The organism is Mesorhizobium zhangyense, assembly GCF_011045115.1.
GTDB lineage: Bacteria > Pseudomonadota > Alphaproteobacteria > Rhizobiales > Rhizobiaceae > Mesorhizobium_M > Mesorhizobium_M zhangyense.
The window spans coordinates 394,837-507,225 of the sequence record NZ_JAAKZG010000002.1; the positions used below are offsets into that span (position 1 = coordinate 394,837).

General features: G+C 61.1%; 103 protein-coding genes and 2 tRNA genes (2 of these 105 cut by a window edge). 63 read left to right on the forward strand and 42 right to left on the reverse strand.

Annotation, left to right across the window (positions count from 1 at the left end):
• On the reverse strand, window positions 1–908 hold the 5' portion of the coding sequence (gene thrC, locus G6N74_RS05480; protein WP_165115169.1) for a threonine synthase. 487 nt of this gene lie to the left of the window's left edge; only the first 908 of its 1,395 coding nucleotides appear in the window; its start codon is at window positions 906–908; the stop codon falls past the left edge of the window.
• Between the two features lie 147 nt (window positions 909–1,055).
• On the opposite strand from thrC, the gene G6N74_RS05485 reads away from it, so the two are divergent.
• Window positions 1,056–1,643, forward strand: coding sequence for a hypothetical protein (locus G6N74_RS05485; protein ID WP_165115171.1), 588 nt, complete (start codon window positions 1,056–1,058; stop codon window positions 1,641–1,643).
• Window positions 1,644–1,726: 83 nt separating this feature from the next.
• Here G6N74_RS05485 and G6N74_RS05490 read toward each other — a convergent pair whose 3' ends face one another.
• On the reverse strand, window positions 1,727–2,416 hold the full coding sequence (locus G6N74_RS05490) for an HAD family hydrolase (RefSeq protein WP_165115173.1): 690 nt from the start codon (window positions 2,414–2,416) through the stop codon (window positions 1,727–1,729).
• 184 nt (window positions 2,417–2,600) lie between these two features.
• Here G6N74_RS05490 and G6N74_RS05495 point away from each other — a divergent pair, with 184 nt between their 5' ends.
• Window positions 2,601–3,734 carry a site-specific DNA-methyltransferase gene (locus G6N74_RS05495; RefSeq protein WP_165115175.1) on the forward strand — a complete coding sequence of 378 codons (1,134 nt, stop codon included), beginning with the start codon at window positions 2,601–2,603 and terminating at the stop codon, window positions 3,732–3,734.
• A 99-nt stretch (window positions 3,735–3,833) separates the two neighbouring features.
• On the opposite strand, the gene G6N74_RS05500 is transcribed toward G6N74_RS05495, so the two are convergent.
• From G6N74_RS05500 to mutY, 3 genes are read right to left on the reverse strand one after another with little or no spacing between them, the layout of a single operon-like run.
• Window positions 3,834–4,196 (reverse strand): nuclear transport factor 2 family protein, encoded by a 363-nt coding sequence (locus tag G6N74_RS05500; RefSeq protein ID WP_165115177.1) that lies wholly within the window; start codon window positions 4,194–4,196, stop codon window positions 3,834–3,836.
• Window positions 4,193–4,804 (reverse strand): HAD family hydrolase, encoded by a 612-nt coding sequence (locus tag G6N74_RS05505; protein WP_165115179.1) that lies wholly within the window; start codon window positions 4,802–4,804, stop codon window positions 4,193–4,195. The genes G6N74_RS05500 and G6N74_RS05505 overlap by 4 nt, the downstream gene beginning before the upstream one ends.
• On the reverse strand, window positions 4,801–5,934 hold the full coding sequence (gene mutY / locus G6N74_RS05510) for an A/G-specific adenine glycosylase (RefSeq protein WP_165115181.1): 1,134 nt from the start codon (window positions 5,932–5,934) through the stop codon (window positions 4,801–4,803). The genes G6N74_RS05505 and mutY overlap by 4 nt, the downstream gene beginning before the upstream one ends.
• A gap of 55 nt (window positions 5,935–5,989) precedes the next feature.
• Between mutY and G6N74_RS05515 the strand changes: the two genes are divergently transcribed.
• From G6N74_RS05515 to G6N74_RS05525, 3 genes are all read left to right on the forward strand, one after another.
• Complete coding sequence (locus G6N74_RS05515; RefSeq protein WP_165115183.1) at window positions 5,990–6,496, forward strand: DUF721 domain-containing protein; 507 nt, start codon at window positions 5,990–5,992, stop codon at window positions 6,494–6,496.
• Between the two features lie 136 nt (window positions 6,497–6,632).
• A complete protein-coding gene (locus G6N74_RS05520; RefSeq protein ID WP_165115185.1) occupies window positions 6,633–7,328 on the forward strand; it encodes a DsbA family protein in 696 nt (231 codons plus the stop codon).
• A gap of 60 nt (window positions 7,329–7,388) precedes the next feature.
• Window positions 7,389–10,847 carry a chromosome segregation SMC family protein gene (locus tag G6N74_RS05525; protein ID WP_165115187.1) on the forward strand — a complete coding sequence of 1,153 codons (3,459 nt, stop codon included), beginning with the start codon at window positions 7,389–7,391 and terminating at the stop codon, window positions 10,845–10,847.
• Between the two features lie 298 nt (window positions 10,848–11,145).
• Here G6N74_RS05525 and G6N74_RS05530 read toward each other — a convergent pair.
• Together G6N74_RS05530 and G6N74_RS05535 are read right to left on the reverse strand one after the other, a co-directional pair.
• A tRNA-Gln gene (locus tag G6N74_RS05530) sits at window positions 11,146–11,220 on the reverse strand.
• 145 nt (window positions 11,221–11,365) lie between these two features.
• The gene (locus tag G6N74_RS05535; protein ID WP_165115189.1) at window positions 11,366–11,710 is read right to left on the reverse strand and encodes a VOC family protein; all 345 of its coding nucleotides are present in this window, start codon (window positions 11,708–11,710) and stop codon (window positions 11,366–11,368) included.
• Window positions 11,711–11,906: 196 nt separating this feature from the next.
• On the opposite strand from G6N74_RS05535, the gene ppdK reads away from it, so the two are divergent.
• The 3 genes from ppdK (at window position 11,907) to G6N74_RS05550 (ending at window position 16,575) form a co-directional block, all read left to right on the forward strand.
• On the forward strand, window positions 11,907–14,573 hold the full coding sequence (gene ppdK / locus G6N74_RS05540) for a pyruvate, phosphate dikinase (RefSeq protein ID WP_165115191.1): 2,667 nt from the start codon (window positions 11,907–11,909) through the stop codon (window positions 14,571–14,573).
• Between the two features lie 77 nt (window positions 14,574–14,650).
• Window positions 14,651–15,385, forward strand: coding sequence for a polysaccharide deacetylase family protein (locus G6N74_RS05545; protein ID WP_165115193.1), 735 nt, complete (start codon window positions 14,651–14,653; stop codon window positions 15,383–15,385).
• A gap of 134 nt (window positions 15,386–15,519) precedes the next feature.
• On the forward strand, window positions 15,520–16,575 hold the full coding sequence (locus tag G6N74_RS05550; RefSeq protein WP_246245652.1) for a nucleotidyltransferase family protein: 1,056 nt from the start codon (window positions 15,520–15,522) through the stop codon (window positions 16,573–16,575).
• A 4-nt stretch (window positions 16,576–16,579) separates the two neighbouring features.
• On the opposite strand, the gene G6N74_RS05555 is transcribed toward G6N74_RS05550, so the two are convergent.
• The 3 genes from G6N74_RS05555 to G6N74_RS05565 all read right to left on the reverse strand — a co-directional run bounded on the left by G6N74_RS05555 (window position 16,580) and on the right by G6N74_RS05565 (window position 18,868).
• Entirely contained in the window at window positions 16,580–16,966 is a 387-nt protein-coding gene (locus G6N74_RS05555) for a DUF427 domain-containing protein (RefSeq protein ID WP_165115195.1), read from the reverse strand.
• Between the two features lie 31 nt (window positions 16,967–16,997).
• Window positions 16,998–18,392, reverse strand: coding sequence for an aminotransferase (locus G6N74_RS05560; RefSeq protein WP_165115197.1), 1,395 nt, complete (start codon window positions 18,390–18,392; stop codon window positions 16,998–17,000).
• Between the two features lie 119 nt (window positions 18,393–18,511).
• Window positions 18,512–18,868, reverse strand: a complete 357-nt coding sequence (locus tag G6N74_RS05565; RefSeq protein WP_165115199.1) for a hypothetical protein — start codon at window positions 18,866–18,868, stop codon at window positions 18,512–18,514.
• 329 nt (window positions 18,869–19,197) lie between these two features.
• On the opposite strand from G6N74_RS05565, the gene G6N74_RS05570 reads away from it, so the two are divergent.
• Together G6N74_RS05570 and G6N74_RS05575 are read left to right on the forward strand one after the other, a co-directional pair.
• A complete protein-coding gene (locus tag G6N74_RS05570; RefSeq protein ID WP_165115201.1) occupies window positions 19,198–20,841 on the forward strand; it encodes a fatty-acid--CoA ligase in 1,644 nt (547 codons plus the stop codon).
• Window positions 20,842–20,921: 80 nt separating this feature from the next.
• On the forward strand, window positions 20,922–21,722 hold the full coding sequence (locus G6N74_RS05575) for a DUF1499 domain-containing protein (protein WP_165115203.1): 801 nt from the start codon (window positions 20,922–20,924) through the stop codon (window positions 21,720–21,722).
• Between the two features lie 8 nt (window positions 21,723–21,730).
• On the opposite strand, the gene G6N74_RS05580 is transcribed toward G6N74_RS05575, so the two are convergent.
• Both G6N74_RS05580 and G6N74_RS05585 read right to left on the reverse strand, forming a co-directional pair.
• Window positions 21,731–22,636: an MBL fold metallo-hydrolase gene (locus G6N74_RS05580; RefSeq protein WP_165115205.1), complete on the reverse strand. Its 906-nt coding sequence runs from the start codon at window positions 22,634–22,636 to the stop codon at window positions 21,731–21,733.
• Window positions 22,637–22,747: 111 nt separating this feature from the next.
• A complete protein-coding gene (locus G6N74_RS05585) occupies window positions 22,748–24,016 on the reverse strand; it encodes an O-antigen ligase family protein (RefSeq protein WP_165115207.1) in 1,269 nt (422 codons plus the stop codon).
• Between the two features lie 344 nt (window positions 24,017–24,360).
• Between G6N74_RS05585 and cysD the strand changes: the two genes are divergently transcribed.
• Genes cysD through cysQ form a run of 3 tightly spaced genes read left to right on the forward strand, consistent with a single transcriptional unit; the run spans window position 24,361 to window position 28,011 of the window.
• Window positions 24,361–25,266, forward strand: a complete 906-nt coding sequence (cysD, locus tag G6N74_RS05590; protein ID WP_165115209.1) for a sulfate adenylyltransferase subunit CysD — start codon at window positions 24,361–24,363, stop codon at window positions 25,264–25,266.
• Window positions 25,267–25,268: 2 nt separating this feature from the next.
• Window positions 25,269–27,206, forward strand: a complete 1,938-nt coding sequence (gene cysN / locus G6N74_RS05595; RefSeq protein ID WP_165115211.1) for a sulfate adenylyltransferase subunit CysN — start codon at window positions 25,269–25,271, stop codon at window positions 27,204–27,206.
• Window positions 27,207–27,216: 10 nt separating this feature from the next.
• Window positions 27,217–28,011, forward strand: a complete 795-nt coding sequence (gene cysQ, locus G6N74_RS05600) for a 3'(2'),5'-bisphosphate nucleotidase CysQ (protein ID WP_165115686.1) — start codon at window positions 27,217–27,219, stop codon at window positions 28,009–28,011.
• Between the two features lie 15 nt (window positions 28,012–28,026).
• On the opposite strand, the gene G6N74_RS05605 is transcribed toward cysQ, so the two are convergent.
• The 3 genes from G6N74_RS05605 to G6N74_RS05615 all read right to left on the reverse strand — a co-directional run bounded on the left by G6N74_RS05605 (window position 28,027) and on the right by G6N74_RS05615 (window position 31,579).
• Window positions 28,027–29,169 (reverse strand): DegT/DnrJ/EryC1/StrS family aminotransferase, encoded by a 1,143-nt coding sequence (locus G6N74_RS05605; protein ID WP_165115213.1) that lies wholly within the window; start codon window positions 29,167–29,169, stop codon window positions 28,027–28,029.
• A 232-nt stretch (window positions 29,170–29,401) separates the two neighbouring features.
• Window positions 29,402–30,325: a carbohydrate kinase family protein gene (locus tag G6N74_RS05610; RefSeq protein ID WP_165115215.1), complete on the reverse strand. Its 924-nt coding sequence runs from the start codon at window positions 30,323–30,325 to the stop codon at window positions 29,402–29,404.
• A 102-nt stretch (window positions 30,326–30,427) separates the two neighbouring features.
• Window positions 30,428–31,579 (reverse strand): ROK family transcriptional regulator, encoded by a 1,152-nt coding sequence (locus G6N74_RS05615; protein WP_165115217.1) that lies wholly within the window; start codon window positions 31,577–31,579, stop codon window positions 30,428–30,430.
• Window positions 31,580–31,927: 348 nt separating this feature from the next.
• Between G6N74_RS05615 and G6N74_RS05620 the strand changes: the two genes are divergently transcribed.
• The 10 genes from G6N74_RS05620 (at window position 31,928) to bglA (ending at window position 47,799) form a co-directional block, all read left to right on the forward strand.
• Window positions 31,928–32,905 carry a sugar ABC transporter substrate-binding protein gene (locus G6N74_RS05620; protein WP_165115688.1) on the forward strand — a complete coding sequence of 326 codons (978 nt, stop codon included), beginning with the start codon at window positions 31,928–31,930 and terminating at the stop codon, window positions 32,903–32,905.
• A gap of 161 nt (window positions 32,906–33,066) precedes the next feature.
• Window positions 33,067–34,131 carry an ABC transporter permease gene (locus tag G6N74_RS05625; protein WP_165115219.1) on the forward strand — a complete coding sequence of 355 codons (1,065 nt, stop codon included), beginning with the start codon at window positions 33,067–33,069 and terminating at the stop codon, window positions 34,129–34,131.
• Between the two features lies 1 nt (window position 34,132).
• A complete protein-coding gene (locus G6N74_RS05630) occupies window positions 34,133–34,915 on the forward strand; it encodes an ATP-binding cassette domain-containing protein (protein ID WP_165115221.1) in 783 nt (260 codons plus the stop codon).
• Between the two features lie 116 nt (window positions 34,916–35,031).
• A complete protein-coding gene (locus G6N74_RS05635; RefSeq protein ID WP_165115223.1) occupies window positions 35,032–37,500 on the forward strand; it encodes a glycogen/starch/alpha-glucan phosphorylase in 2,469 nt (822 codons plus the stop codon).
• A gap of 49 nt (window positions 37,501–37,549) precedes the next feature.
• Window positions 37,550–39,766, forward strand: coding sequence for a 1,4-alpha-glucan branching protein GlgB (glgB, locus tag G6N74_RS05640; RefSeq protein WP_165115225.1), 2,217 nt, complete (start codon window positions 37,550–37,552; stop codon window positions 39,764–39,766).
• An 18-nt stretch (window positions 39,767–39,784) separates the two neighbouring features.
• Window positions 39,785–41,047: a glucose-1-phosphate adenylyltransferase gene (gene glgC, locus G6N74_RS05645; RefSeq protein WP_165115227.1), complete on the forward strand. Its 1,263-nt coding sequence runs from the start codon at window positions 39,785–39,787 to the stop codon at window positions 41,045–41,047.
• A gap of 9 nt (window positions 41,048–41,056) precedes the next feature.
• Complete coding sequence (glgA, locus tag G6N74_RS05650; protein WP_165115229.1) at window positions 41,057–42,502, forward strand: glycogen synthase GlgA; 1,446 nt, start codon at window positions 41,057–41,059, stop codon at window positions 42,500–42,502.
• Between the two features lie 3 nt (window positions 42,503–42,505).
• Entirely contained in the window at window positions 42,506–44,131 is a 1,626-nt protein-coding gene (locus G6N74_RS05655; protein WP_165115231.1) for an alpha-D-glucose phosphate-specific phosphoglucomutase, read from the forward strand.
• 14 nt (window positions 44,132–44,145) lie between these two features.
• A complete protein-coding gene (gene glgX, locus G6N74_RS05660; RefSeq protein WP_165115690.1) occupies window positions 44,146–46,146 on the forward strand; it encodes a glycogen debranching protein GlgX in 2,001 nt (666 codons plus the stop codon).
• A 21-nt stretch (window positions 46,147–46,167) separates the two neighbouring features.
• The gene (gene bglA, locus G6N74_RS05665; RefSeq protein ID WP_165115233.1) at window positions 46,168–47,799 is read left to right on the forward strand and encodes a beta-galactosidase BglA; all 1,632 of its coding nucleotides are present in this window, start codon (window positions 46,168–46,170) and stop codon (window positions 47,797–47,799) included.
• 3 nt (window positions 47,800–47,802) lie between these two features.
• Here the strand turns inward: bglA and G6N74_RS05670 are convergent, their stop codons facing one another.
• Both G6N74_RS05670 and G6N74_RS05675 read right to left on the reverse strand, forming a co-directional pair.
• On the reverse strand, window positions 47,803–49,584 hold the full coding sequence (locus tag G6N74_RS05670; RefSeq protein WP_165115235.1) for a TadG family pilus assembly protein: 1,782 nt from the start codon (window positions 49,582–49,584) through the stop codon (window positions 47,803–47,805).
• Window positions 49,584–50,054, reverse strand: coding sequence for a TadE/TadG family type IV pilus assembly protein (locus G6N74_RS05675; protein WP_165115237.1), 471 nt, complete (start codon window positions 50,052–50,054; stop codon window positions 49,584–49,586). Before G6N74_RS05675 ends, G6N74_RS05670 begins: the two co-directional genes overlap by 1 nt.
• Window positions 50,055–50,401: 347 nt before the next feature.
• Between G6N74_RS05675 and G6N74_RS05680 the strand changes: the two genes are divergently transcribed.
• From G6N74_RS05680 to G6N74_RS05695, 4 genes are all read left to right on the forward strand, one after another.
• Window positions 50,402–51,994, forward strand: a complete 1,593-nt coding sequence (locus tag G6N74_RS05680; protein WP_165115239.1) for a peptide ABC transporter substrate-binding protein — start codon at window positions 50,402–50,404, stop codon at window positions 51,992–51,994.
• Between the two features lie 76 nt (window positions 51,995–52,070).
• Window positions 52,071–52,994, forward strand: a complete 924-nt coding sequence (locus tag G6N74_RS05685; protein ID WP_165115241.1) for an ABC transporter permease subunit — start codon at window positions 52,071–52,073, stop codon at window positions 52,992–52,994.
• A complete protein-coding gene (locus G6N74_RS05690) occupies window positions 52,987–54,111 on the forward strand; it encodes an ABC transporter permease (RefSeq protein ID WP_165115243.1) in 1,125 nt (374 codons plus the stop codon). Before G6N74_RS05685 ends, G6N74_RS05690 begins: the two co-directional genes overlap by 8 nt.
• Window positions 54,112–54,115: 4 nt before the next feature.
• Window positions 54,116–55,735 carry an ABC transporter ATP-binding protein gene (locus G6N74_RS05695; protein WP_165115245.1) on the forward strand — a complete coding sequence of 540 codons (1,620 nt, stop codon included), beginning with the start codon at window positions 54,116–54,118 and terminating at the stop codon, window positions 55,733–55,735.
• Between the two features lie 43 nt (window positions 55,736–55,778).
• Here G6N74_RS05695 and G6N74_RS05700 read toward each other — a convergent pair whose 3' ends face one another.
• Window positions 55,779–56,033 (reverse strand): hypothetical protein, encoded by a 255-nt coding sequence (locus G6N74_RS05700; protein ID WP_165115247.1) that lies wholly within the window; start codon window positions 56,031–56,033, stop codon window positions 55,779–55,781.
• A 413-nt stretch (window positions 56,034–56,446) separates the two neighbouring features.
• Window positions 56,447–56,523: transfer RNA gene (locus tag G6N74_RS05705), tRNA-Pro, on the reverse strand.
• A 618-nt stretch (window positions 56,524–57,141) separates the two neighbouring features.
• Here G6N74_RS05705 and G6N74_RS05710 point away from each other — a divergent pair.
• A complete protein-coding gene (locus tag G6N74_RS05710; RefSeq protein WP_165115249.1) occupies window positions 57,142–57,399 on the forward strand; it encodes a hypothetical protein in 258 nt (85 codons plus the stop codon).
• 39 nt (window positions 57,400–57,438) lie between these two features.
• Here the strand turns inward: G6N74_RS05710 and G6N74_RS05715 are convergent, their stop codons facing one another.
• Window positions 57,439–57,774, reverse strand: a complete 336-nt coding sequence (locus tag G6N74_RS05715; RefSeq protein ID WP_165115251.1) for a YMGG-like glycine zipper-containing protein — start codon at window positions 57,772–57,774, stop codon at window positions 57,439–57,441.
• A 255-nt stretch (window positions 57,775–58,029) separates the two neighbouring features.
• Between G6N74_RS05715 and G6N74_RS05720 the strand changes: the two genes are divergently transcribed.
• On the forward strand, window positions 58,030–60,264 hold the full coding sequence (locus tag G6N74_RS05720) for a mannose-1-phosphate guanylyltransferase/mannose-6-phosphate isomerase (protein ID WP_165115253.1): 2,235 nt from the start codon (window positions 58,030–58,032) through the stop codon (window positions 60,262–60,264).
• Window positions 60,265–60,321: 57 nt separating this feature from the next.
• Here the strand turns inward: G6N74_RS05720 and betB are convergent, their stop codons facing one another.
• From betB to betI, 5 genes are read right to left on the reverse strand one after another with little or no spacing between them, the layout of a single operon-like run.
• A complete protein-coding gene (gene betB / locus G6N74_RS05725; RefSeq protein ID WP_165115255.1) occupies window positions 60,322–61,785 on the reverse strand; it encodes a betaine-aldehyde dehydrogenase in 1,464 nt (487 codons plus the stop codon).
• Window positions 61,786–61,843: 58 nt separating this feature from the next.
• Window positions 61,844–63,496: a choline dehydrogenase gene (gene betA / locus G6N74_RS05730; protein ID WP_165115257.1), complete on the reverse strand. Its 1,653-nt coding sequence runs from the start codon at window positions 63,494–63,496 to the stop codon at window positions 61,844–61,846.
• Window positions 63,489–64,490 (reverse strand): threonine/serine dehydratase family protein, encoded by a 1,002-nt coding sequence (locus G6N74_RS05735; protein ID WP_205826539.1) that lies wholly within the window; start codon window positions 64,488–64,490, stop codon window positions 63,489–63,491. The genes betA and G6N74_RS05735 overlap by 8 nt, the downstream gene beginning before the upstream one ends.
• A complete protein-coding gene (betC, locus tag G6N74_RS05740) occupies window positions 64,490–66,016 on the reverse strand; it encodes a choline-sulfatase (protein WP_165115261.1) in 1,527 nt (508 codons plus the stop codon). The genes G6N74_RS05735 and betC overlap by 1 nt, the downstream gene beginning before the upstream one ends.
• Window positions 66,013–66,606, reverse strand: coding sequence for a choline-binding transcriptional repressor BetI (gene betI / locus G6N74_RS05745; protein WP_165115263.1), 594 nt, complete (start codon window positions 66,604–66,606; stop codon window positions 66,013–66,015). The genes betC and betI overlap by 4 nt, the downstream gene beginning before the upstream one ends.
• Before the next feature lie 185 nt (window positions 66,607–66,791).
• On the opposite strand from betI, the gene G6N74_RS05750 reads away from it, so the two are divergent.
• Window positions 66,792–67,958, forward strand: a complete 1,167-nt coding sequence (locus G6N74_RS05750; protein WP_165115264.1) for an acetyl-CoA acetyltransferase — start codon at window positions 66,792–66,794, stop codon at window positions 67,956–67,958.
• Entirely contained in the window at window positions 67,955–68,698 is a 744-nt protein-coding gene (locus G6N74_RS05755) for an SDR family NAD(P)-dependent oxidoreductase (RefSeq protein ID WP_165115265.1), read from the forward strand. The genes G6N74_RS05750 and G6N74_RS05755 overlap by 4 nt, the downstream gene beginning before the upstream one ends.
• A gap of 97 nt (window positions 68,699–68,795) precedes the next feature.
• Here G6N74_RS05755 and G6N74_RS05760 read toward each other — a convergent pair whose 3' ends face one another.
• A complete protein-coding gene (locus G6N74_RS05760; RefSeq protein ID WP_165115266.1) occupies window positions 68,796–69,584 on the reverse strand; it encodes a DUF3750 domain-containing protein in 789 nt (262 codons plus the stop codon).
• Between the two features lie 77 nt (window positions 69,585–69,661).
• On the opposite strand from G6N74_RS05760, the gene G6N74_RS05765 reads away from it, so the two are divergent.
• A complete protein-coding gene (locus G6N74_RS05765; protein WP_165115267.1) occupies window positions 69,662–70,666 on the forward strand; it encodes an asparaginase in 1,005 nt (334 codons plus the stop codon).
• 11 nt (window positions 70,667–70,677) lie between these two features.
• On the opposite strand, the gene G6N74_RS05770 is transcribed toward G6N74_RS05765, so the two are convergent.
• The gene (locus G6N74_RS05770) at window positions 70,678–72,057 is read right to left on the reverse strand and encodes a TIGR03808 family TAT-translocated repetitive protein (RefSeq protein WP_165115268.1); all 1,380 of its coding nucleotides are present in this window, start codon (window positions 72,055–72,057) and stop codon (window positions 70,678–70,680) included.
• Window positions 72,058–72,167: 110 nt separating this feature from the next.
• Here G6N74_RS05770 and greA point away from each other — a divergent pair, with 110 nt between their 5' ends.
• Window positions 72,168–72,641: a transcription elongation factor GreA gene (gene greA, locus G6N74_RS05775; protein WP_165115269.1), complete on the forward strand. Its 474-nt coding sequence runs from the start codon at window positions 72,168–72,170 to the stop codon at window positions 72,639–72,641.
• 10 nt (window positions 72,642–72,651) lie between these two features.
• Here the strand turns inward: greA and G6N74_RS05780 are convergent, their stop codons facing one another.
• From G6N74_RS05780 to G6N74_RS05795, 4 genes are all read right to left on the reverse strand, one after another.
• Entirely contained in the window at window positions 72,652–73,041 is a 390-nt protein-coding gene (locus tag G6N74_RS05780; RefSeq protein WP_165115270.1) for a type II toxin-antitoxin system death-on-curing family toxin, read from the reverse strand.
• Window positions 73,038–73,259 (reverse strand): AbrB/MazE/SpoVT family DNA-binding domain-containing protein, encoded by a 222-nt coding sequence (locus G6N74_RS05785; RefSeq protein WP_165115272.1) that lies wholly within the window; start codon window positions 73,257–73,259, stop codon window positions 73,038–73,040. The genes G6N74_RS05780 and G6N74_RS05785 overlap by 4 nt, the downstream gene beginning before the upstream one ends.
• Before the next feature lie 63 nt (window positions 73,260–73,322).
• Window positions 73,323–75,449 (reverse strand): methylmalonyl-CoA mutase, encoded by a 2,127-nt coding sequence (gene scpA, locus G6N74_RS05790; protein WP_165115275.1) that lies wholly within the window; start codon window positions 75,447–75,449, stop codon window positions 73,323–73,325.
• Complete coding sequence (locus G6N74_RS05795; RefSeq protein ID WP_165115277.1) at window positions 75,446–76,888, reverse strand: methylmalonyl-CoA mutase subunit beta; 1,443 nt, start codon at window positions 76,886–76,888, stop codon at window positions 75,446–75,448. The genes scpA and G6N74_RS05795 overlap by 4 nt, the downstream gene beginning before the upstream one ends.
• A 249-nt stretch (window positions 76,889–77,137) precedes the next feature.
• Between G6N74_RS05795 and G6N74_RS05800 the strand changes: the two genes are divergently transcribed.
• Window positions 77,138–78,670 carry a helicase HerA-like C-terminal domain-containing protein gene (locus tag G6N74_RS05800; protein WP_165115279.1) on the forward strand — a complete coding sequence of 511 codons (1,533 nt, stop codon included), beginning with the start codon at window positions 77,138–77,140 and terminating at the stop codon, window positions 78,668–78,670.
• Window positions 78,671–78,730: 60 nt separating this feature from the next.
• Here the strand turns inward: G6N74_RS05800 and G6N74_RS05805 are convergent, their stop codons facing one another.
• Entirely contained in the window at window positions 78,731–79,468 is a 738-nt protein-coding gene (locus G6N74_RS05805; protein WP_205826540.1) for a L,D-transpeptidase, read from the reverse strand.
• Between the two features lie 197 nt (window positions 79,469–79,665).
• Window positions 79,666–80,328, reverse strand: coding sequence for a haloacid dehalogenase type II (locus G6N74_RS05810; RefSeq protein WP_165115281.1), 663 nt, complete (start codon window positions 80,326–80,328; stop codon window positions 79,666–79,668).
• Window positions 80,329–80,478: 150 nt separating this feature from the next.
• On the opposite strand from G6N74_RS05810, the gene G6N74_RS05815 reads away from it, so the two are divergent.
• The 4 genes from G6N74_RS05815 (at window position 80,479) to G6N74_RS05830 (ending at window position 83,712) form a co-directional block, all read left to right on the forward strand.
• Entirely contained in the window at window positions 80,479–81,357 is an 879-nt protein-coding gene (locus G6N74_RS05815) for a branched-chain amino acid aminotransferase (protein ID WP_165115283.1), read from the forward strand.
• A 168-nt stretch (window positions 81,358–81,525) separates the two neighbouring features.
• Window positions 81,526–82,122 carry a superoxide dismutase gene (locus G6N74_RS05820; RefSeq protein WP_165115285.1) on the forward strand — a complete coding sequence of 199 codons (597 nt, stop codon included), beginning with the start codon at window positions 81,526–81,528 and terminating at the stop codon, window positions 82,120–82,122.
• A gap of 191 nt (window positions 82,123–82,313) precedes the next feature.
• Window positions 82,314–82,754 carry a c-type cytochrome gene (locus G6N74_RS05825; RefSeq protein WP_165115287.1) on the forward strand — a complete coding sequence of 147 codons (441 nt, stop codon included), beginning with the start codon at window positions 82,314–82,316 and terminating at the stop codon, window positions 82,752–82,754.
• Window positions 82,755–82,764: 10 nt separating this feature from the next.
• Window positions 82,765–83,712 carry a c-type cytochrome gene (locus tag G6N74_RS05830; protein ID WP_165115289.1) on the forward strand — a complete coding sequence of 316 codons (948 nt, stop codon included), beginning with the start codon at window positions 82,765–82,767 and terminating at the stop codon, window positions 83,710–83,712.
• A 26-nt stretch (window positions 83,713–83,738) separates the two neighbouring features.
• Here the strand turns inward: G6N74_RS05830 and G6N74_RS05835 are convergent, their stop codons facing one another.
• Window positions 83,739–85,853 (reverse strand): S9 family peptidase, encoded by a 2,115-nt coding sequence (locus G6N74_RS05835; RefSeq protein WP_165115291.1) that lies wholly within the window; start codon window positions 85,851–85,853, stop codon window positions 83,739–83,741.
• A gap of 262 nt (window positions 85,854–86,115) precedes the next feature.
• On the opposite strand from G6N74_RS05835, the gene G6N74_RS05840 reads away from it, so the two are divergent.
• The 8 genes from G6N74_RS05840 (at window position 86,116) to G6N74_RS05875 (ending at window position 92,727) form a co-directional block, all read left to right on the forward strand.
• Entirely contained in the window at window positions 86,116–88,467 is a 2,352-nt protein-coding gene (locus G6N74_RS05840) for a putative monovalent cation/H+ antiporter subunit A (protein ID WP_165115293.1), read from the forward strand.
• A 1-nt stretch (window position 88,468) separates the two neighbouring features.
• Window positions 88,469–88,888, forward strand: a complete 420-nt coding sequence (locus G6N74_RS05845; protein ID WP_165115295.1) for a Na+/H+ antiporter subunit B — start codon at window positions 88,469–88,471, stop codon at window positions 88,886–88,888.
• Window positions 88,888–89,265, forward strand: a complete 378-nt coding sequence (locus G6N74_RS05850) for a Na+/H+ antiporter subunit C (RefSeq protein WP_165115297.1) — start codon at window positions 88,888–88,890, stop codon at window positions 89,263–89,265. Before G6N74_RS05845 ends, G6N74_RS05850 begins: the two co-directional genes overlap by 1 nt.
• Window positions 89,266–89,268: 3 nt before the next feature.
• Window positions 89,269–90,837 carry a Na+/H+ antiporter subunit D gene (locus G6N74_RS05855; RefSeq protein ID WP_165115299.1) on the forward strand — a complete coding sequence of 523 codons (1,569 nt, stop codon included), beginning with the start codon at window positions 89,269–89,271 and terminating at the stop codon, window positions 90,835–90,837.
• Window positions 90,837–91,310, forward strand: a complete 474-nt coding sequence (locus G6N74_RS05860) for a Na+/H+ antiporter subunit E (protein WP_165115301.1) — start codon at window positions 90,837–90,839, stop codon at window positions 91,308–91,310. Before G6N74_RS05855 ends, G6N74_RS05860 begins: the two co-directional genes overlap by 1 nt.
• The gene (locus tag G6N74_RS05865) at window positions 91,307–91,639 is read left to right on the forward strand and encodes a cation:proton antiporter (protein ID WP_165115303.1); all 333 of its coding nucleotides are present in this window, start codon (window positions 91,307–91,309) and stop codon (window positions 91,637–91,639) included. The genes G6N74_RS05860 and G6N74_RS05865 overlap by 4 nt, the downstream gene beginning before the upstream one ends.
• Window positions 91,639–92,001, forward strand: a complete 363-nt coding sequence (mnhG, locus tag G6N74_RS05870) for a monovalent cation/H(+) antiporter subunit G (protein WP_165115305.1) — start codon at window positions 91,639–91,641, stop codon at window positions 91,999–92,001. Before G6N74_RS05865 ends, mnhG begins: the two co-directional genes overlap by 1 nt.
• A gap of 294 nt (window positions 92,002–92,295) precedes the next feature.
• Entirely contained in the window at window positions 92,296–92,727 is a 432-nt protein-coding gene (locus tag G6N74_RS05875; RefSeq protein WP_091913869.1) for a Ros/MucR family transcriptional regulator, read from the forward strand.
• A 7-nt stretch (window positions 92,728–92,734) separates the two neighbouring features.
• On the opposite strand, the gene G6N74_RS05880 is transcribed toward G6N74_RS05875, so the two are convergent.
• Window positions 92,735–93,094 (reverse strand): cytoplasmic protein, encoded by a 360-nt coding sequence (locus tag G6N74_RS05880; protein ID WP_246245653.1) that lies wholly within the window; start codon window positions 93,092–93,094, stop codon window positions 92,735–92,737.
• A 217-nt stretch (window positions 93,095–93,311) separates the two neighbouring features.
• Between G6N74_RS05880 and G6N74_RS05885 the strand changes: the two genes are divergently transcribed.
• The gene (locus tag G6N74_RS05885) at window positions 93,312–93,719 is read left to right on the forward strand and encodes a helix-turn-helix domain-containing protein (RefSeq protein ID WP_312857836.1); all 408 of its coding nucleotides are present in this window, start codon (window positions 93,312–93,314) and stop codon (window positions 93,717–93,719) included.
• The gene (locus G6N74_RS05890) at window positions 93,643–94,536 is read left to right on the forward strand and encodes a DUF6456 domain-containing protein (protein ID WP_246245654.1); all 894 of its coding nucleotides are present in this window, start codon (window positions 93,643–93,645) and stop codon (window positions 94,534–94,536) included. Before G6N74_RS05885 ends, G6N74_RS05890 begins: the two co-directional genes overlap by 77 nt.
• Window positions 94,537–94,547: 11 nt before the next feature.
• On the opposite strand, the gene G6N74_RS05895 is transcribed toward G6N74_RS05890, so the two are convergent.
• Together G6N74_RS05895 and G6N74_RS05900 are read right to left on the reverse strand one after the other, a co-directional pair.
• On the reverse strand, window positions 94,548–94,973 hold the full coding sequence (locus G6N74_RS05895) for a SufE family protein (protein WP_165115698.1): 426 nt from the start codon (window positions 94,971–94,973) through the stop codon (window positions 94,548–94,550).
• A gap of 117 nt (window positions 94,974–95,090) precedes the next feature.
• A complete protein-coding gene (locus G6N74_RS05900; RefSeq protein WP_165115307.1) occupies window positions 95,091–95,426 on the reverse strand; it encodes a DUF5330 domain-containing protein in 336 nt (111 codons plus the stop codon).
• A gap of 525 nt (window positions 95,427–95,951) precedes the next feature.
• On the opposite strand from G6N74_RS05900, the gene G6N74_RS05905 reads away from it, so the two are divergent.
• The 3 genes from G6N74_RS05905 (at window position 95,952) to G6N74_RS05915 (ending at window position 98,869) form a co-directional block, all read left to right on the forward strand.
• Window positions 95,952–97,688: a sensor histidine kinase gene (locus G6N74_RS05905; RefSeq protein WP_165115700.1), complete on the forward strand. Its 1,737-nt coding sequence runs from the start codon at window positions 95,952–95,954 to the stop codon at window positions 97,686–97,688.
• The gene (locus G6N74_RS05910) at window positions 97,663–98,454 is read left to right on the forward strand and encodes a peptidoglycan-binding domain-containing protein (protein WP_165115309.1); all 792 of its coding nucleotides are present in this window, start codon (window positions 97,663–97,665) and stop codon (window positions 98,452–98,454) included. The genes G6N74_RS05905 and G6N74_RS05910 overlap by 26 nt, the downstream gene beginning before the upstream one ends.
• A 67-nt stretch (window positions 98,455–98,521) precedes the next feature.
• A complete protein-coding gene (locus G6N74_RS05915; RefSeq protein ID WP_165115311.1) occupies window positions 98,522–98,869 on the forward strand; it encodes a DUF1491 family protein in 348 nt (115 codons plus the stop codon).
• Between the two features lie 20 nt (window positions 98,870–98,889).
• Here G6N74_RS05915 and G6N74_RS05920 read toward each other — a convergent pair whose 3' ends face one another.
• From G6N74_RS05920 to G6N74_RS05940, 5 genes are all read right to left on the reverse strand, one after another.
• Complete coding sequence (locus G6N74_RS05920; protein ID WP_205826541.1) at window positions 98,890–99,828, reverse strand: DUF2336 domain-containing protein; 939 nt, start codon at window positions 99,826–99,828, stop codon at window positions 98,890–98,892.
• Window positions 99,829–100,228: 400 nt separating this feature from the next.
• A complete protein-coding gene (locus G6N74_RS05925) occupies window positions 100,229–100,603 on the reverse strand; it encodes a tudor domain-containing protein (RefSeq protein ID WP_246245655.1) in 375 nt (124 codons plus the stop codon).
• A gap of 440 nt (window positions 100,604–101,043) precedes the next feature.
• Complete coding sequence (locus G6N74_RS05930) at window positions 101,044–101,586, reverse strand: DUF1254 domain-containing protein (RefSeq protein ID WP_165115317.1); 543 nt, start codon at window positions 101,584–101,586, stop codon at window positions 101,044–101,046.
• Entirely contained in the window at window positions 101,579–102,163 is a 585-nt protein-coding gene (locus G6N74_RS05935; protein ID WP_165115319.1) for a DUF1214 domain-containing protein, read from the reverse strand. Before G6N74_RS05935 ends, G6N74_RS05930 begins: the two co-directional genes overlap by 8 nt.
• A gap of 121 nt (window positions 102,164–102,284) precedes the next feature.
• Window positions 102,285–104,444 carry a transglycosylase domain-containing protein gene (locus G6N74_RS05940; protein ID WP_165115321.1) on the reverse strand — a complete coding sequence of 720 codons (2,160 nt, stop codon included), beginning with the start codon at window positions 104,442–104,444 and terminating at the stop codon, window positions 102,285–102,287.
• Between the two features lie 306 nt (window positions 104,445–104,750).
• Between G6N74_RS05940 and G6N74_RS05945 the strand changes: the two genes are divergently transcribed.
• From G6N74_RS05945 to G6N74_RS06000, 12 genes are all read left to right on the forward strand, one after another.
• A complete protein-coding gene (locus tag G6N74_RS05945; protein ID WP_165115323.1) occupies window positions 104,751–105,227 on the forward strand; it encodes a hypothetical protein in 477 nt (158 codons plus the stop codon).
• Complete coding sequence (locus G6N74_RS05950) at window positions 105,118–106,461, forward strand: DNA-packaging protein (RefSeq protein WP_165115325.1); 1,344 nt, start codon at window positions 105,118–105,120, stop codon at window positions 106,459–106,461. Before G6N74_RS05945 ends, G6N74_RS05950 begins: the two co-directional genes overlap by 110 nt.
• 53 nt (window positions 106,462–106,514) lie before the next feature.
• Window positions 106,515–107,696 (forward strand): phage portal protein, encoded by a 1,182-nt coding sequence (locus G6N74_RS05955; RefSeq protein ID WP_165115327.1) that lies wholly within the window; start codon window positions 106,515–106,517, stop codon window positions 107,694–107,696.
• A 28-nt stretch (window positions 107,697–107,724) separates the two neighbouring features.
• Window positions 107,725–108,081 (forward strand): DUF6107 family protein, encoded by a 357-nt coding sequence (locus G6N74_RS05960; RefSeq protein ID WP_165115329.1) that lies wholly within the window; start codon window positions 107,725–107,727, stop codon window positions 108,079–108,081.
• Window positions 108,065–108,763, forward strand: a complete 699-nt coding sequence (locus G6N74_RS05965) for an HK97 family phage prohead protease (protein ID WP_165115331.1) — start codon at window positions 108,065–108,067, stop codon at window positions 108,761–108,763. Before G6N74_RS05960 ends, G6N74_RS05965 begins: the two co-directional genes overlap by 17 nt.
• Complete coding sequence (locus G6N74_RS05970) at window positions 108,760–110,016, forward strand: phage major capsid protein (RefSeq protein WP_165115333.1); 1,257 nt, start codon at window positions 108,760–108,762, stop codon at window positions 110,014–110,016. The genes G6N74_RS05965 and G6N74_RS05970 overlap by 4 nt, the downstream gene beginning before the upstream one ends.
• Window positions 110,017–110,145: 129 nt before the next feature.
• The gene (locus G6N74_RS05975; protein ID WP_165115335.1) at window positions 110,146–110,715 is read left to right on the forward strand and encodes a head-tail connector protein; all 570 of its coding nucleotides are present in this window, start codon (window positions 110,146–110,148) and stop codon (window positions 110,713–110,715) included.
• Window positions 110,712–111,050: a phage head closure protein gene (locus G6N74_RS05980; RefSeq protein WP_165115337.1), complete on the forward strand. Its 339-nt coding sequence runs from the start codon at window positions 110,712–110,714 to the stop codon at window positions 111,048–111,050. Before G6N74_RS05975 ends, G6N74_RS05980 begins: the two co-directional genes overlap by 4 nt.
• The gene (locus tag G6N74_RS05985) at window positions 111,047–111,235 is read left to right on the forward strand and encodes a hypothetical protein (protein WP_165115339.1); all 189 of its coding nucleotides are present in this window, start codon (window positions 111,047–111,049) and stop codon (window positions 111,233–111,235) included. Before G6N74_RS05980 ends, G6N74_RS05985 begins: the two co-directional genes overlap by 4 nt.
• Window positions 111,216–111,626: a DUF3168 domain-containing protein gene (locus G6N74_RS05990; RefSeq protein WP_165115341.1), complete on the forward strand. Its 411-nt coding sequence runs from the start codon at window positions 111,216–111,218 to the stop codon at window positions 111,624–111,626. Before G6N74_RS05985 ends, G6N74_RS05990 begins: the two co-directional genes overlap by 20 nt.
• 55 nt (window positions 111,627–111,681) lie before the next feature.
• Window positions 111,682–112,098: a phage major tail protein, TP901-1 family gene (locus G6N74_RS05995; protein ID WP_165115343.1), complete on the forward strand. Its 417-nt coding sequence runs from the start codon at window positions 111,682–111,684 to the stop codon at window positions 112,096–112,098.
• Window positions 112,095–112,389, forward strand: the 5' portion of a protein-coding gene (locus tag G6N74_RS06000; RefSeq protein ID WP_165115345.1) for a gene transfer agent family protein. Its footprint extends 44 nt past the window's final position; the window shows 295 of its 339 coding nt (coding positions 1–295); its start codon is at window positions 112,095–112,097; its stop codon lies off the right edge, out of view. The genes G6N74_RS05995 and G6N74_RS06000 overlap by 4 nt, the downstream gene beginning before the upstream one ends.

Below are 112,389 nucleotides of genomic sequence, written 5' to 3' on the forward strand. Positions count from 1 at the left end.
GTGGCGACGACGCCCGTGGTGCGGTATTCGCCGGTCGAAAGCGTGCGGGCGAGGATGTCGTTGTCGTTGGTGGCGATCACCAGACGCTCGATCGGCAGGCCCATGCGCTTGGCGGCGTAACCGGCGAAGATATCGCCGAAATTACCGGTCGGCACGGTGAAGGACACCGGGCGGTCCGGCGCGCCAAGCGAAATCGCCGACGAGAAATAATACACGATCTGGGCCATGATTCGCGCCCAGTTGATCGAGTTGACCGCCGACAGCGAAACGCTGTCGCGAAAACCAGGGTTGTTGAACATGTCTTTCAGAAGACCCTGGCAGTCGTCGAAATTTCCTTCGACGGCGAGCGCATGGACGTTCGAAGCGGTCGAGGTTGTCATCTGCCGCTGCTGGACTGGCGAGACGCGGCCATGCGGGAAAAGCACGAACATGTCGGTGCGGTCGCGCCCGGCGAAGGCGTCGATCGCAGCGCCACCGGTATCGCCCGAGGTTGCCGCCACGATCGTGGCGCGGTGGTTGCGCTCTATGAGCACGTGATCCATCAAGCGGGCCAGGAACTGCATCGCCACGTCCTTGAAGGCAAGCGTCGGGCCGTGGAACAGTTCCAGCACGAAAGTGTTCGCATTGGTCTGCACCAGCGGGCAAACCGCGTCGTGGCGGAAGGTGGCATAGGCTTCACGCACGATGCGCTCGAAGGCCGGTGCTGCGATCTCGCCGCCGAGGAATGGCGTCAGCAGCCGGATGGCGAGATCGGGATAGGCAAGGCCGCGCATGGCGCGGATTTCGGCTGCGCTGAATTGCGGCCACTCGCTTGGAATATAAAGCCCGCCATCGCGTGCAAGCCCGGTAAGAACCGTATCCGAGAAACCGAGTGCGGGGGCTTCCCCGCGTGTGCTGACGTATTTCATTGTCATCCGTTCGTCGTGGTGGCTTGCTGTCTACGCGACTGAAAACTCTGTGGAAAAGCAGATCGGTGAAAAACTGAATCCCGTCAGTCGCATTTTTGCCGCGGCGTTGATATACAGCGACAGCTTTGAGAGAGGGAAGTGCAGCATATGCAGTTTCGATTTATCGACAGTCGTTTTTTGGCCGGTCTTGCAGTTTCGAGCTTTATGATTGCCGCCGCTGGTTGCCAATCCAACGACGCGGCGAAAGGCTTTGACCAAGCCAGCAAGCCCGATCAGGCAGGCAGGATCCTGGAAAGCGACCTTCGGGCCTATTGCCCGAACATCACGCTCCGTGAAGGGACAGCCTTCTTCAGCAGCTATGCCAAGGGCGGTCAGGACGACCCGAACAAGCTGGCCTACCAGGCTTCGATCGCCGACGTGACCCGAGCTTGCGTGACCCGTGACGGCACGTTGAGCATCGACGTCGCCGCCGCCGGCAAGATCGTGCCGGGTCCGGCCGGTGCGCCGGGAAGCGTGACCCTGCCGATCCGCGTCGTCGTGCTGCGCGGCGAGGAAGTGCTCTACTCCAAGCTCACCCAGTTTCCGGTCAGCTTGACCGATAAAACGGCTGCGACGCAGTTCGTCTTCAACGACAAGGGCGTTTCGGTTCCGGTTCCGGCCGAGCAGAACATCCGCATCTATGCCGGCTTCGACGAAGGCCCGGCGCCGAAGAAGAAGACCGCTGCCGCCGAGTGACAAAGCATGCCGCGCAAAAGTGCGCGGCGGTTTTGCGATAACGGCAGGCATCAAAACCAACAGCTTAAAGCGCGAGCCGCGCTTTAAGCGTCTTCCGACCATTCGAGAAGTGCTGCGACGACACCGGGAAAATCCGCCCAGCGGCGGATGACGGTTTCAGCACCCGCTTCGGTCAGCGCATCGGCATGGCCGGGATAGCTGTGTGAAGCGCCGGTGAAGCCGATGACGCGCAGGCCGGCAGCCTTTGCGCCGGAAATGCCGTGAACCGAATCCTCGACAACGAAGGTGCGCGCCGGATTGGCGCCAAGTGTGTTGACCGCATGAAGGAACACGTCCGGCGCCGGCTTCGGCTTTTTCGACGGCGTGTCGAACGAGGAGAAGATGCGGCCTGAAAAGAACGGCAGCAGCCGTGTCTTTTCCAGCATCATGGCGAGACGCTCGCTGCTCGAATTGGAGCAGATGCAGCGCGGGCCGGTAACCGAAGCCACCGCCTCATGCGCGCCTTCGATCGCACGAACCTCGGCCTGCAGCCGGCGGTCGACAAGCGATTCCGCCTGGCTGATCAGCGATGCCTGGAACGGGATCTGCGACTGCTCCTCGATGCGCAGCATGATGTCCTTGAAGGTCAGGCCGGCATAGGTCTCGGCCAGTTCTTCGGGTTCGATCGGGAAGCCTGCGGCCGTCAGCAGCTCGGCTTCGACGCGCGCGGCGATGATTTCTGAATCGACGAGCACGCCGTCGCAATCGAAAATGACGAGATCAGGCTGGGTCATGTAAATCCGCAATAGCTGGGAAGAAAGGCCGCATGGCGGCAAGCGATGTTTTCGCGGCGCGGCATACACCATGCGCTGCCCAACCGCAAATTCCACCGCGATTGTCGTGGTGCTTCACCAAATGTTTACGCTGATCGGTAACCATAACGGGGTGTAAACAGTAACGCGTATTTCGGGTATCAGAATGTCAGCCGTGCGTGCTCTCGCCGACCTTTCCCCCCTGCCGCAGAAAGCCGAATGGCTGGATACGATCCTGAAGGGCGACTGTGTCGCCGCCCTCGACAAGCTGCCTGAAAAGTCGGTCGACGTGATTTTCGCCGACCCGCCCTACAATCTCCAGCTCAATGGCGACCTGCACCGCCCCGACCAGTCCAAGGTCGACGCCGTGGACAATGACTGGGACCAGTTCGACAGTTTTGCCGCCTACGACGCCTTCACCCGCGCCTGGCTGCTGGCCGCGCGCCGCGTGCTGAAGCCTAACGGCACGATCTGGGTGATCGGCTCCTACCACAACATTTTCCGCGTCGGCGCCTCGATGCAGGATCTCGGCTTCTGGATCCTCAACGACATCGTCTGGCGCAAGACCAACCCGATGCCGAACTTCCGCGGCCGCCGCTTCCAGAACGCGCATGAGACGATGATCTGGGCATCCCGCGACCCGAACGCCAAGAGCTACACCTTCAACTACGATGCGCTGAAGGCTTCCAACGACGACATTCAGATGCGCTCGGATTGGCTGTTCCCGATCTGCACCGGGGCCGAGCGACTGAAGAACGACAATGGCGACAAGCTGCACCCGACGCAGAAGCCGGAAGCATTGATTGCCCGCATCATGATGGCCTCGACCAAGCCGGGCGATGTCGTTCTCGACCCCTTCTTCGGCTCCGGCACGACCGGTGCCGTGGCAAAGCGCCTCGGCCGTCACTTCGTCGGCATCGAGCGCGAGCAGGACTATATCGATGCCGCCAATGAGCGCATCGCAGCGGTGGTGCCGCTCGAAGCCGCAGACCTGACGGTGCTGTCGGGCAAGCGCGCCGAACCGCGCGTCGCCTTCGTCAACCTGCTCGATTCCGGCATGCTGAAGCCGGGTGCGACGCTGTACGACGCCAAGAAGCGCTGGGCCGCCAAGGTGCGCGCCGACGGCACGCTGGCGATCGGCGACAATGCCGGTTCGATCCATCGCGTTGGTGCTGCCCTGCAGGGTCTGGAATCCTGCAACGGCTGGACCTTCTGGCACTATGAACGCAACGGCGGCCTGACCCAGATCGACGAACTGCGCCGCATCGCGCGGCTCGGCATGGAGCGGGCAGGGGCCTGATTGCCGGCTTTTTAGAAACCACCGATGGGCCGGCTTCCAGTCACCGGCTGATCCCGAACGCTCGAGGGTATCCTCGGGCGTTTTGGCGTTTAAACGGCCTTATCCCTCGACGTCGACGCGGACTATCCTGCCATCCTCGTCGAGCGTGATGGTTTCGGTACCTTGCCGGTTGTAAGGCGCACCTGTGGTCACACTCGTCGCCCGAAGTGCCCAGACCGAGCGTGCTGTGTTCGGCGAGAGCGTCTCGACCGACAAATCCTCGGAAACCTGGTCCGGATATTCCGCGAAATAGGTTTTGAATGCGGCCATCACCGCATCACGGCCGGATATGAGACCGCCGACACCACCCGAATCATAGACGACATCGGCCGCAAACATCGCTTCGATTGACTGGTAATCGAGCGCGTTGATGGCGGCGTGGTATCGCCGCAGAATCTTTGCCGGCTCGACGCCTTGCGTCACGCCTCGATGCCTCGCTGTTCAAGGTCGCGCCGCAACGTGGCTGCATCCGTGAACAGCACCGCCTGCCAGCCGGCGGCCTTGGCGCCTTCGACATTCTTCGGGCTGTCGTCGATGAAGATCGTTTCCGACGGATTGAGGCCGAAGGTCGAGGCGTGGTGGTCGTAGATGCCGCGGTCTGGCTTTATCATGCCGATCTCGCCCGAAACGGTGATGCCGCGCGGGCGCTCGAGGAACGGAAAACGCTGCCGTGCCTCTGTGAAGGTGTCCTTGGCCCAGTTGGTCAGCATGGTCACATCGTGGCCCTTGTCGATCAGGGCTTCCATCAGTTCCACGCTGTCGTCATAGGCATGCGGCACCATCTCGTGCCAGTGGCGGCGGAAGTTGCGGATGTTTTCCTCGTGGTCGGGATGCTCGGCGATCAGCAGGCTTTCGGCTTCTTCCCAGCTCCGTCCGCGATCCTGCTCTATGTTCCATTCATGCGTGCAGATGGTCTCGAAAAACCGTTTCCGCTCGGTCTCGTCCGGGATCAGCCGGCTGAAGGGCAGGTCCGGGTCGTAATGGACGAGCACCTTGCCGATGTCGAACACGATGTGGCGGATTTCGGTCATGAAGGCCTCTTTGCTGTGTGTGGAAACGGCTTTTTCGTCGCGTCCGGTATGGCAGCCTCGATTGCCTTTTTCATGACAGTCGGCAGCGCCTCGCCGTGAAGCGTGGCGACTGGAGCCCAGAAACTGCCGGCAGGCAAGGTGCGATCTGTGACCTCTGCGCGGTAGACATCAAGGTCGAGCGAGAAATGGGTGAAGACGTGGGAAATGCTGCCCGCCCGCTGCCAGGCGGCGGCAAAGGGCGCGCCGGCAATGGTGGTGTCGCCGTCGATGCGCGCGTTCCATGCGGTCGTCGGCACCTCGCTCATGCCGCCGAGCAGGCCCCTTTCCGGGCGCTTGCGCAAAAGGATCGCGCCGTCCGGGCGGATCGCGATGAATGCCGCGCCTCGTCGTGCCGGCTTTTCGGTCTTCGGGGCCTTCACCGGATAGAGTTCCGGGTCGCCATTCGCCAGTGCCTGGCAGCCGTCGCGCAGCGGGCACAGCATGCAGCGCGGGCGTCGTGGCGTGCAGATCGTCGCGCCCAGATCCATCATCGCCTGGGCGAAATCCCCCGGTCGAGCCGGTGGCACCAGGGTTTCAAGAATTGTGCGGATTTCCGGCTTAGCGTCCGGCAGCGGCGTGGAAATCTCGAACAGGCGCGACATGACGCGCTCGACATTGCCGTCCATCACGGCAGCGGGCCGGTCGAAGGCGATCGCAGCGATTGCCGCCGCTGTATAGGCGCCGATGCCTGGTAGTTCGCGCAAACCGGCTTCGGTATCCGGAAAAGCGCCTTTGCCAGCCGCAACGAGATTGGCGCAGGCTTTCAGGTTGCGGGCGCGCGAATAATAACCGAGGCCGGCCCATGCTTTCATCACATCGTCGGTTTCGGCTGCCGCAAGAGATTTCACGTCCGGCCATTTTTCAAGGAAAGCGCGGAAGTAGGATTTGACCGCCTCGACCGTCGTCTGCTGCAGCATGATTTCCGAAAGCCAGACGCGGTAAGGGTCGGGGCGAATGCCGGCGGCCAGCTGGCGCGGCGAAATGCGCCACGGCAGTTCGCGGTGATTGGCGTCGTACCACTCAAGCAGGGGCGCTGCGATATCGCCGCTGGATGTTGCGGCGCTCTTGCGGGGTTTTGCCTGTGGTGCCATTGATCGTGCTACTGATCCGCGCCTTGGGTAAGGGTGCATAGTCCGGAGAACGCACATGGCAGGGAAAAGCCGTTACGGCAATCCCGTTCCGGTGAGCGATCTCGCCACCGAAATCCTCGATCCCGTCCTGCGCAAGCGCGCGGGCATCTCGGTTGGGCTCGTCCAGTCGTGGGAGGAGATCGTCGGCCCGCGGATCGCCGCCAAAAGCCGGCCGGAAAAAATCCAGTGGCCGCGCCGTCTGCATGAGGACGATCCGTTCGAGCCGGCAACGCTGATTGTCGCCTGCGAAGGGTTGGCCGCGCTCCATCTCCAGCACGAGACCGGCGAAGTCATCGGCCGGGTCAACGCCTTTCTGGGCTTCACGGCGATCGGGCGCATCCGCATCGTGCAAAAGGCCCTGATCGACACGAGTTTGCCGCCGAAACCACGCCCACGGACCCTGACCGATGGCGAGAAAACAAAACTCGCCGGCACGGTGGAAAAGATCGAGGATGATGGCTTGCGGGCCGCGCTCGAACGTCTTGGCGCAACCATCATCGGCACGGAAAAGAAGAAGAGTTGACATCGATCTCGCATATTCGTGATTGCTGTTGCGGAACTTGTCGATTGGATTGGGGGAAGAGATGCCTTAATTCGCGCCAAGTCTCGCTTTTTGGTGCCTTGGCATCGCACAATACAATCTCAGGCAGGTGATTCGTATGATCCGTTCCATTCCGCGCAGAAAAGTTCTCTCGACACTGGCTCTTGCGCCGGCGGCAATCGTGCTCGCCTCGCAGGCCGGCTTTACCGGACGCGCGATGGCGCAGGACGCTGCAGCACCCGCACCCGGCAAGGCGCCTGAGCCGCAGGGCAAGGTCGACATGGCCAAGGTGCTTGAGGCCGGCGCGCTGCCGGACAAGCAGCTCGGCAAGGACGACGCGCCGGTGACGATCGTCGAATACGCCTCGATGACCTGCCCGCACTGCGCGCATTTCCACGAGACGACGCTGCCGGCGCTGAAGGAAAAGTATATCGACACCGGCAAGGCGCGTTTGATCTTCCGCGAATTCCCGTTCGATCCGCGCGCAGAGGCAGGTTTCATGCTTGCCCGCTGCTCCAACGATAACTACTTCCCGATGATTGACGTGCTGTTCAAGCAGCAGGAAAACTGGGCCGGCGTGCAGGATGCGAAGACCGCGCTGCTGCAAATCTCGAAATTGGCAGGTTTTTCACAGGAGTCCTTCGAGGCCTGCTTGACTGACCAGAAGCTTCTGGACGATGTCAGGGCAGTACAGAAACGTGGCGCGGAAGATTTCAAGGTCGATTCCACCCCGACCTTTTTCATCAACGGCAATGTGTACAAAGGGGCTTTGTCTATTGAGGATATGTCGGCGATTATCGACGGCATGCTCTGACGGTCCGGCCATGCCGGGGCGCTTGCGCCCCGCCATGCCTGCGGTCGCGGGACCGCGCCTATGAAATTTTCCCGTCTGCGCCTTCTCGGCTTCAAATCCTTCGTTGAATCGGGCGAGTTCGTCATCGAGCGCGGCCTGACCGGTGTCGTCGGGCCGAATGGCTGCGGCAAGTCCAATCTGGTCGAAGCGCTGCGCTGGGTGATGGGCGAAAGCTCATACAAGAACATGCGCGCGTCGGGCATGGACGACGTGATCTTCTCCGGTTCCGGCACGCGCCCGGCGCGAAACACCGCCGAAGTCACGCTTTTCCTCGACAATGCCGACCGTTCGGCCCCCGCTGCCTTCAACGATGCCGACGAATTGCAGGTGTCGCGCCGCATCGAGCGCGAGGCTGGCTCCATCTATCGCATCAACGGCAAGGAAGCGCGCGCCAAGGACGTGCAGCTTCTGTTCGCCGACCAGTCGACCGGCGCGCGCTCGCCCTCGATGGTCGGGCAGGGCCGTATCGGCGAGCTGATCCAGGCCAAGCCGCAGGCACGACGCGCACTTCTGGAAGAGGCTGCCGGCATTTCCGGCCTGCACACCCGCCGTCATGAGGCCGAGCTTCGGCTGCGCGCGGCGGAGCAGAACCTCGAGCGGCTGGACGATGTCGTCGGCGAGTTGGAAAGCCAGATCGAAAGCCTGAAGCGTCAGGCGCGGCAGGCTGCGCGATTCAAGAACCTTTCAGCCGATATCCGCAAGGCCGAAGCCACGCTGCTGCATATTCGCTGGACGCAGGCGAAGACGCAGGAAGGCGAGTCGCGCTCGGCCCTGGCGACGGCGACTTCGCTGGTTGGCGAGCGTGCGGCTCAGCAGATGACCGCTGCCAAGGAACAGGCGATCGGCGCACACAAGTTGCCGGAACTGCGCGAGGCGGAAGCCGCTGCTGCCGCCGCTTTCCAGCGCCTGTCCATCGCCAGAACCCAGATCGAGGAAGAGGCAGGCCGCATTCGTACGCGGCAGGCCGAGCTTGACCGCCGCCTGCAGCAGCTCGACGCCGACCTTGCGCGCGAACAGCAGATGGTTAGCGACAACGCCGATATTCTTGCTCGCCTTGCCGAGGAAGAAGAGGCGTTGAATGCCGAAAACGCCGGTGCGGCCGAGCGTGAGATGGCAACGCGGGCGACCTTCGAGGAAGCGACCGCGACGCTTGGCTTGAGCGAAGTCGCGCTCTCCAAACTGACCGCAACGCGCGCGGACGCTGCCGCATCGCGCACCCAGCTGGAGCGCGCGCTGCGCGAAACGGCCGAGCGCCGGGATCGTCTGGCCCGCCAGCTTGGCGATGTCGACCGTGAAGTGTCGGAGATCGCTGCGCGCATTTCCGGCCTTGCCGATCCGGCCGAAAAGAAGATCCTGGCCGAGGAGGCGCAGGCAGCACTCGACGATGCCGAGTTTGCAGCAGGTGCGGCCGAACAGGCCGTTGCCGATGCGCGGGCGGCGGAAAATGAGGCCCGTCCGCCGCTTCAGGAAGCGCGCGCCGAACTGGCCGGCATCGAGACCGAAGCGCGCACGCTGGCCAAGATCATCAATGCATCGAGCGGCGATCTCTTTCCGGCTGTTCTGGAGCAGGTGAGCGTCGAGCGCGGTTTCGAGACGGCACTTGGTGCAGCACTCGGCGAAGACCTCGACGTGCCGCTCGATCGCGCCGCACCCGTGCATTGGGGCGAGAGCGAGCCGATGCCGGGCGATCCGGTGCTGCCGGAAGGCATCCGCAGCCTCGCCAGCGTCGTGCGGGCACCGCGCCAGCTTGCGCGCCGCCTGGCGCAGATCGGCATCGTTGATGCAAGTGACGGCAGGCAGCTACAGCTTCTGCTGGCGCCCGGCCAGCGCCTGGTCAGCAAGGACGGCGCGCTGTGGCGCTGGGACGGCTTCACCGCCAGCGCCGATGCGCCGACCGCCGCCGCGCAACGTCTGGCACAGAAGAACCGGCTTGCCGAGCTGGATGCGGAGGCTGTTGCCGCGACCGTGAAAGTGCGCGCGGCGGAAGAGGTCTTGGCCAAGGCCGAGGCTTCGGTTCGCCAGCGCACGGAAGAAGAGCGGCTGTCGCGCCAGGCATGGCGCGATGCGCAGCATGCGGTCGGACAGGCCCGCGACGCGCTGGCTCAGGCGGAGAGGGCGGCAGGCGAATTGTCGAGCCGGCGTACCGCGCTCGATGAGGCGCGCGCGCGGATCGAGGAAGGCCATGAGGAGGCCGCAGCCGCATATGTCGAGGCCGAGGACCAGCTTGGTTCCGCGCCCGATCTCGGCGATCTTCAATTGCGGCTCGATCAGTCAGCGGCGCACGTTGCCCGCGACCGCGCCGCCGTTGCCGATGCGCGCGCCGTGCATGATGGCTTGAAGCGCGAGGCCGAGGCGCGCATGCGTCGGCTGGAGGCCATCGCTAATGAGCGCCGCAACTGGACGCTGCGCGCCGAGAACGCCGCCGGCCAGATCGCATCGCTCGGCGAGCGGCAGACCGAGGCGATGGAGGAGCGCGAAAGGCTCGTCGACGCGCCGGACGAGATCGACGCGCGCCGCCGCGCGCTGATGACGCAGCTTTCGCAGTCGGAAGAGTTGCGCAAGGCAGCCAGCGACCGGCTTCAGGAGGCGGAAAACCAGCAGGCTCTGCTTGACAAGGCTGCGACCGGTGCGATCCAGGCGCTGTCGGAAGCGCGCGAAGCGCGGGGCCGCGCCGAGGAACGCCTGACGGCAGCCGACGACCGCCGCAAGGAGATCGAGGCGCGCATCCAGGAAACGCTCAATACGCCGCCGCATCTCGTCATCCGCCACACCGGCCTCGAAGCCGACGCGCCGATGCCGGACGCTACCGAAGTCGAGCGCCAGCTGGAGCGCCTGAAAATCGAGCGCGAGCGGCTGGGCGCGGTCAATCTGCGGGCCGAGGAAGAACAGCGGGAGCTGTCCGAGCGGCTTGAGGCCATCGTCACCGAACGCGAAGACATCATCGAAGCAATCCGCAAATTGCGCCAGGCGATCCAGAGCCTGAATCGCGAAGGCCGCGAGCGGCTGCTGGCCGCGTTTGACGTCGTCAACGAGCAGTTCAAGCGGCTGTTCACGCATCTGTTCGGCGGCGGCACGGCCGAACTGCAGCTGATCGAATCGGAAGACCCGCTGGAAGCCGGGCTTGAAATCCTCGCCCGCCCGCCGGGCAAGAAGCCGCAGACCATGACGCTGCTGTCGGGCGGCGAGCAGGCGTTGACGGCGATGGCGCTGATCTTTGCGGTGTTCCTGACCAATCCCGCGCCGATCTGCGTGCTCGACGAAGTCGACGCGCCGCTCGACGACCACAATGTCGAGCGCTTCTGCAATCTGATGGACGAGATGGCGCGCACCACCGAAACGCGCTTCGTAATCATCACGCACAACCCCATCACCATGGCCCGCATGAACCGCCTGTTCGGCGTCACCATGGCCGAGCAGGGCGTCAGCCAGCTGGTTTCGGTTGATTTGCAGACGGCGGAGCAGCTGCGGGAAGCGAGTTAGGTCTGCTGATACTCAGTTGATGGTGGCTAATACAATAGCTGCGCTGATATCTGTGCCGTTTGCATTCCTTCGCGCCCCCCTCTGGCCTGCCGGCCATCTCCCCCTCAAGGGGGGAGATCAGCCTTCATTTCGGCTTTCGCCAATTTTCAGCATTGCAGAATAGGCGGGACGAACGACGCAGCTAATCTCCCCACCTGAGGGGGAGATGGCCGGCAGGCCAGAGGGGGGTGCGAAGGAATGCAAAGACAAGCAGGCTAGCTCTCGTTAAAGATGCCAATCAAAGTATTGCTGAAAAACCTGGCTGGGGCGGGAGGGTTCGAACCTCCGAATGGCGGTACCAAAAACCGCTGCCTTACCACTTGGCTACGCCCCAAGACCCGGAGCCCCGAGTCAAGTCTGTGCGGCCTTATATTCAGTGTGATCGAAAAGCACAATCGCGGCAAAATGCCTGTTGTGAATTTTACCGCCTCACCCCGGGTGAAGCGGTAAAACGAGTTCCGCGGGCGCGTAACGGAGCGCTATTCGCCCCAGACGGCCAGTTCGTTGCCAGCCGGATCGGTGAAATGGAACCTGCGGCCGCCGGGGAACGAAAAGATCGGTTTCACGATCTTGCCGCCGGCGTCTTCCACGGCTGCAAGCGTCTCTTCCAGATTCTCCGAATAGAGAACCGGCAGCGGCTTGGGTGTAGTGTCTCCCGCTTCGGAATAGAAGCCACCCTCCAGGCCCTCGTCATAGGCCGAATAGCTTGGTCCGTAGTCGGTGAATGACCAGGAAAAGGCAGTGCTGTAGAACGCCTTGACGTTGTCGAGCGTGCCGCCGGTGGCGGGCATTTCGAGATAATCGAGTTTGCCGGTCTTTTTCATGGTAAACCTCTCGTTCTCTTTATGTTCTAAAAAATTTGACGTCGAAATACAAGTCTTGTTACCAGCGGATTTCTTAATCGATTGTAGGAGTTAAACATTCCGAGGCACAGGTTGCCTTTCGCAACGCAGCAAACTATCGCTTCGCGCTAGAGGCGCTTTTCATCTGCTGTCTCAATTGCATAGGCTAGGAGCGAGCATGACCAAGTGGGTCTACACCTTTGGGGATGGTGCCGCCGAGGGGCGTGCCGGTGACAGGAACCTGCTGGGCGGCAAGGGCGCCAATCTGGCAGAAATGTGCAGCCTTGGCCTGCCTGTGCCGCCGGGCTTTACCGTCACCACTGAAGCCTGCAACTGGTATTACGCCAACGGCAACGCCTATCCGGCTTCCCTGCAGAAAGATGTCACGACGGCGCTCGACCATATCGGCGCGCTGACCGACCGCCGCTTCGGCGATCCGGAAAAGCTGCTGCTGGTTTCGGTGCGTTCCGGCGCGCGCGCTTCCATGCCCGGCATGATGGATACCGTGCTTAATCTCGGCCTCAACGACGTGACGGTGGAAGCGCTCGCGAAAGATTCGGGTGATGCCCGCTTTGCCTATGACAGCTACCGCCGCTTCATCCAGATGTATTCGGATGTAGTGATGGGGCTCGATCATGAGGTTTTCGAGGAAATCCTCGAGGAGGAGAAAGCCCTGCTCGGCCACGAACTCGACACCGATCTGTCCGCCGCCGAGTGGCAGGCGACCATTGCGCTCTACAAGGCCAAGATCGAGGAGGAGCTTGGCAAGCCGTTTCCGCAAGACCCGCAGGAGCAGCTCTGGGGCGCCATCGGGGCGGTTTTCTCGAGCTGGATGAACCATCGCGCCATCACCTATCGCCGGCTGCACGACATTCCCGAAAGCTGGGGCACGGCGGTCAACGTCCAGGCCATGGTGTTCGGCAATATGGGCGACACCTCGGCCACCGGCGTTGCATTCACCCGCAACCCGTCGACCGGCGAGAAGATGCTCTATGGTGAGTTCCTGGTGAATGCGCAGGGCGAGGATGTCGTGGCCGGCATTCGCACGCCGCAGAACATCACTGAAAAGGCCCGCATCGCCGCCGGATCGGACAAGCCGTCGATGCAGAAGCTGATGCCGGCTGCCTTCAACACTTTCATGGAGATTTCCGAGCGGCTCGAAAAGCACTACCGCGACATGCAGGATCTCGAATTCACCATCGAGCGCGGCAAATTGTGGATGCTGCAGACCCGGTCGGGCAAGCGCACCGCAAAGGCTGCGCTGAAGACTGCTGTCGATATGGCGGCCGAGGGGTTGATCACCCAGGAAGAGGCGGTGGCCCGCATCGACCCGTCCTCGCTCGACCAGCTTCTGCACCCGACAATCGACCCCAAGGCCGAGCGCAACGTCGTTGCGATCGGCCTGCCGGCGTCGCCGGGGGCCGCCACCGGCGAGATCGTGTTCTCGTCGAACGAGGCCGAGGAAATGCGCGCCATCGGCAGGAAAGTCATTCTGGTGCGCATCGAAACCAGCCCGGAAGACATCCACGGCATGCATGCCGCCGAAGGCATCCTGACAACGCGCGGCGGCATGACCAGCCATGCGGCGGTCGTTGCCCGCGGCATGGGCAAGCCCTGCGTTTCCGGCGCCGGCACGCTGCGTGTCGACTACAAGGCCGGCACGATGACCGCGATGGGCAATACCTTCCGCAAGGGCGAGGTCATCACCGTCGATGGCGGCACCGGGCAGGTGCTGAAAGGCGCGGTTGCGATGCTGCAGCCGGAACTCTCAGGCGATTTCGCCGCCATCATGGAATGGGCCGACAAGATCCGCCGCATGAAGGTGCGCACCAATGCCGAAACGCCGGCCGATGCGCGCATGGCGCGCTCTTTCGGAGCGGAAGGCATCGGCCTCTGCCGCACTGAGCATATGTTCTTCGAGGGCGTACGCATCATCGCCATGCGCGAGATGATCCTGGCCGACACGGAAAAGGATCGCCGCGCAGCGCTGGACAAGCTCCTGCCGATGCAGCGCTCGGACTTCCTCGAACTGTTCGAGATCATGGCCGGCCTGCCGGTGACGATCCGCCTGCTCGACCCGCCGCTGCACGAATTCCTGCCCAAGTCGGATCAGGAAATCGAGGAAGTCGCAGCCGCCATGAAGGTGTCGGTGGACAAGCTGCGCCATCGCACCGAAACGCTGCACGAATTCAACCCGATGCTCGGCCATCGCGGCTGCCGCCTGGCGATTTCCTATCCGGAAATCGCCGAAATGCAGGCGCGCGCGATTTTCGAGGCAGCCGTTGAGGCGGGCAAGAAGACGGGTAACCCGGTTGTTCCCGAAATCATGGTGCCGCTGGTCGGGCTGAAAACGGAACTCGACTTCGTGAAGGCGCGCATCGACGCGGTGGCCAAGAGCGTGATGGAAGAAAGTGGCGTCACCGTCGAGTATCTTACCGGCACGATGATCGAACTGCCGCGCGCGGCGATCCGTGCCCATGTGATTGCCGAATCTGCCGAATTCTTCTCCTTCGGCACCAACGATCTGACGCAGACGACCTTCGGCATTTCGCGCGACGACGCGGCGTCCTTCCTCGAAACCTATCGCCAGAAGGGCATCGTCGATCAGGACCCGTTCGTCTCGCTCGATATCGAGGGTGTGGGCGAACTGGTGCGCATGGCAGCCGACAAGGGCAGGTCGACGCGGCCCGACATCAAGCTCGGCATTTGCGGCGAGCATGGCGGCGACCCGGCCTCGATACGCTTCTGCGAGGAAGTCGGGCTCGACTACGTCTCCTGCTCGCCCTTCCGCGTGCCGATCGCAAGGCTGGCGGCGGCGCAGGCTGCGGTCAAAAAGGGCGCCTGAGCGGAATCTGACGCATCATCCCAATTTTGCCGTTATGCAGGCATTGGGATGATGCGATTATCGGCTTGGGTTTCCGCATGCGCCTTGTTTCAAAGCTTTTTCTTGCCGTCGTTCTTTCCGGTTCGGCTGCGGTCGCGAATGCCGCGCCGCTGCTTGAGCCGAGTCTGCATATCAGGCAGGGCGGCGACAGCCCGCGCGTCGCAGTGACATTGGATGCCTGCGGCGGCGCAACCGACAGCCGGATTCTTTCCGCGCTGGTTCAGTACAAGATTCCGGCGACGATCTTCGTGACCGGCACCTGGCTGAAGCGCAATGCGCCTTCGCTGGATATCATGCGGGCACACCCGGAACTGTTCGAGCTTGAGAACCATGGCGGGCGGCACATTCCGGCCGTCGATTCGCCGCGCAAGATTTATGGTATCCGCAGCGCCGGAAGCCCGGAAGCCGTGCTGGCCGAAGTCGAGACCGGGGCTGCGGCACTCACCAAGACCGGCGAGCCGGCGCCAAAATGGTTTCGCGGCGCCACCGCACAATACAGCCCCTCGGCGATTGCGCTGATCCGCAAGGCCGGCTTCAAGATCGCCGGCTATTCCATCAATGGTGATGGCGGCTCACTGCTCGGCGCGCGCGAGACCGCACGGCGCGTTTCCGCTGCGAAAGACGGCGATGTCATCATCGCCCATATCAACCAGCCGACCCATGCGGCCGGCGAGGGGCTGGTGAAGGGCCTGCTGGCGCTGAAGGACAAGGGCTACACCTTCGTACGGCTGGATGACGTCGATGGCGACGGGACCGACGATACGACGAATTGAGCGGCTGAGTTCCATCTGGGTATTGCGGTCAGGTGTTATACCTGATTTGCGAATTGGGTATAACTAAGTTGCCATATACCGACTTATGAGTTATACCCGTTTTGCGAAATGGGTATAACTAAGGCGCGACATCGATGACTCGCCAATTGGACATGGTTTACACCACCATGAGCGCCGAGCTTCTCGACCGCGCGCTCGATGCTCAATTCGATCTCGATTTTGATGAAGCCGGTACCTTCAAGAAGCGCACGGTAAAGGACCGCGACTACTGGTACTACAAGCCTTCCGAACGCGGACGCGACGAGCCGATGCGGGAAAAATATGTCGGCCCCGCCGACGATCCCGAAATTGCCAGCCGGGTCGCGCGGTTCCGGCAGATCAAGGACGACTATCAGGCCCGGCGCAAGATCGTCGCGACGCTGGTCCGTGAGGCGCGCCTGTTTCGTCCTGAACAGCGCGTCGGTGACGCGGTCGAGGCGCTTTGGAAGGCGGGGCTTTTTCGCGTGCGCGCCTGCCTCGTGGGGACCATTGCCTACCAGACTTATGGAACGGTGCTCGGCTACAGGATGGCAGACACAGCGATGCAGACCGGCGATATCGACATCGCGCAGTTCCATTCGGTTTCCGTTGCCGTCGACGATTCAATTCCCCCGGTCCTCGATGTCCTGAAAAGTGTGGACGACAAGTTTCGGCCTGTTCCGCAACTGGGCGATGAGCATGGCGCGGCAAAATTCCAGGCTTCCGGCGGATTGCGGGTGGAATTCCTGACGCCCAATCGCGGCAGTGACGATTATCTCGGCAAGCCCGCAAAACTGCCGGCACTAGGCGGCGCGACCGCCGAGCCGCTTCGCTTTCTGGATTTCCTGATCCACCAGCCCATCAGGACGGTGATGCTGCACAAGGGAGGCGTTCCGATACTCGTGCCTGATCCCGCCCGTTATGCGGTTCACAAGCTGATCGTTTCCGCGCGGCGTCGGCAGGAGAATGGCAAGGATCTCAAGGATTTAAGGCAGGCGCAAAATCTAGCTCTTGCCTTGTCTGAAACGGGCCGTCTCGAAGACCTGCGTGATGCCTACGATGAGGCTATCTCACGCGGACCGCAATGGCGTGAGGCAATCGCGAAGTCGCTCGATCGCCTCAATATGCTGGGCGTGAACGCTTTCGATGCGCTCAAGCCGGCGAAGAAGTAAACACCTACCCCGCCTCCGCCACGATCCGCACCCTGTCGGGATAAAACGCGCCGTGGTCCTTGATCTCGGCGGTCTCGTCGAAAGGCTGTTTATAGCCCCACAGGGCATTTTTGCCGGCGTCTCCTGCCGCAGGAATGCTCCAGTAGGAGGCATCGCCCTTGTAAGGGCAGTGGGTGGAATGATCGGTCTTTTCGAGGCGGCTGAAGTCGATATCCGCGAATGGAATATAGTAGGCGGCCGGGTAGGGCGGCTCGGTCAGCAGCAGGACATTGCTTGACGAGGCGATTTGCTGGTCGCCGGCATAGACCTTGACGGTACCCTTGTAAGGCTCGATCGTAATCTGCTTGGCCGGGTTCTTGGCGAAGCCGGGAGAGGGATTGGCGCTGGTCATCGGGAATGCTCCATTATCTGCCGCGTCCCTTTCATGTAGTTCTCAAGCCTTCCTTTGAAACCCATGCCTCGGCCTGATCGAGACCTTTTTCGAAGCGGTCGAAAAGTTCGTTCAGTTCCGCTTCGGTGATGATCATCGGCGGGCAGATGGCGATCGTGTCGCCGATGGCGCGCAGGATGGCGCCGTTCTGCTCGATCAGCCGCGAGGCCTCGGGCCCGACGCCCTGCTTGGGGTCGAAGGATCGCTTGGTTTTCTTGTCGGCCACCAGTTCCGCGCCGCCGACAAGGCCGCAGAAGCGCGTTTCTCCGACCAGCGGATGATCCGCCAGCTTCTTCAGGCGCTGCTCGAACAACGGCATCAGGGTGCGGACATGGCCGAGAATATCGCGCTTCTGGTAGATTTCGATGGCCTTCACGCCCAGCGCACAGCTCAGCGGATGGCCGCCATAGGTGAAGCCGTGGGCGAAGCTGCCGAGCGTGGCGCTGTGGTCGACATAGGACTGATAGATGTCTTCCGGCACCATCACCGCGCCCAGTGGCGCATAGGCGGCGGTGAGTTGCTTGGCCGCGGAAATCGTCTTCGGCTTCATGTTGAGCGTCTGCGAACCCCACCAGTTGCCGGTGCGGCCAAAGCCGGTGATGACCTCGTCGGCAATCAGGATGATATCGTGCTCGTCGAGCACTGCCTGGATCGCCTCGAAATAGCCCTTCGGCGGAACGATGACGCCGCCGGCGCCCATGACAGGCTCGGCGATCATCGCCGCGATCGTATCCGGTCCTTCGCGCTCGATGAGGTCGCGCAGCGACTTTGCCGTGCGGGCAACGAAGTCGGCCTCGCTCTCACCTTCGGTGCCGAAGCGGTAATAATGTGGGCAGTCGGTGTGCAGGACACGGTCGACCGGCAGGTCCCAGCCATTGTGATTGCCGGGCAGGCCGGTCAGCGACGCCGCCATGACGGTCACGCCATGATAGGCTTTGATGCGTGAGATGATCTTCTTCTTGTTGGGTCGGCCAAGCGCGTTGTTCATATACCAGGCGAGCTTTACCTGCGTGTCGTTGGCTTCCGAACCTGAAGACGTGAAGAACACCTTGGAAATCGGAACCGGTGCGATTTCCTTCAGCTTTTCAGCAAGTTCGACGGCGGGTTCGCTGCTTTTGGCGCCGAATATGTGATAAAAGGGCAGGGCGCGCATCTGCGCTGTCGCTGCCTCGATCATCTCCTCGTCGCCGAAGCCGAGGCCAGCGCACCACAGCCCGGACATGCCCTCGATATAGCCGCGGCCCTGCGTGTCGTAGACATAGATGCCTTCGCCGCGCTCCATCACCACTGCGCCGATGGTCTTCAGCTTGTGGATCGGCGTGTAGGGATGAAGCAGGGATTCGACGTCACGGGTCTGGAAATTGGTGAGGGGGGTCTGACCGAGCATGCGCGGCTCCTTTAAGCGAACTAGGCTCAGGCTAGTCGCTTGGAACGCAACACGCAAAACTCTTCGCCTCTTGGGTCAAACGGTTGAGGTCGATGGCCTACCGCAAGGCCCCGGAGCAATCACGCAGCCGTGGCGAACGCGTCGGCCAAACCGGCATAGGCGGCAGCAATGCCGGCTATGGGGCTCTTGCTCTTGGCCGCTGTCTCGACACGCAACTGACCGCCATTGAGCGGCATGGTCATCACGAGAAACTGCCGCTTCTCGCCCTCGCCGACAAAAGCGGCGGCCGCGTGATGCGGTTCATTTCCGTCATCGACCCGCATCTTGAACAGAAGCGTGCCGTTGACGGCGTCGAGGGCGCCGCGGATCACGGTCTCGAAATCCTGCTCGGATATGGGTTTGCCTTTTGCGGGCAGCTCCGTGGCGTTCTCCGACACGACGTTTACAAGCTTCTCTGCTACAGGTTGCTTGGACATGCGAAACCTCATCGTATTTCGCCAGTTTCACCCCACCGCCAAGAAGGATCAGCGGTTACAATGGCCGGATTGTGACGAAAACGCTACCGGCAATGTTAGCAAATCATCTTGGCTGTACTTGAGTTTCGACGCACAAGCCCAAAATTCGAATTCGAATTTTGCAAAGGTTTATACGCGAATTCAAAGCGTTACGGTGTCCTTTGGGTGTCCAGCAACATGCGCGGCACTCTAGGCAATTCGGCTAAGAGCACTGGCCTAACGCGAGGTCACCACTGGACAATCTGACAGTTCCTTCCACAATGGCCCAAACAAAAATGGGAGGGACTGGAATGCTTGGATTGATGCAGGAATGGCCGCTGCTCTGCCACAAGATACTCGATCATGCCGGCATCCAGCACCCGCGCCGCGAGATCGTTTCACGCTCCATCGAAGGGCCGATCGTACGGACGACCTACTCTGATATCCGCACCCGGGCGCTCAAGGTCGCCCAGCGTCTGGAGCGCGACGGCTACGGCGTGGGCGACCGCATTGCGACGTTGGCGTGGAACACGGCGCGCCACATCGAAGCCTGGTACGGCATCATGGGCGTTGGCGCAGTTTACCACACGCTCAATCCGCGCCTTTTCCCCGAACAACTCGTCTGGATCATGAACCACGCCGAGGACAAGGCGATATTCGTGGACCTGACCTTCTTGCCGCTGGTCGAAAAGATTGCCGCAGCGGTGCCGTCGCTCAAGCAGGTCATCGTTCTGACGGACAAGGCGCACATGCCCCAGACCGCCTTGCCCAACGCCGTTGCCTACGAGGAATGGCTGGCCGAGGCTGACGGCGATTTTCAATGGAAAAGCCTCGATGAAGGTGCTGCAGCCGGCATGTGCTACACCTCCGGCACCACGGGCGAGCCGAAGGGCGTGGTCTACAGCCACCGCTCCAATGTGCTGCACGCCATGATGGCCGCCATGCCGGATGCGAAGGGCATCGGGTCGAAGGATATCATCCTTCCCGTCGTGCCGATGTTCCACGCCAATGCCTGGGGGCTCGGCCAGAGCGCGCCGATGATCGGCGCAAAGCTGGTCATGCCCGGCGGCAAGATGGACGGTGCCTCGATCTACGAACTCCTCGATACCGAGAAAGTGACGTTCACCGCCGCGGTGCCGACGGTCTGGCTGATGCTGCTCCAATATCTGGAGGAGACCGGCAAAAAGCTTCCCTATCTGAAGAAGGTCGTCATCGGCGGCTCGGCATGCCCGCGCGCCATGACCAAGAAGTTCCAGGAAAACTATGATGTGGAAGTGATCCACGCCTGGGGCATGACCGAAATGTCGCCGCTCGGCAGCCTCTGCACCATGAAGCCGGAATATGCCGGGCTTGAGGGGGATGAAAGGCTCAATATCGAGGAAAAACAGGGCCATGCGCCCTTTGGCGTCGAGATGAAGGTGACCGACGACGAGAACAAGTCGCTGCCCTGGAACGGCAAGACCTTCGGCCGCCTCAAGGTGCGCGGTCCGGCCGTGGCTGCAGCCTATTACGGAGGTGCCGGCAAAGAACAGTTCGACGAGGAAGGCTGGTTCGACACAGGCGACGTCGCCCATATCGATGCCAACGGTTATATGCAGATCACCGATCGGGCCAAGGACGTCATCAAGTCCGGCGGCGAATGGATTTCCACCATCGATCTCGAAAATCTCGCCGTAGGCCATCCGGACGTTGCCGAGGCGGCGGTCATCGGCGTGCGTCATTCCAAGTGGGACGAGCGGCCGCTGCTGGTGATCGTGCGCAAGCCCGGCAAGGAGCCGGAGAAATCCGATATCCTCGGCTTCATGGATGGCAAGGTCGCCAAGTGGTGGATGCCCGACGATGTCGCTTTCGTTGACGAAATACCGCATACGGCAACCGGCAAGATCCAGAAGACGACGCTTCGCAAGCAGTTCAGCGACTATCGGTTTCCGACCGACGCGGAGGCGGTCCGGTAGCCCCCGCATATGCAAGGCTTCTACGGCGCTGCGAAACGCTTTATTGAAGCGCCAACGGAATCGACCTGCGGCGCAAGCACATGAGAGCATATCTGGAACGACGGACGGCAAGGACCGCCGGCTGGTCGCGGTGGCTGGCGAGCTTCTCGGTGGTGTTGTTCATCGTTGCCGGTCTTGCGCATCGCTACGGCCTGCTGGAGACGCCGGTCTTTCTGGTGGTCTTGGTGCTTGTGGCTGCGCTCGCGATTTGTGCACTGGCCTTCGCGGCCTTTGCCTTTTCGCGGGTGTGGAACAATGGTGATCTGGGCGGCGGCGACCTGACCTGGGGGACGGTCGTCGCGCTTGCGGTGCTCGTGCCGTATCTGATCACCGGATATCGCGGGGTCATCTATCCGCAACTCAACGACATTTCCACTGATCTGGACGAGCCGCCGGCGCTGACGCTGGCAGCTAAAGCGCGCACCGCGGACATGGATACCATTACGCCTTTCACACCCGAGCGCCGAAAGCTTCAGACGGACAAATACCCGGATGTGACGGGCCGGCGCTATGAGCTGCCCTTCGACCGTACGCTCGACGCGGTGGAGGCCGTGATTGCGCAGGAAGGCTGGAAACGGGAGGGCCCGAAGCCTGACGCGGAAGGGCAGAGCGAGGTTACGGTGGAGGCGCTGGCCTTCACCACCATCCTTGCGTTCCCTATCGACGTCGCTGTGAGGTTGATCGACGAAGGCGACACCACCTATGTCGATATGCGTTCGGCATCGCGCTATGGCAGGCACGATTTCGGCGACAATGCCGCCCGTATCACGGCGTTTTTCGAAACGCTCGATACCGAGGTTGCGACACTTTCGGGAACTGTTCCGGCCGTGCCCGCCCCATAGAGGGTAGCTCAGGCCGGCGCGAAAATGGCGTCGATCGAGGGTTCATTCTCGGTAACCGCGGCGCCACGCGCCACAAGATCCTCAAGATGGGCCAGTACCGAGAGGCCGGCTGCCCCATGCAGACGTGGATCGGTGTCGCGATAGATGGCTGCGACGAGGTCGGGAATCGAGCGGTCTCCGGATTTCAGCCGCTCGAGGATGGCGCGCTCGCGCATCTTTCTATGCGCCTTCAGCCCGCGCATGAAGGGTTGCGGCTTCGTCACCGGTCCGCCGTGGCCGGGCAGAAGCAGGTGATCATCGCGTGCCAGAAGCTTGTCGAGTGAAGCCATATAGTCTGTCATCGCTCCATCCGGCGGCGCGACGATTGTGGTCGCCCAGGCCATGACATGGTCGGCGGAAAACAGGATGCCGGTTCCCTCCAGCGAAAAGGCGGCATGGTTGGCCGCATGGCCCGGCGTCAGAACCGTGCCGATGCGCCAGCCATCGCCTTCGACGATGTCGCCATCGCGCAGTACGAGGTCTGGCCTGAAATCGATATCGCCACTGGCGTCGAGCGGATTGATTTCGCCGATCCTCAATGGACGCGCGGCGCGATGCGGCCCTTCGGCGGCAACCGTCGCACCGGTTTGGCGCGCAAGCCGCGCCGCGAGCGGAGAATGGTCTCTATGGGTATGGCTGACGAAGATGTGGCTGACGGGACGCCCGGAAATCGCGCTGATCAGAGCGTCGTAATGGGCGTCATCCTCGGGACCGGGATCGATGACGGCCAGCGTATCGCGTCCGACGATGTAGCTGTTCGTGCCGTAAAAAGTGAAGGCGCTCGGATTGTTGACAGTCAGCCGGGATACTCCCGGAGCGATCTCCACGGGCTGTCCGTAGTGAGGCTCGAACTTGGTATCGAAATGCATGGCCATTGTTCTGCTTTTTCCAGGCGGCGGTGTGAAACCCTCAAAACTGGTTGCCGCTTAGCACGGCAGGCAATATACGCAAACCCGACTGCTTTCGATCGGCGTTTGCGACCGCCGTCAGGCTGGCTTCTCGGCGGCGCTCGGGTCAGAGACCAGCATCATCGATGTCCCGGCAGCGAGATATGTTCCGGTAATCAGGAATATCACCATCATCGTATCCAGAATATCGTGACCCAGAATGATGCTGGTCAAGCCTGAGATCATGTAGGTGACGACCAGTATGACGAGCAGGGTCGCGCCAAATCTCTCGACCTCGTCGTGACTATCCCGGAAACATCTGAACGCGGTGGCACTCGCTGCTGCGAATATTGCCAGCAGCGCCAGCAAGCCGATCAGTCCGGCCTCTACGGTGATGGTTGCGAAGCCGTTGTGAAAATGTGTGAAGGTGAAGTCGAGACCGTACTGGTCCCGCAGGCCGGTGGTTATCAACTGGCGCGTCGATCCCATCCCGTAACCGATGAACGGGCGTTGCTGGACCAGATCAAGCGCCATTTCCCAAAGTGAAAGCCGCACGCCGAGCGACGTTTCCTGCTGGTCGTTCACGGCCAGCTTGTCCCAGTCGGCGGCAACCTTGCCCATCCGATCCGCGACAGTCGGGGCGCCAGCAGCCGCGATCGCCACGAAAATCGCGGCGATGATCACGGCGTTTCTTGGCGAGATGTATCGGGAAAGGGTCCGCCGATAGATCCAGAGGATGGCAGCCGTTGCCACGAAACTGCTGATCCACAGGGCACGGCTTCCGGAAAAAATCAGGCCGATCCATGAAGCTGCAAATGCGCCGGCCAATGGAAGCGTAAGTTTCTTTTCCTGAAGGAAAAATATGCCGGCAAGCGAGACCGCGCCGGTGAGGCCGATCACCGTGGCGAAAACGATCGGGTTTCCTGCTCCGCCCCAGGCCCGCTCACCCAGGTAGTAATACTGAAACGCGGCGACCGCGAGCCCCGCATAACATGCGATCATGCTGGCCAGCACGGAGGTGCGGGCGACATCGGCTTTGTTCGAAATGCTCCAGAGGGAATAGGAAAACGGAAAGAGAAGAAGCGTCGCAAGGCGCAGCAGGTGCCGCATGTCGCCGAATGTCTGGCTGTTCCAGATCGTAGAAACGGCAATGACCAGACAATAGGTGATGAGCACGATCGTCATCACCCACATTGCCCTGTCGCGGCTGAACTTGCGCCTGCCCGTCACGATCTCGAACAGGCACCACAATGCACCGCCGTGCCAGATGAAGCTGACCGCCGAGCCGGCAGCCGGAGGTGTGACAAAGCAAAGGAACGTGAAGAGCTTGTTGACGGATCGGTAGTTCAGGAGATCTTTCGAAAACACGAAGCTGTTCCGGTATCGAGAATTGAGCTGCGGCCCAAGAGTTTCGTGGCAATTGTACTCACATCTGCCGTCTTGCACATCACCTGCCATGCGGCCAGCAGCGGTGCAATGCAATTCCCAGTCTTCGCCTGCGGCCTATTTGCGTATCCATGCCTGCGGCAGGTCGTTTTGCGGCAAGAGAACAGGATTCCAACAGGCGGCCCGAATGCGCACGTTCCAATCGGGCATGGCGGCAAATTTGGTAGCGTTCTCCTTGAGCGCAAGGCGTTTTGTGAGAAAATTCCACCAAATACAGAATATTGCCGTCGCAGGCTTCGCGAGCGGACAAATTTCAAAGGCCTCCGATGCTTGCCAAGCTATCCCACCTCGATCGGCTCGAAGCCGAAGCGATCCATATATTCCGTGAGGTGGCGGCGACCTTCACCAAGCCGGTCATGCTTTATTCGGTGGGCAAGGATTCGTCGGTGCTGCTGCATCTGGCGATGAAGGCCTTCTATCCGGCCAAGCCCCCGTTCCCCTTCCTGCATGTCGACACCACCTGGAAGTTCCGCGAGATGATCGAGTTTCGCGATTCCATGGCCGAGAAGCTGGGCTTCGACCTGCTCGTCCATATCAACGAAGACGGTGTCCGCGATGGCATCAACCCGTTCGACCACGGCTCGAACACGCATACCCATGTCATGAAGACGGTGGGCCTGCGCCAGGCGCTCGACAAATACGGCTTCGACGCGGCATTCGGCGGTGCGCGCCGCGACGAGGAAAAGTCGCGTGCCAAGGAGCGCATTTTTTCCTTCCGCAATGCAAGCCATGCCTGGGACCCGAAGAACCAGCGCCCGGAGATGTGGAAGATTTTCAACACACGCGTCGCACCGGGCGAATCGATCCGCGTCTTCCCACTGTCGAACTGGACCGAACTCGATATCTGGCAATATATTTTGCAGGAAGATATCCCGATCGTGCCGCTGTATTTCGCCAAGGAGCGCCCGGTCGTCGAGCGCGACGGCATGCTCATCCTGCGTGATGACGAGCGCATGAAACTGCGGCCCGGCGAGAAGGTCGAGAACCGTCTCGTGCGCTTCCGCACGCTTGGCTGCTACCCGCTGACCGGCGCGATCGAATCCGACGCCGACGATCTCGATGGCATCGTCAGCGAAATGCTGATCGCCCGTACCTCCGAACGGCAGGGCCGCCTGATCGACCGCGACGAGGCCGGCTCGATGGAAAAGAAGAAGCGCGAAGGGTACTTTTGAGTATGCGCCACATCATGGCCGAAAATCTCGTCGCGACAGACACGGTGCGCGAATACCTGGCGAGCCAGGAGCAAAAGTCGCTGCTGCGCTTCCTCACCTGCGGATCGGTCGATGACGGCAAGTCGACGCTGATCGGCCGCCTGCTTTCGGACACCAAGCAGATTTTCGAGGACCAGCTCGCGACGCTGGAGCGCGATTCGCGCAAGCACGGTACGACCGGTGACGACATCGATTTCGCGCTGCTGGTCGACGGGCTGGAGGCTGAACGCGAGCAGGGCATCACCATCGATGTTGCCTACCGCTTCTTCGCCACGCCGAAGCGCAAATTCATCGTCGCCGACACGCCGGGCCACGAGCAATACACCCGCAACATGGCGACCGGTGCCTCCACCGCCGATCTCGCCATCGTGCTGATCGACGCGCGTCAGGGCGTTCTGCGCCAGACGCGGCGGCATTCCATCATCGCCTCGCTGCTCGGCATTCGCCACATCGTGCTGGCGGTCAACAAGATCGATCTGGTCGGCTTCGACCGTCAGGTATTCGAGCGGATCGTCGCGGAATACTCAGAGTTCGCCAAGGATCTCGGCTTCGAGAGCATCGCGCCGATACCGATGTCGGCGCGCTACGGCGACAACGTCACGCGGCGCTCCGAGAAACTGGGCTGGTATGCCGGGCCGACGCTGGTCGAGCATCTGGAGACTGTGGAAGTCGACCGCGCTGCGATCGAGAAGCCGTTCCGCTTTCCGGTGCAGTATGTGAACCGCCCGAACCTGGATTTCCGTGGCTTTGCCGGTACGGTTGCCTCCGGTTCGATCGCGCAGGGCGACGAGATCGTCGTGGCGAAGTCCGGCAAGTTCTCCAAGATCAAGCGCATCGTCGCAAGCGGTGGCGACCTGAAGCAGGCGGTCGAGGGCCAGGCGGTCACCATCGTTCTGGAGGACGAGGTCGAGGTCTCGCGCGGCAATCTTCTGGTCGCGCCAGGCGCCCGTCCGCAGGTGGCCGACCAGTTCACGGCAAACATCGTCTGGTTCGATGAACAGGCACTGCTGCCGGGGCGTTCCTACATTCTGCGCACCGAGACGGACCAGGCCAACGCCACCGTCACCGACCTGAAATACCGCTTGAACGTCAATGACTTCGCGCATGAGGCGGCGAAGTCGCTCGAAATGAACGAGGTCGGCGTCTGCAACATTTCGGCCCAGTCGCCGCTGGCTTTCGACACGTTTGCGGAGAACCGCACGACCGGTGCGTTCATCCTGATCGACCGGCTGACCAATGCGACCGTTGGCGCCGGCATGATCCTTCACACGCTGCGCCGCGCCGATAACATCCATTGGCAGTCGCTCGATGTGACGAAGCATTCGCGCGCCGCCGCCAAGCATCAGAAGCCGACCGTGCTGTGGTTCACCGGCCTGTCCGGTTCGGGCAAGTCGACCATCGCCAACCTGCTTGAGAAGAAACTGCACGCCACCGGCCGCCACACCTACATCCTCGATGGCGACAATGTCCGTCACGGTCTCAACCGCGATCTCGGCTTCACGGAGGCAGACCGCGTGGAAAACATCCGCCGCGTGGCGGAGGTGGCCAAGCTCATGGCCGATGCCGGTCTTGTCGTGCTGGTCTCCTTCATTTCGCCCTTCCGCGCCGAGCGCCAGTTGGCACGCGAACTGCTGGAGGAGGGCGAATTCGTCGAGGTGTTCGTCGACACGCCTTTCGAGGAATGCGCCAGCCGCGACCCGAAGGGGCTTTATGCGCGCGCGCTGAATGGCGAGATCAAGAACTTCACCGGTGTCGATTCGCCATACGAAGCACCGGAAAAGCCGGAAATCCACTTGCAAACGCTCGGCAGAACACCTGAAGAGATGGTAGATGTACTCGAAGGCTGGCTGAGTGAGCGCGACATTGCAGATCAACAATACGACGACGGCGGCGGTATCTGACGACGAAGCAATGCTAGCCGTCTTCGAGCGGCTGGCGCTGGATGCCGGCCGGGTCATCATGGAAGTCTTCCATTCGAAGATGACCGTGGAAGAGAAGGCGGACTGCTCTCCGGTCACCGAGGCTGACCGCGCTGCCGAAAAGCTGATCCTCGAAGGCTTGCGCGCCGAATTTCCCGATATTCCCTGCGTTGCCGAGGAAGAGGCCTCCGAGGGCATCAAGGCGCCTGCTCTGGGCCGCGCCTTCTTCCTGATCGACCCGCTCGACGGAACGAAGGAATTCGTCAAGGGCAATGCGGATTTCACCGTCAACATAGCCCTGATCCGCGGTGACGTGCCGGAGATCGGGGTGGTCTATGCGCCTTGCAGCGGGCGGTTCTTTTCGGGCCGGCCGGGCCGGGCGGAGACGATAACCATTGGCGAGGATTTGACGATCGCCGGCCGCCGCAAGATTTCCGTCCGGGATGGGCGCACGCCGCTGACGATCGTCGCCAGCCGGTCGCACCGGACGCCGGAGACGGACGCTTTCATCAGAAAAATCGAGGCGGCGGAGATCGTCTCGGTCGGCTCGTCGCTGAAGTTTTGTCTGTTGGCCGCCGGCGAGGCCGATGTCTATCCGCGCTTCAGCCGCACCATGGAGTGGGATACGGCGGCTGGCGACGCGATCCTGCGCGCCGCTGGCGGCACCACCAAGACCACCGACGGCAAGCCGCTGGTCTATGGCAAGCGCAACCAGACGCATGATGCGGATTTCGCCAACCCGTCCTTCATCGCGACGGGCCGGGTTTCCGGCGCGCCGTGGTTTTGATTGCGTGGCCGCGGATTACTCCGCGGCGTGCTGGGCCGATTTCGAGGCGATGAAATCGCTGATCGTGCTGATGATGCGGTCCTGGTCCTCAGCTGACAGATAAGCGTGCATCGGCAGGCACAGGATGCGCGTGGGCAGAGCTTCCGACACCGGCAGGCCACTGGGAGCTTGTGGATAATCCTTGTAGGCCACCTGCTGGTGCAGCGGCTTCACATAATAGATCACCGACGGAATGCCCTTTTCCTGCAGATGCGCCTTCAGCGCGTCGCGGTGCGGCGTCTCGATGGCGTATTGCGCCCAGGCAGAGCGGTGGCCCTGCGGGACGTGGGCGACCTTCACGACATTGTGGAGGCCGTCGCGATAGCGTTGCGCAACCTTCTGGCGCGCCACCATCTCGTCTTCGAGGATCGCCAGCTTCTCGATCAGAATCGCCGCCTGCAGCGTGTCGAGGCGTGAATTCAGGCCGACATGGACGTTGTCATACTGGGTCTCGCCCTTGCCGTGGAAGGCGAAGGAGCGCAGGCGCGCGGCGAACTCGTCGTCATTGGTGAACATCGCGCCGCCGTCGCCATAGCAGCCGAGCGGCTTGGCCGGATAGAAGCTGGTCGAGGCGACCTTGCCGAACCCGCCGCACATCTTGCCGTCGATCGAACCGCCGATAGCCTGGGCAGCGTCCTCGATCACCAGCAGGTCTTCGCGCTCGGCGATCTCGGCGATTGCGGCATAGTTCGCACCGAGGCCGAACAGGTCAACCGGGATGATGGCGCGCGGCTTGAGGCGGCCTTCGGCCTTGATCATGGCGATTGCAGCTTCAAGGCTTGCAATGTCGATATTGTAGGTCTCGGCGTCGACGTCGATGAATACCGGCTCGGCCTTGGCGAGCGCCACGACTTCCGCCGTCGCGGCGAAGGTGAAGCTCGGCACGAACACCGCGTCGCCAGGACCGATGCCGGAAGCGAGCAGCGGCAGCAGCAGTGCGTCGGTGCCATTGGCGCAGGCAACGACATTCTTCACGCCGACATAGGCCGCAAGCTTCTGTTCGAATTCGGTGACCTGCGGCCCGAGGATGTATTTGCCCTCATCGACGACGCGGTGGATGGCGGCATCCAGCCGGTCACGGATTCTATCGCGCTGCGCGCCGAGATCGATGAATTGCATAGTGGTTCCGAAGTCCTGTTTTTCGGGGTATAGGGCGGCTGATAGCAGAGTTGAACCGGGCGAGAAAGATTGGCTCGCGCATGGCTGCCCGGCGGACGGTGCAAGCTCGTTACCAGCGGGAACGAACTTTGCCGACAAAGCGCCCGGAAATGAGGCAGCAATTGCCGTTCGGCAGGCGTGGGCCGGGCTCTTTTACGCAGCGGCGAAATATAATGTGATCGGACCTGCAGGCCTATTCGATCTCGTGCCGCCAGGGCGGGTTTGCTCCGGCGCGGGAAACGGTGATCGCCGCAGCCTTGGAGCCGAGCGTCAAGGCGTCGTGGATTGCCGTGTCGGAAAGCTCTTCCAGCCCATCCTTGGTCAAGACGCCCTGCTCATGCAGGGAAGCCAGAACGCCGGCATTGAAAGTGTCGCCGGCACCGACCGTATCGACCACAGCGACGCGGTTCGGCTTCACGGAAACCGTGTGGCGCTTGGTGTAGCCGGTCGCGCCTTCGGCCCCGCGCGTCACCACGATGAGCTTCGGTCCGCTTTGCAGCCAGTCGTGGATAAGGTCTTCCTGCGGGCCTTCATGGCCGAACCAGGAAAGATCCTCATCCGACAGCTTCACAATGTCGGCCATCGCCATCATCCGGCGGATGCGGTCGAGATGCTTTTCCTTGTCGGGAATGAAGCCGGGGCGGATGTTGGGGTCGAGCATGGTGACGCGGCGATCGTGCTCGCGGCGCATCAGCGCCTCATAGGCCGAGCCCGACGGTTCCGGTATCAGACTGATCGCGCCGAACAGCATGGCTTCGATATCGTCTTCGAACACCGGAAGATCGGCTTCCGTCAGCATCCGGCCGGCGGTGTTTTCATCGTAGAAAGTGTAGGTCGCGTGGCCGTCGGCCAGACGCACGAAGGCAAGTGTGGTCGGACGCGAAGAGACGTCGGCGTAGCGCGAGCCGACATTGCTCGATGCCAGCACTTCGCGGATCTGCTGGCCGAAAAGGTCCGACGACAGGCCCGAGAAGAATTCAACCGGCACGCCCAGCCGCCCCAGCGCAATTGCCGAGTTGAAGACTGCGCCGCCGGCATAGGGTGCGAAGGACGGCTCGCCGGCCGTGCTTTCGCGCGGCAGCATGTCGATCAGGGCTTCGCCGCAACACAGGATCATGCTCGTTTACTCGCTTGTCGGTGAAAGAAAGGATTATGGCTGAAAAAGCCGGAACACGGGCAGACATCGAATGCAAGGCAGGGCAGGCGGGGGGGCATCTCGTCAAGCGCCCTTCGATGGAGTGGTGGCTGCACCGACGAGAAACCGCTCGGAAAGCGGCAGGCTGGCGCCGCCCAGCGCGCGGGCGTTGATGCCGACCGTTCCCTCGCGAATATCGGGAACCTGCAAGCCCTCGACATTGATGCCGGAAAGCGCCTGCTTCACCGCATCGACCAGACGTTTCCTGACCTCGGTTGGCATCCAGCCGTCGATCACCGCGGCCTCGAAATCGATGACGGCGGAAGACGAGACGATCGTATAGGCCAATGCGTCGGCGGCACTGGCGATCCATTGATCGAGCTCGGCCCCGATGTCGCCCCAGTCATTGGGCGAGGTCCACAGGAAGGAAGCATCGACATCGCGCGCGATCAGCGCCTTCTCCAGAATGGCGATGGATGCGACATTGATGAGCTGGGTGGCACGGCCGCCGGGGTTGGGAATGGGCATCGAGCCCAGCGCGCCCGCATTGCCCGTGCGCCCGCCATAGAGCGCGCCATTGAGGACGATGCCCCCCCCGGCAAAGGCTCCGATATAGAAATAAATGAAGTCGCGAAGGCCGCCGGTGTGCCCGAACACCAGTTCCGCACCGCAGGCCGACGTTGCATCGTTTTGCAGATAGACGGGAAAGCCGCATTGCGCCTGGATTTCAGAGCGGATGTCGCAGCGCCGCCACTCGTCCATGATCTCGCGCGGCGCGCCGGCGGTGTCGGCCCAGTTCCACAATTCGAAAGGCATGGCGATGCCGAGGCCGGCAACACGCCGGTCCTGTCTGGGGTCCAGGCTTGCACGCATCTCGGCTATGCCCGACATCGCGAACTGCACGGTCTCCTGCGGCGCAGGGTAGCGATAGGAGTTCTGGCGCATTTGCCGGATGTTGCCGAGGAAGTCGATCAGCACCAGCTCGGCGCTGCGCCGCCCGATTTTCAAGCCGAGAAAATATGCACCCTCCGGGTTGAGCGCCATTGGAATCGAGGGCTGTCCGATCTTGCCGCGGATGGGTTCCTGCCGCAGCAGCAGGCCGTCTTCTTCCAGTTCGCGCATGATCACCGACACGGTCTGCGCGGACAGGCGCGTCATGCGGGCGATGTCGGTCTTGGCGAGGCTGCCATGCTGGCGCACGAGCGAAAGCACCAGCCGCTCGTTGTGATCGCGCATGCCGCTTTGGTTCGTGCCGCGATGAAAATGGCTCTCGGCCAAAGGGGGCGAATTGCGCCCGGGGTCGCCAGTCTCCACCCATCTTCCTCCCGTCATTCCTGATGTCTTTTTGCAGAAACAATGCGCAAGGCAAACACCTTTTGTCAATAATAAATAAGAGTGATTTAATTATTGACAGATCGGTTTGGCTGATGTTTTCTAGCGGCAGATGATCGAGGCGGGACATGGTGCCTCGGCGTCTGTGTGACGATGTCCAAACGGCATTGGTTTGTTCTTACTGGGAGGAATACCGTGACCAAGATCGCATTCTTGAAGTCGACCGTTTTTGGCGCTGCCGCTGCAGCGCTCATGACTTTCGCAGCACCCGCGTCGGCCGCCGATGTAAGTGCCTGCCTGATCACCAAGACCGACACCAACCCATTCTTCGTCAAGATGAAGGAAGGCGCCACGGCCAAGGCCAAGGAACTGGGCGTCAATCTGAAAAGCTACGCCGGCAAGATCGACGGCGACTCCGAAAGCCAGGTTGCGGCGATTGAAAGCTGCATCGCCGACGGCGCCAAGGGCATCCTGATCGCAGCGTCCGATACCGCAGGCATCGTTCCGTCGGTCAAGAAGGCGCGTGACGCCGGACTGCTGGTGATTGCGCTCGATACGCCGCTGGACCCGCTCGATGCCGCCGACGCCACATTCGCCACGGACAATCTCGAGGCCGGAAAACTGATCGGCGCATGGGCAGCAGCATCGCTTGGCGACAAGGCCAAGGACGCCAAGATCGGCTTCCTCGACCTGACGCCTTCACAGCCCTCCGTCGATGTGCTTCGCGACCAGGGTTTCATGATCGGCTTCGGCATCGACCCGAAGGATCCGGCCAAGATCGGCGATGAAGACGATCCGCGCATAGTCGGCCACGACGTGACGAACGGCAATGAAGAGGGGGGCCGCAAGGCGATGGAAAACCTTCTCCAGAAGGATCCGTCGATCAACGTGATCCACACGATCAACGAGCCTGCCGCCGTTGGTGCGTATCAGGCGCTCAAGGCTGTCGGCATGGAAGGCAATGTCCTGATCGTCTCGGTCGATGGCGGCTGCCCCGGCGTGAAATCCGTGGCCGAAGGCGTGATCGGCGCCACATCGCAGCAATATCCCCTGCAGATGGCCGCACTCGGCATCGAGGCGATCGCCAACTTCGCCAAGGATGGCACCAAGCCCAAGCCCACAGAGGGCAAGGAGTTCTTCGACACAGGCGTCAATCTGGTGACCGACAAGCCGGCCGAGGGTGTCAAGTCGATCGACACCAAGGAAGGCACTGCGAAGTGCTGGGGCTGATCTCCGTCTGATAACTTTCGCGCCGCCGGCCGGGACTTGATCCCCGGTCGGTTTCGGCGGACGATGGCTGCGCTTCTCGCGCTTCCGAATGCGGCGTAGACCGACGCGCGCGCCTAGCGACAACTCCTGCGCAGCACGTCATGACGCAGGTGGGAGGAAAAATGGCTCAAGCCCAGGAATTCGAGAAGGTTCTCTCGGACAGCGACACCAATGTCGCCGCGTTCGAGGACCATGGCGTTTCGGTGCTGAAGCGCATCCAGCATTTTCTGCATTCGACGCCGGCGGCAGTGCCGCTGATCGTTCTCATCCTGTCCATCGCCATTTTCGGCATCGCGATAGGCGGACGCTTCTTTTCGTCCTACACGCTCACGCTCATCCTCCAGCAGATCGCGATCGTCGGCATATTGGGTGCGGCGCAGACGCTGGTGATCCTGACTGCCGGCATCGACCTGTCGATCGGTGTCATCATGGTTTTCTCCGCCGTGGTCATGGGCAATTGCGCGGTGACCTACGGGCTTCCGACACCGATCGCAGTGGCGATCGGCCTCGGCGTAGGGACGCTCTGCGGCCTGCTGAACGGCGCGCTCGTCGCCTATATGAAACTGCCGCCATTCATCGTCACGCTCGGCACCTGGAATATCGTGATGGCCACGAATTTCATCTATTCGGCCAATCAGACGATCCGCGACGCGGATGTGGCCGCGCAGGCTCCGCTGCTTCACCTTTTTGGCGTGAACTTCAAAGTCGGGACGGCGGTTCTGACGCTTGGCGTGATCGCGATGGTGGTTCTGGTTCTGGTGCTCTGGTACGTGCTGAACCACACGGCGTGGGGACGGCATGTCTATGCGGTCGGCGATGATCCGGAGGCAGCGAAGCTTTCGGGCATCCAGACCAAGAAGGTTCTCATGGCGGTCTATGCGCTGGCAGGCTTGATCGCAGCGTTTGCCGCCTGGGTCTCCATCGGCCGCAACGGCTCCATATCGCCCTCGGCCGCCGTGACCGACTACAATCTGCAGGCGATCACCGCGACGGTGATCGGCGGCATCTCCCTGTTCGGCGGGCGCGGCTCCATTCTCGGCACGTTGTTCGGCGCGATGATCGTCGGCGTTGTGTCCATGGGCCTCAACATGCTCGGCGCGGACCCGCAATGGAAAGTCCTGCTGACCGGCATGCTGATTATCGGCGCTGTCGGCATCGATCAATGGATCAGGAAGGTATCGGGTTAACATGGCCACTCAACCGCTTCTCACCGCCCGCGGACTGGTCAAGCGCTATGGCCGCGTGACCGCGCTCAACCAGGCCGATTTCGACCTCTATCCCGGCGAGATTCTTGCCGTGATCGGCGACAACGGTGCCGGCAAGTCCTCGCTGATCAAGGCGATATCCGGTGCCGTGAACCCGGACGAAGGCGAGATACGGCTCGAAGGCAAGCAAATCGCCTTCAAGTCGCCGATGGAGGCGCGCGATGCCGGCATCGAGACCGTCTACCAGAACCTTGCGCTTTCGCCGGCGCTGTCGATCGCCGACAACATGTTTCTGGGCCGAGAGATCCGCAAGCAGGGTTTCATGGGCCAGTGGCTGCGCATGCTCGACCGGCCGGCGATGGAAAAGCGCGCCCGCGACAAGCTGACGGAACTCGGCTTGATGACGATCCAGAACATCGGCCAGGCGGTGGAAACGCTCTCCGGCGGCCAGCGTCAGGGCGTTGCCGTGGCGCGGGCGGCCGCATTCGGCTCCAAGGTCATCATCCTGGATGAGCCGACGGCCGCACTTGGCGTCAAGGAATCGCGGCGCGTGCTGGAACTTATCCTCGACGTGAAGCGGCGCGGCATCCCGATCGTGCTCATCTCGCACAACATGCCGCATGTGTTCGAGGTGGCAGATCGCATCCACATTCACCGGCTCGGCCGTCGTCTCTGCGTCATAAATCCCAAGGATTATACGATGTCGGACGCGGTGGCCTTCATGACCGGGGCAAAAGCACCGCCGGAAGAAGCGCTGGCTGCGTAAAATCCGCGCGGGGCTTTGAATCGATTGAAAATCCTGACGGATCGACTAGATTGATTGCGGGAGGATGCTGGGACCCTGCCGTAAAGACGGGCTACCGATAACGCTCTAGAGGCGATATGACGCTTGCATCCACATCCGAGCTTCCACGGCCAATTTTGGAAAATCCGGACCCCAAGGCTCTTGCCGCAGAGATAGTCAAAGCCCTGCGATACAGGGTCGGCAAGGACGGGTCGGTTGCGACGCAATTCGACTGGCTCACCGCTTCCATTCTGGTCGTGCGCGATCGCATCATCGATCATTGGGTCAAGGCGACCAAGGAAGCCTATGACGAGGGCGCCAAGCGCGTCTATTACCTGTCGCTCGAGTTCCTGATCGGCAGGCTCATGCGTGATGCCTTCACCAATCTCGGCATGATGGAGAGCATGCGCGATGCGCTTGGCTCGCTGGGTGTCGAACTCGATGTCATCTCGGCGCTGGAGCCTGACGCGGCACTCGGCAATGGCGGTCTTGGCCGGCTTGCCGCCTGCTTCATGGAAAGCATGGCGACGGTGGACGTTCCGGCGCACGGCTATGGCATCCGCTATGTCAACGGCATGTTCCGTCAGGAAATCCACGACGGCTGGCAGGTCGAGTTGCCCGAAACCTGGCTCGACCACGGCAATCCCTGGGAATTCGAGCGCCGCGAACGCTCCTTCGAGGTCGGTTTCGGCGGCACAGTCGAATCCATCACCACCAAGGATGGCCGGTTGGAGCGCCACGTCTGGCGCCCGCAGGAACGTATTCTGGCTGTCGCCTACGACACGCCCGTGGTTGGCTGGCGCGGAAATCGCGTCAATACGCTGAGGCTCTGGTCGGGCATGCCGGTCGATCCGATCCTGCTCGACACGTTCAACGCCGGCGACCATATCGGCGCACTGCGCGAGAGCAACAAGGCGGATGCGCTGTCGCGCGTGCTCTATCCCGCAGACTCCAGCCCGGCCGGTCAGGAATTGCGGCTGCGGCAGGAGTATTTCTTCTCGACCGCCTCGCTGCAGGACATCATCCAGCGCCATCTCAGCCAGTATGGCGAATTGCATTCTCTGCCCGATAAGGCGGCGATCCATCTGAACGACACGCACCCGGCGGTCGCCGTTGCCGAACTGCTGCGGCTTCTGATGGACGTTCACGGCATCGATTTCGACGCGGCTTGGGACATCACCAAGCGCACTTTCGCCTACACCAACCACACACTGCTGCCCGAGGCACTGGAAAGCTGGCCGGTGCCGCTGTTCGAGCGCCTGCTGCCGCGCCACATGCAGATCGTCTACGCCATCAACGCACAGATCCTGCTGGAAGCGCGGGCGAAAGCGGATTTCGACGGCGAGCAGATCAGCCGCATCTCGCTGATCGAGGAGAATGGCGAGCGCCGCGTGCGCATGGGCAATCTGGCTTTCGCCGGTTCGCATTCGATCAACGGCGTATCGGCGCTGCATACCGAACTGATGAAGGAAACGGTGTTTGCCGACCTTCACCAGCTTTACCCGGACCGCATCAACAACAAGACCAACGGCATCACGCCGCGCCGCTGGCTCATCCAGTGCAATCCGGGGCTGACGGGGCTGATACGCGAGGCGATCGGCGACAGGTTCCTCGACGATATCAACGCGCTGAAGGACCTCGATACGCTGGCCGATGATGCATCGTTCCGCGAAAAATTCGCCGGCGTGAAGCGCGCCAACAAGGAGCGCCTCGCTTCTCTGGTCCTGGAGCGGCAGGGGATAAAGGTCGATCCCTCGGCCATGTTCGATATCCAGATCAAGCGCATCCATGAATACAAGCGCCAGCTCCTGAATATCATCGAGGCGGTCGCGCTCTACGATCAGATCCGTTCGCATCCTGAACGGGACTGGATGCCGCGCGTAAAATTCTTCGGTGGCAAGGCTGCGCCCAGCTATCACAACGCCAAGCTGATCATCAAACTGGCCAATGACGTCGCCAAGGTCATAAACCGCGATCCGGCGGTGGGCGGGCTGCTGAAGATCGTGTTCGTGCCGAACTACAATGTCAGCACGGCCGAGATCATGATGCCGGCAGCCGACCTTTCCGAGCAGATTTCCACTGCCGGCATGGAAGCGTCGGGCACCGGCAATATGAAGTTCGCGCTGAATGGCGCGCTGACCATCGGTACGCTCGACGGCGCCAATGTCGAGATCAAGGAACAGGTCGGCGACGACAACATCTTCATCTTCGGCCTGACGACCGAAGAGGTCGCCGAGCGCCGCGCCGAAGGCTACAACCCGCGCGCCGTGATCGAATCCTCGCCGGAACTGTCGCAGGCGCTGGCCGCGATCTCGTCTGGCGTGTTTTCGCCCGACGATCCGAACCGTTACCGCGAGCTGATGTCCGGCCTTTACGATCACGACTGGTTCATGGTCGCCGCCGATTTCGACGCCTATGCGGCAGCGCAGCGGCAGGTCGATGCCGTCTGGCGCAACAGCCCGGAATGGCACGCCAAGGCAATCCACAATGTCGCGCGGATGGGCTGGTTCTCGTCCGACCGCACCATTCGCCAATACGCCAATGAAATCTGGAACGTGCCTGCATGATGTGATTGCATGAAGCTGCCGGAAGAGCAGTGGGAGGGAACCTGAGAACATGAACAAGCCGCGCGCCAAAGCCGCGACGAATAAGCTGCCCGGTACTGCCTCGGACAGCGATGTCGCGGCGATCGTGGCCGGCACTCATGGAAATCCCTTCGCCGTTCTCGGCATACAGGAAGCGGAAAAGGGTTTTGCCGCCCGCTGCTTCGTGCCCCATGCCGAATTCGTCACCGCCTTCACGCTGGCCGGCAAGGAGGTCGGCGAACTGACCCGCCGGCACGATGGCGGCTTCTTCGAAGGCAAGCTCTCCATCCGCAAGCGCCAGCCGCTGAAATACCGCGCCCGCAATGCCGGCGGCGAGTGGTGGCTGACCGATCCCTACACATTCGGTCCGGTGCTGGGGCCGATGGACGATTATTTCATCGCCGAGGGCTCGCATCTCAGGCTCTTCGACAAGCTCGGCGCGCATCTTCTGTGGCACGAAGGGGCGTCGGGCGTGCATTTCGCCGTCTGGGCGCCGAACGCCAGGCGCGTCTCGGTTGTCGGCGATTTCAACGAATGGGACGGCCGCCGCCACGCCATGCGGCTGCGTCAGGACATCGGCATCTGGGAGATTTTCATTCCCGATATCGAGGCCGGGCGTTCCTACAAATTCGAGATCATCGGCCCGAAGGGCGAAAACCTGCCCCTGAAGGCGGATCCCTTCGCCTTCCGCTCGGAACTGCGCCCGGCGACAGCCTCCGTTACCGCCGCGCCGCTTGCCCATGAATGGGGCGACGAGGCGCACAGGAAGCACTGGCGCAATGTCGATCCGCGCCGCGAGCCGATCTCGATCTACGAGGTGCATGCCGGCTCGTGGCAGCGCCGTGATGACGGCACGTTCCTGTCTTGGGACGAGCTTGCCGACCGCCTGATCCCCTATGTCGTCGACACCGGCTTTACCCATATCGAATTCATGCCGATCACCGAGCATCCCTACGATCCGTCATGGGGATACCAGACGACCGGGCTCTACGCGCCGACGGCGCGCTTCGGCGATCCCGAAGGCTTTGCCCGCTTTGTCGATGGCGCGCATCGTGCCGGCGTTGGCGTCATCCTCGACTGGGTGCCGGCGCATTTTCCGGTCGACGCGCATGGGCTGGCGCATTTCGATGGCACGGCGCTCTACGAGCACGCCGATCCGCGCAAGGGCTTTCACCCGGACTGGAACACGGCGATCTATAATTTCGGCCGCCGCGAGGTCGTTTCCTACCTGGTCAACAACGCGCTGTTCTGGGCCGAAAAATACCATCTCGACGGGCTGCGCGTCGATGCAGTCGCTTCGATGCTCTACCTCGACTATTCGCGCAAGGCTGGCGAGTGGATACCCAACGAGCGTGGCGGGCGCGAGAATCTGGAGGCCGTCAGCTTCCTTCAGAAAATGAACATCGCGGTCTATGGAACGCATCCCGGCGTCATTACCATTGCCGAGGAATCGACCTCCTGGCCGAAGGTTTCGCAGCCGGTGCATGAAGGCGGGCTTGGCTTCGGCTTCAAATGGAACATGGGCTTCATGAACGATACGCTGGAGTATCTTTCCAAGGAGCCGGTCCACCGTAAGCACCACCACGGCGAGATCACCTTCGGGCTGGTCTATGCCTTCAGCGAGAATTTCGTGCTGCCGCTGTCGCATGACGAAGTCGTGCACGGCAAGGGCACGCTGCTGACCAAGATGGCTGGCGACGACTGGCAGAAATTCGCGACCCTGCGCGCCTACTACGCCTTCATGTGGGGCTATCCCGGCAAGAAGCTGTTGTTCATGGGGCAGGAATTCGCCCAGCGCGATGAGTGGAGCGAGGAGCGCCAGCTCGACTGGAACCTGCTCGACCATCTTCCGCATCGCCGCGTGCGCCAGCTCATTCGCGACCTCAATTACCTCTATCGTTCACGGCCGGCACTGCATGCGCGCGACTGCGAGCCGGAAGGCTTTTCCTGGCTGATCGCAGACGACAGCGCCAATTCGGTATTCGCCTGGCTGCGCAGCGCACCCGGCGGCGCCCCGATCGCCGTCATCACCAATTTCACGCCGGTCGCGCGCGATGATTACCGCGTGCCGCTGCCGACAGCTGGAAAGTGGCGCGAGGTGATGAACACCGACGCATCTGAATATGGCGGTTCGGGCAAGGGCAATGGCGGCATGGTCGATGCCGTTGCCAGCAACGACGGCGTGGTTCACGCCACGATGCTTCTGCCGCCGCTTGCGACAGTCATGCTTGAGCTTGTTCTAGACTAGTGACTTGGGAGGGTTGCCATGGATACGAAAAGACCTCAACCGCTGGCGCGCGATGCCATGGCCTATGTGCTGGCCGGCGGCAGGGGCAGCCGGCTGAAAGAGCTGACCGACCGAAGGGCAAAGCCCGCGGTCTATTTCGGCGGCAAGACGCGCATCATAGATTTCGCGCTCTCCAATGCGCTGAATTCGGGCATCCGCCGCATCGGCGTTGCCACGCAATACAAGGCGCATTCGCTGATTAGGCATCTGCAGCGCGGCTGGAACTTCTTTCGGCCGGAGCGAAACGAAAGCTTCGATATCCTGCCGGCCAGCCAGCGCGTTTCGGAAACCCAGTGGTATGAGGGGACGGCCGACGCGGTCTACCAGAACATCGATATCATCGAGCCCTACGGGCCGGAATATATGGTCATCCTGGCCGGCGACCACATCTACAAGATGGATTACGAGCTGATGCTGCGCCAGCATGTCGACGCCAAGGCCGACGTGACCATTGGCTGCCTCGAGGTGCCGCGCATGGAGGCGGTCGGCTTCGGCGTCATGCATGTCGACGAGAAGGACAACATCATCTCCTTCATCGAAAAGCCGGCCGACCCGCCTGGCATTCCCGACAAGCCGGATTTCGCGCTCGCCTCCATGGGCATTTATGTCTTCAAGACGAAGTTCCTGATGGATCAGCTGCGGCGCGATGCAAGCGACCCAGATTCCAGCCGCGACTTCGGCAAGGACATCATTCCCTATATCGTCCAGCACGGTAAGGCGGTCGCGCACCGCTTCGGCAAATCCTGCGTCCGGTCGTCGGCCGAAACGGGCGCCTACTGGCGCGATGTCGGAACCATCGATGCCTATTGGGAAGCCAATATCGACCTGACCGACATCACGCCCGAACTCGATCTCTACGATCGCGACTGGCCGATCTGGACCTACGCTGAGTTGAAACCACCGGCAAAATTCGTGCATGACGAGGATGGCCGGCGTGGTTCGGCGATATCATCGCTGATCTCGGGCGATTGCATCGTATCAGGGGCGACGCTGCGCCGAAGCCTCATTTTTACCGGCGCCCGGATCAGTTCCTATTCCACGCTAGACGATGTGGTGATGCTGCCCGACTGCAAGGTTGGCAGAAATGCGCATCTGAAGCGGGTCGTGCTGGATCACGGTGTGGAAATTCCCGAAGGGCTCGTCGTTGGCGAGGATCCGGTGCTTGACGCAAAACGTTTCAGAGTGTCGGAAAAAGGCATTTGCCTGATCACGCAGGACATGATCGACAGGCTCGAAACCTAGGGTATTCGCATGCAGGTGCTTTCCGTCACGCCGGAGATTTTTCCGCTGGTCAAGACCGGCGGGCTTGCCGACGTGACGGGCGCACTGCCGCTGGCGCTGGCCGAGCAGGGCGTTGCCATGCGCACGCTGGTGCCCGGCTATCCGGCGGTGATGGGCACCTTCAAGAAGAAAAAGGCACTGCTGGCCTATCCGGATCTGCATGGCGGCAAGGCTTCGGTGCATGCCGCGACTATTCTGGGGCTCGATCTGCTCGTGCTGGACGCGCCGCATCTCTTCGACCGTGTCGGCGGCCCCTATGGCGACGCGACCGGCGCGGACTGGCCGGACAACTGGCGGCGGTTCGCGGCACTCAGCCAGGTCGGCGCCGACATCGCCGCCGGTGCGATTTCAGGCTACGCGCCGGATATCGTGCATGCCCATGACTGGCAGTCGGCGATGACGCTGGCCTATATGCGCTATGGCAAGGCGAATGCCGTGCCTTCGGTTATCACCGTCCACAACCTCGCCTTTCAAGGCAGCTTTGCGGCGTCGATCTTTCCGCAGCTTGGTCTGCCGGCCAACGCCATGTCGCTCGACGGCGTCGAATATTATGGCGGCGTCGGCTTCCTCAAGGCGGGTCTTCAGGCGGCATGGGCCGTCACCACGGTCAGCCCGACCTATGCCCAGGAAATCCGCTCTCCGGCCTTTGGCATGGGGCTGGACGGGCTGATCAATCTGCGCGCCGGCGACCTGCACGGCATCGTCAACGGCATCGACACCGACATCTGGAATCCGGCGACGGACCATCATCTTACCGCGACCTATACCGCGAAAACGCTGAAGGGTCGCGCTGCCAACAAGCGCGCCGTGGAAGAACGCTTCAACCTCGATCACGACAACAGTCCGATCCTCTGCGTGGTCAGCCGGCTGACCTGGCAAAAAGGCATGGACGTGCTGATGTCGAGCCTGGACGATCTTGTCGCCTCCGGGGCGCGGCTTGCCGTGCTCGGCTCGGGTGACCAGGGGCTCGAGGGCGCGCTTTTGGCCGGTGCCGCGCGCCATCGCGGGCGGGTCGGCGTCGTTGTCGGCTATGACGAAGGGCTGTCGCATCTGATGCAGGGCGGCTGCGATGCAATCCTCATCCCGTCGCGCTTCGAGCCATGCGGACTGACGCAGCTTTACGGCCTGCGCTATGGCTGCGTGCCGATCGTTGCGCGCACCGGCGGGCTTGCCGACACGATCGTCGACGCCAATGAGGCTGCACTTTCGGCAGGCGTGGCCACAGGCTTCCTGTTCGAGCCGGAAAGCGGCGATGCGTTCCGCCATGCCATTCGCCGCGCGGTGGCGACCTATGCCGAGCCCGCGCTCTGGTCCTCGATCCAGCGGCAGGGCATGAAAGCCGATGTTTCCTGGGATCGAAGCGCGCAAAAATACGTTCAGCTCTATCGATCTTTGACTTCCAAAAGGACTGCCTGACGCATGACAACTGTCGCGACAAAACCATTCGCCGACCAGAAGCCGGGAACCTCCGGCCTGCGCAAGAAAGTGCCGGTGTTCCAGCAGCCGCACTATGCCGAGAACTTCATCCAGTCGGTGTTCGATTCGCTGGAAGGCTTTGAGGGCAAGACGCTGGTGATCGGCGGCGACGGCCGCTACTTCAACCGCGAGGTCATCCAGACAGCGATCGCCATGGCTGCCGCCAACGGCTTCGGCAAGGTCATGGTCGGGCAGGGTGGCATCCTGTCGACGCCGGCGGCATCTCACGTCATTCGCAAATACAAGGCGTTCGGTGGCTTGATCCTGTCGGCCAGCCACAATCCCGGCGGCCCGCACGAAGATTTCGGCATCAAATACAATACCGGCAATGGCGGCCCGGCGCCGGAAAAGATCACCGACGCGATCTTTGAGAAGTCGAAGACGATCTCGCGCTTCCTGATCGCCGATATCGGCAAGGTGGATATCGACACGATCGGCAAGTCTGATGCGGCCGGCATGACGGTCGAGGTCATCGATCCCGTCGCCGACTATGCCGAACTGATGGAAACCCTGTTCGATTTCGATGCGATCCGCAGACTGTTCAAGTCCGGCTTCCGCGTGCGCTTCGACGCCATGCATGCCGTGACCGGACCCTACGCCAAGGAAATACTGGAAAAGCGCCTCGGCGCGCCCGACCACACCGCGCGCAACTATCACCCGCTGCCGGATTTCGGCGGGCATCATCCGGACCCCAATCTCGTTCACGCTAAGCATCTCTATGACGAGATGATGGGGCCTGAAGCGCCCGATTTCGGCGCGGCCTCCGATGGCGACGGCGACCGCAACCTGATCATCGGCAAGGGCATTTTCATCACGCCGTCGGACTCGCTCGCCATGCTGGCGGCCAATGCGCATCTGACGCCGGGCTACAAGGCTGGCCTCAAAGGCATCGCGCGTTCCATGCCGACCAGCGGTGCGGCCGACCGCGTCGCCGAAAAGCTCGGCGTCGGCATGTATGAGACGCCGACCGGCTGGAAGTTCTTCGGCAATTTGCTCGATGCCGGCATGGCGACGATCTGCGGCGAGGAAAGTGCCGGCACCGGCTCCGATCACGTCCGCGAAAAGGACGGGCTTTGGGCGGTCCTGCTGTGGCTGAACATTCTGGCGGTGCGTAGCGAGAGCGCCAAGGAGATCGCCACAAAACATTGGGCGACCTATGGCCGGAACTATTATTCGCGCCACGATTACGAAGAGGTCGAGTCCGACAAGGCCAACGCGCTGGTGGATGAGCTGCGCGCCAAGCTGGCGAGCCTGCCCGGAACGACGGTGCGCGGCCTGAAGATCGAGAAGGCCGACGATTTTGCCTATCACGATCCGGTCGACGGCTCGGTCAGCAAGAACCAGGGCATCCGCATCCTGTTTGAAGGCGGCTCGCGCGCGGTAATTCGCCTGTCAGGAACCGGCACATCGGGGGCAACGCTGCGGCTTTATGTCGAGCGCTATGAGCCCGATCCGGCGCGCCACGATCTCGACACGCAGGAAGCGCTTGCCGATCTGCTCGGTGCTGCGGATGATATTGCCGGCATTCGCGCGCATACGGGGCGCAAGGGGCCGAGCGTCATAACCTGATGCGATCAGTGGATTTGAACCGTCCTGCGCCGCGCTTCGGCGCCAACATAGGCGCGGACGGCATTCGCTTTTCCGTTTGGTCGGATGCGGCCCGGCGCGTCTGGGTGTCCATCTTCGACAACGACGGCGCGCGGGAACTGCAACGCATCGAGCTTGAATCGCAGGGCGACGGCGTCCATTCGATTTTCGCGTCCGGCCTGAAATCCGGCACGCGCTACGGCTTTCGCGCCGATGGCGATTATGCGCAGGAGCAAGGCCTGTGGTTCGATCCCGACAAGCTGCTGATGGACCCTTATGCGGTTGCCATCGACCTGCCCTATGTCTTCGACCAGCGTCTTTCGGCGCGCCGAGGCGAAGGCGGCGATACGGCCTCGCTGATGCCGAAGGCCGTGGCAACGGCTCTTCCCAAGCCGATTTCGCCGCCTCCGCCGCTCTTCAAGCCGGGCGGCTTGATCTATGAGGTGCCGGTGCGCGCCTTCACCATGTTGCACCCGGAAATCCCTAAGGAACAGCGCGGCACGATCGCGGCACTCGCGCATCCGGCTGTCATAAAGCATCTGCAAAAGCTCGGCGTCGGCGCGGTGGAATTGATGCCAATCACCGCGTGGATCGACGAGCGCCACCTGCCGCCGCTCGGGCTCACCAATGCATGGGGCTACAATCCCGTCACCTTCATGGCGCTCGACCCGCGCCTTGCACCGGGTGGCATTGCCGAACTGCGCGAGACGGTGGCCGCGTTGCGCGAGGCCGGTATCGGCGTCATCCTCGATCTCGTCTTCAACCACACCGGCGAGAGCGACGAGCTTGGCCCGACGCTGTCGCTGCGCGGGCTGGATAATCAGGCCTACTATCGGCATGGCCCGGATGGCCGGCTGGTGAACGATACCGGCACAGGCAACACGCTGGCCTGCGACCGACCCGTCGTGCAGGAAATGGTGCTGGATACGCTCCGCCATTTCGTCCGCCATTCCGGCGTCGACGGCTTCCGCTTCGACCTCGCCCCTATTCTCGGACGGACGGAAAGCGGCTTTGACGCCGATGCGCCGTTGCTCAAGGCTATGAGCGAAGACGCCGAGCTGGCTGATCGCGTGATGATCGCCGAGCCGTGGGACATCGGGCCAGGCGGCTATCAACTCGGAAATTTCAAGCCGCCCTTTCTTGAGTGGAACGACAAATACCGCGACGACGTCCGCCGCTTCTGGCGCGGCGATCGCGGCATGATCGGTGGGATGGCGACGCGGCTGGCGGGATCTTCCGATGTTTTTGCAGGGAAAAGAACCCGCAGCGTCAATTTCATCGCCGCCCATGACGGCATGACACTGGCCGATCTGACGGCCTATGAGCGCAAGCACAACGAGGCCAATGGCGAACAGAACCGCGACGGCCACAACGAGAATTTGTCGTGGAACAATGGGGTCGAGGGTGCGAGTGATGATCCGAAGGTAATCGAGCAGCGTCGGCACGATTTGCGCGCTCTGCTCGCCACGCTTTTCGCCTCACGCGGCACGATCATGCTGACGGCTGGTGATGAATTCGGCCGCACCCAGCGTGGCAACAACAACGCCTATGCGCAGGATAATGAGATTACCTGGCTCGACTGGGCAGGACGTGACATTGAGCTTGAAGACTATGCTGCGACGCTCGCCACGCTGCGCAGATCGAACTCGTTTTCGCACGAAGTCAGTTTCTTGACGGGAAATCCGCTGTCGGAATCAACCTTTCCCGATGTCCAATGGCTTTCGGAAAACGGGCAGGAACTGGATGCGCAAAGCTGGAACGACCCGGAGCGTCAGCGGCTCACCATGGTGCTCGGTCAGGGCGAAGGCATTTCACGCCGCATCTCGATACTGATCAATGGCGATCGCCGCGCGACTGTATTTTCGCTGCCTGCGCGCGACGGTTTCCAATGGCGCCCGCTGCCTCCATCGAATGATATTCGTGTTGTGGAAAATGGCCTGCTTGTCAGCGGGCGCTCGCTGGTGTTTGTCGATGAAATAAAGGTCGATGTTTCTTAGATTTTTTCAGAGGAGTTACGGATGACAGGCACGGTCAATACCGATTGGTGGCGCGGTTGCGTTGTCTATCAGGTCTATCCGCGCTCCTTTCAGGACACGACCGGCGACGGCAGCGGCGATCTAAAAGGCATCACGCAGCGCATCCCCTACATCGCCTCGCTCGGCGTCGACGCGATCTGGCTGTCGCCGTTCTTCAAGTCGCCGATGGCCGATATGGGCTACGACGTCTCCGACTATTGCGCCGTCGATCCCATGTTTGGCACCATCGCGGATTTCGACGCGCTGATCGACGAGGCGCACAGTCATGGCCTGAAGATCATCATCGATCAGGTGCTGTCGCATTCGTCAGACAGGCATCCATGGTTTGTCGAAAGCCGTGCCAGCCGCGACAATCCGAAGGCCGACTGGTATGTCTGGGCCGACGCCAAGCCGGATGGAACCGCGCCCAACAACTGGCTGTCGATCTTCGGCGGGCCGGCCTGGGAGTGGGATTCGACGCGCCGGCAATATTACCTGCACAACTTCCTCGCCTCGCAGCCCGACCTCAATTTCCACAATCCCGATGTGCAGGCGGCCCTTCTGGAAACGGTTCGCTTCTGGCTGAAGCGCGGCGTTGACGGCTTCCGGCTGGATACGGTGAACTTCTATGTCCATGACAAGCTGTTGCGCGACAATCCGCCGATGCCGCCGGGAGCAGCGAACGATATCCCCGACACCAATCCGTATGGCTATCAGGACCATCTCCATGACAAGACGCAGCCGGAGAACCTGGAATTCCTGAAGCGCTTTCGCGCGTTGCTGGACGAATATGGTGGCCGCGCCGCGGTCGGCGAGGTGGGGGACGGCACGCGCTCGCTGCAGACGGTGGCGGCCTATACCGGCGGCGGCGACAAATTGCAGATGTGCTACACCTTCGACCTGCTCAGCCCTGAATTCTCCGCCGAGCATGTGAAGAAGAGCGTGCTTGCCTTCGAAAATGCCGTGAAGGACGGCTGGGTCTGCTGGGCCTTTTCGAACCACGATGTCCCCCGCCACATCTCGCGCTGGACCAAGCCCGGCGGCGATACGGATGCCGTGGCGAAGTTCGCAATCGCGCTTCTTTCCTGCCTGCGCGGCTCGATCTGCCTCTATCAGGGCGAGGAGCTTGGGCTTGAGGAAGCGGAGATCGCCTTCGAGGATCTGCGCGATCCCTATGGCATTCGTTTCTGGCCGGGCTTCAAAGGCAGGGATGGCTGCCGCACGCCGATGGTGTGGGAGACCGGCGCAACGAATGCGGGCTTTTCCCGGGGAAAACCCTGGCTGCCTGTGCCGGAAAGCCATCGCAAACGGGCAGTCGATGTTCAGGAGCAAGAAGATGGTTCTGTGCTGGCGCACTACCGCGCCGTTCTGGCCTTTCGGCGCGAACATCCGACGCTTGCCGGCGGCAGCATCGAATTCCTCGACGCTGAAGGCGATGTGCTGGCTTTCCTGCGCGAGGCGGGCAATGAAAAGCTGGTGTGTGTGTTCAATTTTGCGGACAAACCGGCGGTGTGGGCACTGCCGGCGGGAATCGGAGCGGTGACGCCGCTGGAGCTTCCCGGTTGGCAAGCAAGCCTTGACGCAGGCGGCGTTTCGCTGCCGGCGCTGGGTGCTTTCGTCGGGCGGTTGGATTAGGCTTTACTGGACCAAAACCGAATTCCCGCAGGTAGCGCCCGTTACGCGAATATCCGCCTGGCCGACATGAACGCCTAGCGCGGTCAGGAGCGTATAGAGTGCATTGTCCACCGGCGCCGTTATGGTGCCAAGCAGGTTGAGGATCGGTTGTTTGACGACGCCTAAAAGAACCGTGACGTCGATCGGCAGGCCAAGGGCGGTGATCTTGAGTTTAAGGTCGTTGATAAGCGACTGCGTCAGGGTCTGGGTAAAGTTCTCTGCTGAAGCTTGTTTGATCGTCTTATTCTTGATGTCGGTATAGTCGAAAGTCAGCGTTTTCGTATTCAGGTTGCCTATATCCACTCCCGCCGAACCCGTGACGGCAATCAGCGGAAGGGTCAAGACGAGTAGCTTTACCTCTACGTCCGCGATTTTGGCGTCGCGAAAACTTGTCGGCTTGGTGAAGTTGCCAAAACCTGCGTCGTCGGTCTCCGCTATTTTCAGCGTAGCTATCCCGGGACGAGCGGCTATCGTGACTTTTATGCTTTCCGGCCTTCCGGTCGGGCAAGTGATTCCGGTCACCTTGGCTTCCCCATAAGCCACTTTAACATGCAGGGGCAGTTGAACCGATGCCAGCCTGATGCCGCCGCCCAGGATGCCTTTTATCCCGACATTGACCCCGGCGATAAGCCTCAAGCGCGTTTGGGCAGTGCGCACGATGCTGCCGGTCTCACCGATCTTGAACCAGGGCGACGATTGGGGAGGTTCGCCGATTGCCAGCTTCAACTCTGTTGAGAGCAAGTCCAGGAGATTGGAGGTAAGATTAACACCGGCTTGGTTGCTTCCATTTGCCAACGCCGCGCTGGCTGTCAGAATTTCCATAATGCTGGCTGCCGCAGTCAATCCAGCTGGACGGCTACCCAGAGAAAGGTTTCCCACGGGGCCAAGATCAAAGAGGTGGGAAAGCGGGATTTTCGTCTGGTTGGTGCTGCCGCTGGCAATCGTCTGAAGGGCAAGTTTCGCTTGTGCGCCTATGCCGTCGATGGAGGCCATTGCAGACACGATCTGGCCGACTGTCGCGCTGGCATTGAGCACGTTTGTATATGTGCCTGCCGTGATCTGCAGTTTCGTCGCAAGCGCATCGAAGAAGCTGAGGACGCTCACATCGGCACTTATGAGTGCGTTATAGTCCATTACTTTCAACGACAGGTTGCTGCCGGTCAACCCGCTCAGCAACGAGTTCAAAATCCCTTCGTCGACGCTTGCCAGCCGAGAGCCGATGGAAAAAGCAGCCTGAGGCGTGACGCTGGCGGTGGCTTGTGTTGCGATGGTCGGCGCGCCGATGAGTGCACCACCGAAATAGCGTTTGCCGCTTTTCTTGAAGGTGACTTTGACCGAGTTATAGGGCTGAACGCCTGCGGCAAAGCGCGTGCCGACGGCCGCCGATGCATCGGCGACATAACGGCCTGGGGTTACAGTGACCGTGGGTTTGATGCCGTTTGCGCCCACGGGCGGCTGCGTTCCCGCGCTCCCGACGACCACGCCCGCAACGCCATTGTCGCGGAAGGTGGTGGTGACGGCGGTTTCCGCCTTGGAGAGATTGGCGGCCGCCGTTATCGCGGCAATGTCGACCAGAGATTGTGCCTCGCGCTTTTCCGCGTATAGGGAAGCTTCATCGACGGCGACTGCTGCAAGAATCAAAGCCACCGGCATGGTCAGCGCAGTCATTACGGCGATGTTTCCGGAAATACTTGAACAAAATCGCGTCTCAAGAAATTTTTTTCGTACCTGCGCGTAGTATTGCATCAGATGCCCCCGACACGGATTGTCGATTGACGGGAAATGGTCATGCCAGGCAGTGGAAGACCTTTGAACAACTTCCAGATAGGCAGGGTGCTTGCGTCATACTGCACCGCTACGATGAACTGACTGCCGTCGGCCGCACTATCGCGCGTGTTGACGGTCACCTTCTTGGGATCGACGAAGGGATAGCCGGCTGCGTTGAGGCGAATGAAATTCGTGGCGAGCGTGCTGCGTTCTGTGGCGCTCAGCCCGGCGATCGCAGTACGAGCTGCGTCGGCGGCAAGTTGCTGGACGGAATGGCTGGCGCCGAAGTAGATGGCATAGGCGGCCATGCCGAGAAAAAGCATGATGAAGACAGGGGCAAGCAGGGCGAATTCGACCGCCGAAGTCCCTTTCCGGTCTCGCAACAGACTCCATTTGATGAGAGCCGGAACCGGTAAAGTATCTTTGTCGTCGTCCACATCGATCACCATCAAAAGCTGCAGGAGACCGTACTATTGCAACTTCCGTAATGTAACCTGTGGTTGTTTAAGGAACGGTTAAGTCCTGTGACTTTTTCTGGGAGAACAATTCTTCACCGGCAAACGTTTTATTGCACTTACAGTGTCTGTGATCAGGCTCGGCAGGCTTCCTGCGACCTTCCTCAAGGTGACCCTCAGAGCCTGTTGAAATAAAATTACTCCGTCGCTAGTGTCAGCTCCCAGAACGGCGGCCGAAGAGACCGCTGGCTCGCTCAACGAGGCGGGAACGAGTTCTGCCTTGGGGCTTAACTGGCAATTTGTCGACGCTGAGGGGCGACGACATTCTGGGAGTGATGAAGATGCTGAAGAAATTTCTGAAGGCGACGGTATTTGCCGTAAGCCTGTCGATGGCGGGCGGCATGATGATAGCCCCCTCCTTGGCCGAGGTTGTTTATAACCGCGGCAGTGCCGCCGAGCCGGAATCGCTGGATCCGCACAAGACCTCGACCGTTTATGAAGCCCACGTCCTGCGCGACATGTTCCTGGGCCTGGTGACGGAAGATGCAAAGTCGGAGGTCATTCCGGGTGCCGCCGAGAGCTGGACCGTGTCGGATGATGGCACTGTCTACACATTCAAGCTGCGCAGCGGCGCAACCTGGTCGGACGGTAGCCCGGTGACGGCCGAGGATTTCGTCTACGCCTTCCAGCGCTTGCAGGATCCGAAAACCGCAGCCGAATACGCTTCGATGATGCAGAAGGTGAAAAACGCCAAGGAAGTGAATGCCGGCACGAAGAAGCCGGAGGAACTCGGCGTGAAGGCAATCGACGCCAACACGCTCGAGATCACCCTGGTCGCGCCGACCCCATACTTCCTCGAGGTGTTGACCCACCAGTCGACATATCCAGTCAGCAAGGCGGCGATCGAGAAATTTGGCGCCGATTGGGTCAAGCCGGGCAATCTCGTCTCCAATGGCGCCTATACGCTGGCCGAGTGGGTTCCCAACGATCATATCAAGCTGGTCAAGAACCCGAAGTTCTATGACGCAGCCAACGTCAAGATCGACGTCGTCAACTACATCCCGACCGAGGACCGGTCATCGGCTATGAAGCGCTACGAGGCTGGCGAACTCGACAGCTATGACGATCTGCCGACCGAACAGCTCACCGACCTTAAGGCGAAGTTTGGCGATCAGGTCCGAGTCGCGCCGTATCTCGGCACCTACTACTATGCGATCAAGACCAGCAAGGCGCCGTGGGACAATGTCGAACTGCGCAATGCCGTCTCCATGGCCATCGACCGCGACTTCCTCGCCGAGAAGGTGTGGAGCAATTCCATGGCTCCGGCCTATTCGATGGTGCCTTCAGGCATCGAAGGTTACACGACTTCGCCAGCCGCTTTCGCTGAAGAATCGCAGATCGATCGCGAGGACGCGGCCAAGAAGATTCTTGAGAAGCTTGGCTACGGCCCAGACAAGCCGCTGAAGATGGAAATCCGCTACAACACTTCGGAGAACCACAAGAACACGGCGGTCGCCATCCAGGAGCAGCTCAAGCCGCTCGGCATCGAGGTGACACTGCTCAACACCGACACCAAGACCCACTACGGGCATCTGGAGCAGAAGGGTGACTTCGACGTGGCGCGCGCTGGCTGGATCGCCGATTACAACGATCCCGAGACCTTCCTCGAAATCTCGCGCAAGGCCGACGGCCACAACTATTCGGATTTCGACAATCCGAAATTCGAACAGCTGATGGATGCCGCGACCGCCGCGGGTGGCAAGCCCGAGGAGCGCTTCAAGCTGCTAGGTGAAGCGGAAAAGGTCCTGATCGACGAGGTCGGCAACATTCCGCTGCTCTACTACAACTACCACAACATCGTGTCGCCGAAGCTCGCCGGCTTCGAGGACAACGTGATGGATCGGCATCCGTCGCGCTTCATCAGCAAGGAATAGTCCCGCCACAGCCGACCCGCCGCTTCCCGCCTTGGGAAGCGGCGGCTTCAGCTTTTCAGTGACAGCGGGGAACACCATGCTGCTCTATGTCTTCAGGCGGCTTCTAACCGCCATACCGACGCTATTCGTCATCGTCACCCTGGCGTTTTTCCTGATACGCGTCGCGCCCGGCGGCCCGTTCAACCAGGAGCGGGGCCTGAGCCCGGAAGTCAAAGCCAATCTTGAAGCCCAGTTCGGTCTGGGCGATCCGCTCTGGCTGCAATATTGGCACTATCTCCAGAACCTGCTGCACGGCAATTTCGGTCCAAGCTACAACCTGCCTGACTTCACCGTCGGTGAACTCTTCGCCAAAGGCCTGCCCATTTCCATCCAACTCGGTGCTTCCGCGCTGACCCTGGCTCTGCTGATAGGCAGCACGCTCGGCATCATAGCGGCGCTGAACCAGAACAAGGCGGCCGATTATGCCGTCATTGCAACGGCAACTGCCGGCAGCACCATTCCGACATTCGTTATCGCGCCGATCATCCAGCTTCTGTTCGGGCTGACCTGGAAGCTGCTGCCGATCGGCGGCTGGGGCGACGGCGCCTTGATCAACAAGATCGGTCCAGTCTTGACGCTTGCGCTGCCGCAGATCGCCATCGTTGCGCGCCTGATGCGCGGCTCGATGATCGAGTCCCTGCGCTCGCATCATATTCGAACGGCGCGCGCACTGGGCCTTTCCGATTGGTCGATTGTGGTCAAGCATGCGCTGCGTGGCGCGCTGCTTCCCATCGTATCCTACGCCGGGCCGGCGGCGGCTGCGTTGCTGACGGGTTCGATCATCGTCGAGACGATTTTCGCCATTCCCGGCGTCGGACGCTATTTCGTCGATGCCGCACTCAATCGCGACTATACTCTGGTGATGGGCACGGTCGTGGTGATCGCCATCTTCACCATCCTGTTCAACCTGATCGTCGACATTCTCTATGCCGTCGTCGATCCGAGGGTGCGCTATGACTGAAATAGCTGCTGTCGCACCTGCGCCGATCGTCGGGCGCTCCTTCTGGGGCGACGCCTGGGCGCGCCTGAAGTCGAACAAGGCGTCGATGGTCAGCCTTTACTACCTGATCTTCATGGCGATCATCTGCGTGTTCGGACCGTTTTTCGTGCCGCATCAGTACACCACGATCTATCCTGACTATGTGCGCACGCCGCCGAGCTTTTCGGCCTATCCCAAGCCGGAGATGATCGAGACGGCTCTGCGCGATACGGTCAAACGCATGCGCGTGGACGTGGAAGAGTGGCATCAGGAGGGCGAACAGGTCTACGTGACCGTGACGTCATCGAAGGAAGTCGACGAACGCAACACCCGCTACATCGACCGCTCGGACACATTCGACAATGCCAAAGTCGAGAGCAAGTCGCCTGACGGATTGAAGATGGTGCTGAGCGCGACGGTCAAGCAGCAATATTTCCTGTTCGGCACGGACAATACCGGTCGGGACCTGCTGTCGCGCACCTTGATGGGGGGACGCGTTTCATTGGCCATCGGCCTGCTGGCCGGCGTGGTGGCGGTGGCCATCGGCGTGGTCTATGGCGCGACCGCGGGCTTTGCCGGCGGTAAGATCGACGAGGTGATGATGCGCATCGTCGATGTGCTCTACTCGCTGCCCTTCATCTTCTTCGTCATCATGCTGGTGGTGTTCTTCGGCCGCAATTTCGTGCTGATGTTCCTCGCGGTGGGGGCGGTGCTGTGGCTGGACATGGCGCGCATCGTGCGCGGCCAGGCGCTATCCATCCGACGGCAGGAATATGTGCAGGCCGCCGAGGCGCTCGGCGTGACGAGGCGTGGCATCCTGCAGCGCCACATCGTTCCCAACCTGCTCGGCGTCGTCGTTATCTACATGACACTGCTTGTGCCGCAGGTCATCATCCTGGAGAGTTTCCTCTCCTTCCTGGGGCTTGGCGTTCAGGAGCCGATGACGAGCTGGGGCGTTCTCATTTCGGCGGGCGCGAAGAATATCGGCACGGCCAACTGGCTGCTGCTGTTTCCCGCTTTCTTCCTTGTTTCCACGCTGTTCGCCCTGAATTTCGTCGGCGACGGCCTGCGCGACGCGCTCGATCCGAAGGACCGGTGAGCCGATGAACACTTCCCAACCCATACTCGCCGTCAAAGACCTTCGCGTGCGCTTCCGCACGCTGGACGGCCAGGTCGATGCGGTCAAAGGCATCAATCTTCACGTCAATGCCGGTGAAACGGTCGCCATCGTCGGCGAATCCGGCTCGGGCAAAAGCCAGACGATGATGGCGGCGATGAGCCTGCTCGCTTCCAATGGCGAAGCGACGGGCGCGGTCGATTACCGGGGCCGAAATCTGCTTGGCCTGGACAAGTCAGCCCTGAATGACGTGCGCGGTCGCAAGATCACGATGATCTTTCAGGAGCCGATGACCTCGCTTGATCCGCTCTACACCATCGGCAACCAGCTAATGGAGCCGATCCGGCGTCATCGTAAATTGGGCAAGACGGAGGCGCGCAAGGAAGCGCTGCGGCTGCTGGAACTGGTGAAAATACCCGACCCGGAGAGGCGCCTGAAATCCTACCCCTACGAAATGTCGGGCGGACAGCGCCAGCGCGTGATGATCGCCATGGCGCTCGCCAATGATCCGGACATACTGATTGCCGATGAGCCGACGACGGCGCTCGACGTGACGGTGCAGGCGCAGATCCTGACGCTTCTGGCCGAACTGCAGCGTAAATTCGGCATGGCCATTGTTTTCATCACCCACGACCTCGGCATCGTGCGGCGCTTTGCCGATCGCGTTTATGTCATGCGATACGGCGAGATCGTGGAGGAGGGCGTAACGGATGCGCTATTTTCCGCGCCTGCGCATCCCTACACCAAGATGCTGCTGGCGGCGGAGCCGACCGGCAGGAAGGCAGCGCCACCAACCGGCGCGCCTGTGCTGCTCGAAGGGCGCAATGTCGAGGTGAGCTTCAAGATCGGTGGCGGATTTCTGGCCGGTCCGCCATTGTTTCTGAAAGCCGTCGATCGCATTTCTCTTGCTTTGAAACGCGGCCAGACGATTGGCATCGTCGGCGAATCCGGCTCCGGTAAATCGACGCTCGGGCGGGCACTGCTGCGCCTCCTGCCGAGCGAGGGCTCGATTCGCTTCGGTGCGCGTGAAATATCCGGCGTGAGTCGCGAGGCGATGCGCCCGTTGCGGCGCGAGTTGCAACTGGTGTTTCAGGATCCATTCGGCTCGCTGTCGCCGCGCATGACGATCGGGCAGGTGATAACCGAGGGGTTGCTTGTCCACGAACCGTCGCTGTCATCCAAACAGCGCGATGCGCGCGCGGTGGAGGCGTTGCTGGAAGTCGGTCTAGATCCGAATATGCGCAATCGCTATGCGCATGAGTTTTCAGGCGGCCAGCGGCAACGCATTGCCATTGCCCGCGCCATGATTCTCAAACCGAAGGTGGTCGTTCTTGATGAGCCGACATCGGCGCTGGACCGCTCGGTGCAGAAGCAGATCGTCGATCTCTTGCGCAAGCTTCAGGCCGATCACGACCTGTCCTATCTCTTCATCAGCCACGATCTTGCCGTCGTGCGCGCCATGGCCGACTACATCATCGTCATGAAGCAGGGGCAGATCGTCGAGGAAGGGCTGACCGACGACATTTTCGACAACCCGCGCGAGACCTATACGCAAACGCTGATGGCCGCGGCGATCGATGTGAAGAAGTTCCGTATCGCGAGTTGATGGCTTCGGAAGCTCACCGCACCCATTATCCAACGGCGTCAGATTATCTCGGTGGCTTTCTGACGTTGACGCCAACGTCGACAATGACGCTGCCCGAGATTTTGACGTCGAAATTGCCGACCTTGAACGTGCCCGGCGTTGCCGGGTCGCTGCTCGGTTCAGGCTTGAGATCCTGAACGATCGGTTCCGGCTGCGTGACGCCTGGAAGCGGATGCGCGTCTTCCGCTGCAGCAGCAAACGGCATGGCAGCGAAAACCGCAATCAAGATTGCTCGGCACTGATGGGCGTTCGTGATCATGCCGCATCATAACCGCGAGCGGTGTTTGAAGTCAGCAGCAGCGGTGATCACGTTTTCGAAAGGGCAGAAAAAAGCCCGCCGCGGGAGGAGGTGCGGCGGGCTCTATTTAAAATGCAGCGCGGGAGGAGGTGCACTGCATTGATGCTGGCTTTCGGGGAGGAGGTCGATCACCAGCAACCCAAATATATGATCTGCCCAATGATTCGACAATTGAAATTCGTGCATAGGAGATGTGCAAAATGTCGCAATCGCTCGGAGTGTGACATGAAAAACGCACTTCATTCGCGCTGCATGGAATGCAGCGCGCAAGCAAAAGGAAGACGGGCTTAAAAAAGGGAGTGCGTTTCAGAACGCACACGGCTGGATGCGCCGGCTTCAGCGCCAGTTCAGTATCGGGAATGTCGGGAAGTAACTGGTCGGAGTGGCAGGATTCGAACCTGCGACCCCCTGCTCCCGAAGCAGGTGCGCTACCAGGCTGCGCTACACTCCGTCCCCAGTTCAGACGTTGGTTTCCTTAGAGATTTCGGTTTTGCGGCGCAAGGGGCAAAACAGTTCCGGCAAAAGAAAATGGAACAGAAGGCATACAGTGGGACAGAGTGACGCAAAAAGTCCCACCGAAAGTCCCACGGGCAATCATGCCTTGTTCCACGCGCCTTTGCGCTTCCACTTCGGGGTGGATGCGGGATAGCTCGAAGCGGCTATCCATCGCATTCTAGCCCTTTGCGCCCGCGTGTTCCTTCTGGATCGCGCGGGCGTTTTTTGCGTTTGGGTCAAGCATCTGGATTCGCTCTTAGGCCAAGCCTGGTCTCTAACCGCGCTGAGCGACCAGAAAAACAGCTACAATCAAGAGCACGAAGAGCCCGGCTGCGGCTGCAGCTATCCCTAAAAGTGCGAACCATGACTGCACATTGCGAAGGCTTGGCCGCCGGCCATCAACCCCCTTTGTTCCGAGAAACGCCAAAGTTCCAAGGGCAACCGGCGTGCCTCCTCCAACTATCATCGCCACTGCTCCTTCAGGAGCAGTGGTTCGCCATATGATCCCGAACAAGTAAATGCCGGCAATCGTCCCAACGATGAGGGAACCGAGAATAAGGAGAATGCGCATTGCGTGCCTTTCGACGACGCAGAATCTGTAAGCGATTATCGCGGCTTTTGCTTTGCCAATATGTTCATGAACAGCAGATTAGCGTCGACTTGGCCGTTTGTGCTCCTGCCGCGCCCGCCGGCCATGCATAGAGCTTCGATCGACCAGATACTGCAGCGCCTCTTCGAGGGCCATCTGGCCATCGAGATAGAAAAAAGTCGACAAACGACCAGCGAGGCAAGAGCGGCGCAAAAGCCTCGTGGGCAGATTGTTTCCGGATAGAAAGCCCGGCGAGGCGATCGCTCGCCGGGCGGGACGGCATTAGTAATTGCCGTTGTAGTAGCGGTCGTCGCAAGGTGCCGTGTAGACGCTGCCGTCGCCGGCGCGGTAGCGGCACATTTCCTGGCCGCGACGCTGCGGCGAGGATGAGGATGGCGTGGTCAAAGTACCGACGGCCGCACCAAGCAGCGCACCGCCAGCCGCGCCCGCGACCGTGCTGCGCGTGTTGCCGCCGATAGCCTGGCCGACCAGCGCGCCGCCAGCACCGCCGATCAGTGCGCCGGTTCCCGCGCGCTGCTGCTGTTCGCTTGAGGCGCAGCCCGCAAGCGTCATCGCGGCAAGCGCTGCTGCAACCACAGTAATTTTACGAAGTTCCATAATTCACCTCTCCGTCGAAAGCCCCGCCTTTTGCCCTGACTGTTCAATGCGGCAGAAGCAAGATCGTTGCAATTGTTCGGCCTCACAGATTGCGTCGGTTGAAAACCGCATTTGGCACTGGCCGAGGCCGCAGCAAGCCTTTGCCATGACCGAAAACTGAGCAGTTGCATAAGGGAGTGGGTCTGTGACAATCAAGGCGACGCCTCGCGATCCTGACGCGAGGCGAGGGATGATGAATCGATTCGCGAGACAAGCATGACAGAACGGATCGTCAGTTTCGTGATGAGTGGCGGTGTCGGTTCGCGCCTATGGCCGCTGTCGCGCGAGGATAATCCAAAGCAGTTCCATGATCTGTCCGGCGATGGCTCCATGCTGGTCAAGACGTTGCGCCGTCTGAGGGCGCGGCTTGAAGGAGAAGCGCCTGTCTTCCTGATCGCGTCTGAACGCCATGCCGCGCGCGTGCATGCAGACGCCGCTTCCATCGGGTTCGCTGGTGGAACGGCGATTTTCGAACCGACCGGGCGCAACACCGCGGCAGCTGTCGCGATCGCATCGTTGCAAACGCTTGCCGCTTTCGGCGATGGTATCGTGCTGGTCGTACCGTCCGATCATGAAATTTCCACAGAGAAACAGTTCTGGGACACCATCGAGCGAGGTGTTCCCGCCGCCAAGGACGGACGATTGGTCGTCTTCGGCGTTCGACCGACCCAGCCGGAAACAGGCTATGGTTACATCGAGGTCGCAGCCAGAGGGCAAGGCGTTGTTGATGTCTCCCGCTTTGTCGAAAAGCCCGATCTGGAGACAGCCAAGACCTATCTGTCTGCCGGAAATTTCTTCTGGAACACCGGCATCTTCCTGTTTCGCGCCAGCGCCATGCGTGATGCGTTCAGGAAGTTCCAGCCTCAGATATGGGAGGCCGCCGAGGAGGCATTCCTTGCAGCCACGAACGACCTTTCCGGCCTTTATCTGCCGCTCGAACTCTACGATAAGGTTCCATCGATCTCGATCGACTATGCGATCATGGAGCATGCGACGGACATCGCCATGGTGCCAGCAAGCTTCCGTTGGAACGATCTTGGCTCCTGGCAATCGCTGCTGGATGTCAGCCCTTCGGACATGGACGGAAATGTCATCGTCGGCGATGTCGTCGCCATAGATTGCCAGAACTCCTATATCCGCAGCGAGGGCCGCTTGCTGTCGGCGATCGGTCTGAAGGACGTCGCCATAGTGGCGACTGCGGACGCGACATTCGTGGCGCCGGTCAGCCGCAGCCAGAACGTCAAGAAGATCGTCGAGCAGCTGGAAAAGAGCGGCAGGCTCGAGACTAAATTCACGCCGTCGGCCGACCGCGTCGTGGTGAGCGGCGCATGGCGGCGGCGCGTGCAGCACTGGCTGTTTCAGGAAACATTGCCGCTATGGTCGACCGTCGGCGTCGATGAGCTGCACGGCGGCTTTCACGAGGCTCTGGCCTTCAGCGCCACGCCGCTGATGAAGCCGAAGCGCATGCGCACCATGGCGCGCCAGGTCTATGCCTTCGCGGTTGCCAAGGCGCGCGGGTGGGACGGGCCGGCGGATGCACTGATCACGCACGGCCTGGATTTCATGACGGGCAGGGGACGCACCGACCGCGGCGGCTGGGTGCGCACCATGAATGTCGACGGCAGCGTCGCTGATGCGACCGAAGATGCCTATGACCATTCCTGCGTGCTCCTGGCGCTGGCGCATGCGCATATGTGCGGCAATCCCGATGCACTTCGGCTTGGCGAAGAAACCTTCGCCTTTATCGACGAGCATCTGGAAGACCACAGGCTGACCGGCTTTCTGGAGACGGCGGAAGGCGAGGGCATGCGGCGCTCCAACCCGCATATGCATCTTCTGGAAGCTTTCCTAGCCTGGCACACGGCGACGGGCGATCGCAGCCATCTCAGGCGTGCGGCACGGATCATCGATCTTTTCCGTGGCCACTTCTTCGACGCCGATAGCTGGACGCTGGGCGAATATTACGATGACGAATGGCGGCCAGTAGCGGGCGAGCAAGGCACATGGACGGAACCCGGCCATCATTTCGAATGGGCCTCGCTGCTGGTGGATTATGCCGTCAAAAGCGGGCGCAACGATCTTACAGCTTACGCCAGAAAGCTTTATGCCTCCGCGATCGCCAATGGCCTCAATCGCTCGACGGGGCTCGCCTATGGCGCTGTGTCGCGGCAGGGTTTGCCGCTCGATCAGGTGTCGCGAAGCTGGCCGCAGGCGGAAGCGATCAAGGCCGCAATCGCGCTCGACGGCAGCGGCGGACCTGACCTCAAGCCGGAAGTCGAGGCGCGTGTCGGACGGCTTTTCCGCTGGCATATCGATCCAGCGCCGGTCGGCCTGTGGATTGACCGCATCGATGAACGCGGTCGTTCATTGGCAACCGACGTGCCGGCCAGCATCTTCTACCACCTCATCTGCGCGCTGATGCAGTATCTGGACAGCACGGTCGATGACTAGGGAATACAATGGCTTGCGGGTTGAACATGATTCAACCTGCAAGCCGTTTTCAATCGCTCAGTAGGGGCTCTCGACGTTGCCGGTCTCGACATAGACCGACTTGATCTGTGAGTAGTGGCCGAGTGCCGCAAGCGCGTTCTCGCGGCCGATACCGGATTGCTTGACGCCGCCGAAGGGCATTTCCACCGGTGTCAGATTATAGGCGTTGATCCAGCAGGTGCCGGCCTGCAACTCGCCGATGACGCGATGCCCGCGTTGCAGGTCACGCGTGAAGACGCCGGCGGCAAGCCCGAACTCGGTGGCGTTGGCGCGCTCGATCGCTTCCTCCTCGCTGTCGAAGGAAAGCACGCTCATCACCGGCCCGAATATTTCTTCGCGGGCAATGCGCATATCATCCGTCACGCCGGTGAAGACGGTCGGTTCGACAAAGCAGCCACCCTCAAAACCTTGCAGCGAAGGAACACCACCACCGCAAGCGAGCGTCGCGCCGTCCTGCTTGCCGATCTCGATATAGCCCAGAACCTTCTCGTGCTGCGCCTTGTTGACCAGCGGCCCCATCTGCGTTTCCGGGTCGAGCGGGTCGCCGATGCGGATTTTCTTGGTGCGCTCGACAAGCCGTTCCACGAAGCGGCCGTGCAGACCCTTCTGGACGAAGACGCGGGTGCCGTTGGAGCAGATCTGGCCGGTAGAATAAAAATTGCCGAGCATTGCGCCGCCGATGGCATTTTCGATATCGGCATCATCGAACACGATCAGGGGCGACTTGCCGCCAAGCTCCATCGTCGCGTGCTTCATCTTGGAGCCTGCCAGCGATAGCACCTTGCGGCCGGTCGGCACGGAACCGGTGACCGACACCTTGGCGACGACATCGTGCTCGACGAGAGCGGCACCGACGTCGCCGTATCCCTGAACGACGTTGAACAGCCCATCCGGCAGGCCGGCTTCGGTGTAGATTTCGGCCAAGGCGAGCGCGGAAAGCGGCGTGTTCTCCGAAGGCTTGAACACCATGGCGTTGCCCATGGCGAGCGCCGGAGCCGATTTCCAGCCGGCGATCTGGATCGGGTAGTTCCAGGCGCCGATGCCGACGCATACGCCCAGCGCCTCGCGCCGCGTATAGGCGAACGGCCCGCCGAGATCGATGAAATCACCATTATAGGCGGCGATCGCGCCGCCGAAATATTCCAGACAATCGGCAGCCGATGGGGCGTCGGCAACCAGCGTTTCCTGGATTGCCTTGCCGGTGTCGAGTGTTTCGAGCCGGGCAAGTTCCTCATTGCGGGCGCGCAATAAGTCGGCAGCGCGGCGCAGGATACGGCCACGCTCGACCGGCTTCAGCCGAGCCCATGCCGGTTGTGCCGCGCGTGCGGCCTCTACGGCCAGTTCGACGATATTGGGCGTTGCCGAATGAAGCGTCGCGATCGTCTCGCCGGTAGCCGGGTAGACGACCTGAAGCGGCGCGCCGCGTTCGTCGTCTACGAAACGGCCATTGATGTAGTGCGAGGCTTTCGGCTGTGCGCGCATTATCGTCTCCGGATTCTTTATCAGCATGGCCGGTCAAGGCGCATCATGCAATCTATGCTCAGCGGTCTGAAACCTGCCAGCGCGGGTTGATCCATGGCTCCTGGTTGGACGGAGCAAGCGGGGTGCGGCCAAGGATGTGGTCGGCGGCCTTTTCGCCGGTCATGATCGACGGACCATTGAGATTGCCGTTGGTGACGCGCGGGAAGATCGAGGAGTCCGCCACGCGCAGGCCCTCGACGCCGATGACGCGGCATTCGGGATCGACCACGCTGCGCGGATCATCGGCACGGCCCATGCGGCATGTGCCGCAGGGATGGTAGGCGCTTTCGGCGTGTTCGCGGATGAATTCATCAAGCTGCTCGTCGGTCTGGACGTGGCTGCCCGGCGATATCTCCTTGCCGCGATAGGGATCGAAGGCCGCCTGTCCGAAGATTTCGCGGGTCAGGCGGATGCAGTGGCGGAAATCTTCCCAGTCGTCGGGATGGGACATGTAGTTGAAACGGATTTCCGGCGTAGCCCATGGGTCGCTGGAGCGCAGCGTGATCGCCCCGCGCGACTTGGAGCGCATTGGCCCGACATGCGCCTGGAAGCCATGCGATTTCGCTGCCGACTTGCCGTCATAGCTGATGGCGCCGGGCAGGAAATGATATTGGATATCCGGATAGTCGACGCCCGCTTTCGAGCGCACGAAGGCTGCGGCCTCGAAGTGATTTGTAGCGCCGAGACCGGTTTTGAAGAACAGCCACTCCGCCCCGATGATCGCCTTGGAAAACGGATTGAGCACCGAATAGAGCGTGATCGGCTGGGTCGATTCCTGCTGGATATAAAGCTCCATATGGTCCTGCAGGTTCTGACCGACGCCGGGACGGTCCGCCACCACCTCGATGCCGTGCTGCCTGAGATGCGCTGCCGGCCCGATGCCCGACAGCATCAGCAGTTTGGGCGAATTGATCGAGGAGGCAGCAATGATCACTTCACGTCTTGCCTTAACGACCTGAATCTTTTTGCGAGCTTCGATCTCGACGCCGACGGCACGTTGACTCTCTATGACGATCTTTCGCGCGAAGCCGTTGATCAGTTTGACATTCTTGCGCTTGAGGGCAGGGCGCAGATAGGCATTCGCTGCAGACCAGCGCCGACCACCGAAGATGGTCTGCTCCATGGCTCCAAAACCTTCCTGCTTCGAGCCATTATAGTCGTCGGTGAGTTCGAAACCGGCCTGATGCCCGGCCTCGACGAAGGCCGAATAGAGCGGGTTCTTGCGTGGGCCGCGCTGGATATTGAGAGGCCCGTTGGTGCCGCGCCAGCCATCCTCGCCGCCATGCGAAGTTTCCATGCGTTTGAAGTAGGGCAGGACATCGGCATAGCTCCAGCCGTTCGCACCTTCCTCGGCCCAATGGTCGAAATCATGCGAGTGGCCGCGCACATAGACCATGCCGTTAATGGAGGACGAGCCGCCCATGACCTTGCCGCGCGGCGTAGCCAGCACTCGCCCGTTGAGATGCGGTTCCGGCTCGCTGGAAAAGCCCCAGTCGTAGCGGCTCATATTCATCGGGATGGACAGCGCCGAGGGCATCTGGATGAAGGGGCCGAAATCGGTGCCGCCATATTCGATGACGATGACCGAGTACTTGCCATCCTCCGACAGGCGGTAGGCCATGGCCGAGCCGGCCGAACCCGAGCCGACGATGACGAAATCTGCTTCAAGCATCTGCGGTGTGCTTCATGAAATCGTTGAAGGAAACATTGCCGCCGGTGGCGACAACGAGAACGGTCTTGCCGGCGACATCGATCTTGCCGTCGAGCAAGGCGGCGAGCGAGGCCGCGCCCGAAGGTTCGAGCACCAGTTTCAGCCGCTCGAAGGCGGTCTTCATGGCGCGGCGTACGGAAGCGTCGTTGACGGTAACGCCGCGCATGCCGGCCTGGCTCATCGCCGCGAATGGGGCCTCGCCCGGCTTGCGCGCCATCAACCCGTCGCAGATGGATTTTCCGCCGAGCGGCATGGTTTCGATTGCACCATGGTCTATCGACGTGCCCATGCCGTTAAAACCTTCGGGCTCGACGCCGTAGATGGCGGTGTTCGGCGACAGGTAGTGGAAGGCAAGCGCCACGCCGCCGATCAGCCCGCCGCCGCCGATGGAGCAGAACAGCAGATCGGCGCTGGCGTCCTTGACTGCCAACTGCTCCAGCGCTTCAAGACCCGTACCGGCCTGACCGGCGACGATTTCCGGATCGTCAAAGGGGTGCAGCAATGCGAGATTTTCTTCCCCGGCGATCTGCCGGGCGCGTTCGGCGGCGACCTCCTCGCGAGCGCGGTCGCCATGGTCTGTCAGCACCACTTTAGCACCATAGCCGGCGGTGGCGTCACGCTTGGCGGCCGGCGCATCGATCGGCATGACGATGGTGACCGGAATGCCGAGCGCCTGGCCGGCGGCGGCCAGCCCTTGCGCGAAATTACCGGAGGAATAGGCGACAACACCACGCTTGGCTTCTTCCGGCGAAAGCTGCTTCAGGCGCCAATACGCGCCGCGCACCTTGAAGGAGCCGGCCCATTGCAGTGATTCCGGCTTGACGAAGACGCGTGCAGCACCCGTCTGTTCAGCGAGAAAGCGCGATTCCAGAAGCGGCGTGATCTGCGTCGCCTGCGAGGAGACGGCATATGCCTTTTTCAGATGGTCTAGCGTCGGAACAAATACCTTCGTCATCATTCGCCTCTCGGGAAACGCTTCTGGTCTTCCAGAGTGTCCAGATTCATGTGGTTGCGCATGTAGCGCTCTGACGCCTTCTGCAGCGGCTGAAATTCCCACGGATAGTAGGAACCGTTTCGGAGCGCCGGGTAGACGACCCAGCGCCTTGCCTGGCTCTGGCGCACGGCGGCGTCGAATGCGGCCATATCCCAACGCGCCCGGACTTTTTCCATGAAAGCCGCGACAAGTCCGGCATGGGCAGGATCGGCGGCGAGATTGGTCAACTCCAGCGGATCCGATTCAAGATCAAACAGTTGCGGCGGGTCGATCTCGCAATGGATGAATTTGTAGCGCCCCTCGCGGATCGCAACCATTGGCGCGTAGGAGCCTTCGGCGGCGTATTCCATCAGCACCGGCGCGTTGCGCGTTTCGCCGTTGATCAGCGGCAGGAGCGACTCGCCGTCGGTCCAAGGCATAGTCGCGCTCATGTCGATGCCGACGAGATCGCACAGTGTCGGGCAGATATCGAGGTTGGAAACGGGCGCATTGATCAGGCTGGGACTGATGCCCTTGCCGGCGATCATCAGCGGCACGCGCGCCGCGCCCTCGAAGAAGCACATCTTGAACCACAGGCCACGCTCGCCGAGCATGTCGCCATGGTCGGAGCAGAATAGGATGATCGTGTCGTCCAGCATGCGCGTGCGCTCGAGCACGGAGACGAGTTCGCCGACCTTATCGTCGAGATATGAAATATTGGCGAAATAGCCCTGCCGCGAACGGCGGATTTGTTCAGGCGTTATGTCGAAGCTGTCGTAGTCGCTGGCGAGATAGAGCCGCTGCGAGTGGGCGTCCTGCTCGTCCTTCGGGATGAAACCGACTTCTGGCTCCAGTGCTGGGCAATTCTCGTAAAGGTCCCAATATCTGCGCCGCGCGACATATGGGTCATGCGGATGTGTGAAGGAGACGGTGAGGCACCAGGGGCGGCGGTTGGCGTCATCCGAGGTGCGGGCATGGTCGTAGAGCTTCTGCGTCGCGTGAAAGGCGACCTCGTCGTCATATTCCATCTGGTTGGTGATCTCGGCCACACCGGCGCCGGTGACAGACCCCAGATTGTGATACCACCAGTCGATGCGCTCTCCGGGTTTGCGGTAGTCCGGCGTCCAGCCGAAATCGGCGGGGTAGATGTCGGTCGTCAGGCGCTCCTCGAAGCCGTGCATCTGGTCCGGCCCGACAAAATGCATCTTGCCGGACAGACAGGTGTGATAGCCGGCGGCGCGCAGATGGTGGGCGTAGGTGGGGATCGAAGATACGAATTCGGCGGCGTTGTCATAGACTTCGGTGCGCGAGGGCAACTGGCCGCTCATGAACGAGGCGCGGCCCGGCGCGCAGAGCGGCGAGGCGGTGTAGTTATTGCGGAAGCGGGCCGAACGGGCGGCCAGCGCCTTCAGGTGCGGCGCGTGGAGAAAGTCGGCCGGGCCATCCGGAAACAGCGTCCCGTTCAATTGGTCGACCATGATGATGAGGATGTTGGGCCGGCCGGTCATGAAGGCTTCTTGTGCTGGAGAAGTTTCGTTTCGAGATAATCTTCGACGAGGGCGACAGCGCTCGCCGCATTGGGCGTGCCGTCCTTGAGTGCCCGGCGAATGTAGAGGCCGTCGATCAGAGCGGCGATTGCTTCTGCGACGTGCCCCGCTTCATTTCGCGCCATCAGCCCGGACAGGCCGCTCATCAGGTTGGAATGCAGCCGCCGTGCATAGACGCGCAGCAGGCGGCGCAGCGCCGGTGCCTTCTGGGCTTCGACGTAGAAGGCGAGCCACGCCGCGATGATTTCCGGCTGGAACTGTTTGTCGGAAAAATTGACTGCGATGATCGCCAGAACGCGTTCTTTTGCATTGCCTGCCTGCTGCAAGGCGGCGCGCGCATCGGCGTTCAGTTCGGACAATATGTGCCGCATCGTCGCCTGCAGAAGCTCGTCCTTGGCACCGAAATAGTGATGCGCCAGCGCGGACGATACGCCGGCACGCCCGGCGATCTCCGACATGGTGACGTCCAGCGAACCGCGCTCGCCGATCGCCGAGATCGTCGCGTCGATCAGCGCCTTGCGGCGCAGCGGTTCCATTCCGAGTTTGGGCACTTGAGACACTCCTGGCGGAACATTATTTTTTATTGACTCATCAATCAATATAAAATCCGTCGTGATGTTCCACCACGCGACAACTCTTTACCGCAGTGCAATATACGTTCATACTTGAACAGAAATCTGCTTGTTGGATTCAAACCGCAAATGTCGCAACATGCGACCTGCTGATGGAGGAATTTATGACTGCATGCATCGTGGGCTGGGCTCACTCGCAATTCGGCAAGCTTGCGGACGAGACCGTCGAGAGCCTGATCGTCAAGGTAACGAATGATGCACTCGACCATGCCGGCATCGGGCCGGAGGATGTCGACGAGATCGTGCTTGGCCATTTCAATGCCGGCTTCTCGCCGCAGGATTTCACCGCCAGCCTCGTGCTGCAGGCTGACGATCGGCTACGCTTCAAGCCCGCGACACGCATCGAGAACGCCTGCGCGACCGGCTCGGCCGCAGTGCGCCAGGGCATCCGGGCGCTGGAGGCCAAGGCTGCCCGCGTCGTGCTCGTCGTGGGCGTCGAGCAGATGACCGCCACGCCAGGACCGCAGGTCCAGCAGAACCTGATCCGCGCCTCCTACATGAAGGAAGAGGCCGACATCCCGGCGGGCTTCGCCGGCCAGTTCGGCAAGATCGCGGCTGCCTACTTCCAGCGTCACGGCGACCAGTCGGACGCGCTGGCCTACATCGCCGCGAAGAACCACCGGAACGGCGTCGACAATCCCTATGCGCATATGCGCAAGGATTTCGGCTACGAGTTCTGCCGCACGGAGAGCGAGAAGAATCCCTTCGTCGCGGGTCCGCTCAAGCGCACAGACTGCTCGCTCGTTTCGGACGGCGCCGCCGCGATCGTGCTGACCGACGCGACGACGGCGCTTTCGATGCGCCGCGCCGTCGCTTTCCGCGCCAACGAGCACGTGCAGGACTTCCTGCCGATGTCGAAGCGCGACATCTTGCTGTTCGAGGGCTGCGAGGAAGCCTGGGCGCGGGCGCTGAGGAATGCCGGCGTGACGCTGGACGATCTGTCCTTCGTCGAAACGCATGATTGCTTCACCATTGCCGAACTGATCGAATATGAGGCCATGGGGCTGGCCAAGCGCGGCGAGGGCGGCAAGGTTGCGCTCGAAGGCCAGACGCAGAAGGATGGCAGGCTGCCGGTCAACCCGTCCGGCGGGTTGAAGGCCAAGGGCCATCCGATCGGCGCGACGGGCGTTTCGATGCACGTCCTGACCTCGATGCAGCTGACCGGCGAGGCCGGCGGCATCCAGATCCCCAACGCCAAGCTTGGCGGCATCTTCAATATGGGCGGCGCCGCGGTGGCGAACTACGTCTCCATCCTGGACCGGATCAGATGAAGCATTCGGCCGTCGTCACCGGAGGCGCGTCGGGCATCGGCACAGCGATTGCCCGTCGCCTTTTGGACGATGGCTGGCCGGTTGCGATCATCGACGCCGACGAGCAGGCCCTGCTGACGGCGGAAGACCTGTTCGTCGACGAGAATGCGATCTTCCTTCAGGCCGACATTACCGACGAGGAAGAAATCGCAAATGCCTTCGACGAGGTGGTCGATCGGCTGGGGCTGATCGGCGGCTTGGTCAATTCGGCGGGCATTTCCCGCGATGTTTCGGCCGAAGACACCAGCGCCGAATTGCTGCGGGAACTGCTCGACGTCAATCTGGTCGGCGCTTTCATCGCGGCGAAGGCATCGCTGGAACGCATGGGCGCGACGCTCTCCATCGTCAACATCGCCTCGGTTTCCGGCATGCGCGCCAATCGCGGGCATCTCGCCTATGGCGCTTCAAAGGCCGGCCTGAAAATGATGTCGGAAGTGCTGGCGCTGGAATTCGGCAATCGCGGCGTGCGGGTCAATTGCGTCGCACCGGGGCCGATGGAGGCTGCCGTGGTTTCGGGCCGGCATTCGGTCGAGGAGCGGCGGCTGTGGATCGGCCATGTGCCGCAAGCCCGCTATGGCGAACCGGAAGAGATAGCGGCAGCGGTCGCCTTCCTGCTTTCCCCCGAGGCCAGCTTCGTCAACGGCCACACACTGGCTGTGGATGGCGGGTTTCTTTCTGCAGGTGTCCACGGCGAGAGATAGATTGTCTCCAGCATATGCTGGATTCAATGAAAGTCCTGTATAAACAAATAGATGGACCAATAATCCGATTCAGAACATGACGCTGTTCGGAAGAAGTCTATTCTATCAGCACGGAATGTGTTCCGCTGGCGATCCGTGTTTCCGTGCGCCAGAGATCGAGCCGGCCATAGGCGGGTATGAGAAGTGCTGGCCGCGCAAAATCCATTCCTGCCACCAGACCCAGGAACTGGAGTTCGATGCCGCTCTCGGCTCCTGCGGCGATGCCCAACAGCCCGCCGAGCGTGGCCTTGAAATCATGGCGTTGCCGGTCCCAGCCGAAAGAGGCCGCACCCGGCGCGTAATCGCGGCCGACGGCGTTGGAAGGCATGCGGGCTCCCATCTGCGGCACCGATCGAATGACATGGGCAACGAAGCTGTTGGAGTTCGGCCCGGGCCAGATGTGGTAGTCGCCGGCCTTCGAATAGGGATAATCCGCGATCGCTGTATCGATGTTTGCAAGCACCGCTTCCGCACTCGCGCCGTGAAGCTGGTGAACGATCTCCGGCGTGTTGGAATACCAGTAGGCGTCGGCCGCATAGGCATTCTTGCGGATGGGGCTGCCCCAGCCGACCTTGTCATAGCGTTCATATTCGGTAGCGCCCGGCCGTTTGACCACGATCCAGCAATGGAGTGAGAACGCGCCCTTCATGCCACCCGTGCGCGCAGCCATTATGTAGACTGCCGCCTTGTCGTCGGCGCTTGCCGGCTGAAGCAGGCCGGAGCTTCCCCATGCTGCCTCCCGCCATGTGGAAGGTCGATCCTGCAGGCTCCACCAGGCGACTGTTGCCAATGTCGGCAAGAGGAAAACGACCCCGATGAAGAGGATCAACCGGACGACGAACCTCATCTATCGAAAACCTTTGCCTTGGAGCCGTGAACCGAATAGGGCGTTGCAAACAAGGCCAGTTCAATTTCGGTGAAATCATGACGGATCCGGTTCTCGTCGAAGTCCTGCGCGGCGATATCGTTGAAAGCGTTCATCGCGGCACGGTCGCGATCTTCGATGCCGACGGCAAAGCGATGCTGGAGATCGGCGATACGTCGCAGGCGGTCTTTCCGCGCTCAGCCGTCAAGGCGATCCAGGCGCTGCCGCTGGTCGAGACAGGTGCTGCGGATGCCTACGGCTTTGGCGACAAGGAACTGGCGCTGGCTTGCGCCTCGCACAATGGCGAGACAGCGCATGTCGAACTGGCCCGCGCCATGCTGGCAAAAGCGGGCCTGAGCGAGAGCGCGCTGGAATGCGGCGCGCATTGGCCGTCCTACCAGAATGCCACGACCGCACTGGCAAGAGCCGGCGGATCGCCAAGCGCCCTGCACAACAACTGCTCGGGAAAGCATGCCGGTTTCATCTGCGCCTGCTGCCACGCCGGCATCGAGCATCATGGCTATGTGAAGGCCGGGCATGCCTACCAGGAAATGGTGCGTGAGGCGATGGAAGGCGTGACCGGCGCTGCGCACAATGCCGACAATCGTGGCACCGACGGCTGCTCTATCCCGACCTACGCGGTGCCACTCAGGAACATCGCGCATGGATTTGCTCGGATGGCGACGGGAGTAGGACTTGCGCGTGCACGCGCAACGGCGGCGAAGCGCCTGTTTTCTGCCTGCATGGCCGAGCCCTTCTACGTTGCCGGCTCCGAGCGGTCGGACACCAAACTCATGGAAACTGCCCCGGGACGCATCTTCGTCAAGATCGGCGCGGAGGGCGTATTTTGCGCCGCCGTGCCCGAACTTGGCCTTGGCATCGCGCTGAAATGCGACGATGGCGCCGGGCGGGCGGCCGAAGTTATGGTTGCGGCGGTTCTCGCGAAGCTTCTGGCAAAGGATGAGGCGCTGGCGGAAAAGCTCAACACGCTCGCCAATCCGGCACTCGTGAACTGGAACGGCATTACCGTTGGCAGCCTGCGGCCGGCAGCGGCTTTGGCGTAACTGCCCGCCGTTCAGCTTGCGTGGTTGCGCTCTATGGTGAGGTGCGCGAAGCCGCCATTGCCGCCGGAGGCAAGGTCGCCTGTGGCGGCATCGAGCCAGCGATGGCCGACAATCGCGCCGTTCTTGGTGCCGTCGATGATGTTGTCGGTAATGACCGCCGAGCCCGCACCTTCCACAACGGTCACCGCAATTCCGGTGCCGGCGTTGCGGACGACATTGCCGGTGGCGGTTACATTGCGCAGATATGGCCCCCAGCCGATATTGATGCCGAAGGATGGTGCGTTTTCCACCACATTGCCGGTGACCGCAGTGTCGGCCTCTATGCCGATGCCAATGCCGAAACCGGCGGCGTCAGGTGGGTAGGGGCCTTGCTTCGATAGGTTGCGGACGATGTTGTTGGAACAGATGCCGAGCCGTCCGCCTTCGTTGAAATTGACGATCGAGATGCCGTTGGCGGCGCCATCGACGATGTTGCCGGTGATGACTGCGCCCTCGAACGAGAATTCGGAATAGATCGCGGTTTCGCCTAGCCGCGAACAGGTGTTGCCGGCTATCTGGACATTGTTTGCGCTGTTGGCGCGGATGGCGGAAAAGGCGCAATCCGAAACCATGTTGTTGGCGATCATCACATTGCCGGTACGGAAAGCATTGATGCCGTTGCCATATTGGCCGGTGCCGCCATTGCGCGCGGCAATCCGCTCGACGCGATTGCCTGTCACGATGGTGCCATCTTCGGCCGGCTGCCAGCGATGGACGAGAATGCCGCCATTGCCGCAGTCGGTGACGGTATTGCTGGTGATCTGCATGCGCCCGGCTTCGACGGAATAGATGCCGGCATCCGCTGCACCAGAAATCGTCGAACGCTCGATGCGGCCGGATGCGGCTTCAAGAGAAATACCGTTCTTGCCGCTGGCGATGATCTGGCAATTGTCGATGGAAAGCTGGCTGACGCGGCGCAGATCGATGAGGCCTTGCGTGTAGTCCCCAAGCCATTTGTTGGCACCATCCAGCACGAGACCGGACAGGTCGATGATCTCTGCATCTTCGGCGGCGAACAAATGACCGTCGCCGCCATAGATGATGCGCGTGGCGCCAGGCACGCCGGTGAGGCGGACGCGCCGCGGCAGGGCAAGATTGGAAACGACATAGCTGCCCGGCGGAAGAAAGACCGGCATGTCGCGCTCTGCCGAGCGCTGCATCATTTTCGCGAACGCCTTGCTCTGGTCCTCGAATGCGCCGGGCCGAACGCCAAACTCGGTCGCATCGATCGAGCCGCGCATGGACGCGAGTTCGACGCCTGCAATGCTTGCTGCCGTGGCACTTAGCGGCACGGTCAGTCCGCCGACGGCAAAGCCGGCCGTGCCGGCAAGAAAGCGGCGTCTGTTCAGCATTGGCACAGCTTCCATCTCATCCGATCGTCGCAGCACGAACCATGCCAGTAGCATCTTATACGGCCAAGGGATTGCTTGTCGGATGTCAAGCCAGCGCTTAAGCTTGCGTCATGAGCAGAGCTTTCACACGCGAGGATGACAACGAAGCCATCGCCGACATAGGTGAGCGGCCGGTCAGTTCTCACCGCAATCTCGTTACCGAACACGGTCTTGCCCTCATCGAGGCCGAGCTAGCCGAACTGCGCGAGGAACTCGGCAAGGCGGAGCGGCAAGCCGATCGCGAGCGGCTGGCGCTGGTTTCGCGTGACCTGCGTTACTGGACGGCGCGGCGCGAGAGCGCAGAGCTTTCAGTGCCGGAGCCCGGCAGCGACGTGGTACGCTTCGGCATGGGCGTGACACTGGAAGGCGACGACGGCAAGAAAGTGCACTGGAAGATCGTCGGCGAGGACGAAGCCGACCCGGCAAAAGGCACCATCTCGCATGTTTCCCCGATGGCCGTTGCGCTGTTCGGGAAATCGCTCGGCGACACAGCTACGGTCAACGGCAACGAGTGGGAAATCGTCAAGCTGACCAGCGGCGGCTGAGGCTGCCGGATCAGGCTTCCAGTTTTATCGTGTGGTCGCGGAAGAAGGCTGTCGCGCCGGTTTCGTCGATTTCGCCTGCCGCCACCCCCATCACAAAAGTGTAGAGCGTTCCGTCGTCGGCGGTTAGTCCATAGCCGTTTACAATGAGGAACGTGCCCGCAGCAACGATCGCTGTGCGTTTGTTGCCATCGACGAAAGCGTGATTGCGTGCGATGCCGAAAACATAAGCAGCCGCCAATTCGTGGACAGTCGGCTTACCGTAGGACGCCTTGTTTTCAGCACGCGCAAGTGCGGACTCAAGAGAATTTTCGTCTCTCAAGCCTTGCGCCCCGCCATGCCGCCGCAACTGCTCGGAGTGCATCGCCTCCACGACGCGCCGTGACAGGAATTCCCAGCTCATTCGGCGAGTTTCTGCAGTGCTACCTTGTATTTATCCATGACTTCGCGCGCGGCAGCCATTTGCCGTTCGAAAGCGTCGTCGGTCGGCTTGAAAGCGAAACCTTCGCTGCTCTCGATCAGTTCGAGCGTATCGCCGGCCTTGAGGTTCAGGCGATTGAGGGTTTCCTTGGGAATGATCACACCCTCGGAATTGCCGATCTTGCGAATGACGGTGTTCATGGCTTTCGTTCCGATGTTATAACTCATGTATAACATCGGGGGATCGGAAATTCAACGACCGCGTTAGGAGTCCGTCAAAAGCCCATCCAGCAGCCGCTCCGCCGCTTCCGGGATCACCGTTCCGGGTGGGAAGATTTCGGTGGCGCCGGCTTTCAGCACCGCGTCGTAATCCTGCGGTGGGATGACGCCGCCGGCGACGATCAGGATATCTTCGCGTCCGTGTTTCTTCAGCGCGTCGCGCAGTTCCGGCACCAGCGTCAGATGTCCGGCGGCGAGTGACGAGGCACCGACGATGTGGACATCGCGATCGACTGCGAGCTTGGCGATTTCTTCCGGTGTCTGGAACATCGCGCCAACGGTCACGTCGAAGCCGAGATCGGCAAAGGCGGTGGCGATCACCTTCTGGCCGCGATCGTGGCCGTCCTGTCCCATTTTGGCGACCAGAATGCGCGGCTTGGAGCCGGTCTTCTTCTCGAAGGCTTCGACCTTTTCCTGAACGCGATCGACTGTCGGGTTTTCGCCGATCTCTGAGCGGTAGACACCCGAAATCGTCTGCACCGTCGCCACATGGCGGCCGAAGGCTTTTTCCAGGGCAAGCGAGATTTCGCCCACGGTGGCTCTGGCGCGCGCCGCCCTAATGGCGAATTCGAGGAGGTTTTCGTTGCCGGTCGCTGCCTTGGTCAGCGCGTCGAGCGCGCTCTCGACGGCGGCCACATCGCGCGTGCCCTTCAACTGCTGAAGTTTGGAAAGCTGGCGCGCACGTACTTCTGCGTTGTCGATCTTGAGGACATCGACCTCGATGTCCGTCTCGGGCTGGAACGCGTTGACGCCGACAAGCACCTGCTGGCCGGAATCGATCCGCGCCTGGGTGCGGGCGGCGGCTTCTTCGATGCGCAGCTTGGGAATGCCTTTTTCGGTCGCGGCAGCCATGCCGCCGAGCGCTTCGACCTCTTCGATATGCGACAGCGCGCGCGCCGCAAGATCATGCGTCAGCCGCTCGACATAGGCCGAGCCGCCCCAGGGGTCGATGATGCGGGTGGTGCCGGATTCCTTCTGCAGGATCAGCTGCGTGTTGCGGGCGATGCGCGCCGAGTGATCGGTCGGCAGCGCGAGTGCCTCGTCGAAGGAGTTGGTGTGCAGCGACTGCGTATGTCCCTGGGTCGCAGCCATCGCCTCGATCATGGTGCGCATGATGTTGTTGTATGGGTCCTGCGCCGTCAGCGACCAGCCCGAGGTCTGGCAATGGGTGCGCAGTGACAGCGAGCGCTGGTCCTTTGGCGAGAAATTCTTCTGCATCAGGCCGGCCCAGAGCAGGCGCGCCGCGCGCATCTTGGCGACTTCCATGAAGAAGTTCATGCCGATCGCCCAGAAGAACGACAGGCGCGGCGCGAACTTGTCGATGTCGAGCCCAGCGGCCACACCGGCGCGGGCATATTCGATGCCGTCGGCGATGGTATAGGCGAGCTCGAGGTCGGCCGTCGCGCCTGCTTCCTGCATGTGATAGCCGGAAATCGAGATCGAGTTGAACTTCGGCATATGGTGCGAAGTATAAGAAAAGATGTCGGAAATGATCCGCATCGAGGGCTTGGGCGGATAGATGTAGGTGTTGCGCACCATGAACTCTTTCAGAATGTCGTTCTGAATGGTTCCCGCGAGATTCTTCTGCGCGACGCCCTGTTCTTCGGCGGCCACGATGTACAGTGCCATGATCGGCAGAACCGCGCCGTTCATGGTCATCGACACGGTCATCTGGTCGAGCGGGATGCCGTCAAAAAGCTGGCGCATGTCGAGAATGGAATCGATCGCGACGCCCGCCATGCCGACATCGCCGGCGACGCGCGGATGATCGCTGTCATAGCCGCGATGGGTGGCGAGGTCGAAGGCGACCGAAAGGCCCTTCTGGCCGGCCGCGAGATTGCGCCGGTAGAAGGCATTGGATTCTTCAGCCGTCGAGAAGCCGGCATATTGCCGGATCGTCCATGGCTGCTGGACATACATGGTCGGGTAGGGGCCGCGGATGTAGGGCGCACTGCCGGGATAGCCGTCGAGGTGCGGCAAGCCGGCGAGGTCTTCGGGGCCGTAGCGGCGCTTGATGGGAATGCCTTCCGGCGTCTGCCAGATTTTCGCATCCGCGCCAGACTTGCCGGACGGCGGCTCGGACCAGGCGAGCTTCGAGAAATCGGGTATCATGATGCGGCTCCGATCAATTCGTCGAGCCTTGCAGCAGGCAATGCTTCACAAAAAACCGTGCCGTCCGTCGGTGCCGGGTGACGATCTGCCTTGATGGTTTCAACGGGGCGTTCGGACTTCACAGGGAAAACGGTCGTGCCGACGATTGCCCGTTTTCCGGCTTTGTATTCGGCGATCCGCTTGTTGCGCGCTTCGATGACACGGCTCTGGATAAGCCCTTTGGCGAGGCTCCTGAGTATGCCGCCTTCGGCCTCGATCACCTGGAATTCCTGCCAGGCCGCCTCGCACAACGCCGCAGTCAGCGCCTCGACACCGCCGGAACCGGAGGCCGGGTCGCTGACAAAGCCGATATGGCTTTCGCCAGCCATGATGAGTTGGGTGTTGCGCGCGATGCGCCGTGCAAAGCCTTCCGGCAAGCCATGGGTGATGGTGTGGGGCAGGATGGCGACCGAGTCCGCGCCACCGGCAACGGCCGCAAAGCTGGCCAATGTCGTGCGCAGGATGTTGGTCTCCGGGTCTTTCACGGTCATCATCCGGTAGGACGTTTCGGCGTGAATGGCCGCCTGTGAAGGCGCAATCGAGCAGGCTTGCTGGACCCGTGCCCAGAGTTTTCGCAACGCCCTGATCTTGGCCATCGACAGGAACTGATCCTGATCGACGCTGAGCGAGAAGCCGATATGCGGGGCCGCGTAGAGCAGAGCCTGGCGCGCTTCTTCGAACAGCCGAAGGTGGGCGACGGCTGAAGCCAGCATGACGCCGAGTTCCTGCGCTTCCGTGGCACCCGCATTGTGCAGGACGCGGCCATCCGCCTCCAGAAGCACGCCCGGAACGCCAAGCGCAAAGAAATGCGCCAGCGATTGCGGCATCGATGCCTGGAGCGCCTCGATCGACATGCGCAAACGCCCCGTGCCGGCGAAGATCGCTGCCGGGTCGATGCCGAAGGATAGATTGAGCTTTGCCGGATCGGCGCGCCGTTTGGTCAGGATCGCAACCAGCCAGTCGGCCATGGCCCGGCTGGAAGGATGCACGTCGATCCGCAGATAGGTGCGGTTCAATACCACGCCTTCCAGAACCGCATCGAGCGCTTCGGCGGTTCCGGGCAGACCGTAGCCGAATGCGTTCGGCGCGCCGTCGAATACCAGCGAAAGCCCCGTCGCGCCCTGGTTTATCTCTTCCAGCGCCTGCCTGTTCGCTCGCTTGGGGTCCGGATCATCGATGCGCTGCGTGATGATCCATGGCGCTTCCGCATTCTGGCGCGACAGGAACTCCGCGCTTTGCGCACGCTCGTAGAGCGGATCGATGCGGATTCCATCGTCTGTGTGCGAAACCAGCGTCTCTTCGAACGAAGCGCCGGAAAGCGCTTTTTGCGCCAGCGCTGTCCAGCGCTCGCGGTCCGCCGGTTGGAATTCGACATCGCTGAAAATCGCTCGGGCGTCCATACGTGATCCCTGTTCTCCCGACCTTATCCGAGCAGAGCCCGAATATTATGGCCACCGGCGTTGTGTCGCAATGCAAGCACACGCACAACGGCTTTTCCGATTGCCAAACCATAACGCCGACTGCAACCCTCAATCCGTCAATTTGCGCGATTGCCATTGTGACGCTGCAACCACGCCACTATACCTTTGTCGGAGTTCCTGGCGTTTTCGGGCTAGGCGGTCGACTTGGTTTTTGGAGAGCTGGAAAATATGGCGCAGGAAGACAGCATTTTCATCGGGGCCAGCCGCAAGCCTGATGACAGCTATCAAAGGCCCGAAAGTCTGCTCCTGAGATACGGAAACCGGCACGGCCTGATCACGGGCGCCACGGGTACGGGCAAGACGGTGACGCTGCAGATTCTCGCCGAAGGCTTTTCCAACGCCGGCGTTCCTGTCTTCTGCGCCGACGTCAAGGGCGATCTGTCGGGCATTGCGGCGGTCGGCGAGCCGAAGGATTTTCTGCTCAAGCGCGCCGAAGCGATCAAACTCGATCCTTATGAGTTCCGCGAAACACCGGTGATTTTCTGGGATCTGTTCGGTGAACAGGGCCATCCGATCCGGGCGACCGTCACCGAAATGGGACCGCTGCTGCTGTCGCGGCTGATGAACCTTACCAACGCGCAGGAAGGCGTTCTCAACATCGCCTTCAAGATCGCCGACGAGGAGGGGCTTCTCCTCCTCGACATGAAGGACCTGCAGTCGATGCTGGCCAATATGGCCACACGCTCGGAAGAGCTTTCGGCGCGCTATGGCAACGTCAACAAGACCTCGGTCGGCGCGATCCAGCGCTCGCTGCTCGTTCTCGAACAGCAGGGCGGCAAGAATTTCTTCGGCGAGCCGGCGCTGAGGATCCCCGACATCATGCGCACGACCGCCGATGGGCGTGGCGCTGTGAATGTGCTCGCGGCTGACAAGCTGATGACGAACCCGCGGCTCTATTCCACCTTCCTGCTCTGGCTGCTTTCCGAACTCTTCGAGGAACTGCCGGAAGTGGGCGATCCGGAAAAGCCGCGTCTCGTTTTCTTCTTCGATGAAGCGCACTTGCTGTTCAATGAAGCGCCCAAGGCGTTGCTGGACCGTGTCGAGCAGGTCGTTCGGCTCATCCGTTCCAAGGGCGTCGGCGTGTATTTCGTCACGCAGAACCCGCTGGACGTGCCGGAAACGGTTCTTGCGCAGCTCGGCAATCGCCTCCAGCACGCGTTGCGCGCCTATACGCCGCGCGAAACGAACGCTGTGAAGGTCGCGGCCGATACGTTCCGGCCCAACCCGGATTTCAAGACGTTCGAAGCGATAACCAATCTCAGCACCGGCGAGGCGCTGGTTTCGACGCTTGAGGACAAGGGCGTTCCCTCGATGGTCCAGCGAACCTTGATTCGCCCGCCGTCTTCGCGCATCGGGCCGCTGACGCCGGAAGAACGGCGCAAGGTGATCAATGCCAGCCCGGTGACAGGTCAGTACGACCAGATGATCGATCGCGAGTCCGCCTACGAAATGTTGCTCGCTCGAGCCAAGCAGGCACAGACTGAGCCTCAGGGCGAAACGCAGGCGAGCGGCGGCGGCTGGACATTGCCGGATTTTGGCGGCGGTAGCTCGCAGCAAACCACTGGACGCCGCACGGGGCAACCACGGGCTTCCGGACGGCAGACGGTCGCGGAAGCGGCAATCAAGTCGGTGGTGCGGTCGGTCGGCTCCTCGCTAGGCCGGGCGCTGGTGCGCGGCATTCTCGGAAGCTTGAAGCGGTGATCCAAAAACAAAGGACCGGCCAAGGCCGGTCCTTTGAAGTGAGTGCTCGGTTCAGAGCTGTCAGGCGACGCCGCCGAGACCGCCGGTAACCAGGATCGGGGTCTTGTTCGGGACGCGATCATAGAGATCGATGATATCCTGGTTCATCAGGCGTACGCAGCCGGACGAAACCGACTTGCCGATCGAGCTCCATTCCGGCGAGCCGTGCAGGCGATAGAGCGTGTCCTGATTGTTCTGGAAGATATAGAGCGCGCGGGCGCCGAGCGGGTTCATCAGGCCGGGCTGCATGCCGCCATTGGCAGCGCTGTACTTGGCGAGTTCCGGCTGCCGTCCGATCATCTCGTCTGGCGGCGTCCATGTCGGCCACTTGCGCTTCCACTGGATGACGGCGCGGCCGGACCATTCGAAACCGGCGCGGCCAAGGCCGACGCCGTAGCGCATGGCTTCGCCGCCTTCGCGGACCAGATAGAGGAAGTGATTCGACGTATCGACGACGATTGTGCCCGGGCGCTCGCCCGTCGGGTCCTGCACGACCTGCCGCAGGAAACGCTTGTTCATCTTCTTGAGCGGGATACCGGGGACTTCGTAACCTTCGTCAGTGACGGGACCGTACATCATCGCGTAGTCGCCGAAAGACGAATCGACGCTGAGCTGCGGAGCCTCTGGCGGCGGGCCGTCGACATAAGCGCCGCGCGAGACGGTGCTGCATGCGGAAACGGCCAATGAGGCGGCACTTACAGCCGCTGCCCCAAGAAAGCCGCGGCGATTTAAGCGAATGGAGGAGAGTGTGTCAGTCATGATGCCCTTTTAAATCCCGGCGCTGAAAAGGATAGTTAACAGCGTCGCAAAATTCCGTGAACGCTCCGCGAGCGGAACGCTTTCCATCTCCCAAAGTTCGAGCGCGATAAGCGGTTTCGATTCTGGCCTGACGGTGAAGAAAAAAGGGCGAAGATGTGACGGGCGCGCCTTGTGGCATATCGGCCACGGCGGGGCCGTCAGTCTCCGGTCAGCAGCCCTTTGAGCGAGGGCAGGATAAGGCCTGGGGCAAGATCGCGATATTCGTCGGGCTGGTTGGTTCGGTTGATCCATACGGTGCGAAAACCGAATTTGGCTGCACCTGCGATATCCCAGCGGTTTGATGACTGGAAGGAAACGGCATCCGGATAAAGACGCCAGCCTGTGGTGACGAGATCGTAGACCGAAGGGTCGGTCTTGAAGCGGCGAACGATGTCGACGGAGAAGATGTCGTCCAGCACCTGATCGAGCGCTGCCGATTTCACCGCCGCTTCCAGCATGGCGGGAGAGCCGTTAGACAGGATGGCAAGCCGCGCACCGTCGGCTTTCAAAGCCTTCAGGACGACTGGAACCTCCGGATAGCAATCGAGCCGCCAATAGGCGTCGAGAAGATCCTGCCTGAGTTTCTTGTCAGCAGAGGGCACCTTGAGAAAGGCAAAATCGAGTGACTGTTCGGTCAGCTGCCAGAAATCGGCATAGGATCCCATGAGCGTGCGGGTCCACGAATATTCGAGCTGCTTGGCGCGCCATATCTCCGACAGTTGCTGTCCATCAGGGCCGATCTTGTCGGCATGACGGCGTACCGCGGCGTGCACGTCGAACAGAGTGCCGTAGGCGTCGAAGACGTAGGCGTGGTGGCGCATCGATACTCTCATTCTCCAATGCCGCGACAACGCAGCGAGTCACCTTACGGTGCGGGTCGGCTGGCATCAACATTTCCCCCAGTGCGGCGGTTGACGGAGACGAGCAAAGCGTCTTCCATGCCGCACACTTTTCAAGAAGGCGGATAATTCATGTCACTTTCAGCTGCCGCGCAGAGCAAGACCTGGACCTATGTCGATGGCGACTGGCATGAGGGCAACGTTGCGATTCTCGGGCCCCGCAGCCATGCGATGTGGCTTGGAAGCAGTGTTTTCGACGGCGGGCGCTGGTTTGAAGGCGTTTCGCCCGATCTCGACCTGCATTCGCAACGGGTCAATTCTTCCGCGATCTCGCTGGGGCTGAAGCCGTCGAAAAGCCAGGACGAGATCGTCGGCCTGACGCTGGACGGCCTGAAGAAATTCGACGGCAAGACCGCCGTTTATATCCGTCCGATGTATTGGGCCGAGCATGGCGGCTATATGGGGGTGCCGGCCGATCCCGCTTCGACCCGCTTCTGCCTCTGCCTCTACGAATCGCCGATGATCCCCCCGGAAGGATTTTCGCTCACCGTATCGCCCTTCCGCCGGCCGACGATCGAGACGATGCCGACCAACGCAAAGGCGGGCTGCCTCTACCCCAACAACGGCCGCGCGATCCTCGAGGCCAAGATGCGCGGTTTCGACAATACGCTCGTGCTCGACATGCTCGGCAATGTCGCCGAGACCGGTTCGTCGAACATCTTCATGGTCAAGGACGGGCACGTCTTCACGCCGGCGGCCAACGGAACATTCCTGTCCGGCATCACGCGCGCCCGCACGATTTCGCTGCTGGCCGAATATGGCTTCCGCACCACCGAAAAGGCTTTGTCGGTGCGCGATTTCCTCCAGGCCGACGAGATATTTTCAACCGGAAACCACTCCAAGGTCGTGCCCGTCACCCGGATCGAGGATCGTAATCTTCAGCCGGGACCGGTGGCGAAGAAGGCGCGCGAGCTTTACTGGGAGTGGGCGCATTCGACGCCCGCCAAGTGAGCATATTTTTCCGGCTGAAACGGGTTTCATGAAGAAAACAGGCTGCCACTTTCGAACGCGATGATCTAGAAGGAACCGCACACCAGTTCAGGGGTTGTTCGAAAACAATTCCACCATATGTCTGTCCGGTAAGAGATCGCCGGAAATTGCCAACGAAGGAGTACGACCATGGCTTTTGAATTGCCCGCATTGCCCTACGACTACGAGGCTCTCCAGCCCTTCATGTCCAAGGAGACGTTGGAATATCATCACGACAAACATCACAAGGCCTATGTCGACAACGGCAACAAGCTTGCCGCCGAAGCCGGCATGGAAAACCTGTCGGTGGAGGAAGTCGTCAAGCAGTCGTTCGGCAAGAATGCCGGCCTCTTCAACAACGCAGCCCAGCACTACAATCACGTCCATTTCTGGAAGTGGATGAAGAAGGGCGGCGGCGGCAACAAGCTGCCCGGCGCGCTGCAGAAGGCAGTCGACAGCGACCTCGGCGGCTACGACAAGTTCAAGGCTGATTTCATCGCTGCCGGCACGACGCAGTTCGGCTCCGGCTGGGCCTGGCTCTCCGTCAAGGACGGCAAGCTCGCCATCTCGAAGACACCGAACGGCGAAAACCCGTTGGTGCACGGCGCATCGCCGATCCTCGGCGTCGACGTATGGGAGCATTCCTATTACATCGACTATCGCAACGCTCGGCCGAAGTATCTCGAAGCGTTCGTCGATAGCCTCATCAACTGGGACTACGTCCTCGAACTGTACGAAAAGGCATAAGCCTTAGAGACCGCTCTTAGAGTTCCGAAAAACCCCGGCTTGTCCGGGGTTTTTCTTTATGTTTGCCGGCTTCATCGCAATCATGCGGTCACGGCAATATCACGCAAGCGTGAAGAGCATGGCGGGATGTTTTCGTCCACCTTGCGCGTTGAAAAACCCAGGCAGCCAGTTTGCAACCCGGAGGACTATTGATGAAGAAGCTTATCCTCGCCGTATCGGCGCTCGCGCTCGCAGCTACGGCAGCCTTTGCCGATCCGATCGCCGACCGCCAGGCCCTCATGAAGGCAAACGGCAAGGCTGTCGGAAGCATCGCGCCGATCATGAAGGGCGAAAAGCCGTTCGATGCAGCACTTGTGCTGGAAGCCCTGAAGACGCTGAGCGACGATGCCCAGAAGATCGACGTCGCCGCCATGTTCCCGAAAGGAAGCGAAACGGGCGAGAAGACGACGGTTTCTCCGAAAATCTGGGAAGACACTGCAGGTTTTCAGGCTGCGGTCGACAAGTTCAAGGCCGACACGGCGGCAGCCGTCGCTGCGCCACCGACCGATATGGATTCCTTCAAGACCACATTCGGCAAGGTGACCTCCAATTGCGGCACCTGCCACGAAACCTTCCGTATAAAGAAGAGCTAATCGCCTTCGGATGGGTATCGCTGGAAAGCTGGCCGTCGGAGCCGTTCTGCTTTGCGGTGTCGGGGCGGCTGCTTTCTGGATATTGACCGAACCGGTGCGGCTCGACGCGGCAGAAATCGCTGCCGTCGAATCGGGCAACCCGGTCAAGGGCGAACGGATTTTCTGGGCAGGGGGCTGCACCTCCTGCCACGCCCGCCCCAAGGCCGAAGGGGACGCCAAGCTTGAACTCGTCGGCGGCGTCGAACTGAAGACGCAGTTCGGCACCTTCGTCGCCCCCAACATTTCGCAGGACCCGACGGACGGCATCGGCGCGTGGTCGGCCGAGGATTTCGCTAATGCCGTCCTGAAAGGCGTTTCCCCCTCAGGCGAGCATTTCTATCCGGCGTTTCCCTATGCTTCCTATGCGCGGATGAAGAGTTCGGATGTCGCCGACCTCTACGCTTTCATGAAGACGCTGCCGGCGGTCGCTGGCAAGGCGGCGGACCACTCACTGAGCTTTCCCTTCAACATCCGTCGCGGGCTGGGCCTTTGGAAGCTGCTCTATGTCAGCCCTGAGCCTGTGGTTGCGCTCAATGATAGCGCGACGGAGGCGCAGATTGCCGGGCGCTATCTCGTCGAGGGGCCGGGACACTGCGGCGAGTGCCATACACCGCGCGACCTCATCGGCGGGACGAGGAAGAGCCGATGGCTGGCGGGCGCGACCGCTGCGGAGGGGAATGGCATCGTTCCGAATCTCACATCGGGCGAGGGCGGCATCACCTGGTCAGAGAGCGAAATCGCCGACTATCTCGAAACCGGCTTCACGCCCGATTTCGATTCTGCCGGCGGCACTATGGCAGAGGTCCAGCGCAACATGGCGAAGCTGACGAAGGAAGATCGCGCCGCGATCGCCGCCTATCTGAAAGCCATCCCGCCGCATCCGAACGGCTATCCGCCGCGCCAGCAACCGGCGAACTGATAAGCCCGCCGGCTGGATTTTGAAGCCTACGCCGGTTCGGCTTTTGCCTTGCCGGTTACCTTGAGCGCGAAGGCATAGTTGTAGGCGATCTCCTCCAGTCGAGAGAATCGGCCCGACGCACCGGCGTGGCCGGCATCCATGTTGATCTTGAACAGGACCGGATTCGCATCCTTCTTGAGCTTGCGCAGGCGCGCCGCCCATTTCGCCGGCTCCCAATAGGTGACGCGCGGATCGGTGAGACCGGCCACCGCCAGGATCGGCGGATAGGCGAGCGCGCCGACATTGTCATAGGGCGAATAGGCGGCGATCGTCTTGTAGTCGGCCTCCGAAGTGATCGGATTGCCCCACTCCGGCCATTCAGGCGGGGTCAGCGGCAGAGTATCGTCAAGCATCGTGGTGAGAACGTCGACGAAAGGCACTTCCGCAATGATGCCGCCGAAGGCTTCCGGCGCCATGTTGGCGATCGCGCCCATCAGCATGCCGCCAGCGGAACCACCCTGCGCGACGATGCGGTCATGGCTGGTGTAACGCTCCGACACGAGATGGCGCGCGGCGGCGATGAAATCGAGGAAAGTGTTGGTCTTCTTCTCGCGCTTGCCGTCGTCATACCAGGCATAGCCCTTGTCCTTGCCGCCACGAATATGGGCGAGAGCATAGACGAAGCCGCGATCGGCCAGCGACAGGCAGTTGGTGTTGAAGGACGCCGGAATGGCGATGCCGTAGGAGCCATAGCCGTAGAGCAGACACGGCGCCGAACCATCGAGCGGTGTGTCGCGATGATAGATAAGCGAGATCGGCACCAGCTCGCCGTCATGCGCAGGTGCCATCAGCCTCCGGGTCACATAGTCTTCGGGATTATGGCCGGAGGGAACTTCCTGCGTCTTCAACAGAACCCGGTCGCGTGTGCGCAAATTGTAGTCGAAGAGCTGGGTCGGTGTGGTCATCGACGAATAGGAGAAGCGGATGACATCGGTGTCGTATTCATAGGAGCCGCCGAGGCCGAGCGAAAACGCTTCCTCCTCGAAGGAGATCATGTGTTCCTCGCCGGTCTTGCGGTCATGCACGACGATGCGCGGCAGGCCTTCCTTGCGTTCCAGGCGAACCATGAAATCCTGGTAGCCGAGGACGGACAGGATCAGCCGGCCGGGCTCGTGCGGCACCAGTTCCTTCCAGTTTTCGCGGCCGGGGGCGGTTACCGGCGCGGTCATGATCTTGAAATCCTTGGCGCCGTCGGCATTGGTCAGGATGAAGAAGATATCGCCGCCTTCCTCGAGATCATATTGCAGGCCGGTTTCGCGCGCCGCCACCAGTTGCGGCTCGGCATGCGGGTCGGCCATGCTGAGAAGCCGGTATTCCGATGTCTCGTGGTCGTTGATGCCGATGAAAATCCAGTCGTTGCGGCGCGAACCACCGACATTCATGAAGAAGCCGGGATCGGTCTCTTCAAAGACGAGGCGATCATTGGCCGGATCGTCGCCCAGCGCGTGGAAGAATATCTTTGACGGCCGGTGGTTCGGGTCAAGGCGCGTATAGAAGAAGCCATCGTCCGATGCATTCCACACACCTGAGCCGCCGGTATCGGTGATCTGGTCGGAAATGTCCTTGCCGTCCGACAATTCACGGACGTGGAGCGTGAAGAACTCCGAGCCCTTGTCGTCATAAGCCCAGAGCAGGCGCTTGTGATCGGAGGAATGGTCGACGCCGCCGATGCGGAAATAGGGCTTGCCCTCGGCCTCGGCGTCACCGTCGAGGATGATCTCCTCGGCGCCGCCGTCACGCGGCGTGCGGAAGTAGCGCGGCTGCTCGCCGCCGATCTTGAAGGATGAGCCGTAGGCGAACGGCCCGTCCTTCATCGGCACGGAGGAATCGTCCTCCTTGATGCGGCCCTTCATCTCCTGGAACAGTCGCTTCTGCAGTTCGACCGTGTCTTCCATCAAGGCCGACTGATAGGCGTTCTCGGCGTTGAGGTGATCGCGGATGGCCGGGTCGAGGGTGGACGGATCGCGAAACACCTCCTGCCAGTTGTCGGCGCGCAGCCAGGCGAATTCGTCGGTTCGGGTCACGCCATGGCGCGTGTCCGTCACCGGTCGCTCGTCGGTCTGCGGTGCCTCGATTTTCGGAAAGATGCTGGCGTTGGTCATTGCGTCTCGCTTTGATGGGATTCTCAGGTAGGACTGAACACGGCTGACAGGCTGCGTTCAAGAGCCAGAAGAAAGGCCTTTTTTAGATTTACGTGCGTCCTGCGATAGGTAGACATGAAGAAGCCTACCTTCAAACAATGATCGCGGGGATGACGGCGGAGTTTTGCCGGGAAAGACTTGCCCGGACGCTGCCCCCCGTTTATTCCACTGTCACTCACAAATCTGCACTGGCATATCGAGGTCGCCCGCGCCGGGCAACGGGATGGGAACGGGGGAACGGCCGCTGACATTTTTTGCCCTGATATTGCCGTTTCTGGCCGCTGCGGCTGCACCCTTGCTGACCCGCCTGCTGAAGCACAACGCGGCCTGGGTGCTGGCGCTCGCACCCCTTTGGATGTTCTCGCATTTCGCTGGAATGTTGGGGCCGGTTTCTGAGGGGGCGGCGATTGCCGGCGGCTTTGACTGGATCCCCAGCCTGGGTGTCCGTTTCTCCTGGTATATCGACGGGTTGTCGCTGACCTTCGCCCTGCTGATCACGGGCATCGGCACGCTGATCGTTCTCTATTCCGGCGGCTACCTCAAAGGCCATCCGCATCAGGGCCGGTTCTTCTCATTCATATTGATGTTCATGGGCGCGATGCAGGGATTGGTCGTTGCCGATTCCTTCCTGATGCTTTTCGTTTTCTGGGAACTGACCTCGATCACGTCATTCCTTCTAATCGGTTTCGACCACGCCCGCGAAGCCTCGCGCCGTGCCGCGCTGCAGGCGCTGGTGGTCACCGGACTCGGTGGCCTGTCGCTGCTGGCCGGCTTGCTGGTGATTGGAGCCGTGAGCGGCCAGGACGACCTTTCGGGTCTGCTGGCGTCGGGCGATCTCATGCGAAACAGCCCGCTATATCTGGCGGCACTTATTCTGTTGCTGGGCGGCGCATTCACCAAATCCGCGCAGTTTCCTTTCCATTTCTGGCTGCCCAACGCCATGGAGGCGCCGACGCCGGTGTCGGCCTACCTGCATTCGGCGACGATGGTGAAGGCCGGCGTCTATCTCGTCATGCGCATGAACCCGGTGATGGGCGACACGGTGGCGTGGGAGACGATACTGCCGCTGTTCGGCGGCGTGACGCTGCTGGTTGGAACGCTGCTAGCGCTCAGGCAGACCGATCTCAAGTTGATGCTCGCTTATACGACGGTCGCTTCGCTCGGCCTGCTTGTGATGCTGACCGGCTTCGGTTCGGAAAAGGCCGTTGAGGCGGCCGTGCTCTATTTGATCGCGCATTCCATGTTCAAGGGCGCGTTGTTCATGGTCGCAGGCCTGATCGATCATGAGAGCGGAACCCGCGACATTCGCTCGCTGGGCGGTTTGCGCGGCGCAATGCCGGTTACCTTCGCGGCCGCCATCCTCGCAGCACTTTCGATGGGCGGCTTGCCATTGTTCTTCGGCTTTCTGGCCAAAGAAGAGATTTATGCCGCGATTGCGGTCGGAGGCGGCTGGGCCACTTTGGTTACCGTCGTGGCAATCGTCGGCAATGCGCTGATGTTTGCCATCGCCTTTGCGGTCGGCTTGCGGCCGTTTATCGGTGCAGCTGCCAAGACGCCGAAGCATGCGCATGAAGGCCCCGTCCTGCTGTGGCTCGGGCCGGTCGTTCTGGCGCTGTCGGGTCTAATTGCGGCGATGTTTTCGACCATCGCGCATCAATTGCTTTCCAGCCCTATGGCTAGCGCAGTCGCTGGACAAGACCTGCAGATCGACATTTCGACCATACCGCACATAGGCATGCCACTGCTCCACTCCGCGCTGACCATCGCGCTTGGTATCGGCGCCTATCTGGCGTTGGACAGGCTTCGTGCAAGCATGGCTTCGGTTCTGGAGGCGATCGGCTGGGGGCCGGATCGCGGCTTCGACCAGGCGATACGTGGACTGCTGCGGCTGTCGTTCGGCGTGACGAAAATTGTCCAGAACGGTCGGCTCGACATCTACATGACCGTGACCTTTATCGCGGTGGCGCTGACGCTTCTAGTGCCGATGGTGCTGTTCGGCGAATTGCCTTCCGTGCCGGTGTTTCCGGATCTGTGGTTCTATGAATGGACCGTGGTTGCCATCGCCGTGATCGGCCTTGGTGCTGTCGTCTATGCGCAGGATCGGCTGACGGCGATCGTCTCGCTCGGCATTCAGGGATTTGCCGTCGCACTTCTGTTCATGCTGATGGGCGCACCCGACCTGTCGTTCACCCAGTTCATGGTCGAAACGCTTTCAGTGGTCATCCTTGCGCTCGTCATGACGCGGCTTCGGCTGAGCGTTTCCGACCATCGGCCGACGGGCCAGAAGATACTGGACGTTTCCGTTGCCGGCGCCTGCGGCTTGGCATTCGGCATGCTGCTGCTCAAGGTCACGCAGCTTCCCTTCGATGAGACGCTGAGCACGTTCTTCAAGAACTATTCGCTGGTCATCGCGCATGGCCGCAATGTCGTGAATGTCATCATCGTCGATTTCCGCGGACTGGATACGCTGGGCGAGATCGCCGTGGTCATGATCACCGGACTGGCGATCCTGGCTCTGATCCGTATCCGCACCAAGGACCAGACGGTCCCCGCCAAACGGAAAGGAAGGCGCTGACATGCGAACGCTGATCTTCCGCACCGCCGCGCCCTATCTGACCAGCCTGATGCTGTTGTTTTCGGTGTTCGTGCTGCTGCGCGGCCACAATGAGCCGGGTGGCGGCTTCATCGGCGGGTTGATCGCCGCTTCGGCCTTTGCAATCTACGGCATTGCCTTCGGCGTGCCGGAGGTCAGGCGGTCGATGTATTTCCACCCCATGGCAATTTCGGGCTTCGGCCTGTTTCTGGCGGCACTTTCCGGACTGCTGTCCTATGTGTTCCATGTACCGTTCCTAACCGGGATTTGGACGTCGCCAAGCCTCTTCGGCATCACCGTCGATCTTTCTACCGTGATGTTCTTCGACATCGGCGTTTATCTGGTGGTGGTCGGCTCGATCACATCCATCGCCCTTGCCCTTGAAGAAAGGGAGGACGGCTGATGGAGACGGTTCTTTCCGTACTGGTCGGATTGTTCTTTGCCGTCGGCATCTATCTGATGCTGTCGAAACATGTCATCCGCATCCTTCTCGGCATCGCTATCTTCGGCAACGCCGTCAATCTGCTGATCTTCACGGTCGGCCGCATCGTGCGCGAAGTGCCGCCGATCATCCCGCATGGCTTCGACGTGCCGCCGGGACCGGTGGCCAATCCGCTGCCACAGGCATTGATCCTGACAGCAATCGTGATTTCCTTTTCCTTCTTCGCTTTCCTGCTGGTGTTGGCCTACCGCGCCTATCAGGAGATCGGCACGGACGACACGGACGGCATGCGCGTCGCCGAACCGGAAGGCGAGAGCCTTCCGCCGCTGGGGTATTGAGCGATGGCGGTTGAGCCCGGAAAAATTGTCGACGTGACGGCTGCGATGATCACTGCGCCGGTGACGGCCACCGATTGGCTGGTGATCGCGCCTGTCGTCATTCCGATCCTGTTCGGCGCATTGCTGCTGATGTTCCGCCACGAAATGCGCTGGCATGGCATCGTCGCGCTGATCGGTCTCGGCGCGATGGTCGGCACGGAAGTGGCATTGCTGCTGCACGTTCTTGCAAACGGCCCTCTATCGATGACGATGGGAAGCTGGCTGCCGCCTTTCGGCATTTCCTTCACAGCCGACGCGTTGGGCGCGACATTTGCGCTGACATCCGGCATCGTGGCCTTCATCTGCGCGATCTTCGCCATACGCGACATCAATGTTTCCGGCCGGCGCTACGGCTTCTACCCATTCCTGATGCTGCTGATGGCGGGCGTCAGCGGGGCGTTCCTGACTGGCGATATCTTCAACCTCTATGTCTGGTTCGAGGTCTTCGTCATCTCGTCATTCGGGCTGCTGATTCTTGGATCCGAAAAGGCGCAGATCGACGGCGCAACCAAATACGCAATCCTCAACCTTGTGGCGACGACGCTGTTCCTGATCGCCACCGGCTATCTCTACGGTACCTTCGGCACGCTCAACATGGCCGACATCGCCCGCAAGGCCGAGGGTTTGCGCGGGACAGCCCCGTTGATGACGCTGGCCTCGCTCTATCTGCTGGCGTTCGGCATGAAGGCGGCGGCATTTCCGGTGAATTTCTGGTTGCCGGCCTCTTACCACACGCCGCGCATCGTTACGGCTGCACTGTTCGGCGGTCTGCTCACCAAGATCGGCGTCTACGCGCTTCTGCGGACGCTGGTGATGCTTTTTCCGGTGGAGCGCAGTGTGCTGGCGGACCTCATTGGATGGGTTGCGATCCTGACCATGGTGCTTGGTGTCATGGGCGCGCTGGCGCAATCCGACACAAGGCGCATCTTCGGGTTCCTGGTGATTTCCGGTGTGGGTGTGATGCTGGCCGGGTTGGCGCTCGGCACGCAGACGGGCCTCTCCGGCGCGATCCTCTATGCCGTGCATTCCATGCTGGTCATGACGGCGCTTTATCTGCTGACAGGAATGATGAAGGAACTCGGCGGCAGTTTCTCACTGCGCGAACTTGCCGGGCTCTATCGAAGCACGCCGCTTTTGACTGCGATTGCACTTGTGCTGGCGCTGGCCGTTGCGGGTTTGCCGCCGGGCTCAGGTCTCTGGCCAAAGGTTCTGCTCGTAAAGGCCTCGCTGGAGGCAAATCAATGGGCGCTTGCCGGCGCGGTTCTGCTGAGCGGTTTCCTCACGACCATCGCGTTGGGCCGCGTGTTCATTCTGGCATTCTGGCGGGATCGGGAAGCAAGCGCTCCAAAGGCGCAGGCAACCAATACGGCGTCACCGATTCTTGGCTACGGCGTCTTGCTGGCCTTGATGGTGCCGATCGTCGTTTTGGGCGTATATCCTGAACCATTCATCAAAATAGCCGACATTGCCGCCAGCGGACTGCTGCACAATGCCGGCTATATCAGCGCGGTATTTCCGGTGGGAGGCGGATGATGACGATCTACCTCGGCGTAATTCTGCTTGCTCTCGCATGGGCGGCTGTCACCGGCTCCTTCACCTTTCCAAACCTCGTGTTCGGCCTGGTTCTCGGAAGCCTGACGCTCTATCTCGTGCGTGAACAAAGGGGGCCGTTTCGCAGCGCCTTTCGGCCAGGCAAGGTGCTTTCGCTGGCTCTGCTGTTCGTGAAGGAACTGATTCTTTCGGCATGGCGTGTGGCCAGGCTCGTCGTTTCCCCCAGGATGGACCTGCGCCCCGGCATATTCGCCTATCCTTTGAAGGTGGACCGCGATTTCGAGATAACCTTGCTGGCAAACCTCATCACGCTCACGCCCGGGACGCTCTCGGTCGATGTGTCGGACGACAAGCGTCTGCTGTACGTCCATGCGATCGACTGCTCGGACCCGGAAGCGGCGATCAAGGACATCGAGACGGGTTTTGAGCGCAAGATACTGGAGGCGTTCCGATGATCTCCGGGGAAGACTTCCTGTCTTATTGCGTGACGGCTGCGCTCGCGTTGCTCAGCCTTTCCTTTCTGCTGACCGTTTTGCGGGTGCTGCGCGGGCCAACGCTCCCCGATCGTATTCTCGCGCTCGACATGCTGGTGGCCATCGCCATCGGCTTCATCGCGGTTCTCGGCATCAAGACCGGCTATGCCTTTCATGTCGATATTGCGATCGCGCTCGGACTTGTCGGTTTTCTTGCCACGGTTGCCTTCGCGCGCTTTGTGTTGAGCCGCAAAGCCAAGGACTTCGATAGCCCGAAGGGCGTCAAAAGCCGGGCCAAGAGGGGAAAGTGATGATCGAACCGTTGCTTGATTATGTTGCAGGTATTCTGATCGTGATCGGCGCTATTTTCGCCTTGGTCGCATCGGTCGGCCTGCTTCGGCTGCCGGATCTGTATACGCGGATGCACGCGGCCTCCAAGGCCGGCACGTTGGGATCGTGCGTCATGTTGATTGCGCTCGCCGTTCAATCGCAGGATCTGGCGATATCGACCAGAGCGCTCGCGGGTGTGATATTCTTCCTGTTAACTGTGCCGATATCTTCGCATCTGCTTGCAAAGGCTGCACATGCTTCCGGTTATCGCATGTGGGACAAGTCCGTTCGGGATGATATTGAAGGTTTCGTCCAGAAGACGAAAAAAATCACGCGAAATTGATCCAGCCGCAATAAAAATTATAGTGCCGAAGCTGCATTTAGCTATGCCGCTGAGCTTTCACCTACTTCAGCGCGCGAGATGTCAGTATCCTAAAGATATTTAGTGTGATTATCTGGACTGACCAAGGTCAAAAACAATAGATGAGAAAATATTTAATTGACTTACTTTGCGGTGAAGGTCATTAAGAAGGATCGACGCGAGTCGTTATGGTCTTGCCTGTCGTGAAATTCCGCAAAGCCCCACGAAATCAAAAAAAGGGGCGTTTTTGAAACTTATCCCTGGGGCCAGAAGAATATGGACATTACCGATACGTCTACCAAGAATTCCGAAATGCTGATTGAGCTGACAGCCGATGTGGTTGCTGCTTATGTCAGCAACAATCCCGTTCCGGTTGGCGAACTGCCAAATCTTATCGCCGACGTGCATGCAGCTCTCGGTCGTGTCGGTGGAGCTGTCGAACAGCCGCAGACCGACAAGCAGAAGCCTGCGGTGAACCCGAAGCGCTCGGTTCATGAAGAATACATCGTCTGCCTTGAAGACGGAAAGAAGTTCAAGTCGCTCAAGCGCCACCTGATGACCCATTACGGCCTGTCGCCCGACCAGTATCGTGAGAAGTGGGGCCTGGACCCTGCCTATCCGATGGTAGCGCCGAACTATGCGGCAGCTCGTTCGCAGCTGGCCAAGAAGATGGGCCTGGGCCGCAAGCGCAAGACGGCTAGTAAATAAACTGCAATCAATACAGTTTTGGCGGCGCCTTCGGGCGCCGCCTGCGTTTCTGCGTCCGGCATGGGGCGGGGGACGCAACCATTCGGGGCGGGAGCCCGGCATTGCGCAACCGGTCCAGCACCTGTTTCAACGCGATATGGCGGTTCAGGTCGTAGGTCCAATGCCTGCGCATGCCCTTAAGGCGCTCACGTTCGATCGCCCTTTCCAGGCGAAGTATCAGCCGTAGCCTTGGTTCGGGGGCGGCGGTTAGCGCCGTCGCCAAATCGATGCCGCAGGCCAGGTGAAGTGCTGCAAGTTGCCGGGCGTTTTCCGTCTCGGCCATCTGGCGGGCACGGAACGCCTGTGATTCAGCGCGAATGTCGTTCATTCAAGTGGGTTTCCTTTTTCTACCCGGTTGAACGCACTATCCGCCGCCTCCCAATGAGGGGGATAAAAATCGGCTTTTTATTTTTTCCGATGAGAAAAAAACAACGCTATTTCAATGCGATGAGTATTTTTGCCCATTAAATATGTTCCTCTTTTGTTCACATTCCGGCTGAGTGCAGATATAAGAACTTATTCCTACACGCGGAGGGAAAAGTTCAGTGCATCTCACGGCGGCAGTATCCAGAAATTACCAGGAAGAGACGGAGCCCCCACGCGTCTCGCTGGCGTCGAACAGTGGGCGGCAGGAAGAACGCATTATCGAATTGTGCGAAGGCATGATGGATATCACGGCTGCCTTGTTCAACGTGTCGAGCAAGGAACTGCGCAATCCTGGTCGTGGTGGCCTCGGCGTCTCTCGGGTCAGGCACATCGCGATGTATGTCACGCATGTCACGCTGAGCGTGACGATGCGCGACGTCGGGACAGGTTTCGGGCGCGACCGCACCACAGTCATGTACGCTTGTCATCTGGTCGAGGATTTGCGGGACGATGCCGATTTCGATCGCATGGTCGCGCTTACTGAGCGGGTCGCACTGGCGGCATTCGGCAACAAAGCGAGCTTTTGAAATGACGCAAAGCACGATCGAAGAGAATGAAGCCCGCCGGCGGATCTCGAGCTTTCTGTCCAAAGGCCCCGCCATGGTTCAGGAGACGGCGGTCGACGGGAAACTTCTGCTCGAAAGCGAAGAGCACGGGACAATTGCCGTGGACACGGAGGCTCTTGTCGATCTGATCGGCCGTGGCGTCGTTGCCCGCTGCGATGACAAGGTGAGGCTTGTCGCGGCGCGTCCTGCTGGAACACAGGCAGTAGTGGCCGACGAAACCGCCTGTCAGCAGCGGCAGTGCGATTTTGAAACGAGGGTGATTGAAATCGACGGTGTTTCTGCGCTGGCTACGGTCAATCTTTCCGAATCGCCGCTTGGGCAGTTGATGCGTCGCAAGACAAGGAATGGCGCGCCCTTCCTGTCGCTGGCCGAATTCGAGGCGGGCGAGCGCCTGCGCTCGGATTACACGCGCGGTCAGATCATGCCGCGGCTGGGCGCAAACTGGGTAGCCAGCGTTGCTTCCGGCAAACGCGGCGGCGGCAATGGGATCGCTGAACTGACTGACTCGGCCCTGGCGGCGCGCCAGCGGGTCGATCGGGCAATCGTTGTCGTTGGCCCGGAGCTTTCGGGCGTTCTGATCGACGTATGTTGCTTTCTGAAAGGCCTGGAGCAAGTGGAACTGGAGCGCGGATGGCCGGTGCGGTCGGCCAAGATTGTGCTTAAGACCGCGCTCGGTGTGCTGAGCAGGCATTATCGTCCGCAGTCAGTCACGCCGAGCCAAACGAAAAGAATGCTGCATTGGGGCAGTGAAGACTACCGGCCTGCGCTGGACAGGTGATGGGCGGCAGCTCAGGCCGGCTGCAGTGCAGCCTCGGCGTCGCGCTTGATGCGCTTGATCATCGAGCGCAGCCCGTTTGCCCGCTGCGGCGTCAGATGTTCGTCGAGGCCGAGAGAACGCAAAACGGCTTCGGCGTCCGTCGTGATGATCTCACTGGCGCGCCTGCCGGAAAAAAGCGCGAGCATGATCGCAACGAGCCCGCGAACGATATGAGCGTCCGAATCGCCCTGGAAATTGATGACCGGATCGACACCTTCGGCACGATCGGTAAGCAGCCAGACCTGACTGACGCAACCTTGAACCTTGTGGGCGTCGTCGCGCGCCGAATCCGGATAGGGCGGCAGAGCCTCGCCAAGCTCGATGACATAGCGATACCGATCTTCCCATTCGTCAAGGAAAGCGAAGTCGTCACGGATGCTTTGGATCGTTGCGGTCATGCGCACGATATAATGCCGCGGCCGCGCGACGTCACGGAAAAAGAAAGACACCGCAGGCGCCGAGAGGGCAGACTGGCCTGCGGTGTGGCCGCCTCGCAGGCGGCAAAGAGAAAATCTTTAATTGGCAGCCGGCGCTTCCGGGGCAGCAGGCGGGACGCTGCCGGTTTTTGTCGCGGTGTCGGGCTCGCCGAATTTGCTGTCGAGCATCTCGAAGGCGATTTTGGCCGCTTCGCGAGCCCTTATGCCAACCGTGTGCATGGCGGATTTGCCGACTTCGCAGACTTCCGGTTTGCGTTCGCAGATGCCGCTGACATCGCCGACCGCTTCCCGGGCGGCGAGGAACGCCTGAATGGCATTTACATTCGGCTGATCGCTCTTTGTCTCACCGAAGTCGAACGGGAGCACCAGAAGAACCAGTGAAAACCAGAATGCCGTCTTTATGAGAAAGCCCATGTCCTTGCCCTCTGCTAACGTCGGTCATGCGTCTTGTCCGGCACGACTCGTTTTGTTGAGGGGAGATTGACATGGCCGCCCAAAGGACGGCTTGCAGAACTCGACGGCATTTTCGGCAAATTTTGCTAAAATTTTAAACGATTGGATGCCCAGCGTTCCCAGATAGCGTCTCTGCAAAAGCGGTAACCTTTGGCTAACCATATAAGCTGCTGTTCCTGATCGATATTTCCGACTGACAAGGATGCGGCCTGCGCCGGGCGTCGTGTTTTCGAGGCATTTGGCGACCTAACCATCTGTTTACTATGCAACAAACTGGCAGCGGTTTTCGCAGCCGCCGTACCGATATTCGCCATCAGTGGCGTGCTGAAAGTGCCTGCCTTATCCATTCTTTAAAGGCTGGATGCGAGTTTCGAAGCCAATCAATAAGCGATCCGCGAAGCGGACCAGATGCGAGTGCGTTGAGTGAGTTTGTTTACCACCAGATCCAGCGAAGTGTTCGGCGCCATTGCCGCCGCCTGCGACCGGTTGGTGCACCCTTCGGTGGCCGGGGCCTTTGCGCGCGCCCGTCAGCAGCGCATGGTCGGTATTCTGCTGGCCGCCCCGTTTTTCGCCTCGGTCGCCGCCGCTTTCTTCCTGTCTGCGTCACTGGGTGCTGCCACGACGCTGACCGTGATTTGTGCCGGCTTCAGCCTGGCCTGGGCCGGTATCATGCTGATCGGCTCCACGGCTGAAGATAAAGTTGCTGGCAGCGCTTCGCTGGTCGTCGGCTGCCTTGCGCTTTCAGTTGTTATTGCCGCCGCCGGTGGAACGGCTTCTCCAATGACTGCCATGATGTTGGCGCTGCCGTTGGAAGCCTATTGGCAGCGCCGCACGGTGCGGTCGGCATTGTGGGGTGGCGCGGCTGCAGTGTCAGTGCTGCCGCTGCAGGCGCTTCTCGCGACGGCCTTTTTTCCCGAAACGGTGTCGGTTTCAGCCTGGCACTGGCTGGTTCCGTTGGCCTATCTGGCATCGCTGCTGCCTCGCATCGGTGGATTTACCGGCGCGCAGAATCAAGGCGAGCAAAACGAAAGCCATCCAAGGCTTGAGGATATCGTCGACGCCGTGGTGTTTCGCATGGCGCAAAGCGGCGATGTTGCCGATGTCTCGGCGCAGGCTCGGACTAAATTGCACCTCGCTCCGGAGCTTCTGCTCGGAACGGGGCTGTTCGATCGCATTCATATTTCCGACCGGGTCGGCTACCTCTGCGCGCTCGCCGATCTGCGCGATGGCGCCGCGCGACAGACCGTTGAAGCCCGTATTCGCCTGCCGCAGCGCAACGGCAGCGATGCGAGCGATAACTACCGGCCTTTCCTGATCGAACTGATGAATGACGGCGACGAGGGTAATGGCTTTACGCTGCTTGTCCGTGAAAATGACGAACTCGCTGGTTTGCGCGCCGAACTGACCGTGGCGGCCGAGGCGGCTGAAACGCTCGAACTCGCCAAGGGACGCTTCCTGGCAGCGGTCAGCCACGAACTGCGCACGCCGCTCAACGCCATCATCGGCTTTTCTGATATGCTGATCCACGAGATGTTCGGCGGCTTCAAAGATCCAAGGCAGAAGGAATACGTTACGCTGGTGCGCGATTCCGGCCACCATTTGCTGTCGGTCGTGAACTCGATACTCGATGTGTCGAAGATCGAATCGGGTGCATACGCCACCAACCCCGAATTGTTCCGCTTTGCCGATGCCGTTGAGATGTGCCGCTCGATGATGAGCCTCCAGGCTGAAGCCAAGTCGATCTCGCTTGCAACGCAGATCGCTCCGGAAGCAGGTGAAATTCACGCCGACCAGCGCGCGGTTCAGCAGATGCTGATCAATCTCGTCTCCAATGCCATCAAGTTCACACCGAATGGCGGCAACGTCACCGTAGGCGGAAAGCGGCTCGGCTCGCGGCTGCATTTCTGGGTCAGCGACAATGGCATCGGCATTGCCGATGACGACCTCTCCCGGCTGGGCAAGCCCTTCACGCAGGTGCAGAACGACTATACCCGCCAGTTCGAGGGAACAGGTCTTGGCCTCTCGCTGGTGAAGGGGCTGGTTACGCTCCACGAAGGAACGATGTCCATCGAGAGCGCCCTGGGCGAGGGGACCACTGTGACCATAACCCTTCCCGTCGCCGGTCCGGCTAAAAAGGAGCCGGCGAAGAAGGGGGCATTGCTGCCGTTGGAGGCTGGCAGGAAAAAGGAGACCGGGCATGGCGCGCTCCGCAAAACGGCCTGAGAAACGCGCTCCCAAGCCAGGTCCGCTTGAAGGGAGTGTGCTTGCCCTTGGCGGCATGATCTCCCGGAACCCGGTTCTGGTGGGCGGTTCGACCGCATTTCTGGTTGCGCTGTTCTATGTGTCGGCCAATGCGCTGTGGTACCAGCCCCATGCTCACACCAGTGCGTTTTTCGCGACGCGGGAATTCAGTCTTCTGCCAGCGCGCAGTGAGTCCGCTTTGCTTGAGCCGGAAACGACAATCCATATCGAGCGTCCCGAAGAGGTGCCCGCCGCGCCTGCGCGACCGAAGAGCGATCCGGCGGTTGAACAGGTTCAGGCTATCCTGAAGGATCTCAATTTCTATGCCGGCACGGTCGACGGCATATCGGGCCCGGCAACGACAAAGGCGATAGAAACCTATCAGCGAAAGATGGGCCTGACGCCATCCGGCAAGATCGATCAGCAGCTTTTGAGTCAGCTGGGCGCAAATCCGACCACGGCCGGCATAACGCCGGCGCCAGCGCCTCGTCCGCAACCGGTGCAGAAAACACCAACGCCAATTCCGGCAGTGCAGCCAGTTTCTGCGCCCGCGCCCAGCCCTCGGGTTTCGAAGATTCAGGCCGGGCTGAAGGCATTCGGCAATGACGGCATCGAGATTGACGGGCTGGTCGGTGCACGGACGAAGTCGGCTATCCGGGAATTTCAGTCGCTTTTCGGGTTGCCCGAGACCGGGGAGCCGGACGAAGCCGTCTATGTGAAGATGAAGGAAATCGGCCTGACGAAATGAGGCTGGCGCATATCCGGGCGACCGGATAAGCGTTGCCCTCCTTTATCAGCGTGAGCCGTTCATCTCCATGCGCGTCACCACCGACTTCTGGGTTTCCGCACTCCTGCGCCGGGTTTTCAGCGCCGGCGGCTTTGCTGCGATCGTCAAGCGCGGGGCGACGGAAGCCGGCGCAGTCTTCGTCATGTCGCGCAACCGCCTCGGCGAAACGGCTCTGTACGGGCCAGCGCCACAGACCAGCTATGATTCAGCCCGCCCGGACGAGAGGCATTTTTCATCGCTGAATGTCGGCGAGGACGCAGCCGCTCTGGAGGCTCGCCTGGAAAAGGAAAAGCGTTTCGATCCTGACATCTGGGTGGTCGAGATCGAGGCGGGACAGACGCCTGTCGAAGATCTGATATCCGTCACGAAACTTTGAGCCGTGTGCGCTCGGCGTCTTCAGCCAGCGGCACTTCGGGTTACAGTCTGCGATGAGACGGGAGCGGATGGCGATCCGGCCTTCAAGGTCTTGGCGCCCTGGTGAGCGGCGTCCAACTGCATGTTTCGGTAGCTGTTCAGAAACAGCCGGATTGATTCCGGGTCGGCGAATTTTCCGGGATAGACGCAGGAAGCGAGGAGGAACGCCTGCTCTTCGCTCAGTTCGAGAGAGCGGAGAACCGCGATCAGTTCGGGATAGTTGGCTTTTTCGATTATCGACTTCGCTGTCAGAAAGTCGATGTCGCTGGTGTCGGCGAGCGCTGTCTGGAAGAGAGCCGGATTGCCGGTCAGGGCCATGTCGCGAAGTTTCGCGTATCGCAGCGATCCGGTGGACTGTTCGGTCGTCGCATCGGGTGCCGTTTGTGCGGATAGCATCATGGACCGCAAACGTCTGCGCGCATTATCGGCGGAAATGCCGGGGACAGGTTCGGGATTGCCGTCGCTCAAAGCCTGTGCCCTGTTGGCCGCTTCTACCTGAGCTTGACGCTCCTTCGGCAAAGGCAATCGCACCAGCTTCGGATTTTCGAGCGCCCAGACCAGATCGGCTATCGCTTGGTTGAGATCGGTGCGGCGTGCGATGGCACGCGCATGTGGCAGTCCATGGCGGCCTATCAATGCGATGAGGTCGACATCCCTGAGAACCTTCGAGCGAATGAGCAGAGGAGCGGCTATGTCGACGGTTTCGTTGGAGAGCCGGCGGATCAACCCGCTGGGCGCATCGGCACATTCCGAAAGCGCGGCGGCGGCAAAGCGGCGCGCCTCGACCGAAACCGCGTCGAAAAGCGGCAGCACCAGATCCTCAAGCTGCTTGATGTCGCGCCGCGACGGGCGCGTCAGCGAGCAGAAGGCCGAGACGGCAGCGCGAAACAGTCTTTCGCTGCGCCCCGCTTCGCCTTTCAAGGCGAGTTGCCTGAAGTCTGAGGATGACACGAGGACTAGGCCTTACTCAAAACGCACACTTACAAAACAACCTGCCGGAGCCTGACCGACAAAGTGACGGTCTGGCGATTGCCGCAGAACCAAAGATAAAGTCAGCGTACGATCCGTTAGTCCAGTGTGCGTTTGCATACTTTTCTGCGTTAGTGCTAACACATTGAAAAATATGAGCAAACCAGCATAACGCGCTGCCAGCTCTAAATTCTTATCAAATCCTACATATCCTTGGTTAAGGCGCGGTGAATTGGTTCGAATGAACGGCGTTGCGTCCCTCAAAAACCACAAGCCTATAAAAACGGAACCCGCCGAAAGATCGGCGGGTTCTGTCAGCAGTCCGGGCAGGCACGGGGCCTGCCTATGCCTTTCACTGTGTCCGGCAACGGCCGGTTTTGGTGGTTTCCTTGTCGCCGTCGTCATAGTTGATGCCGATCTTCTCGCCAGCCAACGAAGCGATTGTGCCCGGATACCAGTCACCGGCGTTCTTGTAGTTACACTGGACCTTCATGCCGATCATCCAGTCATAGGGGCGAACCTTGTCCAGGCTTACCGTCTCCCGGTCGCCGTCGTCGTAACGGATCGTGACCGTTCCGCCTTCGACCTTTTCGGCAATGCCCGGAAACCAGTAACCAGCGTTTTTGTAGTTTCCGAGTACCCAATCACCTGCCGTCTGAGCGCTGGCGGCCCCACCACCCAGCGCTATCATGCCGACTGCAATCAAAATAGAACTATACTTAATCAAATCTGGTCTCCCCATTTACCAGCCCCCAAGCGGACCTAACAACGCTGTTATTATGGCAGTAAGACTGAATGCCAGATGAACCGTTGGCGTCGGCCGGTTCGCTTGTGCGCATTTTTTTCGAATGCGTCAGAATACCTTAGCAGTCTGTTAACCCTCTGCTGGCCTTATCAAGCATGGAGGCGTTGCGTAGTTGCTCCGGTCATACCGAGAGGGAAAGCGCGTGTCATGGGCAGCATACTGTCTTTCGTGCCGCGGAAAGCGGCAACCAGCCATACGGATCGTCCAGCAGAAACTCAGGCGTCCGTGATCATTTTTCCGGGGGTTCGCTACGAGCGACGGGCCATGTTGGAGGCGTCCGGCGTCAGTACGATATCGAGCTACGTCGGACCGAACCATAAGAAGCCCGCCCCTCATCATTGAGGGGCTTTCGAGGCGAGGGGCTACTGCGGTTCGCAGGAGATGCTGCCAAGAAAACTGGCGGCGACCTGCTTCCAGCTGTCATCCGGAACGAAGCTTCGCACCACGACGATGCCTTCATCGATCGGGGCCTCGACGAAGATCGACTTCTCAAACCCCTCCGGCAAATCCTTGCGGACCTCGATCATCTGGGCGGGCGTCAGGACGACGAAGTTTAGCGAACGGTCCGTCGTCGTTCGATCGTTGAAACTGTAGATATTCTGACCGGCCCGGTTGTAGACCGAGACCGACCAGAACGGCATGTCTCCCTGCGCGCGCACCTGTACCACGCCGTCGGTCAGGTCGAAACGGCAGGCTGCCGCCTCAAACAGCGGGTCGACCGACTTTACGGTCGATGTCGGACCGGTCTCGGCGGCAAAGGGAGTGGCCGTGTAGAGATCAGCCGCCATCGCCAGGCGCGACCACGCGTCCCTTTCGGAGAAATCCGGGATCATCATCAGGACTGCGATATGAACGATGCCGGCACCGATCAGGCCAAGGATGATTGCGTGAATGAGCCTAAGCATCGCAGTCGGCTTTCCTGACGAGCGGTAATGCCACGTCGGCGATACCTGTACTGCTTGCAATCGTCGTGTCGAAAAGGGTGAGCACGAAGAACATCGCACCTGAGCCGCGCACTGCCAGCCAGTTGCCGGGCTGTGGGCGGTTGCCGATGGAGATCGACAGGGAATTGTCCGGCGATCTGAGCACCTCATAGGAATGCAGCGCGGCCGCCGGCTGCCTGTCATCCTTGATCGCGCTTAGCGTCTCGTCGGCGGCGTAAAGCGTCCAGAAACGCGCTGGTGGAACCACGCCCTCGACGGTGTAGGTGCAGTTGCGTTGCAGGACATCGCCTGAAGCATCGCGCTGGGCGATGAAGGAAAGACCCTCTGCGCGGCCGAGCGCAAGAACCCCTTCACGAGCAACGCGCGCTTTGGAATAGGGATCGGCGTCGACGGTGCCGATCTCTGGAAAGGCCGTCCATCCACTGATCGATACCGCTCCCACGCCTTCCTGCAGCTTGAGCGCGTACCAGACGCTGGCGCCACCGCCGCCGACGGCGATGAGAAGGGCGAGCGCTATGAGGAAAGAGTTTTTGAGCATGATGCCCCGGAAGGAAGGATGCCGTACCGCCATATCGCGGTGTGGCAAGGCAAGGCAAGCGCGGCGAGAACAATCCCCGGTGCCCGCAAGATGGCTGCAGATGCGATTTCGGGAGCTACCGTCACAGGGCCGATAGCGTTTTCGGTTCGGCTGGCGCTTCCAGCACGGGTGCTGCGTGGAAGAAATCGCTCATCTGCCGCAGCGCCTTTGTCGTCGTGCTGGACAAGACCGGCGGGCGCTCGATCTCTGCAGTCGCGGCTGCTTCGTCTGCGTTCTTCTTTTCAGTTTCAGCGGCCTTGGCCGCGACCTTGGCGTCCACGAACGGGTCCTTGATGCCGGGAATGGGCTTGAGATCGATGTTCTGATGCGCGTAAGCCATGAAACGCTGCCAGACCATCGCCGGCAGCGAGCCGCCGGTCATGTCCTTCGTGGTCGAGAAATCGTCGTTGCCGAGCCAGACGGCGGCTGTGTAGTTGCCGGTGAAGCCGACATACCAGGCGTCGCGGTACGACTGGGTCGTTCCGGTCTTGCCGGCGGAGCGGATGCCGGGGAGGGCAGCGCGCCGGGCGGTTCCGATTTCCGGCACCTGAACCAGCATGGAATTCATGTAAGACATCGCCTGTTCGGAAAGCACGCGCTTCGGCTTGGGCGCGTCCTTGTAGTAGTCATAAATGAGTTCGCCGGAATGCGTCACGAGCTGGGTTATGCCATGCCGCGTTCCGGCAAAGCCGCCGTCGGCCATGGTATTGTAGCCGGTGGCCTGATCCATGACCGTCATGCCGGACGTACCGAGAACCATCGTCTTGTAGGCTTCGAGAGGGGACTCGACGCCCATGGCTACGGCCATGGCCTTGATCGGCGGGATGGAAAGATAATCCTTCGCCAGGCGCACGGGCACGGTGTTGACGGATTTCACCAGGGCAGTTGTAAGCGTCAGCCTGCCGGAAAACGAGCGGCCATAATTTTTCGGAGACCATGCGCCCCATGAGATCGGCCCGTCGGAAATCACGGAATCGGGGGTAAAGCCGTGCTCCATCGCCGTTGCGTAAACATAGGGCTTGAAGGAGGAACCGGCCTGCCGCAGCGCCTTGGTCGCGCGGTTGAACTGGCTCGCGCCATAGTCCCGTCCGCCGACGATGGCGCGCACGGAGCCATTGTTTTCCAGCACGACGACCGCGCCTTCGGTGACATGATATTGCTTTCCGTACTGCCGCAGGTGGAACTCCAGCGATTCCTCCACGGCGCGCTGGATGTTCATATCGATGGTGGTGCGCGCCACGACCGAATGGTTGCCGGACTTTGCGGCAACGCGCTTGACCTCATCGAAGGCCCAATCGAGAAAATAGTCCGGGCTCTTGCGGTCGCCGCGGTCGACGACATCGGCCGGATGAAGGCGAGCCGAGAGAACCTGTCCTTCCGTCATGAAACCGGATTGCACAAGGTTTGTCAGGACGACGTTGGCGCGGGCGCGCGCCGCCGGGAGGTTGATGTGCGGGGCGTATTTCGTCGGAGCCTTGAACAGGCCGGCGAGCATCGCAGCTTCCGGGAGATTGAGGTCCTTGACCTGCTTGCCGAAGTAGAAATCCGCTGCCGCTGCAATACCGAATGTGCCGCCGCCCATATAGGCGCGATCGAGATAGAGCTGCAGGATTTCCTTTTTCGACAGGTTCGTTTCGAGCCAGACCGACAGGAAGGCTTCCTTGATCTTGCGCTCCACCGTTCGCTCATTGGTGAGGAACAGGTTCTTGGCGAGCTGCTGGGTGATGCTGGAGCCACCCTGGACGACCGAATTCGCCCGCACATTTTCCGACATGGCGCGGAAAAGGCCGAGGAAGTCGATGCCGTAGTGCTCGAAGAAACGGCGATCCTCCGTCGCCAGAACCGCCTTGATGACGAAATCGGGCATTTCGTCGACCGGCACCGAGTCGCGCTGGATGATGCCGCGCTGCCCGATCTCATTGCCGTAGCGGTCGAGAAAGGTGACGGCGAAATCGTCCTGCTGGCGCCAGTTGCCGGTTGTTTCGTCGAATGCCGGCAAAGCGAGTGCGAGGAGGACGACCGAACCGGCCGCACCCATGGTGAAGCCTTCGCTCAGAAACTCGATGATGCCGCGCCGCCAGCCGGTGACGCGAAACCGCCGGAAGAAGATCGTCATCGTCTCCCAGAACTGGCGCGCCTTAAAACCTGCCTCGTACAGGGACGAATCGATCCAGGCATCGATAGCCAGCAACCTGCCGGCGCGCAGGCCTCTTGATTTTCGCTTTTCGAAAGGGTCTTCCATGCGACTGTAGCCCGAATGCGCGTTTCAAGACGTCCCAGATGCCATGCCGGCTCGTTGTCCGACATTGTTTTGTGCTTGATCTTACCGGATGAGGCGCCGGAAATCCAAGGCTCCCGTCAAGGCGACAAAAATCACACCCAAAATAGGAATATATTCTTGACACCGTAACGGTGCTTTGATAGTATCTCTATATCGTCAGAAAAGTGTGACCGGCGGGCCTGAACAGGCGGTAAACACCGCGTGAGATTGGCGACGCTTTTCTTCGGCACACCCAAAACCCCCACACCAAAAACCCCAGAGAGCTAGATGTTAACACGCACCCATGAACGGTGGATTGCGGCGCGCGCAATTTATGAAAATACGCGGGCGACCGTCGAGCAACTGGCGGCGGTAACGGGCTGGAAGGTTGCAACCATAGAAGCACGCATCGTACGGGAAAAATGGGTTCGCGCCGCTGAAAGCAGCCGGCCGGCCAGCCAGAACGAACGCCTGGCAAAGGTGGTGGACCGGCTGATCGGTGAGGTCGAAGCCATCGGGATGGGCACTGCTGAGGGCGCGGCGCTTCTGGATAAAGCCCGCATCGATGCGATCTCTGCGTTGACGCGTACCCTCGAAAAAATCGGCGAAATCACGCGCGGCAGCGAAAGCGCGAAAGAGAACCAGATAAAACGAGATGCAGACATGGCCGGAATTCTCCGTCGAATCGACCAACGAATCATCGAGCTGGCTGAGGGATACGCAAGGCAACTGGTCCTCCGAAAACCTGAAGGGCCCATCGGTTGAGCAGATCGAGAACGAATGGATTTTTCACGCTCGGCTTGCCCAGTATCGGCTGGATCCGCAACCCGCGACCTGGCTTGTCATCGGCGGGCGCGGTGCCGGAAAGACGCGGCTTGGCGCTGAATGGGTGAACAGCCTCGTTCGGGGTTTTTCGCCGTTTTCCGAGAGGTCGCATAAGCACATTGCGTTGATCGGCGAAACGCTGGGCGATGTGCGGGAGGTGATGATCGACGGCCCTTCCGGCATCATCACCATATCGCGGCACGACCGGCCACGGTTCGAGGCGAGCCGGCGGCGGCTGGTCTGGGACAGCGGCGCGGTCGCGCAGATTTTTTCCTCTGAAGATCCCGAAAGCCTAAGGGGGCCGCAGTTCGAGGCGGCGTGGTGCGACGAGCTCGGCAAATGGAAAAACGCCGAAGCCTGTTTCGACATGCTGCAATTCGGCTTGCGGCTCGGTGACCAGCCGCGGCAGCTCATCACCACGACGCCGCGGCCGACAAAGCTCCTGAAACGTCTCCTTGCGGAACCTGGTGTTGTCATCGAGCGGATGAGAACCGATGAGAATGCGGGCAATCTGTCCGCCGCGTTTTTGCGGATGATGGAAAGGCGCTATGTCGGCACCGCTCTTGGAAGGCAGGAGCTGAACGGAGAGCTGATCGAAGACCGGGAAGATGCTCTTTGGTCGCGCGGCATGATTGAAAATGTCAGGATTGCCGAACCGCCGGAGCTTTGCCGCATCGTCGTTGCCGTTGATCCGCCTGCAAGCGCGCGCAAGACGTCGGACGCCTGCGGCATCGTCGCGGCGGGGCTGGATCAGGAAGGGCGGGTTATCGTGCTCGCCGATGCGACGGTGCGGGCAGCGAAACCACATGAATGGGCCGCTGCAGCAGTTGCGCTGTTTCACCGTCTTGAGGCCGATTGCCTGGTTGCAGAGGTCAATCAGGGTGGCGACATGGTGACGGCGGTGATCCGTACGGTCGACCCGTCCATCCCGGTAAAGGCGGTGCGGGCGACGCGCGGGAAATGGCTGCGCGCCGAGCCGGTTGCAGCGCTTTATGAGCAAGGCAGGGTGCGGCACGCCGGGCGCTTTGTCGAACTTGAAGACGAGATGTGTGACTTCGGCCCGAACGGACTTTCGGGCAGCCGGTCGCCGGACCGTGTCGATGCGCTCGTCTGGGCGATAAATGAACTGATGCCGGATCAAATGGCGCGACCGCGTATCCGGGACCTTTTGTAGCGCGCAACGCGTCAGACGCGTCGAGACGGCCCAAATTTAAACAGGATGGACATATGGCTTGGAAATGGCCCTGGCCCCGCGATGCGGGGAACGGCAGCGTGCGGCCCGAACGCAAGAGCGGCAATCCGGGTGGCTTCGTCGCCATCCACGCCCAGGGCGAAGCACGCTGGACACGGCGTGACTATGCGACGCTGTCGCGCGAAGGTTTCATGCGCAATCCGGTCGTGCACCGCGCGGTCCGGCTGATCTCCGAGACGGCTTCCGCGATACCGTGGCTGCTTTATGAGGGCGTGGCCGAACTCGACGAGCATCCGCTGTTGAGCCTGCTTGAGCGACCGAACCAGCGGCAGGCCGGCGCATCGTTTCTGGAGGCGCTCTACGGGCATCTCCTGTTGGCGGGCAACGCCTATGTCGAACTGATCGAGGCAGGCGAGGGCGCGCGGGAACTCCATCTGCTGCGGCCCGATCGCGTGACGGTTTTGACGGATGCCTCCGGATGGCCTTCAGCACTCGAATACCGCGAGGGCGCGGGCAAGCGAAAGGCGCCCATGGGAATCCTGCAGGGCGGTGGGGCGTTGCATCTGACGCTGTTCCATCCGCTGGACGATCATTACGGTTTTCCGCCGCTCGAGGCCGCGCTGATGGCGCTCGACACGCACAATGCGGCTGGACGCTGGAACAAGGCGCTGCTCGACAATTCCGCCCGCCCGTCCGGCGCGCTGGTCTATGCGCCGAAGGAAGGCGGCAATCTCACCGACGAGCAGTTCGAACGGCTGAAGACCGAGCTTGAGGAAGGCTATTCGGGCACGACCCGCGCCGGCCGGCCGCTGCTGCTGGAGGGCGGGCTGGATTGGAAGGCCATGGGCATGACGCCGAAGGACATGGACTTCATCGAGGCGAAGCACTCGGCAAGCCGCGATATCGCGCTGGCTTTCGGGGTGCCGCCGATGCTGCTCGGAATTCCCGGTGACAACACATACGCGAATTACCAGGAGGCGAACCGGGCATTTTATCGCCTGACGATCCTGCCTCTGGTGGCTCGGATTTCCAAAGAGCTTTCCGGCTGGCTTGGCCCGGTGTTCGGCGAGGAATTGCGGCTCTGGTACGACGCCGACCGGGTCGACGGACTGTCCGGAGAGCGCGATGCGCTGTGGGCGCGGGTGGGGGCGGCAACATTCCTGAGCGATGACGAGAAGCGCGACGCGGTGGGTTATCAGCCGCGCGATCTGGCGTGATCGTTCGCTCCAAACAAGGAGGTTCATCATGACCGAGATGTCACAGACGGCCTGGATATGGTTCGCCAAGGGAGCCGGCGCCATCGCGGGCTCGGCGATTTCGCTGGCCTATATTCTGCCGCATGGGCGGCACGACGCGGCGGCGCGCTTTGCGGTTGGCGTGGTGTGCGGCCTGGTGTTCGGTGGAACCGCCGGTCTCAAGGTCGCGGCCGAACTCGGCGTTCAGGACATGATCGCGCCGGGCGAACTCGTGCTGATGGGATCGGCGATCGCGAGCCTTTGCGCCTGGTGGGCGCTGGGGTTTGTCATGCGCGCCTTCCAGCACAGCAGCCTCGCCAGGTTCATTGAAAAAAGACAGGAGCGGATGAATGCCGACAGGCAATGATGCGGCAAGGTTTTGCGAACGGAAGTTCGTCGATCTGGTGCTCGACGAGGTTGAAACGGATGGCTCCTTTTCCGGTTATGCCAGCCTGTTCGGGCGGGTCGATCTCGGCAAGGATATCGTCGAGCGGGGAGCCTTCGCCAAGTCGCTGCGAACGCGTGGAGCACCCGGTATCCGGATGCTTTTCCAACATGATCCCAACGAACCGATCGGGGTCTGGACCGAGGTGAAGGAAGATGCGCGCGGCCTGTTCGTTCTCGGGCGGCTGGCGAAGGATGTCGGCCGGGCTCGCGACGTGCTCGGCCTGATGCGTGGCGGCGCGCTTGATGGTCTGTCGATCGGATTTCGCGCCGTTCGCGCCAGGAAAGACGCGGCAAGCGGCATCCGCCACATCTTCGAGGCGGACCTCTGGGAGATATCGGTCGTCACCTTTCCGATGCTGCCCGAGGCGCGCATCGAAACGGTGAAGGGGCGAAGACGCCCGCTGCCGACGATACGCGAATTCGAATGCTGGCTCACGCGGGATGCGGGGCTGACAAGGAGCGAAGCCAGGGCGGTCATCGCCAAGGGCTTCGCCAATCTCGTGAGCGGGCGGGATGCCGCTGCGGGAACTCCCACAGGCCTCGCGGCCACGATCCGCGAGGCGACGCGGATGATCAACGAAACAAGGAAATCCCTCATATGAATGCAGCACACAATTGCAGTGCGCTCGAAACCAAGTCGGCTTCGGGCGAGCATCTCGATCTTTCCGATGCCTTCGGCGAGTTCATGACGACCTTCGAGGCGTTCAAGGACAGCAACAATGAAAGGCTGGCGCAGCTCGAACGGCGCGGCACCGATGTCGTGACGACTGAAAAGGTCGATCGCATCTCGCGGGCTCTGGACGAGCAGAAACGCGCCCTCGACAATCTCTCGCTGAAGAAGGTCCGCCCTGTGCTTGGACGCGAAGGCGGCCGGCTTGCATACAGCGAACACAAGAGCGCGTTCGAGGCCTATGTGCGAAACGGTGACGATCGCCAGCTTCGCGCCCTCGACACCAAGGCCATGTCTTACGGCTCCGGCCAGGACGGCGGCTATCTGGTGCCTGATGAAACCGAGATGGAAATTGGCGGGCGCCTTTCCGCTCTTTCGCCGATCCGCTCGATCGCTTCGGTGCGGCAGGTGTCGGCAGCGGTGCTGAAGAAGCCGTTCGCCATCAACGGTCCGGCGGTTGGCTGGGTCGGTGAGACGGCTGCGCGGCCGCAGACGGCAGCGCCGACGCTGGCGGAGCTGCAGTTCCCGACCATGGAACTCTATGCCATGCCCGCGGCCACGCCGTCGCTGCTGGAAGATGCGGTGGTCGATCTCGACCAGTGGATTTCGAGCGAAGTCGAAGCGGCATTCGCCGAGCAGGAAGGCGCTGCCTTCGTGAATGGCGACGGCACCAACAAACCCAAGGGTTTTCTCGACTACGCGACAGTGGCCGAGGGAAACTGGGCCTGGGGCAAGATCGGCTACACGCTGACGGGCGACAGTGGAGAACTGCCCGCGGACGATCCATCCGATGTCCTCATCGATACGGTCTACGCATTGAAGGCCGGCTATCGCCAGAATGCCAACTGGGTGATGAACCGCAAGACGCAGGCATCCATTCGCAAGCTGAAGGACGCTGACGGCAACTATCTGTGGCAACCGCCGGCAGCTCCTGGCCAGCGTGCCATGCTGATGGGCTTTCCGCTCGTCGAGGCCGAAGACATGCCGGATGCCGGCGCCGATGCTACGCCGATCGCCTTTGGCGACTTTGCCCGGGGCTACCTGATCGTGGATCGCACGGGCGTTCGTGTGCTGCGCGACCCTTACTCCGCCAAGCCCTACGTGCTGTTCTATACGACCAAGCGCGTCGGCGGCGGCGTGCAGGATTTCGACGCGATCAAGCTGCTCAAATTCGGCACCGCTTAAAATCTTCTGACCTCCCTATCGACGATGTTAAGCGGTGAGCCACCCCTCTCGCTGCTCGCATTGTCGTGGCGGCCCCGGTTCCTCCAGCCGGGGCCGTTTCTTTTTGAAATCCGAAAACGAGGTGCGCGAATGACGCTTTTCCGAACGGTCGATCCGGCCGTCGAACCGGTGACGCTGACGGCGGTGAAAAGCCATCTGCGCTTATCGCACGACACCGAAGATGAGCTGCTGTCCGGGTTGATCAAGGCAGCACGCGAGGATGTCGAGCGGGCTACCGGCGTTGCGATGATCAGCCAGAGCTGGCGCTTGGCGATGGATCGCTGGCCGCGCAGCGGTCGCGTGGTGCTGGCGCGCTATCCGGTGCAGGAAATCCTTTCCGTGACGGTCTTCGGCAGCGAAGGAGAAGCTTCGCTGGTCGATCCGGCGGACTATCAGGTCGACACGCTTTCGCGGCCGGCGCGTATTCATTTCGAACGGCGTCCCGAGCCGATGCGGGCGATGAACGGCATCGAGATCGATTTTTCCGCAGGTTTCGGCGAGGCCGGAACGGATGTGCCGGACCTGTTGAAGCGTGCGGTCACGATGCTGGTTGCCCACTGGTACGAGTTTCGCGCCAGCTATGGGCCGGCGGATCAGCCGGTTTCCTACCCGGCTGGCTACGACCGACTGATTGCCGGCTATCGCGAGCGGAGGCTGTGATGAACGCAACCTTTATCGACCCAGGCCAACTGAGAACCGAGCTGGCGTTGCAGGAATGCGTTGTGACGCCCGATGGGCTGGGCGGACATGGCGAGACCTGGTCCGAGATTGCATCCGTTTTCGCGATGATCGAGCCGGTAGCCGCACAAAGCGTATTCGGCGCCGGGCAGGCGCTGGAGACGGTGACCCATCGCATCACGATCAGGCGGCGCGACGGCGTGGCGAGCGGTATGCGCTTCGTCAGGCAGGAGCGCGTGTTCGAAATCGTCACCGTTCACGATCCCGACGAGACCGGCCGATATCTTATCTGCAGGGCTCGGGAGGAGGGGCGATGAAAGTGGCGATGGCAATGACGCTCGACGGCCTTCTGCGCTCCCTTCGCTGGAAGGCGCATGATCTGGCGGAGAACACCGAACGCCGCTACCGTACGCAACCGCGAACCCCGTTGATCGGAGAGGATATCTCCGATCGCGCGGCTCGAAGGATGGGGGACCAGGACGATGACCGCACCAGCCGCTGAATTGCAGAAGGCGATTTTCGTCGCACTCGGCGGCGACCAGGCTCTGACGGTGCTTCTGGGCGGCAGCAAGATCTACGATCACGCTCCGACCAGTGTCGCGTTTCCCTACATCACCTTCGGACGCACGAGCATTTATGACTGGAGCACCGGAACCGAAAGCGGAACCGAGCAGCTTTTCACGCTTCACGTCTGGTCGAAGGCCAAGGGCAAGAAGGAAACGCTCGACGTCATGGAAGCCGCCAGGGCGTGTCTGGACGGCGGTTCGCTTGCGCTCGACGAGCATCACCTTGTGAACATGCGCCTCGAATTCGCCGAGGCCAGATATGACGAGGACCTTTCGGTCCATCACGGCTTGCTGCGCTATCGCGCGGTGACCGAAGAAGCGGCCTGAGCATTTCGCGCTCCGGCGCGGCCGCACACTTCCAACAAACAATCAGGAGACCACCATGGTCGCACAGAAGGGCAAGGACCTTCTTCTCAAGCTCGACTCCAATGGAGCGGGCAGTTTCGTCACGGTCGCCGGCCTGAGGTCGAAGCGGATCGCCTTCAATAGCGAAACGGTCGATATCACCGATTCCGACTCGGCCGGGCGCTGGCGGGAATTGCTTGCCGGCAGCAGCGTGCAGCGCGCCTCCATCGGAGGCTCCGGTATTTTCAAGGATGCGCAGTCCGACGCGACGATCCGGCAGCGCTTCTTCGCTGGTGAAATCTCCAACTGGCAGTTTCTGGTCCCGGACTTCGGAACCGTCCAGGGAGCGTTCCAGATCACCTCGCTCGAATATACCGGTAGCCACGACGGTGAGGTGACTTTCGAAATGTCGCTCGAATCCGCGGGGCCGGTCAGCTTCACGGTGATGCCATGACGGCAAACCGAAGGCGCGGTGAGATAGCGGCGGAACTCGACGGCCAGACATATCGGCTGTGCCTGACGCTCGGCGCGCTGGCGGAACTGGAAGCCGCCTACGCTGCCGACGATCTCGGCGCGCTGGTGGAGCGGTTTTCTCGCGGGCGTCTTTCGGCCCTCGATATGATCCGCATCATCGGGGCCGGATTGCGCGGCGCTGGCCATGACATATCGGACGATGACGTTCGTGGAATGCAGGCCGCAAACGGCGCGACGGGGTTTGCCTCGATCGTCTCCGATCTGCTGACCA

What these genes read in the sequence shown, in the direction of transcription:
- G6N74_RS05485 (WP_165115171.1), top strand. Translation starts at nt 1,056, where the DNA reads ATGCAGTTTCGATTTATCGACAGTCGTTTTTTGGCCGGTCTTGCAGTT.
- G6N74_RS05490 (WP_165115173.1), bottom strand. Translation starts at nt 2,416, where the DNA reads ATGACCCAGCCTGATCTCGTCATTTTCGATTGCGACGGCGTGCTCGTC.
- G6N74_RS05495 (WP_165115175.1), top strand. Translation starts at nt 2,601, where the DNA reads ATGTCAGCCGTGCGTGCTCTCGCCGACCTTTCCCCCCTGCCGCAGAAA.
- G6N74_RS05505 (WP_165115179.1), bottom strand. Translation starts at nt 4,804, where the DNA reads ATGACCGAAATCCGCCACATCGTGTTCGACATCGGCAAGGTGCTCGTC.
- mutY (WP_165115181.1), bottom strand. Translation starts at nt 5,934, where the DNA reads ATGGCACCACAGGCAAAACCCCGCAAGAGCGCCGCAACATCCAGCGGC.
- G6N74_RS05515 (WP_165115183.1), top strand. Translation starts at nt 5,990, where the DNA reads ATGGCAGGGAAAAGCCGTTACGGCAATCCCGTTCCGGTGAGCGATCTC.
- G6N74_RS05520 (WP_165115185.1), top strand. Translation starts at nt 6,633, where the DNA reads ATGATCCGTTCCATTCCGCGCAGAAAAGTTCTCTCGACACTGGCTCTT.
- G6N74_RS05525 (WP_165115187.1), top strand. Translation starts at nt 7,389, where the DNA reads ATGAAATTTTCCCGTCTGCGCCTTCTCGGCTTCAAATCCTTCGTTGAA.
- G6N74_RS05535 (WP_165115189.1), bottom strand. Translation starts at nt 11,710, where the DNA reads ATGAAAAAGACCGGCAAACTCGATTATCTCGAAATGCCCGCCACCGGC.
- ppdK (WP_165115191.1), top strand. Translation starts at nt 11,907, where the DNA reads ATGACCAAGTGGGTCTACACCTTTGGGGATGGTGCCGCCGAGGGGCGT.
- G6N74_RS05545 (WP_165115193.1), top strand. Translation starts at nt 14,651, where the DNA reads ATGCGCCTTGTTTCAAAGCTTTTTCTTGCCGTCGTTCTTTCCGGTTCG.
- G6N74_RS05550 (WP_246245652.1), top strand. Translation starts at nt 15,520, where the DNA reads ATGACTCGCCAATTGGACATGGTTTACACCACCATGAGCGCCGAGCTT.
- G6N74_RS05555 (WP_165115195.1), bottom strand. Translation starts at nt 16,966, where the DNA reads ATGACCAGCGCCAATCCCTCTCCCGGCTTCGCCAAGAACCCGGCCAAG.
- G6N74_RS05560 (WP_165115197.1), bottom strand. Translation starts at nt 18,392, where the DNA reads ATGCTCGGTCAGACCCCCCTCACCAATTTCCAGACCCGTGACGTCGAA.
- G6N74_RS05565 (WP_165115199.1), bottom strand. Translation starts at nt 18,868, where the DNA reads ATGTCCAAGCAACCTGTAGCAGAGAAGCTTGTAAACGTCGTGTCGGAG.
- G6N74_RS05570 (WP_165115201.1), top strand. Translation starts at nt 19,198, where the DNA reads ATGCTTGGATTGATGCAGGAATGGCCGCTGCTCTGCCACAAGATACTC.
- G6N74_RS05575 (WP_165115203.1), top strand. Translation starts at nt 20,922, where the DNA reads ATGAGAGCATATCTGGAACGACGGACGGCAAGGACCGCCGGCTGGTCG.
- G6N74_RS05580 (WP_165115205.1), bottom strand. Translation starts at nt 22,636, where the DNA reads ATGGCCATGCATTTCGATACCAAGTTCGAGCCTCACTACGGACAGCCC.
- cysD (WP_165115209.1), top strand. Translation starts at nt 24,361, where the DNA reads ATGCTTGCCAAGCTATCCCACCTCGATCGGCTCGAAGCCGAAGCGATC.
- cysN (WP_165115211.1), top strand. Translation starts at nt 25,269, where the DNA reads ATGCGCCACATCATGGCCGAAAATCTCGTCGCGACAGACACGGTGCGC.
- cysQ (WP_165115686.1), top strand. Translation starts at nt 27,217, where the DNA reads ATGCTAGCCGTCTTCGAGCGGCTGGCGCTGGATGCCGGCCGGGTCATC.
- G6N74_RS05605 (WP_165115213.1), bottom strand. Translation starts at nt 29,169, where the DNA reads ATGCAATTCATCGATCTCGGCGCGCAGCGCGATAGAATCCGTGACCGG.
- G6N74_RS05610 (WP_165115215.1), bottom strand. Translation starts at nt 30,325, where the DNA reads ATGATCCTGTGTTGCGGCGAAGCCCTGATCGACATGCTGCCGCGCGAA.
- G6N74_RS05615 (WP_165115217.1), bottom strand. Translation starts at nt 31,579, where the DNA reads ATGCGCGATCACAACGAGCGGCTGGTGCTTTCGCTCGTGCGCCAGCAT.
- G6N74_RS05620 (WP_165115688.1), top strand. Translation starts at nt 31,928, where the DNA reads ATGACTTTCGCAGCACCCGCGTCGGCCGCCGATGTAAGTGCCTGCCTG.
- G6N74_RS05625 (WP_165115219.1), top strand. Translation starts at nt 33,067, where the DNA reads ATGGCTCAAGCCCAGGAATTCGAGAAGGTTCTCTCGGACAGCGACACC.
- G6N74_RS05630 (WP_165115221.1), top strand. Translation starts at nt 34,133, where the DNA reads ATGGCCACTCAACCGCTTCTCACCGCCCGCGGACTGGTCAAGCGCTAT.
- G6N74_RS05635 (WP_165115223.1), top strand. Translation starts at nt 35,032, where the DNA reads ATGACGCTTGCATCCACATCCGAGCTTCCACGGCCAATTTTGGAAAAT.
- glgB (WP_165115225.1), top strand. Translation starts at nt 37,550, where the DNA reads ATGAACAAGCCGCGCGCCAAAGCCGCGACGAATAAGCTGCCCGGTACT.
- glgC (WP_165115227.1), top strand. Translation starts at nt 39,785, where the DNA reads ATGGATACGAAAAGACCTCAACCGCTGGCGCGCGATGCCATGGCCTAT.
- glgA (WP_165115229.1), top strand. Translation starts at nt 41,057, where the DNA reads ATGCAGGTGCTTTCCGTCACGCCGGAGATTTTTCCGCTGGTCAAGACC.
- G6N74_RS05655 (WP_165115231.1), top strand. Translation starts at nt 42,506, where the DNA reads ATGACAACTGTCGCGACAAAACCATTCGCCGACCAGAAGCCGGGAACC.
- bglA (WP_165115233.1), top strand. Translation starts at nt 46,168, where the DNA reads ATGACAGGCACGGTCAATACCGATTGGTGGCGCGGTTGCGTTGTCTAT.
- G6N74_RS05670 (WP_165115235.1), bottom strand. Translation starts at nt 49,584, where the DNA reads ATGCAATACTACGCGCAGGTACGAAAAAAATTTCTTGAGACGCGATTT.
- G6N74_RS05675 (WP_165115237.1), bottom strand. Translation starts at nt 50,054, where the DNA reads ATGGTGATCGATGTGGACGACGACAAAGATACTTTACCGGTTCCGGCT.
- G6N74_RS05680 (WP_165115239.1), top strand. Translation starts at nt 50,402, where the DNA reads ATGCTGAAGAAATTTCTGAAGGCGACGGTATTTGCCGTAAGCCTGTCG.
- G6N74_RS05685 (WP_165115241.1), top strand. Translation starts at nt 52,071, where the DNA reads ATGCTGCTCTATGTCTTCAGGCGGCTTCTAACCGCCATACCGACGCTA.
- G6N74_RS05690 (WP_165115243.1), top strand. Translation starts at nt 52,987, where the DNA reads ATGACTGAAATAGCTGCTGTCGCACCTGCGCCGATCGTCGGGCGCTCC.
- G6N74_RS05695 (WP_165115245.1), top strand. Translation starts at nt 54,116, where the DNA reads ATGAACACTTCCCAACCCATACTCGCCGTCAAAGACCTTCGCGTGCGC.
- G6N74_RS05700 (WP_165115247.1), bottom strand. Translation starts at nt 56,033, where the DNA reads ATGATCACGAACGCCCATCAGTGCCGAGCAATCTTGATTGCGGTTTTC.
- G6N74_RS05715 (WP_165115251.1), bottom strand. Translation starts at nt 57,774, where the DNA reads ATGGAACTTCGTAAAATTACTGTGGTTGCAGCAGCGCTTGCCGCGATG.
- G6N74_RS05720 (WP_165115253.1), top strand. Translation starts at nt 58,030, where the DNA reads ATGACAGAACGGATCGTCAGTTTCGTGATGAGTGGCGGTGTCGGTTCG.
- betB (WP_165115255.1), bottom strand. Translation starts at nt 61,785, where the DNA reads ATGCGCGCACAGCCGAAAGCCTCGCACTACATCAATGGCCGTTTCGTA.
- betA (WP_165115257.1), bottom strand. Translation starts at nt 63,496, where the DNA reads ATGCTTGAAGCAGATTTCGTCATCGTCGGCTCGGGTTCGGCCGGCTCG.
- G6N74_RS05735 (WP_205826539.1), bottom strand. Translation starts at nt 64,490, where the DNA reads ATGACGAAGGTATTTGTTCCGACGCTAGACCATCTGAAAAAGGCATAT.
- betC (WP_165115261.1), bottom strand. Translation starts at nt 66,016, where the DNA reads ATGACCGGCCGGCCCAACATCCTCATCATCATGGTCGACCAATTGAAC.
- G6N74_RS05750 (WP_165115264.1), top strand. Translation starts at nt 66,792, where the DNA reads ATGACTGCATGCATCGTGGGCTGGGCTCACTCGCAATTCGGCAAGCTT.
- G6N74_RS05755 (WP_165115265.1), top strand. Translation starts at nt 67,955, where the DNA reads ATGAAGCATTCGGCCGTCGTCACCGGAGGCGCGTCGGGCATCGGCACA.
- G6N74_RS05760 (WP_165115266.1), bottom strand. Translation starts at nt 69,584, where the DNA reads ATGAGGTTCGTCGTCCGGTTGATCCTCTTCATCGGGGTCGTTTTCCTC.
- G6N74_RS05765 (WP_165115267.1), top strand. Translation starts at nt 69,662, where the DNA reads ATGACGGATCCGGTTCTCGTCGAAGTCCTGCGCGGCGATATCGTTGAA.
- G6N74_RS05770 (WP_165115268.1), bottom strand. Translation starts at nt 72,057, where the DNA reads ATGCTGAACAGACGCCGCTTTCTTGCCGGCACGGCCGGCTTTGCCGTC.
- greA (WP_165115269.1), top strand. Translation starts at nt 72,168, where the DNA reads ATGAGCAGAGCTTTCACACGCGAGGATGACAACGAAGCCATCGCCGAC.
- G6N74_RS05780 (WP_165115270.1), bottom strand. Translation starts at nt 73,041, where the DNA reads ATGAGCTGGGAATTCCTGTCACGGCGCGTCGTGGAGGCGATGCACTCC.
- G6N74_RS05785 (WP_165115272.1), bottom strand. Translation starts at nt 73,259, where the DNA reads ATGAACACCGTCATTCGCAAGATCGGCAATTCCGAGGGTGTGATCATT.
- scpA (WP_165115275.1), bottom strand. Translation starts at nt 75,449, where the DNA reads ATGATACCCGATTTCTCGAAGCTCGCCTGGTCCGAGCCGCCGTCCGGC.
- G6N74_RS05795 (WP_165115277.1), bottom strand. Translation starts at nt 76,888, where the DNA reads ATGGACGCCCGAGCGATTTTCAGCGATGTCGAATTCCAACCGGCGGAC.
- G6N74_RS05800 (WP_165115279.1), top strand. Translation starts at nt 77,138, where the DNA reads ATGGCGCAGGAAGACAGCATTTTCATCGGGGCCAGCCGCAAGCCTGAT.
- G6N74_RS05805 (WP_205826540.1), bottom strand. Translation starts at nt 79,468, where the DNA reads ATGACTGACACACTCTCCTCCATTCGCTTAAATCGCCGCGGCTTTCTT.
- G6N74_RS05810 (WP_165115281.1), bottom strand. Translation starts at nt 80,328, where the DNA reads ATGCGCCACCACGCCTACGTCTTCGACGCCTACGGCACTCTGTTCGAC.
- G6N74_RS05815 (WP_165115283.1), top strand. Translation starts at nt 80,479, where the DNA reads ATGTCACTTTCAGCTGCCGCGCAGAGCAAGACCTGGACCTATGTCGAT.
- G6N74_RS05820 (WP_165115285.1), top strand. Translation starts at nt 81,526, where the DNA reads ATGGCTTTTGAATTGCCCGCATTGCCCTACGACTACGAGGCTCTCCAG.
- G6N74_RS05825 (WP_165115287.1), top strand. Translation starts at nt 82,314, where the DNA reads ATGAAGAAGCTTATCCTCGCCGTATCGGCGCTCGCGCTCGCAGCTACG.
- G6N74_RS05830 (WP_165115289.1), top strand. Translation starts at nt 82,765, where the DNA reads ATGGGTATCGCTGGAAAGCTGGCCGTCGGAGCCGTTCTGCTTTGCGGT.
- G6N74_RS05835 (WP_165115291.1), bottom strand. Translation starts at nt 85,853, where the DNA reads ATGACCAACGCCAGCATCTTTCCGAAAATCGAGGCACCGCAGACCGAC.
- G6N74_RS05840 (WP_165115293.1), top strand. Translation starts at nt 86,116, where the DNA reads ATGGGAACGGGGGAACGGCCGCTGACATTTTTTGCCCTGATATTGCCG.
- G6N74_RS05845 (WP_165115295.1), top strand. Translation starts at nt 88,469, where the DNA reads ATGCGAACGCTGATCTTCCGCACCGCCGCGCCCTATCTGACCAGCCTG.
- G6N74_RS05850 (WP_165115297.1), top strand. Translation starts at nt 88,888, where the DNA reads ATGGAGACGGTTCTTTCCGTACTGGTCGGATTGTTCTTTGCCGTCGGC.
- G6N74_RS05855 (WP_165115299.1), top strand. Translation starts at nt 89,269, where the DNA reads ATGGCGGTTGAGCCCGGAAAAATTGTCGACGTGACGGCTGCGATGATC.
- G6N74_RS05860 (WP_165115301.1), top strand. Translation starts at nt 90,837, where the DNA reads ATGACGATCTACCTCGGCGTAATTCTGCTTGCTCTCGCATGGGCGGCT.
- G6N74_RS05865 (WP_165115303.1), top strand. Translation starts at nt 91,307, where the DNA reads ATGATCTCCGGGGAAGACTTCCTGTCTTATTGCGTGACGGCTGCGCTC.
- mnhG (WP_165115305.1), top strand. Translation starts at nt 91,639, where the DNA reads ATGATCGAACCGTTGCTTGATTATGTTGCAGGTATTCTGATCGTGATC.
- G6N74_RS05875 (WP_091913869.1), top strand. Translation starts at nt 92,296, where the DNA reads ATGGACATTACCGATACGTCTACCAAGAATTCCGAAATGCTGATTGAG.
- G6N74_RS05880 (WP_246245653.1), bottom strand. Translation starts at nt 93,094, where the DNA reads ATGAACGACATTCGCGCTGAATCACAGGCGTTCCGTGCCCGCCAGATG.
- G6N74_RS05890 (WP_246245654.1), top strand. Translation starts at nt 93,643, where the DNA reads ATGCCGATTTCGATCGCATGGTCGCGCTTACTGAGCGGGTCGCACTGG.
- G6N74_RS05895 (WP_165115698.1), bottom strand. Translation starts at nt 94,973, where the DNA reads ATGACCGCAACGATCCAAAGCATCCGTGACGACTTCGCTTTCCTTGAC.
- G6N74_RS05900 (WP_165115307.1), bottom strand. Translation starts at nt 95,426, where the DNA reads ATGGGCTTTCTCATAAAGACGGCATTCTGGTTTTCACTGGTTCTTCTG.
- G6N74_RS05910 (WP_165115309.1), top strand. Translation starts at nt 97,663, where the DNA reads ATGGCGCGCTCCGCAAAACGGCCTGAGAAACGCGCTCCCAAGCCAGGT.
- G6N74_RS05915 (WP_165115311.1), top strand. Translation starts at nt 98,522, where the DNA reads ATGCGCGTCACCACCGACTTCTGGGTTTCCGCACTCCTGCGCCGGGTT.
- G6N74_RS05930 (WP_165115317.1), bottom strand. Translation starts at nt 101,586, where the DNA reads ATGCTTAGGCTCATTCACGCAATCATCCTTGGCCTGATCGGTGCCGGC.
- G6N74_RS05935 (WP_165115319.1), bottom strand. Translation starts at nt 102,163, where the DNA reads ATGCTCAAAAACTCTTTCCTCATAGCGCTCGCCCTTCTCATCGCCGTC.
- G6N74_RS05940 (WP_165115321.1), bottom strand. Translation starts at nt 104,444, where the DNA reads ATGGAAGACCCTTTCGAAAAGCGAAAATCAAGAGGCCTGCGCGCCGGC.
- G6N74_RS05945 (WP_165115323.1), top strand. Translation starts at nt 104,751, where the DNA reads ATGTTAACACGCACCCATGAACGGTGGATTGCGGCGCGCGCAATTTAT.
- G6N74_RS05950 (WP_165115325.1), top strand. Translation starts at nt 105,118, where the DNA reads ATGCAGACATGGCCGGAATTCTCCGTCGAATCGACCAACGAATCATCG.
- G6N74_RS05955 (WP_165115327.1), top strand. Translation starts at nt 106,515, where the DNA reads ATGGCTTGGAAATGGCCCTGGCCCCGCGATGCGGGGAACGGCAGCGTG.
- G6N74_RS05960 (WP_165115329.1), top strand. Translation starts at nt 107,725, where the DNA reads ATGACCGAGATGTCACAGACGGCCTGGATATGGTTCGCCAAGGGAGCC.
- G6N74_RS05965 (WP_165115331.1), top strand. Translation starts at nt 108,065, where the DNA reads ATGCCGACAGGCAATGATGCGGCAAGGTTTTGCGAACGGAAGTTCGTC.
- G6N74_RS05970 (WP_165115333.1), top strand. Translation starts at nt 108,760, where the DNA reads ATGAATGCAGCACACAATTGCAGTGCGCTCGAAACCAAGTCGGCTTCG.
- G6N74_RS05975 (WP_165115335.1), top strand. Translation starts at nt 110,146, where the DNA reads ATGACGCTTTTCCGAACGGTCGATCCGGCCGTCGAACCGGTGACGCTG.
- G6N74_RS05985 (WP_165115339.1), top strand. Translation starts at nt 111,047, where the DNA reads ATGAAAGTGGCGATGGCAATGACGCTCGACGGCCTTCTGCGCTCCCTT.
- G6N74_RS05990 (WP_165115341.1), top strand. Translation starts at nt 111,216, where the DNA reads ATGACCGCACCAGCCGCTGAATTGCAGAAGGCGATTTTCGTCGCACTC.
- G6N74_RS05995 (WP_165115343.1), top strand. Translation starts at nt 111,682, where the DNA reads ATGGTCGCACAGAAGGGCAAGGACCTTCTTCTCAAGCTCGACTCCAAT.